Raw genomic sequence first — 113,182 nt, forward strand, 5'->3', positions numbered from 1 at the left:
TGCAGCGGGAGGCCCCGGACGACGCGGTCGTCGTCTACGACGTGCCGCTGCTGGCGGAGAACAACCTGGCCCCCCTGTACGACGTGGTGATCGTCGTGGACACGCCGGACGACGTCCGGCTGGAGCGGCTGCTGCGGTCGCGCGGCATGTCCGAGGCGGACGCGCGCGCCCGGATCGCGGCCCAGGCCTCCCGCGAGGACCGTCTGAGGATCGCCGACATCGTGATCGGCAACGAGGGCTCCCTGGACCAACTGGAGGCCCAGGTCGACAGGGTCTGGCAGGACCTGAGCACCCGCGCCTCCTCCCAGCGCTGACCCCCGGCGAAGCCGGTGCCTGAAAGAGGCGCGCCCGGCTGCGAATCTACAACGTAAAGGCAACCGCGCTATAACAGCCCCCCATGGGCCTGTCGCCTCGCCATGCCTTAACGAATTTGGCTAATGCCATTAGCTTTACGGCTATGAGAATGAGCCTGGAGGGCAACGTGACCGAGAACGGCGTGACGCGGTTCCTGAAGATCGGCGACGGAGAGATCGCGTACGACGTGATCGGGGAGGGCCCGCTGGTCGTGATGGCCCCGGGCATGGGGGACAGCAGGCGCGCCTACCGCTTCCTCGCGCCCGCGCTGGCCGCCGCCGGCTACCGCGTGGCGGTCATGGACCTGCGCGGGCACGGCGAGTCGAGCCTCGGCTGGGACTCCTACACGCGCACCGACACCGCGAACGACATCGTCGCCCTGATCGAGCACCTGGGCGGTCCCGCCGTGGTCGTGGGGCACTCGTTCGCCGGAGGGGCGGCCACCATCGCGGCGGCGCGGCGGCCCGAGCTGGTCGGCGCGCTCGTGGAGATCGCCCCGTTCACCCGGCCGCAGCAGCCCGACCTGGGCGGATTGCTGCGCAACGGGCACTACCGCAGGGGCATGACGCTGCTGATGGGTGTGGCGATCTTCCGCAGCGCCGGGCTGTGGAAGAGGTATCTCGGCCACGCCTACCCCGGCGTCAAGCCCGCCGACTGGGCGGGCTACCTGACCGCCCTGGGCGACGACCTGGGCAGGCCGGGCCGCATGGCCGTGGTCAGCGCGATGGGCGCGTCCGCCCCGAAGGACGCGGGCGCGCACCTCGGCCGCGTCCGCTGCGCCACCCTGGTCGTCATGGGGACCCGCGACCCCGACTGGGCCGACCCCCGCGCCGAGGCGGACGGCGTGGTCGCCGGCATGCCGGCCGGGCTCGGGAAGGTGGTGATGATCGACGGCGCCGGGCACTACCCGCACGCGCAGTACCCCGGCGAGGTCGCCGCCGCCGTGCTCGCGTTCCTCAAGGAGGAGGCTCGTGCCTAGAGCGTCTCTGTCTCCGGGCGCCGTCGTCGGTCTCGCGCTGCGGATCGTGGACGAGGAGGGTCCGGACGCGCTCACCCTGTCCGCGGTGGCCGGGCGGGCAGGGGTCGCCACCCCCTCGCTCTACAAGCACGTACGCGGCCTCGCCGAGTTGCGTGGCCTGGTCTCCGGGCGGGTGCTGGCGGAGCTGACCGAGATCGCGGCGGAGGCGGTGCTCGGCCGGTCGGGCGACGACGCGTTGCGCGCCCTGATGGACGGCTGGCGGTCGTACGCCGCCCGGCACCCGCACCGCTACTCGGTCCTGGTCCAGGCGCCGCTGCCGGAGACGGCCGAGGCGGGGGACCGGCTCGTCGGCGTCATGCTCGCGGCGCTGCGGGCGTACGGGCTGGAGGGCTCGGCGGCGATCCACGCGGTCCGCTGCCTGCGCGCCGTGACGCACGGTTTCGCCGTCCTGGAGGCGGAGGGCGCGTTCCGTCTCGCCGAGGACCTGGACGAGAGCTACGCCCTGCTGGCCCACATGGTCGTCTCCGGGCTCCGCACCGCCCGCGAGATGAGCGCCGCCGACAGCACGCCCGGGCGCTGACCCCCCCGAGCAGTAGACCTCCGGCGTGTCAGAAGGGCTCGTCCAGGGCCAGCCGCCGGACCTCCGGCAGGTATTCGTCCAGCTCGCCCGGCTCGAACCGGCACATGCCGATCACGAACCAGAACTGGCCGGTCACGTCGCCCTCCAGCTTGTACAGCCCGCCGGGGGAGAAGGCGGCCCACCCCTCCGGCAGGCCGAGCAGGGTCGTGCGGCGCGTACGCCGCGGGACGTCCCACAGGATCACCACGCCGTCGTCCCCGCCGCTGGCGAGCAGGTCGCCCGAGGGGTGGAACGCGACGGACCAGATCCGGCGGCCGTGGCCCGCGAGGGAGCCGACGCGGGCGCCGGTCGACGGGTCCCACAGGTGGACGGCGAGGTCGTCGCCGGCCGTGGCGAGCAGGTCGCCGGACGGGCTGAAGGCGGCCGTCCACAGCCGGCCGCCGCCGTCGAGCACGTGCGCGCACTCGCCGGAGGCGAGGTCCCACAGGCGGGCGGTGCCGTCGTTGCTCGCGCTGGCCAGCAGGCCGCCCGCGGGGGAGAAGGCCACCGCGTAGACCCGGTCGCCGTGGCCGTCCAGCGTCGCCGTGCACCGGCCCGTCCGCAGGTCCCACAGCCGCACCCGGCGGTCGTCGCAGCCGGTGGCGGCGAACCGCCCGCCGGGGTCGAAGGCGATCGACCTGACCCGTCCCCGGTGGCCGGAGAGGTTCGCGACCTGCCGCCCGGTGGGGCGGTACCACAGCCGCACGCTGTCGTCGTCGTTGGCGGTGGCCAGCAGCTCCCCGTCGGGGCTGAACGCCTCGGCCCACACGTGGTCGGTCTCCACGTTGAGCTCGCGCTCGTACACCCCCGCCACCGGGTTCCACAGGTAGACCCCGCCGTCGTTGCTCGCGGTCGCGAGCAGCGGCCCGGCCGGGCTGAAGACGGCCGACACCAGCCGGTCGGCCGTCCCGGTGAGCGATCGCAGGCGCCGTCCCGTCGCCGGGTCCCACAGGCGTACGTAGCCGTCGTTGCCGCAGGCGGCGAGCATGCCGCCGTCGGCGGAGAAGCGCACCGAGGTGATGCGGCGGCCGTGCCCGCGCAGCGTCTGGGCGCACTGCCCGGTGTTCGGGTCCCACAGTCGGGCGGTGCCGTCGTTGCTGCTGGTCGCGAGTTGCCGGCCGTCCGGGCGGAAGGCGAACGGCCACACCGATCCCCGGTGGCCGGTCAGCTCGGCGCGCGCCTGGGCGGTGACGGAGTCCCAGAGCCGCACGACGCCGTCGCTGTCTCCGGTGGCGAGCAGCTCCCCGGTGGGGTCGAACAGCACCTGGTAGACCGCGCCGCGGTGCCCCGGCAGGCTGCCGGCCGCCTCACCCGTGACCGGGTTCCACAGCCGTACGGCTCCCTCGGTGTCGCCGGAGGCGAGCAGCCGGCCCTCCGGGTGGAAGGCGAGGGAGTAGATCCGCCCGGGGTGCCCGGTCAGCTCGTGCAGCGCGGCGCCGGTGCGCGGGTCCCAGAGGCGCAGCACGCCCTGCCCGTCCCCGGCGGCCAGGCGGGTGCCGTCGGGGCTGAGCACGAGCCGGTAGACGGCTCCGCTGTGACCGGTCAGGTGATGGCGCACCTGCCCGGTGGCGAGGTCCCACACGCGGATCACCCCCGCGCGGTCGCCGGTCACCAGCAGTCCCGGCAGGAACACGGCGGTGTAGATCGGGGCGCTGTGACCCGGCAGCTCCCGCACGAGCTCCCCGGACGCCCAGACCCGGACGACCCCGTCGGCGCCGCCGGCCGCGATCAGGTCGCCGGAGGTCACCACCGGCCACACCCCCTCGGGATGGCCGTGCAGGACGTGGGACGGCGCTCCGGTGTGCGGGTCCCACACCCGCACGGTCCCGTCGCTCGCGCCGGTCACCAGACCGGCCTCGCCGTAGACGACCTTGTAGACGCGGCCGCGGTGGCCGTGCAGCGTGCGCAGCGCCGACCCGGTGACGGCGTCGCAGACCAGCACGCCGCCGTCCTCACCGCCGAGCGCGAGCACGCCGCCGTCGGGGTGGTAGGCGACCGGCTCCGGCAGGCGGCTGCTCTCGAAGTGGTAGCCGTACGGCACGCCCACGACGGCGGGGGCCGGCTCGGCGCCGACCGGGTCGCCCGCTCTCCCGCGGCCGCCGGGCCCGGCCGGTACGGCGGGTGCGACGGCCGCGCCGCGCAGTTCCGGCGCCGCGACGGGGACGCCGGTGGAGCCGACGATCGCGGCTCGGTCCCAGCGGCTGCCCTCGACGGCGACGTCCCGCAGGTCGGTGCGGGCGAGCCGGGCCCGGGTGAGGTCGGCGCCGCGCAGGTCGGCGCCCACCAGCACGGCCTCGTCCAGGCGGGCGCCGGCCAGCCGGGCGTCCCTGAGCACGGCGTGGGAGAGGTCGGCCCCGACGAGCCGGGTGTCGGTCAGGTCGGCGCCGGTGAGATCCACGCCCTGCAGTTCGCGGTACGACAGGTCCTCACCGCTGAGCCGCGCCCCGCGCAGGTCGGTGCGCGCCGAGGTGCGCAGCCGGGTCGTCACCTTGATGGCGTTGGCCCGCGCGACGTCGCCGGAGGCGGGGGAGGCGAGCGTCCTGGCCGCCCACGCCTGCAGCCGGGACGCGTCGGCGAGGTCGCACAGGAAGTCGACGGTCAGCGTGGACAGCGGCCGCAGGCCCAGCCAGCCGGAGGGTCCGCCGGTGGTCCCGATCGGAGACCCGCCGAGCGACTCGGCCAGATGCCGGGCGACCAGCCACTCGGCGACCGAGGCGTGGATGAAGCCGAACAACCCCTCGTCGGTGCGCACGAGCAGGCTGCCCGCTCCGACCGCGTGCACGGCCTGCTCCGGCGTCAGCCGCGCCGCCCCCGCCGCCCCGCCCGATCCGTACGGCGCGGGGGTCCTCGGGTCGGCGGCGAGGCCGGTGAGCGTGTCGGCGGCCTCGGCCAGCTCGGCCGGCCGCAGGTAGGTCTCGCCGGTCTCCCACAGCCGCAGCGCGAGGGTGGTCGTGGCCCGCCGCAGCTCCTCGCGGGTGAGCCCGCCGGGGGCCCCGGCCACGCCGCCGACCCGCTCCTCCTCGAAGGCCAGCCAGGTGTCGAGGATCTCCTGGTAGAGACCGGCCGCGCTGATCGTCTCCCCGGCCCGCGCGACGGCTCGCAGCCGCTCCTCCGGCAGGTCGGCGATGAAGCTCAGCATGCGGGGGTTGTGGGCCAGGCCGAGCAGGTCGGCGATGCCGGTGAGCAGGGCCATCCGGTCGTCGGCCGCCTCCCGCGAGCCGTACCGGTTGAACAGGTACGCCCGGATCTGCTCCTCGGTGAACTCCTCGATGCCGAGCACCCGGCGGTTGGGCAGCAGGCCGACCTTCTCGCCGAGCGCGGTCATCACCTGGCTGCGCGACTTGAAGTGCTGGGTCCGTCCGGCCACGACGATCTTGGCCTTGTCCTCCGCCGCGCGCAGCAGGGTGTCCAGGTGGTCGGCCGCCCGTTCGTACGTCACGCGGGTGACCAGCTCGTCGAAGCCGTCGAACAGCAGCACGATGCGGCCCTGGCGCAGCATGTAGTGGAACGCCTTGAGGTCGATCAGCTCCTCGCCGTGGTTGGCGAGGTGCGCCGCGACCAGCCCGGCGACCGAGTGCGCCTTGTCGAGGGCGCGCAGCTCGATCAGGATCGGGGTGAGGTGCGGCAGCTCGGCGGGAATGCGCCGGGCCACCTCGCGCAGCGAGAACGTCTTGCCCCGGCCGAAGTCGCCGAGCACGAGCACGAACCGCCCGTGGTCGGCCGCGAGCAGCCGCATCAGCTCGCCGCCGAGGTCGTCGCGCACCTCGCCGCCGTTGCGGTCGAGCTCGCGGAACCGCTGCGGCACGTACAGCTCGGGCGGGTAACGCCGGTCGCCGCGCAGCCGCGCCGTCTGCCCGGCGACGTACGCCGACAGGTCGAGCAGGCCCTGGAACTCGGTGAAGCTGCGCAGGCGCAGCCCGCGCCGCAGGGCGTCGTCGCGTAACGCCCGGGGTGGCGGCGGGCCCTGGTAGACCAGCTCCGCCGCGTGCTCCAGCCCGGCCGCGTGGACGTGGCCGAGGAACGCCTCGACGTGCTCCTCGCCCGGCTCCCCGGCGTGCGCGCCGACGAGGACCTGCCGGACGAAGCCGTCCTCGGGGTGGGTGACGAGCAGGCGCGGCGGGTCGCCGGCCACCCGTTTGATCTTGGCGCGTTCGAACCGGGTCTCGCAGACCTCGGCGATGAGGTCGAGCAGCAGGTCGGCCGGGCCGGCGGGCTCCTCGGGGGCCACTTCCGGCGGTTCCGCGACCGGCGGCGGAGGGCTCTGCGGGCGCCACCCGCGCCAGCGGTAGGCCAGGACCTCCGGCTCGCGCAGCTCCGGCCGGTCGCGGGTCCACCGGCGCAGCCCCTCGGGCGTGAACTGGAGGATCTGGTGGCGTCCCGGAGCGAGCGCCGGCACGCACGGCAGACCGTCCAGCTCCCCGGCCTCGGCCGGGCCGTCGCGCCGCGCGTCCCGCGCGTGGACGAGCAGGTCGAGCCGGGAACCGAGCAGGCGCTGCAGGGTGTCGGCGTCGCGCAGGCCGGGGCGCGGGGGATGGGCGACGACGCCGATGCGCAGCCATCCGTCGTACGGCCGCAGCCGCTCGGCGAACCACGCCGCCTGGGCCTCGCCGACGAAGCCGTGGGCGTCCTCCTCGCGGTGGCTCATCGCGATGGTCGAGTTGATCCCGGCGACGACCGTGCGAAGCTCGGGCAGCTCGAACAGCGTCCACGGCTGGGCGCTGTCGAAGGCGGGGCCGTCGAGGCCCTGGTAGAGCTCGCCGAAGAGCGTGGAGAAGTGCCGCCACTTCGGCCAGTAGGGCGGCTGGGGGCGCACGTCGTCGGCCTCGCAGGTGGCGAAGTAGGCCCGGCACGCCGCCTTGGTGACGTCGCGCGGCCCGGGGACGACGGCGAGGCGCCCGGGTTCGAGGCCGAGCAGCACGCGCAGCCCGGTGAGGAACGCCAGCGCCTGCTCGCACTCGCGGATGCTGCCCGACTCGGTGAGGTCGCCGGTCACCACGAGCAGGTCGGGCCGGGGCACCCCGGCGTCCGCGAGGCGGGTCAGGTCGGCCCACACGCTCGCCTGCAACTCGCCCGCGTCGAGCGGCTCGTCCGCCTCCGCGAGCCCGCGCCCGAAGCGCGGCCCGGCGACGTGCAGCACGGTGACCGACGACGCGCCGCCCGCGCGGCCGGCCGTCGGGAACGCCGGCTCGGCGGCCGGGGCCCGGCGTGCCCTGGGGATCCGTACGGCGGGCACCGGGTCGGCGGGCGGCCGGAGGGCACGCGGGCCGTGCGGACCCGGTGAGCCGTCGGCGGACGCGGCCGGGAACCGGGGCGGCTCGTCCGGTTTGGCCCGCCCGGCCAGGGCCTGCCTGATCCGGGTCAGCAGCAGCCGCCGCGCCTCGCCGGGGTCGGTCACGCCAAGGAGGTCGACCCAGGTGATCGTGGACAGCAGCCCGTCGAGCGGGCAGTCCTCCAGCCGGACCGTCACGAGCTTGTTGGACGGGTTGTCCGGAGCGGCGCGCAGCGCCGCCTGCCACTCCAGCCTGCCGTACCGCGAGCCCAGGTAGTTGCGGGTGAGCACGGCGACGACCAGGTCGGCCTCGCTGACGCCGCGGTCCATGAAGTCGATGAAGTTGGTGCCGGGCACGAAGTCCCACGCCTGGAGCATCGTGCGGTAGCCGGCGGCTTCGAGCTGCCAGGCGATCCACGTCGCCCACCGCTCGTCCGCGGGGGAGTAGCTGACGAAGATCTCCGTTCTGGCGTCCCCGCGCCCGCTCATGCCGCCCCCTCACCCGGCGGCCCGGGTAGGCGGACCGCCCGTTGCCTGGTGATTCGCCCGATCATGCCCTGTTCGCCGCAATCACCCACCGGCCGCCCCCATCGACGTGCGTCATGGGGCCCAGTATTCCCGCTGTCACCGACGGTTTGGAGGGGTTCGATCATCTCGGCGTGCGGGATAGGGTGTCCGCGTGGCGACCGGGCTGCGGAGGCTGAGCGTTCTCGACTGGATCAGGTTCGGGCTGCTCGCGGCGGGCCTGGTGTTCGTGGCCACCGGCCTGCTGCCGGCCGAGACCGCGAGGGAGAGCGTCGAGCGCATCGCGCCCCTGCTGCTGTTCCTCGGCGCGGTCATCGTGCTCGCCGAGCTGACCAAGGAGGCGCGGGTCTTCGACGTCATCGCGACCCGCATCGCGATCGTCGGCCGGGGCAGCTACGCGAGCCTCTTCCTGCTGTGCGCGGCGTTCGCCTCCCTGGTCACGATATTCCTGAACCTGGACACGACGGCCGTCCTGCTGACGCCGGTCATGCTGGCCCTGGCGCCCCGCGCGAAGATCGCCCCGCTGCCGATGGTGATGACCACGGTGTGGCTGGCCAACACCGCGAGCCTGCTGCTGCCGGTCTCCAACCTCACCAACCTGCTCGCCATGAACCGCGTCGCGCTGACCACCCAGGAGTTCGCCGCGCGGATGTGGGCGCCCCAGCTCGTCTCGATCGCGGTCACGATGGCCTTCCTCTGGGTGTTCTACTGGCGGCGCGGCGAGCGGGGGGAGGACCGGTACGAGCCGCCGCCGCCGGTCCCGGTGGCCGACCGGGTGCTGTTCGGCGTCTCCGGGGTGGCCTGCCTGCTGTTCATCGCCGCGATCCTGGCGGGCGTCGAGATCGGCGTCGCGGCCCTGGTCGCGGCGGTCGCGGTGGTCGCCGCCTTCGCCTGGCGCGACCGGGCGAAGCTCGTGTGGGGCCTGGTCCCCTGGCGGCTGCTGGTCTTCGTCACCGGCCTGTTCCTCGTGGTCCCGACGCTCAGCCGCCTCGGCCTGGCGGACGTGATGCGCGCGCTCATCGGCGTGGGGAGCGACGGAGACGGCGCCTACCGCGCGGCCGCCGCCGGGGCCGCGCTGTCCAACGTGGTCAACAACCTCCCGGCGTACGTCGCGGGCGAGCAGGTCATCCCGGCGGCCAACCACACGCAGTTGCTGTCGCTGCTCGCGGGCACCAACCTCGGCCCGGTGATCACGCCGTGGGGGTCGCTCGCGACCCTGCTGTGGTTCGAGTGGTGCCGCCGGGGGGACGTGCGGGTGCCGCTGGCCAAGTTCGTCGCCACCGGCGCGGGCCTCGCCGTGGCCGGCCTCGCCGCGACGGTGACCGTCCTGGTCCTCACCGGCTGAGCGCGCCGCCGACCCGGCCCGGCCAGGCGGCGTACGCGTGGAACGCCTCCTTCGGCTCCCGCGACCCGTCCGGCAGGCAGCGGACGACGCCGTACGCCGCGAGGTCGAGATCGTGGGCGGGGTCGGGACGATGGGGATAGCTGTAGGACGCGAACGTGAAGAGGAAGGCCGTGTCCACCCCCTCCTCGGCGAAGACGTCCAGCAGCCCGGTGATCTCGGCGGCCTGCTCGTGCTCGTCGCGGACCAGCGGCTCCCGCAGCCGGGCGGGCTCCGCCGCGCGGTCCACGACGTTCCAGGCCGTCGCGCCCCGCGCCGCCGCGCCCCGGTAGGTGCAGCAGCCGAACTCGGTGACCGCGAACGGCCTGCCGTGCGCCTGGTAGGCCCGGATCCGCTCGCGGTAGACGGCGGCGTTGCCCGCGTCCCTGTAGTGGTCCACGGCGACCACGTCGAAGGGCGACCAGTCCACCTCCTCCCACGGCCCCGCCGCGTACGTCACCCGGCCCCCGAACTCCGCCCGCACGACCGGCGCCGCGCGGGCCAGGAAGCCGTTCAGCCGCCGGTTGAACGAGCCCTTGAGCGCCAGGTTCGCGACGAGCCGGGGGACGGAGGTGAACGTGCGCATCCGGGCGAAGGCGTCCCGGCCGAGGACGAGCCCGCGCATGAAGAACGTCAGCTCCCGCCCGGTGACGAACACCACCCGGTCCGAGCCCGCGCGGAGCCGTTCGGCGGCCCTCGCGCACCGCGCCAGATAGGGCAGCCACTCGCCCGGACGGGCGTTGTGCGCGTCGGGCGAGAACCACACCTCCAGCCCCTCGGCGAGGGCGTGCTCGGCCGCGACGGTCAGCCGGCCGAGGTCCTCGCCGAAGATCCGTACGGCGGCGCAGCCGAGGTCGTGGCGGATGACGCGCATCTCCTCGCGCACCTGGCCCGCGTCGAAGCGGGGCCGCGAGGGCCGGTCGGCGGTCGTCCGGATGCCCACGTCGTAGTTGATCGCCTTCCGCATGACTCCGCCCTTCTCGATACAGCGTATCGACACGATACACTGTATCGAGTGAGTGTGATCTGGGAGCGGCCCGAGCCGGGCGAACGCCGGTCCGTACGGCTGAGCAGGCAGGCCGTCACCGCCGCGGCCGTCGCCCTCGCCGACGCCGAGGGGCTGGAGGCCGTGTCGCTGCGCCGGGTGGCCGCCGCGCTCGGGACCGGCCCCATGCGCCTGTACGGCTACCTCGATTCCAAGGACGACCTGCTCGACCTGATGATGGACGCGGTCTGCGGCGAGATCCCGCCGCCTCCGCCCGGCGACTGGCGCGAGGAACTGCGGGCCATCGCGCGGGACACCCAGCGCACGGCCCGGCGTCACCCCTGGTACGTCACGCTGCTCGGCACCCGCCAGCCGTACGGGCCGAACGGGCTCGCCTACTCCGAGCGGCTGTTCGCGGCCGTGGCCCGGCTGGGGCTGCCGGCGCGGCTCACCGTCCACGCGGTGGACGCGGTCCGGGCCTACATCGCGGGCTTCCTGCAACTGGAGCTGCTGCCGGGCCCGGAGGCGGAGCCGGGGGAGGAGAAGCTGGCCTATCTCGCCCGCTCGGTCGCCACCGGGAGGTATCCGACGCTGGCGTGGATCATCGCCGAGTTCGAGGCGGTCGGCCCGGACGAGGCGTTCGCCGAGGGGCTCGAACGCGTCCTCGACGGCATCGCCGCCGCCCGGCCCGGCGCGTCCTGATCTTCCTGCCGGACGTTGCCTATGGACACCGTTGAGAACGACACGGGAAAAAGTTGTCGAAATCCTCATGAGCCAGGAGGGTGGTCCTGGTATGGGATCGTCCCGTGACAGATGAACAGCGCCCATCGCGGCGGCGTCTCCCCGCCGGAGACATCGCCAGGGTCAGCGTCTTCGCCGCGCTGATCGCCGTGCTCGGCCTGCCGGGCACGCTGAACGTCTTCGGCGACGTGGTGCCGATCACGTTGCAGACGCTCGGCGTCATGCTCGCCGGGGCGATCCTGGGCACCTGGCGGTCCGCTCTCGCCGTCGCGGTCCTGCTCGTGCTGGTCGCCGCGGGGCTTCCGCTGCTCGCCGGCGGACGCGGCGGCCTCGGCGTCTTCGCCGGCCCCTCGGCCGGCTTCCTGATCGGCTGGCTCCCCGGGGCGGCCCTGACCGGCTGGATCGTCGAGCGCGGCGGCCGCGCCCCGGGCACGATGCGGATGCTGGCCGCCTGCCTCGCGGGCGGCGTCGGGGTGGTCTACCTGTGCGGCATCCCCGTGCAGGCGCTGGTCACCGGGCTCTCCCTGGGCAAGACCGCCCTGCTCAGCGCCACCTTCCTGCCCGGGGACCTGATCAAGGCGGTGCTGGCGACGGTCGTGGCGCGGGGCACCCAGCGGGCCTACCCGGACGCGATCCCGGCGGTGCACCGCGAGCGGCTGCGGGCCGGGGGACGGTGATCCCCCCGTGCCGGTAGCCGACCGGGTCCTGCTCCACGCCACCGCCCGTCCGCACCAGGTCGCGGTGTCCGGCCCCGGAGGCGACCTGACCTACGCCGAACTCGCCGGCCGCGCCGGACGGGCCGCCCGCCATCTGCGTGACCGGGGTGCCGGGCGCGGCGCGCTGGTCGCGGCCGGCCAGGCCGACCCGGTGGACCTGCTCGTCGCCGTGCTCGCCGCCGACCTCGCGGGCGCCACACCGCTGCTGTGCGACCATACGTGGAGCGCGGAGCGGCGCGAGCAGGTCATGGCCGCGGTGCCCGTCGCCGCCCGCTTCGACGCCCCGCTGCCCGGGGCGGACGGCCCGCCCGTACGGCACGATCCGGCCCCGGGCGACCTGACCTGGGCCTGCTTCAGCTCCGGCAGCACCGGAAGGCCGCGCGCGGTGGTGCGCACCCGCGCCTCCTGGACCGGGTCGTTCCCCCACCTGGACGAGCTGACCGGGATCGGCCCGGACGACGTCGTGCTGATCCCCGGCCCGCTGGTCTCCTCCCTGTACGGCTTCGCGGCGGCGCACACCCTGGCGGCGGGCGCCACCGCGGTGGTGCCCGGCCGGTGGTCTCCCGGGGCGCTGGCCGGGCAGCTCAGCCGGGCCACCGCGGTCCACGTGGTGCCCCACTGTCTGCCGGCGGTGCTGGACGTGCTGGAGGCGGCCGGCGGCCCGCTGCGTACGGCCGTGGTGGGCGGGGCCGCCCTGGACCCCGGCGCCCGGACCCGCGCGGCGGGGGCCGGAGTGCGTGTGGTGTCCTATTACGGCGCGACCGAGCTGTCGTTCGTCGCCGTGGACGCCGACGGCCGCGGGCTGCGGCCGTTCCCCGGCGTCGAGATCGACGTCAGGCCGGAGCCCGGGCACGCCCTGGGTGAGGTGTGGGTGCGTTCTCCCTGGCTGTGCGAGGGCTATCTGGCGGGAGCCGCCGGGCCCCTGCGCCGGGACGGCGACGGCTGGACGACGGTCGGCGACCTCGCCGAGCCGTACCGGCCGGGCGAGGTCCTGCGGCTGCGCGGCCGCGGCGACGGCGCGATCCAGACCGGCGGCGCCACGGTGGTGCCCGAGGACGTCGAGGAGGTGCTGAGGAAGGTGCCCGGAGTGAACGACGTGGTCGTGGTCGGCACGCCGCACCCCTACCTCGGCGCGGTCGTCACCGCGGTCGTGGAAACGGTCGTCGAGACTGCGGCCAGGGCGATCACCGACGGCACCGTCGCGAACAGCGCCTGTGGGCCCGCCGAAGACGACCCCGAGGGGGCTGCCGAGAGCGGTGCCAAGGGGAGCGGCGAGGGTGCCGTGCGAAGCGACGGCCTCTTGCGGGGGGCTCTGGAAGGGGTGGCGCGCGCCGAACTCGATCCGGCGCAGCGGCCCCGGCGCTGGTACGCCACGCGCTCCCTGCCCCGCACGGCCGCCGGGAAGCCGGCCCGCGGCCTGCTCGCCGCCCACCTCGCCGCCCGTTTCGCCGGCGAGAGCGTCGGCTCCGCGAGCCAGAGCTCCGGCAACGGCCATCCCGAGAGCAGCCACCCGGAGAGCAGCGGCGCGATGATCGGCGGCCCGGAGACCGGTGGCCCGGAGACCGGTGGCCCGGAGATCTGGCGGCTCGGCTGAGATGGACGATCAGCCGGTGATCGTGGCGGCCCGCCGTACCCCCATCGGCACCGCCGGTCACGCCTTCGCGACCGTGCCGGTCCACCGGCTCGCCGCGCCGGTCATCGAGGCGGTGGTCCGCGACGCCGGGCCTCTCGGCGTACCGGTGGACGACGTGGTGCTGGGCAACTGCACGGGTCCCGGAGGCAACCTGGCGCGGGTCTGCGCGCTGGCCGCCGGGCTGGGGCCGGAGGTGCCGGGCGTCACCGTCGACCGGCAGTGCGGCAGCGGGCTCGCCGCGATCCTGCTGGCCGCCCAGGCCGTACGCTGCGGGGAGGCCGCCCTCGTCGTCGCCGGCGGGGCCGAGAGCGCCTCGACCGCGCCGCTGCGGGTCAGCCGGCGGGAGGGTGAGCCGGGCGTGCCGTACGAACGGGCGCCGTTCGCGCCGGAGGGCCACCCGGACCCCGACATGGGCCCGGCGGCCGAAGCGCTCGCCGCCGCGTACGGCGTGACCAGGGAACGCCAGGACGACTACGCCCGCCGGAGCCACGAGCGGGCGCTGGCCGCCCGCCAGGCGGGCCGGTTCGAGCGGGAGATCGTCCCGATCGGCGGCCGGACCGACGACCAGCGGCCGCGCGTCCTGAGGCCCGCGTCGCTGGCCCGGCTGCCCGCCGCGTTCGTGCCGGGCGGCACGGTGACGGCCGGCAACTCCTCCCCGGTGAGCGACGGCGCGGCGGCCGTGGCGGTCGTGCCGGAGCGGCTGCGCGCCGCGGCCGGGCTGCCCGGCCTGCGCCTGCTGGCCGGGACCGTGACCGGCTGCGACCCCGCGCTGCCCGGATGGGGGCCGGTGCCCGCCGTACGGCGGGTGCTGGAGCGGACCGGGACGGACCTGGCGCGGGTGGCGGCGGTGGAGATCGTGGAGGCGTTCGCGGCGCAGGTGCTCGCCGTGACCGACGCGCTCGGTCTCGACCCGCTCGGCGCCGACACGGACCGGGTGAGCGCCGGCGGCGGCGCTCTCGCCCTCGGCCACCCCTGGGGCGCGAGCGGCGCCGTCGTGGTGACCCGGCTGTTCAGCCGGCTTCTCGGGGAGGGGGCGCCGCCGGGCACGCTGGGCCTGGCGGCGGTCGCGGTCGGCGGCGGTCTGGGGATCGCCGCCCTGTTCGAGGTGGTTTGAGTGATCCGGCTGACGGACGTCCATGTGCGGCTCGGGCAGCGGGAGGTGCTGCGCGGCGTCACGGCCACGCTGACCGAGCGCCGGGTGGGGGTGGTCGGGGCCAACGGCTCGGGCAAGAGCACGCTCGCCCGCCTGCTCAACGGCCTGGTGCTGCCGTCCTCGGGCGGCGTCACCGTGTTCGGGCTCGACACGCGCCGTCACGCGGCCCGGATCAGGCGCGGGGTCGGGTTCCTGTTCACCGACCCCGACGCGCAGATCGTGATGCCGACGGTCGCCGAGGACGTCGCCTTCTCGCTGCGGCGCAAGGGCCTGCCGCGCGAGGAGACCGAGCGGCGGGTGCGGGAGACGCTGGAGAGGTACGGCCTCGCGGAGCACGCCGACCACCCCGCGCACCACCTGTCCGGCGGCCAGAAGCAGTTGCTCGCCCTCTGCTCGGTCCTCGTGCTCGAACCGGAGATCCTCGTCATGGACGAACCCACCACCCTGCTCGACCTGCGGCACTCCCGGCAGGTCGCGGGCGTGCTGCGGAGCCTGCCGCAGCAGGTGGTGGTGGTCACCCACGACCTTCCGTTGCTGGAGGACTTCGACCGCGTGCTCGTGGTGGACCAGGGCCGGATCGTCGCCGACGCCGATCCCGCGACCGCGATCGGCCACTACCGGAAGATGATGGCGTGAAGGGCCTCACCGGCGCCTACGTGCCCGGCGGCTCGCCCCTGCACCGGCTGCCCGCGGGCGTCAAGCTCGCCGGGCTCGCCGTGTGCTGCACCGCGCTCCTGCTGCTGCGCCCGCCCGCCGCGCTGGCGGTCGCCGCCGTCGTCGTGGCGGCCCTGTACGCCGTGTCGGGCGTGGGGGTGACGGCGGCCTGGGCGCAGGTGCGGCCGGTCCGCTGGTTCGCTCTGGCCCTGTTCGGGGTGCAACTGGTGGTCGCGGACCTGTCCGGCGCGGTGTCGTCAACGCTCCGCGTCGTGCTCGCGATCGCCCTCGCCGGGCTGGTCACCCTCACGACGCGTACGGCCGATCTCATGGCCTTCCTGGAGCGGTGCCTCGCCCCCGCGAGGTTCGCCGGGCTCGATCCGTACCGCCTGTCGCTGCTGCTGTCTCTCACGCTGCGCAGCGTGCCGGTCGTCGCGGAACTGGCCACCCGGGTCAGGGAGGCCCAGCGCGCCAGAGGGGTCGAACGGAGCCCGCGCGCCTTCGCCGTCCCGCTCGTGGTGGGCGCCCTGCGGCACGCCGACGCCCTGGGCGAGGCGCTCGCCGCCCGCGGCCTGGACGACTGACCCCCCGGCTGCCGCGCTCAGGGCTTGCGGCCCGGTGGCGGGTGTCCCGGACCCTCCGGCTAGATCGGGGGGAGGGCCGGTGCGAGGCGGCGGGCCTCGGCGACCAGGTCGAGGAGGTCTCCGACCAGGGCGGGCGGCGCGGCGACGAAGCTGCGGTCCTCGGGCGGCCCCTCGGCCGACGCCTCGAAGGGCTGGCCGTCGAACCCGCGGATCTCCACCCCCGCCTCCTGCGCGATCAGCGCCCCGGCGGGCAGGTCGAGCCCCTCGGCGTGGTAGCCGATCATGCCGTCGATGTCGCCGCGGGCGAGCATCGCCCAGCACAGCAGCGGTGCCCACAGCTGGAGCACCCGCCGGGCGCGGACCTCCATCGTCATCCTCAGCGACCGCGCCGCCGGGTCGCGCCGGGAGACCCCGTGGCCCTGCGTCCATCCCAGCACCGGGCCGTGCGGGAGGTTCCGCCGCGGCGGCCCGGTCAGCGGCCCGGCGGGCCCGAGCGCCCCGGCGTCGCGTACGGCCGACCAGGTGTGGCCGGACACCGGTTCGTGCACGACGCCCACCACCGGGCGGGACCCCGCGCACAGCGCCAGGCCCACGACGTACGCAGGGAGGCCGATCGCCACGTTGTTCGTGCCGTCGAGGGGATCGACCAGCCAGGTCCACCCGTCGGCTTCCGGTCCGTCTCCGTGCGGGCCGGCAGCGGAACCGGCAGCGGAACCGGCTGCGGAACCGGCGTGGACGCCCGACTCCTCGGCCACGATCCGGTGGGCCGGGAACTCCGCCCGGAGCCGTTCGACGATCAGTTTCTCGGCGGCCAGGTCGAGGTCGGTCACGACGTCGCCTGACGTGCCCTTCGGCCGGGCGGCGGCCGCGCCCGGCACGCTCTCCCGCAGCGCCGACCCGGCGGCCAGGGCGGCCTCCACGGCTATCCGCCTTGCGTGTTCGAGGTCCACAGGCTTCTCCTGGCCAGCTCGGCGGCACGTGCGGTGTCGGCGGCGTCGAGGCGTTCCCGCCTGACGTGGTGGAGGGGCGTGGCGAGCGGCCCGAGCGACAGGTCTCCCCGTTCCGGCCGGACGCGGCCGAGGGCCACCGTGGCGGCCTCGCCCTCGCCGGGGATGACGCTGCTGTGGAAGGCGCCCGCGACGAGGGTGTAGGTGTCTCCCGCCCCGAAGACCTCGGCACGCCCCGGGGCGTACCGGACCGTCCTGCCGGTGGGCCGCAGGACGTCGCCCTCGGGGGCGCTGACCACCTCGAACACGCGGTGGGTGGGGGACTCGGCAGTGTCGGTGAGCGCGGCCTGCACGTTGCACACCCGGCCGTAAAGGACGTGGCTGATCAGGTCCCAGCTGTGGCAGTGGATCTGTGAGGTGGTGCTGCGCGCGGGCCGCGCGGCGGAGGTCCAGATGTGCACGCACACCCCGAGCCCGCCGTCGCGTTCCACGGGCAGGCAGAGGAACCCGAGCGGGTGCCGCACGCCCAGGATCGGGGTGCCGCCCGCCGCGATCTCGGTGAGCACGCCGAGCGCCCACTCGCGGGCGTTCCCGCCCGTCAGCACAGCGAGCACCTCCCGGTATCTCATGGCCGGCGTCTCGGTGGCCGCCGTGTCGAAGGCCGGCGTCTCATGGCGCGTACGGGTCCTTGGCGCGCAGTGCCTTGCGGGTGACCTCGACCACGTCCCGGTCGGTGAACGACTTGGGCAGCGGAAGCTCGACGCCGTCGAACAACCTGCGGACCTCCTCGACGGTCGGCTCGTCGCTCAGCTGCACCGACCGGTAGCGGTCGATCGGCAGGCGGCGGGCCTGCTCGAAGCTGGTGCGCAGCTCGGCGCCGCAACTGCCGTAGAAGAACGAGCCGCTGTAGGCGATGATCGCCCGGTTGGGGTCCTCGGAGGTCATGATGAGGGAGCGGTCCGACATGTCCCAGCGGAAGGTCGTCATGACCGGGGACAGGCCGACCGCGATGTCGAGCAGGCCGTACCGCTGGCGGTACCAGAACGCGGCCAGGACGCTCGCGTACGACTCCTTCCTGGCGCGTTCGGTCGTCCACATCTCGCCGGTGCCGTCCGGGCGGTCCGACAACGACCTGCGGTAGTGCGCGTAACTCTCGCACACCGCCTCGTCGGTCGGGTCGATGATCTCCATCCGGATCGTGAGGTGCCGCCGGTCGCGCCGCGCGGCGGCCACGCACTCGGGGAGCGTGACGGCGCGCATGTAGGTGCCGGTGCCGCCCTTGAACGTCCAGTGGTCGGTGCCCCGCCGCGCGTCCGCGTGGGCCTGGGCGATCTCGTGCCTGCTGCCCAGGATGCGGATGACCGCCATGTCCTCCAGCGCCCTGCGGGTGCCCGCGACCAGCTCCTCCAGCTGGTCGAGGCGGCCCAGCCGCTCGGGCAGCCGCGCCAGGACGCCGGAGGTGGCGTGCATGGCCTCCTCCACCGGCTCCTGCCGGGCGCGGTCGCGCAGCAGCGCGGTCGCCACCAGGGCGAGGACGACCAGCGTGGTGCCGCTGACGAGCTGCGACTTGACCTTGTCGGAGAGCACGTCGTCGGGCAGCACGCCCAGCACGCCCACCACCACGGCCAGCACCAGGGCGATGGCGCCGTCGACGTTCTTGCCCGCCCACGCGGCGGCCTGGCCGACGGCAGCTCGCAGTCCCGCCATAGGTCAGCCCCGCCATCCCGTGATTCCCGGCATCTCGTGATCCCCGGCCCCGGCTGGCATCGTAACGAGAGCGTCATGCCCCGGCAAAGGTGCGGCGGGGTGACGTGCGGCTGCCCCCGCGCCGGGCCGTGAGCGGGGCCCCGGCGTGCGGAGGGGACCGGAAATGTCGGTGGCCGCGCGTAGGTTATGGAGGTGTGAACGGCGGAGGGCGGGGCGTGTCCCCGGTTCCCGCCGGTGGGCGGGGCGAGCGAGGAGCTGAGCGGCGATGACATCCATGACGGACCTGAAGCGCAGGGTCGCGCCCTTCCAGGTCGTCACCGACATGACGCCGTCCGGCGACCAGCCCACGGCGATCGCGGAGCTGGAGCGCCGGGTCAACGCGGGGGAGAAGGACACGGTCCTGCTCGGCGCGACCGGCACCGGCAAGACGGCCACGGTCGCCTGGCTCATCGAGCGGGTCCAGCGGCCGACGCTGGTCATGCAGCCGAACAAGACGCTCGCCGCCCAGTTCGCCAACGAGCTGCGCGAGATGCTGCCCAACAACGCGGTCGAATACTTCGTGTCCTACTACGACTACTACCAGCCCGAGGCGTACGTCCCGCAGAGCGACACCTACATCGAGAAGGACTCCTCGATCAACGAGGAGGTCGAGCGGCTGCGGCACTCGGCCACCTGGTCGCTGGTGTCCCGGCGCGACGTCGTGGTGGTCGCCTCGGTCTCCTGCATCTACGGCCTGGGCACCCCGCAGGAGTACGTCGACCGGATGGTCAAGCTCAAGGTCGGCCAGCAGATGGACCGCGACCAGCTGCTGCGCAAGCTCGTCGACATGCAGTACGCCCGCAACGACCTCGCCTTCACCCGGGGGACGTTCCGGGTGCGCGGCGACACGGTCGAGGTCATACCGGTCTACCAGGAGCTGGCCGTCCGCATCGAGATGTTCGGCGACGAGATCGAGAAGCTGGCGACGCTCCACCCGCTGACCGGCGAGGTCGTCGCCGAGGACGACGAGCTGCACATCTTCCCCGCGTCGCACTACGTGGCCGGTCCCGAGCGGATGGAGCGGGCCATCGGCGGCATCGAGGCCGAGCTCGCCGAGCGGCTGGCCGACCTCGAACGGCAGGGCAAGCTGCTGGAGGCCCAGCGGCTGCGCATGCGCACCACCTACGACATCGAGATGATGCGCCAGGTCGGCACCTGCGCCGGCATCGAGAACTACTCCCGCCACATCGACGGGCGGGGGCCCGGGACGGCGCCGCACACGCTGCTCGACTTCTTCCCCGACGACTTCATGCTCGTGCTGGACGAGTCGCACCAGACCGTCCCGCAGATCGGGGCCATGTACGAGGGAGACGCCTCGCGCAAGCGGACCCTCGTCGACCACGGGTTCCGCCTGCCGTCGGCCATGGACAACCGCCCGCTGAAGTGGGAGGAGTTCCTGGAGCGCATCGGCCAGACCGTCTACCTGTCGGCCACTCCTGGGCCGTACGAGCTGGGCCGCAGCAAGGGCGACGTGGTCGAGCAGGTCATCCGCCCCACCGGCCTGGTGGACCCCGAAGTGGTCATCAAGCCGACCAAGGGCCAGATCGACGACCTCATGGAGGAGATCCGGGCCCGGGCCGAGCGGGATGAGCGCGTCCTGGTCACCACCCTCACCAAGAAGATGGCCGAGGACCTGACCGACTACCTGCTCGAGAACGGCATCCGGGTCCGCTACCTGCACAGCGAGGTCGACACGCTGCGCCGCATCGAGCTGCTGCGCGAGCTGCGGATGGGCGAGTTCGACGTGCTCGTCGGCATCAACCTGCTGCGTGAGGGCCTCGACCTGCCCGAGGTGTCGCTGGTGTCGATCCTCGACGCCGACAAGGAGGGCTTCCTGCGCTCGGAGACCTCGCTGATCCAGACCATCGGCCGCGCGGCGCGAAACGTCTCCGGCCAGGTCCACATGTACGCCGACAAGATCACCCCGAGCATGGAGCGGGCGATCGAGGAGACCAACCGGCGCCGGGCCAAGCAGGTCGCCTACAACGAGGCCAACGGCATCGACCCGCAGCCGCTGCGCAAGAAGATCGCCGACATCCTCGACAGCCTGGTCCGCGAGGACGCCGACACCGCCCAGCTTCTCGGCGGAGCCGGCCGTCAGCAGTCGCGGGGCAAGGCGCCGGTGCCGGGGGTCGCGTCCCGCGGCGCGGGCCAGCACGCGAAGGCGATCGCGGGCGAGATGCCCCGCGCCCAGCTGGAGTCCTTGATCGAGTCGCTCACCGAGCAGATGCACACCGCCGCCGCCGACCTGCAGTTCGAGGTGGCCGCCCGGCTGCGTGACGAGATCAAGGAACTCAAGCGGGAGGTCCGCGACATGCGCGAGGCCGGCGTCAAGTAACCCCGCCCGGCCCTCACGGCACGGACCGGCGTGACCTGACGCCGGTCCGAGCCGGGGTCAGCCGTTTGGGCGGCGCAGGGGCCGTGTGCGGCCCTGGGACGCGGCCCGGTGCGCGACGCCGCCGATGGTGGCCGATGTGGCCTGCCGGATGTCCCGGTCTCAGCTGTAGGCGGCCTGCCGCAACGTGTTGTCCAGCGAGACGCGGGCGGCGTCCGTCAGGTTGCGGTCGTAGGTCACCACCACCGATATGCCGTTGTCCCACATGGCGAAGAAGGCGCTGAAGGCGTTCGGCCGGGTCGCCCTGGACTGCCAGTTCCCGTGGTGGAACACGTTGCGCCCATGCGCCGTGGGCACCACGTACACGCCCAGGGACGCGGCCGGCTTGCCGCTGACGGCGGACGCGTCGATGAAGCGGTGCGCGGCGGGGCTGAGCAGCCGGGCGCGCGGGTCGAAGGCGCGGGCGAACATCGCGTAGTCGACCGCCGAGATCTCCCAGCCGCCGAACGCCTTCATGGCGCGGGTGCCCGGGCCGATCCTGCCCGCCGCGCCGCGCGGCGCCAGCGCCATCCGGCGGCAGTAACTCTCGTACGGCTCCCCCGTGACGCTTTGGATCACGAGGCCGAGGATCGCGTAGTTGATGTTGTTGTAGACCTCGTCGTGCTTGGCGCTGATCGGCCGCGCCAGGGCGCGGCGCACGAGGGGCACGTCGGAGGAGGAGGCGTTCCTGACGCCGACCAGCCCGTTCTGCGTGGGGTCGTAGGTGATCCCGCTGGTGTGCCGGAGAAGCTGCTCGATGGTGATGTTGCGAGCCCTCCGGCTCGCCCGATATCCCAGGCGCAGCCGGAAACCCGGCGGCATCGTCGCGAGCCGCGTGTCGAACCGGAGCCGCCCGTTGTCGATGAGCGACATGAGGCACACGGCGGTGATCGCCTTCGACAGCGAGGCCACGTTGACGGGTGACTCCGCCGATATCTCGTTGTAGCCGTAGGAGCCGACGAGGGCGTTGTCGCGCATCACGGCGAGCCCGGCGTTGCTGACGCCGTTGGCGGTCATCCACTGGTGCAGCGCGGCGTCGATGCGGTCCTGAACGCCCGCCCGGGCGGCGGTCCGAGTGCCGGCCTGGACATTGACGTGGGCGTCGGCGGGGAGCGGCGCGGAGGCCAGCACCGCCACCGCCGTCAGGATCGGCGCCACGGCGCGCCTCAGCGAAGTGATCACGGGAGAACCTCCGGGGGTGGTCGAGACGAGGACTCAGGAGTGGGGAGACGGGTCACGGCCGGGACGAGGAGGCCGGTGCCGGCAATCGGTGGAGGCCCGCTGGGGGAGGGAAGGACGTTGGTGCGGGCGTGTTGTCACGTTCCATCGATCGCGGTCATCCGGAAATCACCGAAATAGTGATGTTTTTCTGGCCATCCGTCGGCAAATCAGGCGTATGCGGGGCCGCCGAAGCCCGGACAGGAACGCACCGCCGGGGACATGGAGCCGGGGTCGTCCGTTGAGGGGGAGGCGGGAGTTTCCCGCCGCATCGAGGAGGTGGCTCATGTTCGCGGCGCTCACCGGGCTCGGGCTGTCGACCGCGGCCGGGCTCAACGCGTACATCCCGTTGCTGCTCGTCGGCGTGCTGGCGCGCGTGACCGACGCGGTACGGCTGCCGCACGAGTACGCCTGGCTGTCCGACACCTGGGTCCTCGCGATCATCGCGGTGCTGCTGGTCGCCGAGTTCGTCCTCGACAAGGTGCCGGTGGTCGACCACGTCAACGACCTGATCCAGACGGCGGTGCGGCCGGCGTCCGGAGGGGTGGTCTTCAGCGCCACGGCCGCCGCGGCCAAAGTCGACAACTCGGCCTGGATGGCCGATCACCCGGCGGTGGGCTGGATTCTGGGCATCGCGGTGGCCCTCGCCGTGCATCTGCTCAAGGCCGGGGCCCGGCCGGTGGTCAACGCCACGACGGCCGGTGTGGGCGCACCGGTGGTGAGCACCGTCGAGGACGTCGGCTCGATCGGGATGAGCCTGATCGCGATCTTCCTGCCGGTGCTCGTCGTGGTGGCGCTGGCCGTGCTGGCGTTCGTCGCCTGGCGGGTGCTGCGCCGCGTACGGCGCTTCAGGGAGGCACGCCGCGCCCGTGCCGCGTCCCCGCCCATCTGACCCCCACGCCGCCCATCCGACCTCCTGCCGCGCCCGGGCCCGCCCCGACGGCGGCCAGGTCCGAGCCGGCTCTGGGCCGGGCGTGAACCCGCCGGAGGGCGGCTCAGCCCATGAACTGGCTCAGGTCCAGGTCGATGTCCACGTCGAACCCCGCGTAGGTGACGAGGCGCTTGCGGTGGATGCCCGTCGGCACGTACGCCTTGACGCTCGGCTCCAGTTCGAACGTGTACGCGACGGCGTGCTGGTCCTCCTGCTCTATCCGCCAGAGGTATCTGATCCCGGCGTTCGAGTACTTGATCGGCTTTGTCACCCTGTCCCTCTCCGCCGACTCAGGAGAGACCACCTCGACCACGAGATGAACCTCCTCCGGGCGGTACCAGGTCCTCCGCAGGTCCGAGAGCGCTTCCCGCCTGAGGACGAGGACGTCGGGTTCCGGTCGCTGGCGCGGCCCCAGCGTCACCGACATCTCCCTGGCGACCGCGAGATGACCCGGCGGGTGGATGCCATGGTCGCGGTCGGTCAGCAACGTGACCATGAGCATGTGGAAGGCGCTTTGGGGAGCTCTGAAGACGAGGGCGCCGTCGATCAGTTCGACATGGCGGGGTGCGCCGGGGGGAAGGTGATCGAGCATGTCGGCGGTCCACCCGCCGGGCGGGCCGGGATGGAACCACTCGGGCAGAGCCACGGCCATCCCGTATTCCTCTCGTCCCCGGACGGTCACCTGTCATCACGATCCTGGCATGGTTCGTGACCGTGGGTGATCGTTTTCGGGGAGGGTCAGGACAGGGGGGCGGGTCGGCCTGCGGGGTGGGGTGGGGAGAGCGGGGTGCGGGCGATCGCGGAGGGGCTGTGCCAGCCGACGCCGGGGGAGTGGCGGCGGACGACCTTGGCGGGCACGCCGGCGATCACCGAGTGGTCCGGGAACTCGCCGCGTACGACCGCGCCGCCCGCGACCACCGACTGGCGGCCGATCCGGGTCCCGGGCAGGATGATCGCCCCGGTGCCGATCCAGGATCCCGAGCCGATCGAGACCGGCCTGTTGCGCGGCCACTGGCGGCCGATGGGAGTCTCGGGGTCGTCGTACACGTGGTTCTGGTCGGTGATGTAGACGTAGGGGCCGGTGAACACGTCGTCGCCGATGTCGATCGACTGGTGGCCGACGATGTGGCTGCCCCGGCCGATCGAGCAGCCCCCGCCGATGCGGACGATCGGGTCAGGGCCCAGGTCCACGCCGGGCCCCATGCCGGCCGAGATCGAGACGCGCTCCCCGACCAGCGTGTGCGGCCCGATCTCGATCCACTGCTCACCGAAGATCGCGCCCTGCGGGAACGAGATGCACACTCCCTCGCCGAGGCTGCGGAACCGGTATCCGCCGGTGGCGGCGGGGGTCACGGCCGCCGCCTCCCGCACGTAGGCCCACCAGCGGTGGACCATGCGGCCGACGGCGCGCTTCACGAACGACATAACGCGACAAGTTACCGCTTGGTCGGCTTGTCCCGCTATTGCGGATTAGTGCACGTGACAAGCCCAATGTTGCCCAGCGTTTGATATTCTGAGAGCCCGTGGGCAGGCGGCGTCCATCCGGAGCGCCGGTTCTACGAACGACCACGGGAGTCTTCTTGCGCAGCGCCGCACAAACCAAGCATCTGTTCGTCACCGGCGGCGTCGCCTCCAGTCTCGGCAAGGGGCTCACGGCCTCCAGCCTCGGGCGCCTCCTCAAGCTTCGCGGTCTCCGCGTCACGATGCAGAAGCTCGACCCCTACCTGAACGTCGATCCCGGCACGATGAACCCCTTCCAGCACGGCGAGGTGTTCGTGACCGACGACGGCGCCGAGACCGACCTCGACGTCGGCCACTACGAGCGGTTCCTCGACACCGAACTGCACGGCTCCGCCAACGTCACCACCGGCCAGGTCTACTCCAACGTCATCGCCAAGGAGCGGCGCGGGGAGTACCTGGGCGACACCGTCCAGGTGATCCCGCACATCACCAACGAGATCAAGGACCGCATCCGGGGTATGGCCGGGCCGGACGTGGACGTGGTCATCACCGAGGTGGGCGGCACGGTCGGCGACATCGAGTCGCTGCCGTTCCTGGAGGCCGTACGGCAGGTCCGCCACGAGGTGGGCCGTGACAACGTCTTCTTCCTGCACGTCTCGCTGCTGCCGTACATCGGCCCGAGCGGGGAGCTGAAGACCAAGCCGACCCAGCACTCGGTCGCCGCGCTGCGCAGCATCGGCATCCAGCCCGACGCGATCGTCTGCCGGTCCGACCGCCCGATCACCTCCTCGCTCAAGCGCAAGATCAGCCTGATGTGCGACGTGGACGAGGACGCGGTGGTCTCCGCCGTCGACGCCGCGTCGATCTACGACATCCCGAAGGTGCTGCACACCGAGGGGCTCGACGCGTACGTGGTGCGCCGGCTCGGCCTGCCGTTCCGCGACGTGAACTGGACCGAGTGGGACCAGCTCCTGCGCCGGGTCCACCGGCCCGCCAAGGAGGTCACGATCGCGCTGGTCGGCAAGTACATCGACCTGCCCGACGCGTACCTGTCGGTGACCGAGGCGCTGCGCGCGGGCGGCTTCGCCAACGACGCCCGGGTGAACATCCGCTGGGTCAAGAGCGACGACTGCGAGACCCCCGAGGGCGCGGCCCGCGAGCTGGACGGCGTGGACGGCGTGCTGGTCCCCGGCGGGTTCGGGGTGCGCGGCATCGAGGGCAAGGTCGGCGCCATCCGGCACGCCCGCGAGCGGCGCGTCCCGCTGCTCGGCATCTGCCTCGGCATGCAGTGCATGGTCATCGACGCGGCCCGCCACCTGGCCGGGATCGAGGACGCCGACAGCACCGAGTTCGACGCCGAGACCGCGAACCCGGTCATCTCGACCATGGCGGACCAGAAGGACGTGGTCGCCGGCGAGCGTGACATGGGCGGCACGATGCGGCTCGGCCTCTACCCGGCCAAGCTCACGGACGGCTCGCTCGCCCGGCGCCTGTACGGCAAGGCGAAGGTCGAGGAGCGGCACCGGCACCGCTACGAGGTCAACAACTCCTACCGCGACCAGCTGGAGAAGGCCGGCATGGTGTTCTCCGGGCTGTCGCCGGACGGCCGCCTCGTGGAGTACGCCGAGCTGTCGACCGACCTGCACCCGTTCTTCATCGGCACGCAGGCGCACCCGGAGTTCCGCTCCCGGCCCACCCGGTCGCATCCCCTGTTCACGGGTCTGGTCCAGGCCGCCCTCGAGTACGCGGGCGAGCGCGAGAACGCGGCGAAGGCGGGCCGGGCCAAGTGAGCGTGGAGGACACGGCGAACACGGCGAACACGGCGAACACGGCGAATACGGAGGACGCGGGGAACGTGGACGCGGTGAAGGTGGAGGACGTCGAGGAGTCCTGGAACGTCGTCGCCACCACCCGGCACTTCGCCGGGCGGGTCATCTCGGTGCGCACCGACACGGTGGAGATGCCCGGCGGCGTCGTCGCCGACCGCGACTACGTCGTCCATCCCGGCTCGGTCGCGGTGGTCGCGCTCGACGACGAGGACCGGGTGCTGCTGATCCGTCAGTACCGTCACCCGATGCGGCGCCTGATGTGGGAGCTCCCGGCCGGTATCCGCGACGTGGCGGGGGAGCCGCTGGTGGAGTGCGCGGCCCGCGAGCTCGCCGAGGAGGCCGCCTACCGGGCGCGCACCTGGCACACGCTGGTCGACCTCGCCACGTCGCCCGGCATGTCGGACGAGCGGATCCGGATCTTCCTCGCCCGCGACGTGGAGCCGATCCCCGACGAGGAGAACACCTACGTGCGCGAGCACGAGGAGACCGACATGCCGGCGGTCTGGATTCCCCTGGTCACGGCGGTCGAGAAGGCGCTGAGCGGAATGATCCACAATTCTCCCGCCGTCGCCGGTATCCTCGCGGCGTACGCTGCTTCCGCCGACGGATTCAAGGGTCTTCGTCCCGCCGGCGCGCCGGAGGCATGATTCCGTAGGAGACGTCCTGAGCGAGCCCGAGGCGGTGCTGTCCAGTTACCTCGCCCATCTGGCGGTGGAACGGGGGCTGTCTGCCAACACGCTCGCGTCCTACCGGCGTGACCTGCGCCGATACGTCGAGTATCTCCGGGCGCGCGGGCTGGAGACGTTCGGGCAGGTCGCCGAGGCGGACGTGGTCGCCTTCCTCGCCGCGCTGCGGGAGGGCGACGACGACCACCCGGCCCTCGTCGCCAGTTCGGCCGCCCGCGCCGTGTCGGCCGTACGCGGCCTGCACCGCTTCGCGCTGCGGGAGGGCGTGGCCGGGCACGACCCGGCGCACGAGGTGCGCCCGCCGCGCCAGCTCCGCAGGCTTCCCAAGGCGATCACCGTGGCGGAGGTGGAGCGGCTCATCGCCGCGTGCGGGCCGGACGACGCCCCGCTCGCCCTGCGCAACCGGGCGCTGCTGGAGGTCCTGTACGGCACCGGCGCCCGGATCTCCGAGGCGGTGGGGCTGGCGGTGGACGACGTGCCCGCGGGCCACGCCGGGGACCGCCACCGCGACGGGGACCACGACCAGGTGCGGCTGCGCGGCAAGGGCGGGCGGACCAGGATCGTGCCCCTCGGCCGCTTCGCCCGCCAGGCGCTCGACGCGTACCTGGTCAGGGCGCGGCCCGGGATCGCCGCGCACGGCCGGGGAACCTCCGCGCTGTTCCTCAACGCGCGGGGCGGCCGGCTGACCCGGCAGGGCGCCTGGGAGGTGCTGCAGGTGGCGGCGGAACGGGCCGGACTGTCCGGCGTGTCGCCGCACATGTTGCGACATTCGTTCGCAACCCACCTCCTCGACGGCGGAGCCGACGTTAGGGTTGTCCAGGAACTACTCGGCCACGCCTCGGTGACCACCACGCAGGTGTACACCCTGGTGACGGTCGACAAGCTCCGCGAGGTCTACGCGGCGGCGCATCCCCGCGCCCTGCATTGAGGCACGCATCCGCGGGCGCGTGGCGCGCCGCCTTGCCGCATACGTGCCGACCCTTTAGATTCGATCAGGTTCGAGGCCGTCAGGGGAGGACCAACAGGTGACTGCGACCACAGAGCCGACGTGGACCGCGAGGTCTCCCGGCGGTGCGATCGGGCCTACCGGCCGTCCCACCCCGGCGTTCCCCGATCCGACGCCGCCGGAGACCCACGGGCCCGCGCGCATCGTCGCGATGGTGAACCAGAAGGGCGGCGTCGGCAAGACGACGACCACCATCAACCTCGGCGCCGCGCTCGCCGAGGTGGGGCAGCGGGTGCTGCTGGTGGACTTCGACCCGCAGGGCGCGCTGTCGGTGGGGCTCGGCATCGACCCCCGGCCGCTCGAGGCGACGGTCTACGACCTCCTCATGGAGGAGCCCGACGTCACCGTCGAGGACGTCCTGCTCGACACCACCGTCGAGGGCATGCAGCTGCTGCCGAGCAACATCTTCCTGTCCGGCGCGGAGATCAGGCTCGTCAACGAGGTCGCGCGGGAGTACGCCCTGCAGCGGGTGCTGGAGCCCCTGCTGCCGTACTACGACATCTGTCTGATCGACTGCCAGCCGTCGCTCGGCCTGCTGACCGTCAACGCGCTGACCTGCGCGCACAGCGTGATGATCCCGCTGGAGTGCGAGTTCTTCGCGCTGCGCGGCGTGGCGCTGCTGATGGAGTCGATCGGCAAGGTCCAGGAGCGGCTCAACAAGAGCCTGGAGATCGACGGCCTGCTCGCGACCATGTACGACCCCCGGACGCTGCACGCCCGCGAGGTCCTTCAGACGATCATGCAGGGCTTCGGCGACAAGGTGTTCCACACCGTCATCAACCGTACGGTGCGGTTCCCGGACGCCACCCTCGCGGGAGAGCCCATCACCCAGTTCGACCCCGGCTCGATGGGTGCCACCGCCTACCGTGAGCTGGCCCGTGAGCTGCTGGCCCGGTGGCCCGCCCGCGTCTGACCCTGACGAGGTAAGTGCCGGCGACGATGTGGGTGCCGGCGCTCGCGCCGGGGGAGGACAATGGCAGGCGTGACGACCGGCCAGGAGACGGACCAGGGGAGCGAGGAGAGCGCGCCGGGCGGCTTCCAGGTCCATCTGGACGTCTTCGAAGGCCCGTTCGACCTGCTGCTCGGGCTGATCTCCAAGCACAAGCTGGACATCACCGAGGTCTCCCTGCACAAGGTCACCGACGAGTTCATCGCGTACATCCGGTCGCGGGGTCCCGAGTGGGACCTCGACCAGACGAGCCACTTCCTGCTGGTCGCGGCGACCCTGCTCGACCTCAAGGCGGCCCGGCTGCTGCCCACCGGCGAGGTGGAGGACGAGGAGGACCTCGCCCTGCTGGAAGCCCGCGACCTGCTGTTCGCCCGGCTGCTGCAGTACCGGGCGTACAAGGAGGTCGCGAAGATCTTCTCGGGACGGATGGCCGAGGAGGCGCTGCGCTTTCCGCGCGCGGTGCCGATGGAGAAGCGCTTCGCCGACCTGCTGCCCGAACTCGTGCTCGGCATCGGGCCCGGGCAGCTCGCCAAGATCGCCGCCAGGGCGTTCACGCCCAAGGCGCCGCCGTCGGTGTCGGTCGCGCACATCTATCAACCGCTCGCCAGCGTCCGGGAGCAAGCGGCTATCCTTGTGGAGCGGCTGAGGCGGGTGCAGACGGCGACCTTCCGGGCACTGACCGCCGACTGCTCGGGAACCTTCGAGGTCGTCGCCCGGTTCCTGGCCGTCCTTGAGCTGTTCAGGGAGGCCGCGGTCTCCTTCGAGCAGGTCGAACCGCTCGGCGATCTGTACGTCACCTGGACGGGAACCGCCGACGGCGACGTCACGGTCGGCGACGACTACGACGAGGGCCGGCGCGAGGAGCAACCGGCGGAGCCGTCCGGCGCACCGGAGGAATGACCCGCCCGCGCCGGGAGCGGGACGGCGGCAGGGCGGTGAGCCCGGCCACATGTTCCCGGAGCGACCCGGACGCGGCGACGAGGCCGAGGCAGAGCGGCGGAGGCGGGACCATGGACGACGAGCGAGGAGCGATGACAGCGAGCGGCACCCCCGGTCCCACCGACGGCGCGGATGGCACACCCGGCACCGATGGCACAGCCGGCACCGGCGCCACTGAGGTGACGCCCGGTCTCGCCGGTGACGCCGCGCCTTCCGCTGAGGCCGCGCGGTCCCTGCCGGGCGACGCCGCGCCTTCCGCCGAGGCCGCGCCGTCTCTGCCGGACGACGCCGCAACTCCCGCTGAGGCCGCGCCGTCCCTGCCGGATGGCGCCGCGCCGGGCGGCGAGGAGACGCCTTCGGAGGGGACTGCGGAGGAGTCTTCGGGGGGTCCTTCACTCGCGCAGGCGCTTGAGGCGATCCTCATGGTGGTGGACGAACCGGTCGCGGAGATCACCCTCGCCCAGGTGCTCGAACGCCCGACGGCGGAGGTCGCCGCGGCGCTCCGCACGCTCTCGGCGGAATACACGGCGTCCGGGCGGGGTTTCGACCTTCGGGAGGTGGCCGGAGGCTGGCGCTTCTACACCAGGGCGGAGTGTGCCGCGCTGGTGGAGAGGTTCGTCAGGGACGGCCAGCAGGCGCGGCTCACGCAGGCCGCGCTGGAGACCCTCGCCGTGGTCGCCTACCGGCAGCCGGTCAGCCGGGCCCGGGTGGCGGCGGTGCGCGGCGTGAGCAGCGACGGCGTCATGCGGACGCTGGTCGCACGAGGCCTCGTGGAGGAGGCCGGAACCGACCCGGAGAGCCAGGCGGTGCTCTACCGGACGACGAGTTACTTCCTGGAGAGACTGGGGCTGCGAAGCCTTGACGAGCTTCCCGAGCTCGCCCCGTTCCTCCCGGACGACGTGGAAATTCTTGAGGAGCAGAAGTAGTGAACAACAGGCGTGGCACCCCGTCCGGTGAGGGACGCGGTCGGAGCCGGAGCACCGGTCAGCAGGGCGCGAGCGCGCGCGGATCCCGTGGCGGGTCCGGCGGCGGCTTCCGGCCCCAGGGCGACCGGCGCGGCGGTTCCCGCGTCCCTGGTTCCCGGTCCGGGTACGGTTCCGACTCCAGGTCCGATTCCCGGCCCGATTTCAGGCCGGACAGCCGATCCGACTCCCGATACGACTCCAGGCCCGACTTCAGGCGGTCCCGCGACGAGGACGCCCCGCGCAGCGACCGGTACGGCGACCGCCCCGCCAGGGACGCCCGTGCCGGCGAGTCCCGTGGTGGGGACTCCCGTGGTGGGGACTCCCGTGGTGGGGACTCCCGTGGCGGCGACCGCCGCGACGCCCGCCCCGGCGGACGGCGTTTCGGCGACGACAACCGCACGTCGTTCCGCGCCGAGCGCGGCGGCTCGCGCGGCGCGTACGGCAGGCCCGAGGGCGGTCGCCCCGGCGACCGGGACGGCGGGCGCGGCTCCGGCCACGACCGTGACTTCGGCCGCGACCGTGGGCCCGGCCGCGAAGGTGGTTCCGACCGTGACCGTGGTGGTTTCGGGCGGGACCGCGACGGCGGGCGCGGCTTCGACCGCTCAGGCGGCTTCGACCGTGAACGCGGCTTCAACCGTGACCGCGACGGCGGCCGTGGTTTCGGCCGTGACTCCAGTCGTGAGTCCGGCCGGGACTTCGGTCGTGAGTCCGGCCGGGACTCTGGCCGTGACGCCGGCCGGGATCGCGGCGGCCGCGAGTTTCCGTCCGCGGGCCGCTCCACGTTCCGTACGGATGGAGCCGGGACGCGTGGCCGGTACGGCAAGCCGGAAGGCGGCCGGGACGGTCTGCGTGACCGTGGGACGGACCGCGGCTCCGACCGCCCCTACCGGAGCGGCGAGGAGCGCGGCGACGGTTATGCCGCCCGAAGCGCCGGCGGTGCCGCCAGGGGCTCCTGGCGCGACGATCGCGAAGCCCGCGGCGACCGTGACTTCGGCGCCGGCCGCGGCAGCACCGACCGGGGCAGCAGCGCTGACCGGGACCACCGTGCCGACCGGGACAACCGCACTGAGCGGGGCGACCGGAACGAGCGGGGCGGCTTCCGGGCGGCCCGTGGCGGGACCCGGCGTGACGAGGTGCAGACGATCGGCCGTACCGGTGGCGCGACGCGGGGCCGCTTCGGCGGCGCCGATGGGGGCGCACGACGCCCGGCGCGCGGGGCGGGCGCGGGCCGTTCCTTCGGCACCGGCTCCGCAGGGGGCCGGGGCACGGGTGGACCCGGCTCGGGCGGCCAGGGCGCCGGGGGCCGGGGAGCGGGGAGTAAGGCAGCGCAGAGCAACCCGTTCAAGACGTCCCGGCAGCCGCTGCGCGACCCCGACTTCTACGACGCGAACTACACCGACGAGCGCGACACCACCGAGGTGCCGGGCGGCGACCGGCTCCAGAAGGTGCTCGCCCAGGCCGGGGTGGCCAGCAGGCGGGCCTGCGAGGAGCTGATCGGCGACGGCCGGGTGACGGTGGACGGCCAGACCGTGCGCCGCTTCGGCGCCCGCGTCGATCCCAACAAGCAGGTCATCCACGTGGACGGCAAGCGGATCCCGACCTCCGCCGAGACCGTCTACTACGCGCTCAACAAGCCGATCGGCGTGGTGAGCACGATGGACGACCCCGAGGGCCGGCCGTGCCTGCACGACTACGTGCAGGACCTCGCGCCCCGGCTGTTCCACGTCGGGCGTCTCGACACCGAGACCGAGGGACTGCTGCTGTTCACCAACGACGGCGAGCTGGCCCACCGGCTGACCCACCCGAGCTTCGGCGTGCAGAAGAAATACTGGGCCAAGGTGCCCGGTCCCGTCCCGCGCGACCTGCACAAGGTGCTGCGCAAGGGCGTGGAGCTGGAGGACGGCCTGGCGAAGGTCGACGAGTTCCGGATCGTGCAGGAGCACGGCCAGCAGGCGCTGGTCGAGATCGTCCTGCACGAGGGACGCAAGCACATCGTCCGGCGGCTGCTGGAGACCGTCGGGCACCGGGTGATCGACCTGGCCCGCATCGAGTTCGGCCCGGTCAAGCTCGGCCGGCTGAAGCCGGGCACGATCCGCACGCTCACCGTTCAGGAGATCGGCGAGCTGTACGCGGCGGTCGGCCTGTAGCCTGACGGCCGAACTACGGGCATACACCCGCAAGACGGGCAGAATAAGCCGAACAGGCGGTAGATGGGCCGCGCTCGCCCTCGACGGCGGGCCGGCCCATCTCAGCGAGAGGGGAACGACATGGTGCGGGCGGTTCGCGGAGCCATCCAGGTCGAGGGCAACGATCGAGACGCGATCCTCACCGGGACGACGGAGCTGGTGAGCGAGGTGATGGGCCGCAACAACCTCACCACCGACGACGTCATCAGCGTGATCTTCACGTGCACGCCCGACCTCACGGCGGAGTTCCCCGCCCTCGCCGCGCGCAAGCTCGGGTTCCACGACGTTCCCCTGCTGTGCGCGACCGAGATCGACGTGCCGGGAGCGCTCCCGCGCGTGGTGCGGCTCATGGCCCACGTGCAGACCGACCGGCCGCGGCAGGAGATCCAGCACGTGTACCTGCGCGGCGCCGTGGCGCTTCGCGTGGACATCGCCCAGTAGGAAGACGGCCCGGGCCGGAGATCCGGTAGAACGGGCTTCCCACATCCACAGGCATCCGCCCGCGGGACGCGTCCCCGGGACGGTGACGGCAGGAAGAACACGATGACTCCCATCGAGGGCGCCGGGATCGGCAGCGTGGTCGTTGTCGGGACGGGCCTCATCGGCACGTCCATCGCACTGGCGCTGCGGCAGCGGGACCTGCGGGTCTTCCTCGCCGACCGGGACGCGGGAGCCGTACGGCTGGCGCGTGAGCTGGGCGCGGGGGAGGACTGGACGGGCGCGCCGCAGGTGGATCTCGCGGTTCTCGCGGTGCCGCCCCAGTTCGTCGCCCAGCAGCTGCTCGACCTGCAGAAGCAGGGCAGTGCCCGCTTCTACACGGACGTGGCCAGCGTGAAGGCCCTTCCGCTGGCCCAGGCGGCCCAGCTCGGCTGCGACCTGACGACGTACGTCGCGGGGCATCCGCTGGCGGGCCGTGAGCGGTCCGGTCCCGCGGCGGCCCGGGCCGACCTGTTCCTCGGCCGTCCGTGGGCGTACTGCCCGACGGAGGACGCCGCCCCCGAGGCGGTGGCCGCGGTGCGGGAGCTGATCGACCTGTGCGGCGGCAACGCCGTCCGGGTGGACGCAGGCGAGCACGACCGGGCCGTGGCGGTCGTCTCGCACGCTCCCCACGTGACCGCCGCCGCCGTGGCCGCCCGGCTGGCCGAGGCGCCGGAGACGGCGCTCGGGCTGTCCGGCCAGGGCGTGCGCGACGTCACGCGGATCGCCGCCAGCGATCCGGCGTTGTGGATGGGCATCCTCTCGGGCAACGCGCTGCCGGTGGCCGAGGTGCTGGAGGCGGTGGCGGCCGACCTCGGCGCCGCCGCCAGATCGCTGCGCGCGCTGGCGGGCGACGGCGCGGCCATGGACCAGATCGCCGACCTGCTGGCGCGCGGGGTGCGCGGCACCGGCAGGATCCCCGGCAAGCACGGCGGCCCGGCGCGCACGTACGCCGTGGTGCAGGTGCTCATCGGCGACCGTCCGGGCGAGCTGGCCCGCCTGGTGCAGGCGGCGGGCGAGACGGGCGTCAACATCGAGGACATCCGGCTGGAGCACGCCCCCGGCCTGCCGCTCGGCGCCGCGGAGCTGTACGTCCAGCCGGAGGCGGCGGCCCCGCTGTCCGAGGCTCTGCGAGAGCGCGGCTGGCAGGTCGCTAACTGACCCGGACCCCTGTCGGGGCCGGTGACCTCCGGGCCTCTGGCAACGACGACGACGGCGGGGCGGGGGCGACGTGGCGGCGCAGCACGGGGGCCGCCCAGGCGATCGCCCCGACGGCGGCCACGGTGAGCAGCCCGCCGGTGAGGATCACGACGCGCGGGCCGTACAGCGTTCCGGTCACACCGTGGAGCAGGTTCGCGACCTGCGGCCCTCCGACCAGCACGACGGTCAGCGCGCCCTGGACGCGCCCGCGTACGGCGTCGGCGGTGTGCGTCTGGATGATCGTGGTGCGGAACGTGCTCAGCACGAAGTTCACCGCGCCGCCGAGCGCGAGCGCCGCCAGCGCGATCCACAGCTCGCCGGCCAGGCCGACGACCATGACCGTGACCCCCCACGCGGCGGCGGCGCCCGCCACGAGAGCGCCGTGGCGGCGGGCGCGGGTGAACGCGCCCGACAGCAGCCCGACGGCGAAGACCCCGGCGGGATAGGCCGCGTAGAGCAGCCCCGTCTCCGGGCCGCCCCCGGCAGTGCCGCCGAAGACGTGGCGGGCCAGTTCGGGGAACAGCGCCGACGGCATGCCGAAGACCATGGCCGCGAGGTCCACGGCCAGCACGGAGGCCAGAAGCCGATTGCCCGCCAGGCAACGGAATCCGGCGAGTGCCCGGCCGGTGGCCGAGGAGGCACGGCCGCCGTGCTCGTCGCCCGTCCGGTCCGCGGCGGCAGGCAGTGGGGGCAGCAGGGCGACGGCCCACACCACGGCGAGCAGCGCGACGGCGTCGAAGAGATACAGCGTGCCGAGCCCGAGGACGGGGATCAGCACCCCCGCGAGCATCGGCCCCAGGATCGACCCGCCGTACCGGACCAGCGAGTTGAGGCTGTTGGCCGCGGGCAGCAGTTCGGGCGGGACGAGGCGGGGCACGGTGGCCCCGGCCGTCGTCAGGACCGTCCCGTACGCCAGCCCCTGGAAGGCCACCGCCACCAGCAGGGCGGGAAGGGAGCCGCCGCCCAGGACCGTCAGGACCCACAGCCCCGCGTACGTCAGCGCCAGGCCGAGGTCGGCGGCGAGCAGCATCGTCCGGCGGTCCAGCACGTCGGCGAGGGCGCCGCTCCACACCGCCGCCGTGACCAGCGCGGCGAGCGACACCCCCGCGGCGGCTCCCACGGCCGCCGACGAGCCGGTCGTCGTGAACAGGTGCGTCGGCACCGCGACCACGCTGAACGACCCGCCCACGGCGCAGATCACCGAGGCGGCCCACATCCGCCGGAACGCCGGGACGGCCAGCGGCCGCAGGTCGATCGTGAGGGCCCGCGCGGAGGTCGTCGCGGAAGGGCGGGACGGGCGCTCCGCCGCGGCGCTCATCGCGCGGTCCCGTCGCCGTCGCCGTTGGCCTCGGCCTCGGGCGCGGCGGCATCGATCACGGCTGGGGTCACGGCAGCGGTCACGGCTGGGGTCGCGGCATCGGTCACCGTGGCGGTCACGTCGGCGACCACGCAGGCGATGTTGTCGGGGGCGCCGGCCGCGTACGCCAGGTCGATCAGCTCGTCGACCACCTCGCGCGGGCCGCCGGGACCGGCGAGCGTCTCGCGCAGCACGCGGTCCGGCACGACGGCCGGCAGCCCGTCCGAACAGAGCAGATACCGGTCGCCGGGAACGGCCTCGTGCAGCGACAGGTCGGGGAGGGAGGCCCCCGTGCCGGTCAGCGCGCGGACCAGGAGCGGGCGCCGCGGGTCGGAGGCGGCCTCCTCGGGGGTGAGCCGCCCTTCGCCGACCAGCGACTGCACGTACGTGTGGTCCTCGGTGAGCCGGAACAGCCCCCCGTCGCGGAACAGGTACGCCCGGCTGTCGCCGATGTGCGCCAGGGCGAACCGTGACCCCGCCCACACGAGCGCGGTCAGCGTGGTGACGGTCTCTCCCGACGGCGTCGATGCGGCGATGTCCCGGATCGCCCGCTCGGCGTCGCGGACGGCGTCGGCGAGCGCACCGAGCAGGTCCTCGGGCAGGGGCTCGGGCACTATCTTGGGCGGATCGCCCAGCACGTCACCGGGCAGGTCCCCGGGCAGGTCCCCGGGCAGGTCCCCGGGCAGGTCCCCGGGCAGGTCCCCGGGCAGGTCCCCGGGCAGGTCATCGGGTGAGCCGTCCGGCACGTCACCGGGCAGTGCGTCGGGCGCGGCGTCGGGCAGATCCTCGGGCAGATCCTCGGGCGACGTCTGGGGCGCATTGCCCGGAGCATCGTCCGGCGTGTCACCGGGCGGGGCGCCGTCGCGGGTGGACCGGCTCCATAGGCGCCTGACCGCCTCGACGGCCGCCGCGGCGGCGCGGTCGCCGCCCGGGCCGCGCATCCCGTCGGCCACCGCCAGCAGGCGCTCTCCGGCGTACGCGACGTCCTCGTTGCTCGTCCGCACCGGTCCCGGTTCCGACCGGGCGGCGTAACGGATCTCCGGCATGGTCGTGCTCGCCTCCACGCCGCCGTCCCTTCCCGACAGGTGGCCGACGAGGAGGGCGGCGAGCCGGCCGCAGGCCGCGGTCTCGGCCGTGACCTGCCGCCAGTAGGCGGCCACCGCCTCGGCGGCGTCCGGCGCGGGCAGGTCGCACATCTGCCTGATGCGCGCCAGCGGCATGCCGAGCCGGCGCAGCGAGGCGATCAGGCGGGCCTGCTCCAGCTGTCGGGGGTGGTAGTAGCGGTATCCCGACTCGCCGTCCACCGCGGCCGGCCGCAGCAGCCCGAGCTCGTCGTACAGACGCAGCGCCTTGGGCGACAGCCGGGCGGCCCGCGCGAAGGCGCCGATGGTCAGCAGCTCTCGCACCACTCCTCCTCGTCCCGGCCGCCATGGCCGGTGCCGACGATGCTGGGGCCTCACCCAGGGGCAAGGTCAACACCCACCGGACCGGCGGAGCCCTCGCCCGGCCGCCGATGCAAGGTTTCCGGCGGTATCCCGGTAGCCTCGGGGACGACGATTCCGAAGGAGAAGGAGAGACCGGTGTCGGGTCTGGTCGTCGCGATGGACGGTCCCTCGGGGTCGGGCAAGTCGAGCGCGTCGCGGGGCGTCGCGCGGGCCCTCGGCCTGCGCTACCTCGACACGGGCGCCATGTACCGGGCCGTCACGTGGTGGATGCTCCAGCGGGGCGTCGACCTGGAGGACCCGGCGGCGATCGCCGCGAGGTCGGCCGAGCCCGCGCTGACGATGACGATCGACCCGGACGCGCCGGGTGTCGCCGTCGACGGCGTCGACGTGAACGGGCCGATCCGCGGCGCCGAGGTCACCGGCGCGGTGTCGGCCGTGAGCGCGGTGCCCGAGGTGCGCCGCCGGCTCGTGGACCTGCAGCGGGAGATCATCGCGGGTTCCCTGCCCGACGGCGGGATCGTGGTCGAGGGGCGTGACATCGGCACCGTGGTCGCGCCGGACGCGCCGGTCAAGATCTACCTCACCGCGAGCGCCGAGGCCCGCGCGCTGCGCCGTACGGCGGAGCTGGAGGGGACGAGCGTGGAGGCGCAGCGGGCCGCGATGGCCCGCCGCGACACCCTCGACTCGACGCGGAAGGCCGATCCGCTGGCGAAGGCCGCGGACGCGGTGGAGCTCGACACCACGCCGCTGGACCTGGACGAGGTCATCGCCGAGGTGCTCCGGATCGTCAAGGAGCGGGTCTGACGGATGAGGCAGGGTATGGACGTGACGGTGGAGTACGACGAGGACGAGGGCGGCTGGATCGAGGCCGAGCTCGCCGAGCTGTCCGCCGAGGAGGCGGAGCGGGAGCCCGACGCGGGCCCGTTGCCGGTCGTCGCCGTGGTGGGGCGCCCCAACGTCGGCAAGTCGACGCTGGTCAACCGCATAATCGGCCGTCGTGAGGCGGTTGTGGAGGACGTGCCCGGGGTGACCCGCGACCGGGTCACCTACGAGGCCACCTGGCGCGGACGCCGGTTCACGCTGGTGGACACCGGCGGCTGGGACCCGGACGCGACCGGCATGGCCCTGCGCATCGCGGAGCAGGCGCAGATCGCGGCCGAGCTGGCCGACGTGATCCTTTTCGTGGTGGACGCGAGCATCGGGGTCACCGACTCCGACGAGACCGTCGGGGCGGTCCTGCGCCGCTCGGGCAAGCCGGTCGTGCTGGCCGCCAACAAGGTCGACAACCAGCAGATGGAGCTGGAGGCGACCGGGCTGTGGTCGCTCGGCCTGGGCGAGCCGCACCCGGTCTCGGCCCTGCACGGCCGCGCCAGCGGCGACCTGCTCGACGTGGTGCTCGACGCGCTGCCGGAGACGCCGCCGCAGACGTTCGGCGACCGGCGCGGCCCGCGCCGGATCGCGCTGCTCGGCAAGCCCAACGTGGGCAAGTCGTCGCTGCTCAACAAGGTCGCCGGAGAGGAGCGGGTGCTGGTCGACCCGATGGCCGGCACCACCCGCGACCCGGTGGACGAGCTGGTCGAGCTGGGCGGCACGACGTACCGCTTCATCGACACCGCCGGCATCCGGCGGCGCGACCGCGAGCTCAAGGGCGCGGACTTCTACGCGGCGATGCGCACCCGGGCCGCGCTGGAGCGGGCGGAGGTCGCGGTCGTGCTGATCGACGCCTCCGACGTGCTGACCGAGCAGGACCTGCGGATCATCGGCCTGGTCATCGAGTCGGGCCGGGCGATGGTGGTCGCGTTCAACAAGTGGGACCTGGTCGACGAGGACCGGCGTTACTACCTGGAGAAGGAGATCGACCGGCAGCTCGTCCGCACGCCCTGGGCGCTGCGGGTGAACATCTCGGCGAAGACCGGCCGTCACGTCGAGAAGCTGGCCCCGGCCATCGAGCGGGCGCTGGAGTCGTGGGGCACGCGGGTGCCGACGGCCCGGCTCAACCAGTTCCTCACCGAGCTGGTGCAGGCCACGCCGCCGCCGGTGCGCGGGGGCAGGCAGCCGAAGATCCTGTTCGCCACCCAGGCCTCGACCGAGCCGCCGAAGTTCGTGCTGTTCACCTCGGCGTTCCTGGAGGAGACCTACCGCCGCTTCATCGAGCGCCGCATCCGCGAGGAGTTCGGCTTCGCCGGCTCCCCGATCGACGTCACGATGAAGATCCGGGAGAAGCGCAAGAAGAAGTAACCCCACCGGCCGCGCCCCTGCGTACCGTTGGCCGTGCCTCCGACCACCCGATCTCCGGATGGTCGCGGGGCACGTCCCAGGCGGCAGTGAGGAGCACGACCATGGCGACCTTCGTCCTGATCCCCGGCATGTGTCACGGCGGCTGGTGTTTCCAGGACCTCGTCGAGGACCTGCGCGGCCACGGCCACCGCGCCCTTGCGCTGACGCTCAGCGGCGTGAGCGAACGCGCCCACCTGTTGCACGGCGGGGTGAACCTGGACACCCACATCCAGGACGTGACCGGCGTGCTGGAGGCCGAGGGCGTCCGTGACGCGGTGCTGGCCGGGCACAGCTACGGCGGCATGGTGATCACCGGGGTGGCCGACCGCCTGCCGGAGCGGGTCGCCGCCCTGGCCTACCTGGACGCCTTCGTGCCGGAGGACGGCGACTCCTGCTGGACCCTCGCCTCCGAGCAGGAGCGGCAGTGGTACGCCGACGTGGAGGAGACCGGCTACGCCACGCGGACTCTGCCGTTCTTCGACCCCCGGGCGACCCCGCACCCCGTCGCCTCGCTGCTGCAGCCGCTCCGGCTCACCGGGGGTCTCGCGAGCGTCCGGCGGCGGGTCTACGTGTACGCCGGCCGGGACGTGCGGTCTCCCTTCACGCGTACGTACGAGCGGCTGCGCGAGGACCCCGCGTGGACCGTGCACGCGCTGGACAGCGGGCACAACCTCATGCGGGACGCGCCGCGGGACCTGCTCAGTGTCCTGCTCGACGCCGCCGCGCCCGTCCCGGCGGAAAGCCCGCCGGCCGCCGCGGCATGGTAGGGCAGACCCTACCCCCGGGACTGCCGCCCGCCGGATCGATCATCGGCGTCCGGGTCAATAGCGTTGGGGGCATGCGCCGACTTCTCTCCCGTCTGACCGGTGACACGGTCTACGTCCTCATAGGCTTTCCGCTCGCGTCGATCACGTTCGTCCTCACCGTGGGCGGTCTGTCCGCCGGTGCGGGCCTGCTGGTGGTCTGGCTGGGTGTGCCGGTCCTCGCGCTCACCCTCCTCATGGCCAGGGGGATGGGGGACGTCGAACGGCTGCGCATGCGGCCGGTCCTGGGCCGGGAACTGCCCCGGCCGCGTTATCCGCGCGCGCCGGAGGGCGCGGGCATCCTGCGCCGTACGGTCACGCCGCTCGCCGGGGGCCAGCCCTGGCTCGACGCGCTGCACGCCCTGCTGGCCTTCCCGCTCGCGGTCGCCGCGTTCTGCGTGACCGTCACCTGGTGGGCCACGGCGGTCTTCGGGCTGACCTATCCGCTGTACGGCTGGCTCTTCTCGAACATCCCGGACAACCACAGCCTTCCCGACCTGCTCGGGCTCGGCCGCGGCTACGTCGTGGACAGCGTCTTCTATCTGGGCATGGGCGCCCTGTTCGCGCTCACGCTCTACCCGGTCGTCCGGTCCTGCGCGCTGATCCAGGCGTCGCTCGGCAGGGCGCTGCTGACCGGGATCGCGGAGCTGCAGGAGCGCATCGACGACCTGACCGAGGGCCGCAACGCCGCCGCCCACGCGGAGGCGGACGCGCTGCGCCGCCTGGAGCGGGACATCCACGACGGCCCCCAGCAGCGCCTGGTCCACCTGGCCATGGAGCTGTCGCGGGCGCAGCGGGAGCTGAAGCGGGACGCCACCGCCGCGCACGAGACGATCGGCAAGGCCATCGGCGCCACCCGCGAGACGCTCGACGAGCTGCGGGCGCTGTCGCGCGGCATCGCCCCGCCGATCCTCGCCGACCGCGGTCTCGCCCCCGCGCTCGCCGCCCTCGCCGGCCGCTGCACGGTGCCGGTGGAGCTGGACGTCCAGACGACCGAGCGGTTTCCCGCGCTCATCGAGAACACGATCTACTTCGTCACCGCCGAGGCCCTGACCAACGTGGCCAAGCACAGCAGGGCGACGTCCTGCATGGTCGGGCTGACCCGGATCGGGGACGTGCTTCTGCTCACGATCGGGGATGATGGGGTCGGCGGCGCTCACGTCGCCAAGGGACACGGCCTGTCCGGCCTGGCCGACCGGCTGCGGGCGGTCGACGGCGAGCTGACGGTGCGCTCGCCCGCTGGGGGGCCGACCTCGATCACGGCGGAGGTTCCGTGCGCGTAGTGGTGGCCGACGACGCCGTCCTCATCAGGGAGGGGCTCGTCCGCCTGCTGGAGGAGTTCGGCTGTGAGGTCGTCGAGACGGCCGGAACGGGGGAGGGGCTGGTCGAGGCCGTCGTCGCCCACCGGCCCGACGTCTCGGTGGTGGACGTGCGGATGCCGCCGTCGTTCACCGACGAGGGCCTGCGGGCCGCGGTCGAGGCGCGGGAGAAGGTGCCGGGCGCGCCCGTGCTGATCCTGTCGCAGTACGTCGAGGTGTCGTACGCCGACGACCTGCTGGCCGACGCGCGGGGAGCGGTCGGCTACCTGCTGAAGGACCGGGTGGTCGACGTCGAGGAGTTCATGGACGGCCTGCGCCGGGTCGCCGCCGGGGGGACGGTCTTCGACCCGCAGGTCGTCGCCCAGCTGATGGTGCGGCGGCGCCGGGACGACCCGCTGGCCTCGCTGACGCCGCGCGAGCGGGAGGTCCTCGGGCTGATGGCCGAGGGCAGGTCGAACCCCGCGATCGCCCGCCGTCTCGTCGTCACCGAGGGCGCGGTGGAAAAGCACATTCGCGGCATCTTCGCCAAGCTCGGCCTGCACGCCGAGGACGGCGACCAGCACCGCCGCGTCCTGGCGGTGCTGGCCTACCTGCGGTCCTGACGGCACGCCGCCCGGGCGGGCCCGTTCAGGCCGGGTGGTTGCCGTTCGTCATGTCGTACGGCGTGCTGACCCCCTCGTACGCGAGGTGGAACTCCATGCCCTGCGCGGCGTGCGCGAGATCGTGACAGTGGGACATCCACACGCCGGGGTTGTCCGCCACGAGGGCGACCTCCCAGACCTCGCCGGGGGCGACGTCGAAGGTGTCCATCGGCAGCCCGGTCGCCGGCACGCCGTTCCGGGACAGGATCCGCACGTGGTGGCCGTGCGGATGCATCGGGTGGGTGTCCGTGCCCCGGTTCACCACCCGGATCCTGACCGTCTCCCCCTGCCGGACGACCGGCGTGGGGATGTTCGGCCACGCCTTGCCGTTCACCGTCTGGGCGAGCCTCGGCAGGCCGCCGGAGACGGCGAGCGTCTTGTCCAGCACCCAGGTCGTCTCCCGGTCGAACCGGGCGGGCAGGGCGGCGGGCGTGCCGTACCGGGTGATGTCCACGACCGGCCCGGCCGCCGGCGGAGGCGTCGCCGGTCCGTTGACCAGCAATGTGGGCCGGTCTCCCGCCGTCAGCAGCACCGGCCCGGAGGGCACGGTGAAGGTGAGGTCGTAGCGCCCGCCCGCCGCGAGGTGCAGGCGCGCGCCGTCGAGGTCCGTCGCCCCCGGCACGTCCCCGCCGTCCACCGCCGCGATCCGGTACGGCGCGCCGCTCAGGCCGAGGACCACGGGCTGGGTGTCGGTGTTCACCACCCGCAGCCGCGTACGGGCCCCGGGGGGCAGTGTGAGGCGGGTGAGCAGGTCGGACGGCGCGGCGCCGTCCACCGAGAGCGTCGGGCGCGAGCCGAAGGTGTGCAGCGCGAGCACGTGGTCCTCGCTCTCCGGCACGGGGGTCGCCGGGTCGACGACCAGCAGGCCGAACAGCCCGCGCGGCACGGCGACGCTGGAGTTCTGGTGGCTGTGGTACCAGTACGTGCCGGCGTCCTCGGCGCGGAACCGGTAGACGTGGGTCTGGCCGGGCCAGACGGCGTCCTGGGTCACGCCCGGCACGCCGTCCTCGGCGGCCGGCACGTCGTACCCGTGCCAGTGGATCGTGACACCCTGCCCGGTGTTCGGCTGCCCAGGGTTCGGCTGCCCGGTGGTTTCCTGGCCGCTGCCTCCTTGCACCGGCAGGCGGTTGCGCAGGACGACCTCGACCAGGTCGCCCTGCCGCACCCGCAGCACCGGCCCCGGCACCTGCCCGTTGAACGACCACGCCTCGGCGCCGGCGCCGGACGGCAGCCGTACGGTGGCGGGCTGGGCGGTGAGCGTGAAGCGGCGGATCCGCTCCCTGGCCCCGGCCGGGCCGCCCGCGGAGGCGGGGGCGGGGCCGCGCAGCAGGTCGACGGAGACGCCGCGTCCGCCCGTGTCGTGCCCCGTGTGGAGGTGGCCGCTCGGCCACCCGCCGCCGATCGTGAGGGCGAGCGCGAGGGCGAGCACGCAGGTTCCCGCAGCCTGCCAGGCGTGCCGGGGAGAGCGGGCCGGGCCGAGCAGCCGCCACGTCACGGCGGACGCCGCGGCGAAGAGCGCGAGCACCGTCGCCGCCCCTCCGGAGGTGACCGGATAGGAGATCACGACCCCGCAGGCGATCCCGGCCACCGCGCCGTACGCCGTGACCAGCAGAGGGAACGCGACGACGCGGGCCGAGCCGGCCGTGGAGCCGCCTGTGGAGCCGGTCGCCGTGCCGCGCAGCAGGCGGGGCAGGCTGACGGCGGCCGAGACGAGCGCGGGCACGACGACCAGGGGCAGCGCGAGGGTGACCTTCTCGGCCACGAACCACCAGCCCGCTCCGGCCAGGCCGGCGGTGACGGCGACCCGCAGTGCGGTCATGACGATCGCCGCGGCGCACGACGCCGCGGCGATCAGGAGGGTCCGCCGCCCGGCCGCGGCGGGCTGCCGCAGGCCGGTCAGGGCGATCCCGGCGGTCGCGGCCCAGGCGGCCGCGACCAGGACGAAGAGGATCTGATCGAGAGCGATCAGCCGAGCGGTGGTCACGCCGCGGCGTGCGCCGGGGCCGCGGCGGTGCTCTTCGTGAGGGCGTGGGCCCGCCGCACGAGGACGACGGCGGCGGCGAGGATCGCCACGCCGTCGAGGGCGTGGAAGCCCAGGACGAACAGGCCGGCGGTCGTCGTGCCGGTCTCCGACGCCCCGGCCATCTCGGCCAGCGGGAAGATGACGAACAGCTGCACCGCCACCAGCACGAACGGAAGGATCGCCAGGCCCGCCGTCCGGCCGCCCGCGCGGGCGGCGAGGGCCACGATCGCGGTCAGCAGCGAGACGAGCGGGATGACCATCGTGCCGTTCATGGCGTGGTAGCCGATGGCCGCGCCCGGGTCGCCCGGCGCCGGAGTCGGCCTCTCGAACGCGCCGAACGTGGCGAGGTAGAACTGGGCGAGCACGGCGACGAGTTGCACGACGGCGAAACCGAAGAACACCTTGCGCATTGTGGGGCCTCCTGTGAGGTACGGGCGGAGCCCCGGGGGTTCTGCGGGGCGGCGAGCGCCGGAAAGGTACGCGGCCATGGTGGACCCGAAGGTGTCCCGGGCGCCCGGGACACCCGTCCCGCCCCGCCGGGAAGTTACGCGAGTCGCGGCGAGACGGGGCGGGTGGTCAGCGCATCCAGGGCGGGACGATCCGGTCGGTGCCCTTGGGCGCGAGGTCGCAGGCGTCCTCGGCGGTGACCCCGCCGGGAATGTAGACCTCGGCGCCCGCCGGGGCGACGGCGATCGCGCTGAAGCCGGACTCCGCGTCGCTGTGCATCCTGCGGCTGAGGTCGGCCGGCAGGACGATCGTGTCCCCGGCCCCGACGCCGTAGGTCTCGCCGTCGAGGTCGACGGTCGCGCCGCCGGACAGGAAGGTCCAGACCTGCTCGCGGTCGCAGGAGTGCAGGGGCCCGCTGTTGCCCGCGGGCATGTCCACACGCCACACGGCGTGCGCCGCCCCGCCCTGCGTCGGGGAGGCGAGGGTGGTCATGACGCCGTTCGGCGTGGTGCTCACGCGGCTGTCGGCGGAGTGGATGACAGACATCGGTGGTGTCTCCTAGAGTAGACAACGTTGTTGTCCTTAATAGTGAACCAGGTTGTCTATCGTGTCAATCGACCCGCCCGGATTCGAGCTGCCGCTGCGGCTCTTCCTGGGATTTCGCGTGCTCATCGATGATCTGCACGCGGAGCTGGCCCGTCAGGGGCACCCGCACTCCCGGCCCATGCACGGATTCGTCCTGCAGGCGATCGGCGTCGAGGGCACGACCGCCGTGGACCTCGGCCGCACGCTGGGCGTCAGCAAGCAGGCGGCGGGCAAGACCATCGACACGCTGGAGCGCCTGGGCTACGTGGAGCGCGCCCGCGACGCCCGCGACACCCGCCGCAAGATCGTGCGGCTCACGCCGGCGGGCGTCGACCTGCTGACCCGCTCGGCCCGCATCTTCGACGACCTGCGGGCCCGCTGGGCCGAGGTCATCGGCCCGGAACGGCTCAGGGAGCTGGAAGCCGACCTGCGCAGGGTGACGCCCGCGGACGTCTTCCGCCTCGACGTGCCCGGCTGGTTCGGCGCCTCCTGACCCAGGCCGGGGCGCCGGGCTCAGACCGCGGAACGCCGGGGGAGGGCGAGGGCGGCCACCGCCCCCAGCAGGCACAGCCCGCAGGTGATCAGGAAGATCTCGGTGTACTCCGTGTGCAGCGCCGCCTGGACCTTCGCGGTGTAGCCGGCGAGCCTGCGGGCGTACTCGCCCGCGTCCACGCCGAACGGCAGCGGCGTGTCGAGATGCGCGGTGAGCGACTGGAACCGGTGGAAGCCCCACGCCGAGAGCGCGGCGACGCCCAGCAGCATGCCCATCATCCTGGCCACCACGACCGCCGCCGACACGACGCCGTGCCGCGCCGCCGGGACCACGCGCAGCGCCGCGGAGGAGACGGGGGCGATCACCACGCCGAGGCCGACGCCGGTCACCACGAGGTCGACGTCCATGCGCACCCCGGCCGAGGCCAGGTCGAGCGGCCAGCGGGAGATCATCCAGTATCCCGCCGCGGCCAGGGCCATGCCCGCCACGGCCACCGGCCGCTCGCCGAACCGCCGCACCAGGAATCCGCCGAGGAACGCCGCCACCGCCAGCGCGGCGAGGAACCGGGTGAGCACCAGCGCGCCTCCCACGGCGTCGCGGCCGAGCAGCGTCTGCGCGACGAGCTGCACGTCGACCAGCGTGACCAGCAGCGCCGCCCCGGCGAGCAGGCTCACCGCGAGCGTGGCGAACAGCGGCCCGCGGGGCACGCCCGTCAGGTCGAGCAGGCGGACCGGCGAGCGGATCTCCCACACCACGAACAGCACGGCCGCCACCGCTCCGGCGACCACGCACGGCAGCCCCCACGGCGGCAGCACCGTCGTGCCGGGGGAGGGGTTGTAGAGCCCGGCCACCAGCAGGCCGAGCGCCAGCGCCAGCAGCGCCCCGCCACCCAGATCCAACCGGGAAGCACCCGCCCGTGGCTGACCCGTGGCGTACGGCTCCCGCCCGCCGGGCACCGCCACCTGCACGGCGACGGCGGCCATCAGCGTGAGCGGGAGGTTGACCCAGAAGACGCCGCGCCATCCGGCGAGCGCGGCGAGGCCCGCGCCGTACAGGGGGCCGAGCACGCTGCCGAGTTCCTGCGCCGCGCCCACCGCGCCGAGCGCCACCGGGCGGGCGCGTTCGTCCCAGAGATCGCCGATGAGGGCCATCGTGATCGGCAGCAGCGCGCCGCCCGCGACCCCCTGGAGCGTACGGCCCGCGACCAGCACCGGGATGCTCGCCGCCAGGGCGGTGAGGAGGGAGCCCGCGGCGAACCCGGCCAGGCACCCGTGGATCAGCGTCCGCCTGCCGTACCGGTCGGACAGCCGGCCCAGCAGCGGCATCGCCGCGACGTATCCGAGCAGGAACCCGGTCACGACCGGGGTCGCCCTCTCCAGGTGGTTGAGCGGCACGCCGACGTCGGCGGCGACGTCCACCAGGATGGTCACGACGACGTACGCGTCGAGCGCGGCGAGCAGCACGGCGGCGCCGCCGACGGCCAGCGCCAGGCGCCGGCGCCGCACGGGTGGGCCGGTCACGGCGTGGGCGGGGTGACGGTCACGGGGGCGTCGTAGTCCGCGAGGGTGACGGCGGCCGAGCCGCCGCCGAGCGGCACGTCGATCTTGAGCAGGCGACTGGTGGCCTTGTCGATCCAGAGCGTGCCCGCGACCTTCTGCTGGACGCCGGGCACCAGCGCGGCCAGGGCGTCCTGCGGCAGGGTGGCGGTCAGGCGGTAGGCGGCGGCGTCGCCGACCTTCTCCTCCGCCTGCGTCCGCACGTCCTGGGCGGCCGACAGCAGGCCGGGCACGCCGGTCAGCACGGCGGAGGGGTCGTAGATCGCCGCGAGCTGCTGCCGGGTCATCGTCTGGTAGCCGCCGGTCGGGCCCTTGAAGTAGACCGTGTCGCCGACGAGCACGAAGTCGATCTCCTGCAGGCCCAGCATCTCGATCTGCACGGTGCCCTTGGCGTCACCCTCCTTGGTGAGGCTGCCCTCGGCGTGCCGTACGGGCACGGCGGGCTTGTCCTTGGTCTCGATCGTGAAGGCGACCGTCTTGACCGCCCGCATCGCCTCGGCCGACCGCTTCATCAGGGCGGGACCGTCCGGCAGGGACGTCTCGCTCTTCGCGTCGCAGGCGGTCACGAGCAGGAGGCCGGCCACGACCAGCCCGAGGATTGTTCGCACAGCCGGATCGTAGCGAGCGGGCGGGGGTGGCACGCGTTCCCGGGGGAATCGGTTTGACGCACCTTGTCAGGGGAACTCGGGATCGGTGCGGTTCCCCCGACACCCCGTCGTCATCGCTAGTCGTTCCGCCGTACGCCGCGGACCCCCTGCAGATGGTCGATGACGGGCGCGTAGATCCGCTCCAGCGTGGAGACCTGATCGGGCGTCATCAGGTCGATGAAGTGCCGGCGGACGCTGTCCACGTGGTCCGGCGCCACCCGTCTTATCGTCTCCCACCCCTGGTCGGTCAGGACGGCGAAGGTGCCCCGCCGATCGTCCTCGCACTCTTCACGGGTGACCAGCCCGGCCGCCTCCATCCGGGAGATCTGGTGGGACAGGCGGCTGCGCGACTGGATGGTCGCGTCGGCGAGCTCGCTCATCCGCATGCGGCGGCCGGGGCTCTCGGAGAGGTTGACCAGGATCTCGTAGTCGTTCAGGGAAAGGCCGCTCCCTTGGAGCTCTCGGTCGAGTTGAAGGAAGAGAAGTCGGTGCGCAGCCAGGTGGGCCCGCCAGGCGCGTTGCTCGTGCGGGGTCAGCCAGCGGTGGTCGTCCATATCGACCAGCATAAGATCAAGTGAACGGATGGAGCGGGTATGCCTGACGGCGAGAACGGCGAGAGCCTGGGCACCGTGGTGGTAGCGGGCTTGGCCAATCTCGCTATCGCACTGGCCAAGCTCGTGGCCGGCCTGATCAGCTCCTCCTCGGCGATGCTGTCGGAGGCCGCCCACTCGGCCGCCGACACCGCCACCGAGGTCGTGCTGTTCGCCGCGATCCGGCACGGCGAGCGGCCCGCCGACGCCCGTCATCCCCTCGGGCACGGCCGCGCCGCCTATCTCTGGGCGATCGTGGCGGCCTGCTTCACGCTGGTCGTGGGGGCCGGTTTCTCGCTCACGCACGGCTGGCAGACCATCACCAGGGGAGAGGACCTCGGCGACATCCGCGTGTCGTACATCGTTCTCGCGGTGTCGTTCGCGATCGAGTCGATCTCCCTCCTGCGGGCCCTGCGCCAGTTGCGGGCCGAGGCCCGGCGCTGGCGGGTGAGCCCCGGCCGGCTGCTGGAGCGCACCTCCGACACCATGCTCAAGGCGGTCGTGCTGGAGGACGCGGCCGCCCTGATCGGCATCGCGGTGGCGGCCGTCGGCCTGGTGCTGTCACAGCTCACCGGATCGGCCGTGTGGGACGGCGCCGCGTCGATCGTCATCGGGCTGCTGCTGCTCTGGGTGGCGCTGACCCTGATCAGGACCAACGCCTCGCTGCTGATCGGGCAGGCGCCCTCGGCCTCGCTGCAGGAGAAGATCAAGGCCGTGCTGTCCGAGCAGCCGGAGGTCGAGGGGGTCGTCGAGCTCGCCGCCGTCCTCATGGGCCCCGGCCAGATCCTGGTCGCGGCGAAGATCGACTTCGTGGACGAGACGACGGGGGAGCGGCTGGAGATCGCCGCCGACCAGGTGGAGCGACGGCTCACCGAGCGGTTCCCGGAGATCAAGCAGGTGTTCCTCGACCCCACTCCCGGCCGGTCAGCCGCCGAGGAGGTGTAGCTTGGCGGGCTCGTCGGTGACGGCCGAGGCGATCACGGTGCCGGCCGTCCATTCGAGGAAGTGACGGCCCTGCCACTCCAGCGGCACCGTCAGCCCGTCCACCAGCGGCAGGGCCGACAGGTCCGCCTCGCGCAACCGGTCGAGCGTCAGCTCGCCCCGCTTGACCAGGGCCTCCTTGCGCACCCACTGACGGATGAGGCCGCGGTTGTCGTCGCCCACCAGCTTCGCCTCCTCGGGGGTCAGCGCGAGCGCCACGAGGTTCTCGTCGGCGGGGCCGCCCGTGACGTGCTCGGCGTCCACGCCGACCCGGCCGTGCCCGGCGACCGCGCAGACGTATCCCGAGGTGTGCGCGAGGCTGATCGACACGTCGGGGGCCTCGGCCAGCCAGGGCCGCCCGTGCGCCTGCCCGCACTCCTCGCAGCGCTGCACCACGGTCAGCATGCAGGCCCGGGTGCCGAGCAGTTCGGCGGCGCAGTGCCGTACGAGCAGGTGGGCGGCGACGAAGTCGCGGCGGTCCCCGCTGCGGGTGAAGCGTTCGGCGCGTTCGCGCTCGGCCGGGGTCAGGGTGCCGCCGACGAGTTCGAGCACGTCGTCGGTGTGGCCGGCCACGGCCAGTGGAGGGCGCACACCGTCACTGTAGGACAGCGATGTGACGATCAAGTGAACTGGTGTGCTCCTCCCGGCGGCCGAAGCGCTCACCCGGCCGGAGTCACCCGTGCGCCGGGCCTCGCCCGCGCTCGCCCGGCCCGCCCGGGTGGCCGTCCGCGCCCCGGCCTCACCCGGTGAGCGCGGACACCCATTCCTCGATCTCGTCCGCGCGGCGCGGCAGCGCGGCCGACATCAGCCGGGCGCCGTCGGCCGTGATCACCAGGTCGTCCTCGATGCGGACGCCGATCCCGCGCAGCTCCGGCGGCAGCGTCAGGTCGTCGGGCTGGAGATAGAGCCCCGGCTCGACGGTCAGCACCTGGCCCTCCTCCAGCACGCCGTCGAGGTAGGTCTCCGCCCGCGCCCGCGCGCAGTCGTGCACGTCGAGGCCGAGCATGTGGCCGCTGCTGCACAGGGTGTAGCGCCGGTGCAGCCCCGCGCCGGCCTGCGCCCGCGTCAGCAGCCCCCATTCGACCAGGCCGTCGGAGATGACCCGCATCGCGGTCTCGTGGAAGTCGCGGAAGCGCGCCCCCGGGCGCAGCACGGCGATGGCCGCCGTCTGCGCCTCGTACACCAGGTCGTACACCTGCCGCTGCACCGGGCCGAACCGGCCCGACAGCGGCAGCGTGCGGGTGACGTCGGCCGTGTAGAGGTTGTCGCCCTCGACCCCGGCGTCGAGCAGCAGCATCTCGGCGGGGTCGAGCCGTCCGTCGTTGCGGATCCAGTGCAGCACGCAGGCGTGCGCCCCGGAGGCCACGATCGACTGGTAGCCCACCGCGTTGCCCTCCAGCCGCGAGCGCAGCCCGAAGACGCCCTCGACGTACCGCTCGCCGCGCGGATGCGCGACGGCCGCGGGCAGCGCGCGCACGACGTCCTCGAACCCGCGCACGGTCGCGTCCACCGCCTGCTGCAACTCCGCGATCTCCCACTCGTCCTTGACCAGCCGCAACTCCGCCAGGACCGCGGCCAGTCCGGCGTCGCCGTCCGCGGGGGAGACCAGCGCGTCGACCGAGGCGTCGACCCCGCGCAGCACCCGGGCCGGGCCGCGCAGCGCCGCCGGCAGGTCGTCGATGGGCGCGCACTCGATCTGGTACGCCGCCTCGGTCTCGGCGAGGCCCAGCCGGCGGCCCACCCAGAACTCGCCGTACCGCCGGTCGCGGTAGAACTCCTGCGACCCGGCGCGGGACGGGCGGGGACGCAGGAAGAGCCGCGCCTCGCCGGACGGCTCGACGACCAGGACCTGGTCGGGCTGCTGGGCTCCCGTCAGGTACGCGAACGCGCTGTGCGCCCGGAACCGGTGGTCGTCGTCGTTGCTGCGCGCGAGCAGGGTGCCCGAGGGGATGACCAGCCGCTCGCCGGGCAGCCGCTCGGCGAGCCGGGCCCGCCGCTTGGCCGCGTACGCGGCGACGGGCAGCGGCGTCGGCGCGCTCTCCACGGCGGCGGCCCAGCCGCCCCGCATGAACTCGTCCAGCGCCGCCGGGATCGGGAGATCGTGACTCCCCGTGTTGAGCTGCTTGCCGGTCATCGATCATCTCCAGGTGGCGGCGATATTTGGCCATCGTAGGGGTGTAGGCCCTTGACGAGGGAGGACGGCCGCTGTTGCCTGGGGAAACAGGATGTGCCGTGCCGGGCGGCCGGCGCGGGAGACAGGGGGCGGGGCCCCCGAGTGCCCCTGGAAGGCGGTGTCGATGCTCATCGGGACGATCTTGCAGAGTAAGGGAACAGGCGTGGCGACCGTTCCACCGCACGCCACGGTGTCAGAGCTTCTCGCCCGGCTGGCGGAGCTGAACATCGGTGCGGTGGTGGTGTCGGAGGATGGCCTGTCCATCGACGGCATCGTGTCGGAACGCGACGTCGTCCGGCGGCTGCACGAGCACGGGGCCGCGCTGCTCGGCCGGCCCGTCTCGTCGATCATGACTTCGGAGGTGCGCACCTGCGGCCCGGACGCCAACGTGGACGACCTGCGCCGCACGATGACCAACCACCGGATCCGGCACGTGCCCGTGGTCAGGGACGGCCGCCTGGCGGGCATCGTCAGCATCGGCGATGTCGTCAAGACCTCGATCCAGGAACTGGAGAGCGAGCGGGAGGCCCTGGTCGGCTACATCAACGGCTGACGGCGCCCTCCACGGGGCGGGACAGCCCTCGGCCGTCTCGCCCCGTGCCTTCGCGCGGGCGCCGATCTAGACTGGCTCGTGTGAAGCTGAAGCTGGATCTCCACGACATCTACAACAAGGGCAGCGAGATCGACCGGGCGCTGCACGGCATCATCCAGGAGGCCGTACGCAAGAAGGCGACCCAGGTGGAGATCATCCCCGGCAAGGGATCCGGCCAGCTCAAGAAGAAGGTGCTGCGCTTCCTGGAGAAGAAGGAGATCAAGGCGCTCTACCACCGGATCGACAAGGACGCCAAGAACCACGGCCGTCTGTTCGTCTACTTCCAGTGGAAGTAAGGGCGTCTCGCCTCCACCAGGGTGAACGTCATGTCGATCGGGTTATCCGGCAAAGTCGCGCTTCACCTGGGAGGGGCGAACATTTGTCGCAACACGCTCACATTCAGGCTGCGTTCGAATTCCGGCGGAAGGAACAGCCTGAACGTTTCGCTCGCCAGCTCGGCCTCCTCGACCTCCGCCTCGTACGCCTCACGGGCCAACTCCGGTTCTATCTGCAATTGGCGAGCCGTTTGCGCCTCATAGTAGGGATCCCACCCCGGCTGCCATTCCTGGGGCTCTAGCGCCGCTGGTAGGGAGGGCTCCGCGGTGAACCGGCGGAGTGCGGTGAGTCGAGGGAGCAGCGTGGGCGTGGAAACCCGCGCTCTTTCGTGGGGGACACGGGGCGCAGTCGCCATGGACGGCGCCATGGGTGCCGGTGCCGGGGCAACCGGGACCACGTCGGCGGATGCGGCAGACGATATCGCCACGGACAGAAAAGCCGTCGAAAGGGCGGCGCCGCCCAGACGTACGAAATTCTTCATGTCCAGCCTTCCTTCGATTCGTCGGTCAGCCGATCAATTCGTGGAGGGGGGTACCCGGCCGAGCCTGTCCCGCGCACCGACACGCCCGCCGCATACCGTTCTTCTACGGCACCATGACCACAGACATGGGAAATGGAGCCGGGTCAAGGAAGGGTCGGAGACCGCAGGCCGGAACGGCGCTCAATCACCTCCGGCGGAAGTGACCGCCCGGGCTATCGCGGGGGCAGGACGCAGAACTCGTGGCCGTCGGGATCGGCCATGACGACCCAGCCGACCTCGCCCTGACCGATGTCGAGGCGCGTCGCCCCCAGGGAGATGAGACGGTCGACCTCCGCCTGCTGGTCACCGCCGGGAGACGGAGCGAGGTCGAAGTGGAGGCGGTCCTTCCCGGTTTTCGGCATCAGCGGCGGACCACCCCAGGTGATCTTCGGTCCGCCGTGCGGGGAGCGGATCGCGGTCTCCTCGTCCTGGTCCCAGACCAGCGGCCAGCCCAGCGCCTCGCTCCAGAAGTATCCGACCTTCTGCGAACCGTCGCAGGCGAGCGCACCGATGAAGCCGCATTCGGCGAGGAACCGGTTGCCGGCCTCGCTCACGCAGAACTCGTTGCCCTCCGGGTCCGCGAGCACGACATGGCCCTCCTCCGGGCGTTGGCCGATGTCGATGTGCCGGGCGCCCAGCCCGAGCGCCCGCGCCACCGTCTCCCGCTGCTCCTCTGGGGACGTGCTCTTCAGATCGAAATGCACCGGGTTCTGGCCCGACTTCTGCTCCCTGGTCGGAAGGAACCGAAGCCGGAACCCGGTGTCGTCGTCCGGCAGGAGCGCGACCCCGTCCCGGGGGTCGCCGGTCGTCTCCCAGCCCAGGACTCCGGCCCAGAAGCGCGCGAGACGGACCGGGTCGTGGGCGTCGAAGCAGAGCGCGTGGAGGTCGCAGGTCATCCCGCTCCTCACCTCCGGTCTGGTGGTTCACGGCCGCGGACGGGGCACGTCCGACGCGCCCGCGAAGGACGATAACCCCGAGCGCCCGGGGCCCGCCACGGAATAAAAGCGCCAGCGCGGGCGGGGATGCGATGCCCGCACGCTCAAGATTGAGGTTGGACGTGTCGCGATCGGTCACCTGGAGTGGAAGTGAGGGCTGTCCGCCGTTCCGCTCCCGGCAGGGCCGGACGCTGCCGGTGGTGTCGCCGGGCGCGCGTTCCGTCCATTGAGCGGGTCGCCGGGGCGCTCGGGCGGCCCGCGAGACGGCAGGCGAGGCAGTGGTCGTGGCCCGTCATCGGATCCTTCACCCGCCAGTCCCACTGCTCCGGAGGCCGGGGGCCGCTGGGCTTGCCCCAGCCCGCGAGGTGCAGCGCCCAGGTGACCAGGCCGCCCAGGACGATCACCGCGAGTCCGAGCCGGACGCCGGGCGGCGAGGCCGCGCACATCGCCGCCCCCACCGTCGCGCAGCCGGCCAGCACGACGACGCAGCCGGTCCAGCCCGCGATCGTGTGCCCGAGATCGACGTCGTCGTGCAGGCCGCTCATGGCTCTCCTTAGTATGGGGAAGAGTTAACTCACCAACTAAACATCTTAGATGCTAAGGAGATTGGGGATGGACGGCAAGCCGCGTCCGGAGGCGACGCCCGCGCAGGCCCTGGCCGGCATGGACCAGCTGATCGCGCTCAGCCTGGTCGGGCAGCAGGACATCGCCCAGCGGCTCGGGCTGAACGTCACCGACCTGACCTGCCTCGGCTTCGTCCTGGCGGCGGGGGACGACCCGATCAGCGCGGGCGCGCTCGCCCGCCAGGCCGGTCTCACCACGGGCGCGGTGACCGGTGTGCTGAACCGCCTCGAACGGGCCGGGTACGCGCGCCGGGAGGCGGACCCGGCGGACCGGCGGCGGGTGCGGGTCGTCGCCGACCCGGCCGCCGTCGCCACGGTGACGGCCGTCTACGAGCCCTTCTACCGGCGGCTGAACGAGCTGTTCGCCGGCTACACGCCCGACGAGATCGCCGTACTGTCCGACTGGTTCACCCGCGCGGGCGGCCTCATGCGGACGTACCTGGAGGAGATCCGGCGTGACGAGCACGCCGGCGTGCCCCGCGCCCGGCGCACAAGGAGCCGATGAGGCCGGAGACCGGCGAGGCCCACGATCTCCCGGAGCGCGCAGGCGGTCAGCCGGCCGCTGAGGGCGGGCGGGGCCGGGGGCTCAGAGCTTGCGGACGTGCCAGGCCTCATCGGCGGCGGCCAGCACGCCGTCGAGAGACGCTCCGCCGCCCGCGGCCACGACCGCGGAGACGGCCCCCTCCACGAACGGCACATCCGCGATCACCACCCGGCCGGGGCTCTCCAGCAGCCGGGCGGTCAGCACCGAGCTCCCCAGGTCGGGGATCAGCACGACACCGTCCCCCTGGTCCACCTCCTCGACCGCCGCGCTCACCCGGTCGGGGCTGGTGCCGAGACCGCCGTCCTCGGTGCCTCCGGCCGCCGCCAGCGGCACCTTCGCCCCGCCGATCTGCCTGGCCAGCGCGACCACTTCCGCGGCCAGGCCGCCGCTGTGCGAGATCAGTACGATGCCGACCATTCCTCACTCCTGTGGTCCGTCGTGAACGTGAGCCTGCCGCGCCGGGCACCGCCACCGGTCGCGAGACCGCAGAGAGGCCGGCCACTACTTCCGGCCATCTGAACGTGAGCCGGGCGCGGGGCGCTCACCCTCGGGAGGCGGCGGCCCTGAGCGCGCCGAAGACGAGAGCGGTCGAGGCCGCGCCGGGGTCCTCGTGCCCGACGCTGCGGGGTCCCAGGTAGCTCGCCCTGCCCTTGCGTGCCTGCAGCGGCACCGTGGCCCTGGCCCCCTCCGCCGCCGCCGTGGCCGCCGCCTCCAGGGCCTCCTCCGGCTTCAACCCGTCCCGTACGGCCCGGGACAGCGCCGCGGCGGCGGGAGCGAGGGCGTCGACCATCGTCTTGTCGCCCTCCGCCGCCGAGCCGAGGCGCCGTACGCCGGCCAGGGCCGCGTCCACGCCCGCGCTCAGCTCGGCCGGCGAGATCTCGGGGGCCTCGCCGAACGCCTTGCCCATCTCCCGGAAGGCGGTGCCGTAGAGGGGGCCGGAGGCGCCGCCCACCTTGCGGATCAGCGTGGTTCCCACCAGCACGAGGAGCGCGCCGGGGGTCCGCGGCGGGGCGGCGGCCAGCGCCTCGCCGACGGCGGTGAACCCGCGGTCGAGGTTCGTCCCGTGGTCGGCGTCGCCGATCGCGGCGTCCAGTTCGGTGAGGTGGTCGCGCCCGGCCCGTACGGCGGCGGTGATCTCCTCGATCCAGGCGGCGAAGAACTCGGTGTTCACGAAGCGGCTCCCAGAGCGGATCTTCAGGGCGGATCTCGGGGCGGATCTCAGGACGGGTTCCGGGACGGATCCCGGGGTGATCTCCCAGCGGATCACGGCGTGTCTCCAGGACGCGTTCCGAAGCGGCTCCGGGGCGTACGTCCCCGGCCGGAGGGTGGTCAGCGGCCCCAGCGCAGCGCGGGCGTCTCCACCGGCGAGTCCCACAGCCGGGTGAGCTCGCCGGTCAGCGCGCAGGTCGTCACCATGAACCCCTGCATGTCGAGGCTGGTCACGTAGTTGCCGACCAGGCTGCGCACGACCGTCGCGCCCTTCTCCCGAAGGTACGCCTCCACCTCGGCGAAAACGACGTACAGCTCGATGAGCGGCGTTCCGCCCATGCCGTTGACCATCACCAGCGTCTCGCCGGACGGCGGCAGGTCGTCGCCGATCGCGTCCACCGCGACGCGGGCGATCTCGCGGGCCTCGCCCATCGCGGCGCGGCTGCGGCCGGGCTCGCCGTGGATGCCGATGCCGAGCTCGATCTCCGTCTCGCCGAGCTCGAAGGTGGGCTTACCCGCCGCGGGGACGGTGCAGGGCGTGAGCGCGACGCCGAAGGAGCGGCTCCGCTCGTTGACCTCCCGGGCCACCCGCGCCACCTCGGCGAGGGGCGCGCCGGTCTCCGCCAGCGCGCCGGCGATCTTCTCCACGAACAGCGTGGCCCCGGTGCCCCGGCGGCCCGCCGTGTAGAGGGAGTCGCGCACGGCCACGTCGTCGTTCACCAGCACGGTGGCGACCTCGACGCCCTCGTCGCCGCTGAGCTCGGCGGCCATCTCGAAGTTCAGCACGTCGCCGGTGTAGTTCTTCACGATGTGCAGCACGCCCGCGCCGCCGTCCACGCCCTTGGTGGCCTCGACGAGCTGGTCGGGCACCGGCGAGGTGAAGACCTCTCCGGGGCAGGCCGCGTCGAGCATGCCGTGCCCGACGAACCCGGCGTGCAGGGGCTCGTGCCCGGAGCCGCCGCCGGAGACCAGCCCGACCTTGCCGGGACGGGCACCCTCCGCGCGGAAGACGACGGCGTTCTCCAGGTCCACACGGAGCGAGGGGTGGGCGGCGGCCATGCCGCGCAGCGCGTCGGAGACGAGCGAACCGGCGCTGTTGATCAGCTTCTTCACAGACGTCTCCCTCGTGCTTGCTCGCGAAGTCGCGGGCCCGGCCGGCCCGTTCCCGACCTTCGTCCGGCCGGACCGGCCGCGTCAAGGGGCCCGCGTCCGTACGGCTCCACTTGTGTAAAGAGAGTCATATGGCGTCCGGGGGGGACGGTATAGGAGGATCAGCAGGGGGTGTCCTGACAGTTGGGAGGCGGAATGTCGGTGTTGCGGGATCTGCTGGACGGCATCCGGGGAGGGGGGATCGACGTCCTCGACCTCACCGCGCCGTTGAGCGAGCGGACACCGATCCTCGCCCTGCCGGAACCGTTCGGCCAGACGGTGCCGTTCACGCTTCAGGAGATCAGCCGGTACGACGACCGCGGCCCGGCCTGGTACTGGAACAACTTCACGACCGGCGAGCACACCGGCACGCACTTCGACGCGCCGGTCCACTGGGTGACCGGGCGCGACGGCGAGGATGTGTCGCAGATCGCCCCCGCCCGGCTGATCGCCCCCGCGGTCGTGCTGGACTTCAGCGCGCAGTCGGCGGACGACCCCGACTTCCTGCTGGAGATCGACCACGTCAAGGCGTGGGAGTCCGAGCACGGCCCGCTGCCCGACGGCGGCTGGCTGCTCTACCGCACCGGCTGGGACGTGCGCGCCCACGACCAGGGGGAGTTCCTCAACGCCGACGAGACGGGCCCGCACACGCCCGGCATGTCGGCCGGCTGCGCCCGGTTCCTCGCCGAGGAGACGCCGATCGCGGGCATCGGCGTGGAGACCGTGGGCACCGACGCGGGCGCCGCGCACTCCTTCGACCCCGCGTTCCCCTGTCACTCGTACCTGCTCGGCGCGGGCAAGTACGGCCTGACCCAGCTGCGCAACCTCGACCGGCTGCCGCCGACGGGCGCGGTGGTGATCGCGGGCCCGCTGCCGATCGTCGGCGGCTCGGGCAGCCCGGTCCGCGTGCTGGCGCTGGTGGAGCGATGAACGTCGCGGAGGCCGTCGGCGCGGTCCTCGCCTCCCTCGGCGTGCGGGCGGCTTTCGGCGTCGTCGGCAGCGGCAACTTCCACGTCACCAACGCGCTCGCCGAGCACGGCGTGCGCTACGTCGCGGCGCGGCACGAGTGCGGCGCCGCCACGATGGCCGACGCCTACGCGCGGATGAGCGGCACGGTCACGGTCGTGTCGGTCCACCAGGGGCCCGGCCTGACCAACGCGCTGACCGGCGTCACCGAGGCCGCCAAGAGCCGGACGCCGCTGCTGGTGCTCGCCCCGGAGGTGACCTCGCCCACCTCCAACTTCCGGATCGACCAGGCCGCGCTCGCCGAGGCCGTGGGCGCGCACTGCGCCCGCATCGGGTCGGCCGAGACGGTCCTCGACGACACCGTGATGGCCTTCCTCGCCGCCCTGCTCGGACGGCGCACCGTGGTGCTCAACCTGCCGCTGGACGTGCAGGCCGAGGAGCTCCCCGAGGAGGCCGCCGAGTCTGTACGCGAACTGGTGGCGGGCCGGGGCGGCGCGCACCGCGGCGTGGCGAGCCGCGTCCCCGCGCCCTGGGGGCTCACGTTCCCGCTGGAGCCGCCCCTGGAGACACCGGCGGAGACGCCGGCTGAGGAGGGGGAGCCGGAGGGGCTCGCGGCGGAGCCGTCCGACGCGCTCACCCGGTTCGCGCGGCTGCTGGCCGGGGCGAAGCGCCCGGTCTTCGTGGCCGGGCGGGGCGCGAGGGGCGCCCGGCGCGAACTGGAGGCGCTCGGCGAGCAGGTCGGCGCGCTGTTCGCCACCTCGGCGGTCGCCAAGGGCCACTTCCACGGCAGCCCCTGGAACCTCGACGTCAGCGGCGGGTTCGCCACCCCGCTCGCGAACGAACTGATCCGCGACGCCGATCTGGTCGTCGGGTGGGGGTGCTCGTTCACCATGTGGACCACCCGGCACGGCACGCTCATCGGGCCGGAGGCCGCGGTCGTCCAGGTGGACCTCGATCCCGACGCCCTCGGCGTCCACCGCGAGGTGGACCTCGGGGTGGTCGGCGACGTCCGCGAGACCGCGCGGGCGGTCGCCGCCCTGCTCGCCGGGCCCGGGGGGCGGAGCGAGCCCGCGCCCGGCTACCGCACCCCCGAGATCGCCGCGCGGATCGCCCGCGAGGGGCGCTGGCGCGACGTCCCGTACGAGGACACCAGCGCCGGGGGGCGCATCGACCCCCGCACGCTGACGATCGGACTCGACGACCTGCTCCCGGAGGAGCGCCTGGTGGCCGTCGACTCGGGCAACTTCATGGGGTATCCCTCGATGTTCCTCACCGTGCCCGACGGCAGCGCGTTCTGCTTCACCCAGGCGTTCCAGTCGATCGGGCTGGGCCTCGCCACCGCGATCGGGGCGGCCCTCGCCCGGCCCGACCGCGTGACGGTCGCCGCGCTGGGCGACGGCGGCGCCCTGATGGGCATCGCCGAACTGGAGACGGTCGTCCGGCTCGGCCTGCCGATGATGGTCGTCGTCTACGACGACGAGGAGTACGGCGCGGAGGTGCACCACTTCGCCCCGCACGGGCTCCCGCTCGGCGCCGTCACCTTCCCGCCCGTGGACATCGCCGCCATCGGCCGTGGCTTCGGGTGCGAGGCGGTGACCGTGCGGACGGAGGAGGACCTGGCCGGAGTCGCCGCCTGGTTGAAGGGCCCGCGCGACAAGCCGCTCGTCGTCCACGCGAAGGTCACCGCCGACACGCCCGCGTGGTGGCTGGAGGAGGCGTTCCGCGGCCACTGAGGGGACGACCTCGCCGTACGGGCGGGCGCCGCGCTCCCGGGTGACACGCTCGGGAGAACGGGCGGCCGCGGAAGTTACGCGCGGGTAGGTTACGGTTTCAGGCATGGCTGAGATCGTGTACCCGCCGGTTCTGCGGACCGCCCTGACCGCCTTCAGGCTGCTCGACATCAGGTTCCACATGGAGGGTACGGAGAGGGTCCCGCGCAGCGGTGGCGCGGTCCTGGTGAGCAACCACGTCAGCTACCTCGACTTCGTCTTCGCCGGCTTCGCGGCCCACCCCGCCGGGCGGCTGGTCCGGTTCATGGCGAAGAAGGAGGTCTTCGAGCACCCCGTGTCGGGCCCCCTCATGCGCGGCATGCACCACATCCCGGTGGACCGGTCGGCCGGCGCGGGCGCCTACGACGCCGCCGTACGCGCCCTGAAGGACGGTGAGATCGTCGGGAACTTCGCCGAGGCGACGATCAGCCGGTCGTTCACGCTCAAGGAGATCAAGAGCGGCCCGGTCCGGATGGCGGCCGAGGCCGGTGTGCCGGTGATCCCGGTCGCCCTGTGGGGCGGCCAGCGGCTGTGGACCAAGGGCCGGCCCCGCCGGTTGCTGCAGCGGCACGTCCCGATCACGATCCTGGTCGGCGAGCCCATGCACCCGGGCGCCGGCGCCGACATCGCCGGGCTCACCGCGGACCTGCGGCGGCAGTTGGCGGACCTGCTCGACGAGGCCCAGCGGACCTATCCCGACCGGCCGGAGGGCGTGTGGTGGCAGCCGGTCCATCTCGGCGGCACCGCCCCCACCCCCGAGGAGGCCGCCGCGCTCGACGCCGCCGACCGCTCCCGGCGGAAGTAGCCCCCACAGGGGAGGCTCGCCGTCGCCGAGGGCCGGTGTGACACCGGGGCGCGAGATATGACCGCTTCCGCAACAAGGCTGTTACGTACAAGTCTTGACCGTTGGTCAGGGGGCGAGGATAACTGGCTCGGGGGCCTCGCAACCGTCACCTTGGAGCCGTGCATGAGCATCGTGCCCTCGTCCCCGCTGGTCGGGCGCGCACCCGAGCTGGCGACCCTGATCGACGCGATGACCCGCCCGCCCGCGGTCGTCCTGGTGGAGGGCGAGGCGGGCATCGGCAAGACCCGGCTCGTCCGCGCCGCGCTGGACCGGCTCCCGCGTGGCGACCGCGCCGTCCTGCTCGGCTACTGCCACCAGATCCGCGAGCCCTTCCCGTACGGGCCGGTCTTCGAGGCGCTGCGGGACATCAGGGGACGGCTCCCGGCGCCGCACCGGCTCAACCCGGTCACCGGGGCGCTGCGCGGGCATCTGCCCGAACTGGCCGGCGCGCTGCCGCCGTCGCCGCAGCCGCTGAACGATCCCCGGGCCGAACGGCACCGGGTGTTCCGGGGGATACGCGCCCTGCTGACGGCCGTCGGACCGGCCGTGCTGGTCATCGAGGACCTGCACTGGGCCGACGACGGCACCCGCGACCTGCTGCGGTTCCTCGGCGGCCAGCCGCCCGAGGGCCTCGCGGTCGTGGTCACCCGCAGGCGCGAGGAGGGCAGCCCGCCCGGGCCGCCGCTCGGCCTCGCCTACCGGCACCAGCCGGACACCACGCACCGGGTGGTCCGCCTGGCCCCGCTGGACGCGTCCGGCGTGGGCAGCCTGGCCGGCGCGCTGCTGGAGCGCTCCGACCTGCCGGCCGGGTTCGTCGCGCGGCTGCACGAGCGCACGGCCGGCATCCCGTTCGTGGTGGAGGAGATGGTCCGTTCGCTGCCCGGCGTCGAGGAGCCCGACGCCCTGGAACGTGCCGGTGTGCCCCTGCTGCTGCGCGAGGCCATGGCCGAGCAGATGGCCTGCCTGTCCCCGGCGGCGGTGGGCGCGGTGCAGGCGGCGGCGGTGCTGGGGCTCCCCGCGGACGAGCACCTGATCGCGGCGGTGAGCGGCGACTCCGCCGGGCTCGGCGAGGCGCTGCGCGCCGGGGTGCTGCACGAGCACCCCGGGGGCCGGTACGGCTTCCGCCACGCGCTGGCCCAGCAGGCCGTCTACGACGCCGTTCCCGGACCGGACCGCAGGTCGGCGCACGACCGGGCGATGACCGCGCTCGGGGCGATGGAGTCGCCGCCGCTGGTGCAGCTCGCGTTCCACGCCCGGCACGCCGGGGACACCGCGGCCTGGATCGGCCACGGCACGGCCGCCGCCCGGCAGGCCGCCGCGCTCGGCGACACCGCCCTGGCCGTGGAGGTCATCGAGGGGATGCTCGACGATCCCGGGCTGCCCGCCCCGGCCCGCGGCCCGCTCGCCCTCATGCTGAGCCGGCTCGCCGCGACCGGCCTGTCGCACCAGCGGGTGGTACGGCTGCTGCGTCACCTGCTGCGCGGCGAGTTCCTGTCCGGGGACGTGCGCGGCGAGGTGCGCCTGAACCTCGGCCTGGTGCTGTCCAACCAGGCCGGCGACGTCGCCGCCGGACGGCCGGAGATGATGGCCGCCCTCGCCGAGCTGAGCGACCGCCCGACGCTGGCCGCGCGCGGCTGGGCCAGCATGGCGATGCCGGAGTGGGGCGACGAGCCGGTGTCGGAGCACGCGGGATGGATGGCCCGCGCCGAGGCGCTCGTCGCCGCCGCCGACAACCCCGAGCTCGCGGCGGCGGTGCTGGCCAACCGGGCCTCCTTCGAGATGACGATCGGCTCCGCCGACGCCTTCGCCGTCGCCGCCCGGCTTCCGGTCGCCGACCCCGTCACGGAGGTGCGGCGGGAGGCCGCCCGGGCGTTCTGCAACCTGCACGACTCGGCGACCACCCTGGGGCTCTACGGGGCGGCCGAGAGGTTCGCCCGGGAGGGCAGGCGGCTCGCGCTGGAGACCGGCGCGCAGTATCCCGCCTATCTCGTCGAGGCCTCGACGATCCGCAGGGAGTGGCTCACCGGACGCTGGGACGGGCTCCGCGACCGGGCGGCGTCGCTGGGGGAGCTGGCCACCGAGACCCCTCTGATCGCGGTGGACCTCTGGCTGGTGCTCGGCCTGCTCGCCCTGGCGACCGGCGAGTGGGAGGAGGCCCTCCGGCACCTCCACAACGCGGGGCTGGACGCGCCGGAGTCGCGGCACGCCCCGGTCGTGGCTGCCGCCGCAGGGGGCCTCGTCGACCTGCACCTCGCACGCGGCAGGGCGGACGCCGCGGCCGCGGAGGCCGAGCGGGCGGTCGCCCGGCTGCGCCGCAAGGGCGTCTGGGTGTGGGGCGCGACCCTCGTCCCGTCCGCCGTGACCGCGTTCGCCGCGGCCGGGCGGATGCGGGCGGCGCACGACCTGGCGACCGACTACGCCGGCGGCGTCGCGGGCCGGGTCGCCCCCGCCGCGCACGCCGCGCTCGACGCCGCGCTGGCCGCGCTCGCGTCGGCGGAGGGCCGGCACGCCGACGCCGCCGGGCTGTTCGCCCGCGCCCGCCGGGCGTACGCGGTCCTGCCCCAGCCGTACGCCGCGGCGCGGGCGGCGGAGGGCGAGGCGCGGGCCCGGCTCGCCCTGGGGGACGGCGCCGCGACGCCCGCCCTCAGGGAGACGGCCGAGCGGTACGCCCGCCTCGGCGCGACGCACGACGCCGCCCGCTGCCGCCGGCTGCTGCGCGAGATCGGCGTGGAGGTCCGGCTGCCGGGCGGGCGGGGGAGGAAGGCCGGCGGGCTGTCGCAGCGGGAGAAGGAGGTGGCCCGGCTCGTCGCGCTCGGCCGGACCAACCGGGAGATCGCCGATGTGCTCTTCCTGTCGACGCGCACAGTGGAGACCCACGTCGCCACCGTGCTGCGCAAGCTCGGCGTACGCTCGCGGACCCAGATCGCGCCGCCCGCCTGACCACGTCTTTCGCGGCGGAACGCGAGAACCCCCGGGAACGGCGGGGCCGGTCCCGGGGGTCCTCAAGGCCGTCGCTCAGACGGTGATGCTCCACGAGTCGAGATACCCAGTGTCGAGGGTGTACTGGTCCCTGACCTCCAGGGTCCAGGTGCCCGCGGCGGGCTGGGTGACCGCGACCGAGTAGGTGCGGGTGCCGAACGACGTGCAGCTGACGCCGCCGCTGGACTTGACGGTGTACCAGGTGCCGTTCGGGCCCTGGAGCCTGATCCGCAGGTCCTCGGCGCAGGTGTGCGAGATGGTCACGCTGAGCTGGACCGGGGACACCGCGTTACCGCTCGCGGTCGACGTGATCGGGCTGGTGATCGTCGTGAGGTCGTTGATCGTGTAGTCCGTGCCGTTGGTGAACGTGCGTCCGCCGGAGGTGCCCGACACGGTGAGGGTGTAGGTCGCGGTGTGGCCGCCCGACGAGCCGGTGCCCGTGATGGTCACCGTGTAGGTGCCGGAGGGCGTCGACGCGCTGGTGGCGATGGTCAGGGTGGAGGAGCTACCCGAGGTCACCGACGACGGGCTGAAGGACGCGGTAGCCCCCGACGGAAGCCCGGAGGCGGTGAGGGCGACGGTCTGCGCGCTTCCCGAGGTGGTCGACGTCGAGACGGTCGTGGTGGCCGACGAGCCGGGAGCCACGGTGCCCGCGGTCGGGCTGAGCGACAGGGAGAAGTCGTTGCCCGAGGCGCTGCAGCTCGGCTCGCCCGACTGCACCGGGACGCCGACCGCGTTCCAGGCCGCCTTGGTGGCCGCGCACTCGGCGCTGCTCGCGCCGTACAGCTCGACCGCCGCCGCCAGTGACGCCGACCTGATGCCCGCGTACTTCCAGGTCGAGGTCTTGCGCTGGAGCGCGCCCATGTAGATCTTGCCGGCCTTCTGGATGGAGATGCCGGTCACCGACGAGGGGCCGCCGGAGCAGATCGGGCTGTTCGGCTTGCCGCCGCCCGGCGAGGAGCCCTCGGCCAGCAGGTAGAACCAGTGGTTCAGCGGGCCGGCCGCGGAGTGCACCTCGGTGCTGGGGATCGAGGAGGAGTAGCAGTTGGGGTCGCCGGCGAGCGACGGGTTGTACATGTACCGGATCGGCCCGTCGCCGACGAGGTTGACCAGCTCGCCCACCTGGTAGTCCGGCGCGTCGTTCGGGTTGTTGGCGTACGCCTCGGTGAGGGCGCCGAAGATGTCGCCGGTGGCCTCGTTGATGCCGCCGTTCTCGTTGCCGGAACCGGCGCCGCCGGGGGTGGTCTGGAAGATGGCGTGGCCGAACTCGTGCGCCACCACGTCGATCGAGGTGGCCTGGCGGGCGTTGTCCTGCGAGTGGCCGAAGTTGGTGTAGCTGCCGTTCCAGTACGCGTTGACGTCAGACAGGCCCACACGGGTGGGGAAGCCGCCGCCGCTGCCGTTGATGCCGTTGCGGCCGAGCCAGCTGGAGAGCATGTCCCACTCGCGCTGGACGGCGTAGAGCGCGTCCACGCAGGCGGTCTCGAGGTTCGTCCCGCTGCCGGTGCCCCACGCGTCGTCGGTGCCGGTGTAGGCCGACCCGTTCTGCCCGCCGCACTTGAGGCCGCTGCGGGTGGAGTCGGTCATCGAGTACGACGAGCCGGAGCCGCTGGTGTTGATGGTCACCGTGCCGTAGTAGTAGCCGGTGCCGGTGCCCTCCCTGACCTGGTCGTAGGAGTCGGCGATCTCACCGGTGGCCGCGTCGACGAACACGTGCTGGATGCTCGGATGGCCGGAGGCGAGGCCGGAGACCACGGCCTCCCAGGCCAGGCGCGGCTTGTGGCCCCAGGCCAGGACCACCAGGCGCGGGGCCGCGCTGTCGTCGACCCGGGTCAGCACGGTCTTCGCCGTCTCGGTGGCGCTCTCGGCGCTCACCGACGGCGTGGTCGGCACGCCCAGGGTGGTGGCGCCCGAGGCGGCCGAGGTGTCGCGGACGCGTCCGCTGCCGTCGGCGACCACGACCGCGTCGCCGCCCACCATCGGCAGGCCCTTGTACGTGCGCTCGTAGCTGACGTAGTACATGCCGCCGGCGCCCGCCGTCACGGCGCTGCGCCGGTAGCTCTCGTTGGGGGTCACGCGCAGGTCGTCCAGGCCGCTCGCGACGGCCTGGTCGGCCGCGGCCGCAGCGCGCTGCGCCGGGTCGGCCGCGGCGGACCGCACCAGCTCCTGGCTGCCCGGCGGGGGTTTGGCGGCCGCTTCGGTGGTGGGGGCGGCCAGGCCGGCCAGGGCCAGCGCGGCGGCCGTTGCGAGCAGTGCTCCACGCCTCATGGGCGTCGTCCTTTCTCTGCCTCCCACGCCGCGTCCGCTTGGGTGTGCGGGCGACGGCGGTCGCGCCGCCGGGGGAGAGGCCGGGCGGCGGACACGGTGGGATCGGGGGTGAGGGAGAGAAACGCGTGGTTCCGGGGAAGCGGGGGCGAGGATGGCCCGCCCGCGTCACCCGGAACCTAGGAAGAGGTCACGTCACGGTGCTCCTTGCTCTGTCGTCGCGGCCGGAGTAGGGGTCCGTAGTGGTGGGCCGGGTCCGGCTGGGGGGTGGCGGCCTCTGCCGTGACGCTAAAGCCGTGATCAGTGCCTGAATATCCGTAGAAGTATCCGTACATATACGGAAAAGCCGGGAAAAGCTGAGCATGGTGCGGGAGATGGGCATGGAGGGACACAGCACGCAGCGGTGGGACAGGCGCGGTGCGGAGAGAAGGCACGGTGCGGTGAGAGCGCGCTGAGACCCGCGCGTCCCGGCGGACGTTACTTTCGGACCATGGACCAGATGACCGAGGCGGAGTGGCGCGAGTTCGCGATGGCGGAGACGCGCACGGGCACGCTGGCGATCACCAGGACGGACGGGCGTCCGCACGCGACCCCCGTCTGGTTCGCCCTGGACGGCGGCGACGTGGTCTTCACCACCCACGAGAGCAGCGTCAAGGCCAGGGAACTGCGCCGCGACCCCCGGGCCACCCTCTGCGTGGACGACCAGCGTCCGCCGTACTCGTTCGTGATGATCGAGGGCGAGGCGGCGCTGTCGGACGATCTCGACGAGGTGCGGCGGTGGGCGGCCGAGATCGGCGGCCGTTACCTGGGCGAGGAGCACGCGGAGGAGTGCGGCGAGCGGGGCGGCGTCCCCGGCGCCCTCCTCGTGCGCCTGAGCGTGCGCAAGGTCGTCGCCTACAAGGAGATGGCCGCCTGACCCGCGTCCCTCTGACGCGGTGAGGCCGCGGCGCGGGACGTCCGGTCCCGCGCCGCGGCCTCACGCCGCCCCTAGTTCTCTACTTGTCCCCGGACGGGTCGCCCGTGCCCGGTTCGGCCATACGGCGGTGCATGGCGGCCTTGGCCCGGTCGGGGGTGATCCTGCTCGCCACGCCCTGGACCTTGTTCGTGAACGAACCGGCGATCACCTTGTCGTCGCCCTTCATCAGCGCGTCGAAGCCCTGCCTGGCGACCTCGGCCGGGTCGTCCTTCGGGCCCGCGCCGACCTTCGTGTCCCGCATGCCGGCCCGCTCGAAGAACTCGGTGTCCGTCGGCCCCGGCATGAGCGAGGTGACGGTGACACCCGAGTCCTTCAGCTCGCTCCGGAGCGCCTCCGCGAACGAGTGGAGGAACGCCTTGCTCGCGGCGTACACGGCCTCGAACGGCCCCGGCATGAGCGCGGCGATCGAGGAGGTGAACAGGATCCGTCCGGCGCCCCGCGCGGTCATGGCCGCGACGGCGCGCTTGGCGAGATGGACCGACGAGGTGACGTTCAGCTCGATGAGCCCGAGCTCGGCCTCCAGCGACGTGCCGCGGGTGAACTCGCCGCCCACTCCGACGCCCGCGTTGACCGCCACGGCGTCGAGAGGACGCCCGACCGCGACGGTCTCCGTCCACAGCCGCTCGACCTCGTCGTACCGCGTGAGGTCGGCGCGCACCGCGATCACCTGCCCGCCGTACTCCCGCAGCGACTCGGCGGCGCCCGCCAGCTCGTCGTCCTCCGCGGTGACCACCACGTCGAACCCGTGCTGGGCGAACTGCCTGGCGAGCTCGTAACCGATGCCACTGGAGGCGCCCGTCACGAGGGCGAGCTGCCTGTCCGGGGTCGTCATCTGTCCTCCTTCGTTGGTGTCCCGCCCGCCCGGCGCATCACGCCGACCGCGAGCGCGAGCGTGGCGCCGTACACGACATGGGCCGCAGCCATGACGGCCGGACGGCCGCGCGCGGGGTCGCGCGAGGCCGGCGGCAGGATGTTCAGCGCGGGCACCCAGCCCTGGTAGGCGCCCAGCCAGACCAGCAGGGCGTAGCCCACCCCGAACCGCACCGTGGGCCTCCGGTTCCCGGTCAGCACGCCGAAGGCCGCGCCGGTCGCGGCGCCGAAGCCCAGGTGCGCGAGGGCGCCGAGGGACCTCTCTCCGCGCTTGGGCCGGTGCCGGTGGCCCGGCAGGGCCGCTCTGACGATGTGCCGGGGCGGCTGGCCCGGCATCAGCCCGGCCCGCTGCCCGGCGAGCATGACCGCGCTCATCGTGAGCGTGGCCAGCGCGCCGGCCGCGGCGCCCCGGGCGAGTCGGCGTATCACGGAGTCTCCTTTCCGGGGTGTGTCACGGGGTGTGCCACAAGGGTGTGGCGAAGGGGTGGCCCGGGCGCGCGTCACAGGCGCTGGGAGAGCCGGTCCGCCAGCGCTCCGGGGTCGTCGACCGTCACCGTCAGCCCCGGGTGGCGCAGCAGCCCGGACGGCTCACCGCCCCGGACCGGCTCATGGAACCGTACGCACAGGCCCCTGCGGGTGTTCGTGCCGAAGGTGAGTCCCCGGTCGGCGAGCGACACGTGGACCCCGATCGCCCGGAACGGCGAGTAGGGGCCGGTCGTCTCCACGCCGGCGACGTTGGCCAGCGGAGTCTCGACGACCCAGGGCCCGAAGCGCACGCGCAGGGTGCCCGGGCCCACGAGCACCCCGGCGGTCTCCGGGCGGACGCCCAGGACCGACAGCAGGGGAGCGAACCGGGGATCGAAGCCGAACGTGAAACGCCGCGGCGTGCCCGCGCCGGTGTCCTCGGTCATCGCGTCCCCTCCCGCGTCGTGCCAGAGCCGGCGGGCCGGACGCCTGCCCAGGTCCTCACCGCAGAGCCGACATACCCCCACGGTCAGCCTCAAACAGGACTCAGCTCGCCCGGCGATAGGGGTCTCAGCCCTCCTTCCGCCTGGGCCGGAGTGGGATTTGACACGTTCCAATGAACTATTTCACTGAGGCTCGTAACTTTCCATGCAATCAGCGAAAGTTAGTGTGCATTGTTGACAAAGCTGTGAGACGCGGCTCACACTTCCGAGAGTCGTCGCGTTAACCGTAGATCACCACCTCACCGGGTCGGCGCTCGTGGGGTCGGCGTCCGAAGCGCCATGCACTTCTGTCCCGACATAGGAGTGACATGTCCTCACGCACACGATCCGGACTGCGGTCGCGATCGGCCCTCGCCTCCGCTGTGCTCGCGGTGCCGGCCCTGGTGCTCGGTTCCACGGGCCCGGCCTCGGCGGCGGAGTCCGGAGCGGCGCCCGTCCTCGACAATGCCACGTTGTCACCGGTCGCCGAGCCGAACTACAACGGCGCGACGAACACCGCCTACACCCCGTCGACGACGACCGGCACCGGTGGCTGGTTCACCAACGACGAGGTGACGCTGAACCTGTCGGCGACCGACGACGACGTCGTCGCGTCGTTCGTCGTGACGGTGGGCACGGACGCCGCCGTCACGGTGCCGGCCGTGCGGAACGGCAACCGCGGCACGGCGACCTACGTCGTCAGGGGCGACCGCAACAGCACCGTCCGCTACGTCGCGGTCGACGCCGCCGGCAACGCCTCGGCCGCCAAGACGATCAGCGTGCGGATCGACACCAAGCCGCCGGTCGCGGCGTGGCCGGGCGTCGCCGGCGGCAAGGTGGCGCACAGCGCGGCGGCCTCCTCCATCACCCCGACGCGCACCGACCCCACCCCCGGGTCGGGCGGCGCCGCGGTGCGGGACATGTGGATCGACGGCAAGTGGACCTACCCGCTGCCGCTCGACCCGGCCACCCTGTCCGTCGGCGCGCACACCTGGGCGGTCGCTCTCGGAGACGCCGCGAGCAACGGCGCGAAGTACACCCTGACCTTCCAGATCACCACCTCGGTCGGCGACCTCCGGGCCCTGGTCCAGCGGTATGTCACCGCCCGGAAGGTCTCGGCGTCGAACGGCGACCGCCTGCTCGCGCTGCTCGCCCAGGCCGACGCCGGCGGCGACGCCGCGGTGTCCGCCCTGACGAGCTTCGGCGCGCTGGCCGCCCAGGTCGTGCCCGAGGGCTACATGCGCGACTCCCTCGTGAAGGACGCCGCCTACCTGGTGGAGGAGCTGCGCGGCGTCCCGCACCCCGACGTCGCCACCGGCGTCACCGTGAGCGCGGCGCCGGGCATGGACCGCGCCCCCTTCCGGCTCCCGAGCGCGTCCGTGATCAACAAGAAGCCGAAGTTCCGGGTCCTCCTCTTCGGCAACCAGCCGGGCGCCTTCCGGCACGAGCACATCCCGCTCACCATGGCCGTGATCCAGGACCTGGGCCGGACCAACAACTTCGACGTCGACGTGTACGACTACCTCGCCCCCGACGTGTCGGTGCCGAACCCGTTCGAGAGCATCGAGCGCCTGTCGAAGTACGACGTGGTCATCGGTGTCTCCAGCGTCGGCAACGGCGTGTTCTCCACCGCCCGGCCCACCCAGGCCGACCCGAACGTCAAGGTCGACGAGCAGGCCGTGCTCAAGCAGTTCGTCAACCAGGGCGGCGGCTTCGTCGCCCTGCACGGCGCCACCGACTCCATGCACGGGTGGGACTGGTACAAGGGCCTGACCGGCGGCGAGTTCGACAACCACGGCTCCAACGGCAGCGGCCTGCAGAACACCTGCGGCGCCTGCAACATCGGCGAACTGGTCACCGAGGATGACACCAACCCCGCCACCGGCCAGTTCCCCCAGCGGATGAAGCTCGTCGACGAGCTCTACAACTGGGTCGGCCTGCCGCGCCAGAAGACGCACGTCCTGCAGACCCTCAACGAGTCGACCTACGTCGGCAGCATCGGCGCCGGCGCGGGCCGGGTCGAGGGCGCCGACCACCCGATCTCCTGGTGCCAGAACTACGACGGCGGACGCTCCTTCACCCAGGCGCTCCTCCACAACTGGCAGAACACCCTCGACCCGCTGTTCCAGAAGAACATGCTCGAGGGCATCAAGTGGGCCGCCGGCCGCACCGAGGCGAACTGCGTCAGCCACGACGAGGTGCGCAAGCTCGTCGCCGCCGGCACCGCCGACGGTTCCATCGACGCCGGCACGGCCGCCGACCTGAACCAGGCGCTCACCGCGTCGTACAACGCCTACCTGGTGAAGGACTACGCGGACGCGCTCACGCAGGCGACCACCCTCCGGCGTCTGATCGACTCCAGCCAGGGCGGGCGCGCGCACAGCGTGCTCCGGGACCGGGCCCACGAGCTCGTCACCTGGATGAGGAACCTCGACGGCAAGAGCGTCCACCTGGGCTTCGTGTCCCAGCCCAAGACGACGGCCGTGGGCGCCGGCGAGGTCGCGGTCTTCTCCGCGCCGGCCGAGGGCCAGAACGTCGCCTACCAGTGGCAGGTGAAGACGCCGGGCTCGGCCGACTGGGCCGACATGACCGGCGAGACGTCCTTCGCCATCGCCGTCACGGCGGCGCCGGAGGTCGCCGACTCCGAGTACCGGGTCCGCATCACCGACCCGACCGGCGAGGTCGTCTCCCGCTCGGCCTCCCTCAAGGTCAGCGGGCGCTGACCCACCCCTCCCGGTGGCCCGGGCGCGCGCCGCGCCCGGGCCACCGGCGCCTTTCCCGACCAGACCAGGAGTGATCCATGCGCCAGGCCCTCGCCCGGGTCGCACTCGCCGTGACGTCGCTCGCGTTCTGCGCCGGGTGCGGCGGCGCCCCCTCCGCGGCCTCCTCCGCCGCCGTGCCCGCGGCCGGTACGGCGGAGTCTCCGGTCACGTGCGACCTGCGGCCGCGGACGGCCCCCGGCGAGACGACCTCCTGGACGCATCCGGCCAAGTCCTTCTACGACCCCTCCGACAAGGACATCCCCACCAGGACGAGCCTCGATCACCTGCTCGTCAAGGACGACGCCCTGGTGATCGAGTATTCGGCCCGGCTCCCCGAGGCGTCGCTGAAGGCGCTGCGTGAGTGGACCTACCTGCAGACCGCGACCGTTGCCCTGCCGGGACCGGACACCCCGGCGGTGCGGGCCGTGATCGCCTCGACCGAACTGGTCTGCGACGGCGTGGACACGGTGCGGCTGTCGGACCTGGCCCGCGACCGGGCCTTCGGCCAGGTCGCCGATCACGGCGAGGCGGGATGACCGGCGCGGCCGGAATGGGTCCCGTGTCCCGCATTGGCACGCGAATTCGCGTTCCCGCCGAGTGACAAGCCACACGCGCCTGGTGAGAAACTTATCGGGTGGATACATCGGTCCCAGGCCGCCCCGAAACGAAACTGCAGGCCAGAATACTCACGCGATTACGTGATGCCGGTCCTCGATCCCGCATTGAGCTGGTGGACCACTTCGAAGTGTCACGTACGACGATGGGGGCGGAACTCGGCCGGTTGACGGCCCTGGGCCTTATTGCCGAAATCGGCCCGGCCGCATCCCGCGGAGGGCGGCGTTCGACCGTCATCGATATCGCGGGCGACATCAGATTCGTCGCGATCGCCGTCGACACGGGTGCGGTGTCCGTCGCAATCACGGACGGCAGGCTGCGGATCGTCGCGTTCGAACGCACAGAATGCGACGTGCGCCAGGGTCCCGAACCGGTGCTCGAACTCGCGGCCGAACGCGCTCGCGGGCTGCTCGCGAAGGCGGGAGTGGAGCAACCCCTCGGAGTCGGGGTCGGCGTTCCCTGCCCGGTCGACTTCCGCCGCGGAATCACCGTGGCGACGCCGGTCATGCCGGGATGGGACGGATACCCCGTTCGCGATCTTCTCGCCCGGTGGTTCGAATGCCCGGTCGTGCTGGACAACGACGTCAACGTCATGGCCCTCGGCGAACAACACGCGGGTGCGGCGCGCACGGTCGAGAACTTCCTGTTCGTCAAAATCGGCGCCGGTGTCGGCTGCGGAATCGTGGCGAAAGGCGAGCTCTATCGCGGCATGGACGGCTGCGCGGGAGACATCGGACATATCCAGGTCGCCGACTCCGACGCGGTCTGCGCCTGCGGCAACAGCGGATGCCTGGAGGCGACCTTCGGCGGCGAGGCGCTGGCCCGCGACGCACTCGAAGCGGTCAGGTCGGGGCGTTCGCCCATGCTCGGGGAGCTTCTCGAACGCGACGGGACGCTGAGCGCCGCCGCGGTGGCCGAGGCCGTCGCCGCCGGAGACGCCACGTCCCTCCAGCTGGTACGCACCGGCGGCCGGCGCGTGGGCGAGGTGCTGTCGGGCCTGGTGTCGTTCTTCAACCCGAGCCTCATCGTGCTGGGCGGCGGGCTCGCGGTGCTGGGTCACGTCCTGCTCGCCGAGATCCGCAGCGTCATCTACCGGCGCTCGTTGCCCCTGGCGACCAAGAACCTGCCCATCGTGCTGAGCGATGTGGGCGAGCACGCCGCGGTCATCGGCGCGGCCAGGCTCGTGAGCGACGAGGCGTACGGCGTGCCCCGCTGAGCCGTGCGTGCCGGACGTGCGCCGGATGTGTGCCGGACACACGGAGCCCCGGCTCACCGGCCGGGGCTCGCGATCAACTGCCGCACGGCGGCCCGCGTAGTAAGTCCTCGAAGGTCTTGAACGCCAAGACGTCCTCCTGATGCGGTCAGTCGGTGCTGATCGCGTCGACGAGGTCGCCGACGGGTACGTCGGGCAGGGCGCGGGCCACGTCGGCCAGCGCGATGATGCCCACCAGCTTGTTGCCGTCGATGACGGGCAGGCGGCGGACCTTGTGCGAGGCCATCGTGTCGAGGATCTCGGCCGCGTCGTCGTCGGCGCCGATCGTGACGGCCTCGCCCTGGGCGAGCTCACCGGCCTGGCACGACCTGGGGTCCTTGCCCCGGGCGAGCACCTTCACGACGATGTCGCGGTCGGTCAGCACGCCCTTGAGCCGTTCGTCGGCGCCGCAGATCGGCAGCGAGCCCACGTCGAGGCGGGCCATCTTCTCCGCGGCGTCGTAGACGGTCTCGTCGGCGCGCACGAACTCCGCCCAGGGGGTCATGATGTCGCGAGCGGTCGTCATGCCTTCTCCTCTCCTCGATGTGCCTGCCGCGGCCGGGGCTCCCGCTGGCCGGGGGATCCACGCCGTCTACCCCCGACCGCTCCATGTACACGGCCGCTTTCGAAATCACATGTGACGGAGATTGGTTTCGACGACGAGGGCTACGCCGGCGGCTTCAGCAAGGCCGACATCGAGGAACTGCTGGAGTCGCTCGACAGCGACTACCTCGGCTGGTCCGGCGCCATGGCACCCGTGATCATGGGCAACCCGGACCGCCCCGAGCTGTGGGGCCGAGCTGACCAACAGCTTCTGCCGGACCGACCCGGAGATCGCCATACGGTTCGCGACGGTGACGTTCATGTCCGACAACCGTGCCGACCTGGCCCCTCGGCGACGCGGTCCTCTTCTACACCGACGGCGTCGTCGAGGGACGCAGGGACAAGGAGATGTACGGCGAGGAGCGGCTGCGGCGCCTGCTCGGCGCCTCCCGCGCCATGGGGGCGGCGGGGATCGCCGAGGCGATCGTGAACGAGGCGGTCGCCTTCCCGTCCGGGCTGCCCCGCGACGACATCGCCGTCGTCGTGCTCAAGATCCCCGGCGGTGCCCCCTCGCCCTCGACCCCACGCGGCCGCCCGGATGCCCTGAGCGGACGCGCGGGTCCCTGTGCTTCACTGTGGATCATGCGAGGGACACCGGTCCGGCACGCGCGGGCGGCGGCGGCCCGCTGGGTCGCCGCCGAGGCCGCCCCCGCCGCGAACTTCGCCGGGGCCTTCCTGACGGGCTCGGCGGCCTGGGCCGATCCCGGTGCGGTGCTGCCGCCCACCTCGGACGTCGACGTGGCGGTGGTCGTCACCGACCCTGTCGCGCCCCCCAAGCTCGGGAAGATCCCGTTCGAGGGCGTGCTCGTGGAGGTCGCGTACCTGTCCTGGAACCAGATCGCCTCGGCGCGGGACGTACTGGCCTCCTGCCACCTGGCGGGCGCCTTCCGCTCCGACGACCCCGCGACCCTGATCGCCGACCCGACCGGGCGGCTGGCCCGCCTGCGGGCCGCCGTTTCGGCGGGCTTCGCCGAACGGCGGTGGGTCCGCCTGCGGTGCGAGGACGCCGAGCGCAGGATCACCGGCGGCCTCGCGTCGCTCGACCCGGGCGCGCCGTTCCACGACCAGGTCACGGCCTGGCTGTTCCCCGCCGGGATCACGACGCACGTGCTCCTCGCCGCCGGTCTGCGCAACCCCACCGTACGGCTGCGCTACCCGGCCGTCCGCGACCTGCTCCAGGCGTACGGCCGGACGGACGTCTACGAGGAACTGCTGGGCCTGCTCGGCTGCGCGCACCTGACCCGCGAGCGGATCGGCGCCCACCTCGTCTCGATGACGAGCGCGTTCGACGCGGCGGCGGCCGTGGCCCGCACGCCGTTCCCCTTCTCCTCCGACATCACCGAGGCGGCCCGGCCGGTGGCCGTGGACGGCAGCCGCGACCTCCTCGTGCGCGGCCTGCACCGCGAGGCCGTCTTCTGGATCGCCGCGACGTACGCCCGGTGCCTGAAGATCCTCGCGGCGGACGCGCCGGGGGAGACCGGCCACGTGGCGGGGTTCGCGGACCTGGCGGCCGATCTGGGCGCCGGTTCGCCGGACGCGCTGCGGCGCCGGGCCCGCGAGCTGACGGCGTACCTTCCCCGCCTGCGCGCCGTCGCGGCGGAGATCATCGCGGCGAACCCGGCGATCCGCTGACCGGTCAGCCCGGCGTGGGCGGTGCGCCCGTGGGCAGCGGGGTCGGCGAGCGGGTGGGCGAGGGTGCGGGCGACGGCTCCGGCACTCCGGGCCAGGGGGAGTAGGTCGCCCTCCACTCGCCCGGCGGGAGGATCGGCACGTTCACCCGCGTCTCGCCCGCGTTCTGGAAGCGGAACGTCATGGGGATCGCGGTGCCGGCGGTCAGCGGGCGGGTGAGGCCGGCGAGCAGCACCTGGGGGAACGCCGTGCCGCCGACGTACTTCCCGCCGGGCACCTCCAGGCCGCCGGCCGGCAGGCGGGCCTCCCGGAAGACGCCGCCGGTGTCCACCGACACGAGCCGGTCGGAGCGCCCGCTCTCGTTCAGCAGCGTCAGGTACATCGGCATGTCGGCGCCGGGCGCGGCCGGTGTCTGCGGGCCGATGACGAACGCGTTGCGGAGCAGCACACCGGGCAGGTTCGCGTTCGCCCCCTCGTTCTGCGGGATCGTCTGGGTGTACCAGTCCTGCTTGATGTCGGAGCAGGCGGCGGTCAGGGCCGCGGCCCCGACGAGAAGAGCTGCCAGGAACTTACGCATGTCGACCTCGGCTCGCTCGCGGAGCGTCTTTCGCCCTCGGTACCCGAAATCGCGCCCCCTACCTCCCGAAACACCCCACTCTCCGGCAGGGCGCTCAGAAGCGGTAGGCGTCCCGGCGGTGCCTGATCGCCTGGACGGTCACCGTGCGCTGGTCCTCGTCGATGCGGTAGACCACGCGGTACGTCCCGCGCCGGGCGACGTGCAGGCCCTCGTATGGCTCCTGCAAGGGCTTGCCCACTCGCCACGGCTCTCGGGCTATGGCACCGGTGATGAGTTCCCACGCCGCGGCGGCCACTTCCTCCGGAAGACCCGCGGCGAGAGCCCGACGGGCCGGTGGAGTGAGCAGGACGTTGTATCGGTCGCTCACGCGCTCGCCCGGCCGAGGCGGGCCGCGAGGACGGCGGCCATCTCTTCCTCGGTCGTCACATCGCCTCGCGCCTCAGCGGCCTTCGCCTCGACCAGGTCAGCGCGAATCTGGGGGTCGGCGAGGATCTCCAGGGTCTCCTGCAAAGACTCCCATTCGGCCACGGACACGATCATCGCGTGCGGTCTGCCGTTCCTGGTGAGGGTGAAGTGGTCGTGTTCCCGGGCCGCCCGATCGGCCAGTTCGGTCAGCCGGTCCTTCGCTTCACTGATCGGGATTATCTCCATAGGGCGATGCTAGCGCTTGGCCGAAATCCTGGCCAGAATAAGGGCCAAACCTCCAATGCGGAGACCGGTGACCCGGTGTCCCCCGCCGGGGGTGGAGCGGCGGCGGGGGAGGGCGGTCAGTAGCCGAGGGTGCCCAGGTCGGGCTGCTGCCAGCCGCCCTGCGGCACGTCGCCGCGGTACGGCCCGCCGACCACCGGCGGCACGAAGGTCTCCTTGACCGTGCGGACGTTGACCCACCGGATCAGGTTGAAGATCGAGCCCGCCTTGTCGTTGGTGCCCGAGGCCCTGGCCCCGCCGAAGGGCTGCTGCCCGACGACCGCCCCGGTGGGCTTGTCGTTGACGTAGAAGTTGCCCGCCGCGAAGCGCAGCCGCTCCGTGGCGGCCTCGACGGCGTAGCGGTCCTCGGCCATGATCGACCCCGTCAGCGCGTACGGGCTCACGCTCTCCATCTGGTCGAGCACGGCGTCGTACGCGGCGTCGTCGTAGACGTGGACCGCGAGGATCGGGCCGAAGTACTCCTTCACGAAGACCTCGTCGGCCGGGTCGGCGCACTCCAGCACCGCCGGCCGCACGAAGTAGCCGGTCGAGTCGTCGTACGAGCCGGTCAGGACCTCGATCGAGTCCGTCGAGCGGGCCCGGTCGATCGCCTCCCGATGCTTGGCGAACGCCCGCGCGTCGATCACCGCGCCCATGAACGTGGACAGGTCGCCCGACACGTCGCCGACGGTGAGCGACTCGGCGGCCGAGACGAAGTCGTCGCGCATGCGCGCCCACAGCGAGCGCGGCACGTACGCCCGGGAAGCCGCCGAGCACTTCTGGCCCTGGTACTCGAACGCCCCCCGCAGCAGCGCGGTCGCCAGCGCGCCGGGCTCCGCGGAGGGGTGGGCGAGGACGAAGTCCTTGCCGCCCGTCTCGCCGACGAGCCGGGGGTAGCCGCGGTAGCCCCCGATGTTCTCCCCGACCGTGCGCCACAGGTGCTGGAAGGTGGCCGTCGAGCCGGTGAAGTGGATCCCGGCCAGCTCCGGATGCGGCAGCGCGACCTCGGACACGGCCGCGCCGTTGCCCGTGACCATGTTGATCACGCCGGGCGGCAGCCCGGCCACCTCCAGCAGCCGCATCGTGAAGTGCGCCGAGAACTGCTGCGTCGGCGACGGCTTCCACATCACCACGTTGCCCATCAGCGCCGCCGCGGCCGGCAGGTTGGCCGCGATGGAGGTGAAGTTGAACGGCGTGATCGCCAGGACGAAGCCCTCCAGCGGGCGGTACTCCATCCGGTTCCACACGCCCGGCGACGACTGCGGCTGCTCGGCGAGCAGCCGGCGGGCGTAGGAGACGTTGAACCGGAAGAAGTCGATCAGCTCGCAGGCGGCGTCGATCTCGGCCTGCTGCGCCGACTTCGACTGGCCGAGGATGGTCGCCGCGTTCAGCGTGGCCCGCCAGGGGCCGCTCAGCAGTTCGGCGGCCCGCAGGAAGACCGCGGCCCGCTCCTCGAACGGCAGGGCACGCCAGCGCGGCGCGGCCTCCAGCGCCGCGTCCACCGCCGCCCGGACGTCGGCCGCGGTCGCGTCGGCCGTACGGCCCAGCACGGCGGCGTGGTTGTGCGGCTGCACGACGTCGATAGGGGCGCCGCCGGCCATGCGCCGCTCGCCGCCGATCGTCATCGTGAGGTCGAGGGACGACCCGGCCAGCTCCTTTATCCGGGTCTCCAGGGCGGCGCGCTCGGCGCTGCCGGGCCCGTATCCGTGCACCGGCTCGTTCGCCGGCACCGGGACGTCGGTGATCGAATCCATCATCCACCCCTCAGAGCGCGAAGGAAGAAGGCGACGTTGGCCGGGCGCTCGGCGAGGCGGCGCATGAAGTAGCCGTACCAGTCGTCGCCGTAGGGGACGTAGACGCGCACCCGCGACCCGGCCGCGGCGAGCGCCGCCTGCCGGTCGGCCCGGATGCCGTAGAGCATCTGGAACTCGTAGTCGTCCGGGCCGCGCCCGGCGCTCACCGCGAGCGACTCGGCGATCGCCATCAGCCGGTCGTCGTGCGTGGCCACCATGGGATAACCGCTGCCCGCCATGAGCACCCGCAGGCACCGCACGTACGCGCGGTCCACGTCGGCCCTGCGCTGGTGGGCCACGGAGGCGGGCTCGGCGTAGGCGCCCTTCACCAGGCGCACCCGCGACCCGGCGAGGTCGCGGCAGTCGGCCTCGCTGCGGAACAGGTAGGCCTGGATCGCGACGCCCGTCTCCGGGAAGTCCTCCCGCAGCGCGCGCAGCGCGCCGAGCGTCGCGTCGACGGTGGTGTGGTCCTCCATGTCCAGGGTGACGGTGGAGCCGCACTCCCGCGCCGTGGCGCAGATCTGCCGCGCGTTCTCCAGGGCCAGGCCCGGATCGAGGGCCTGCCCGACGGCCGACAGCTTGACCGACGCCTCGGCCCGGTCGCCGAGGCCGAGCGGCCGCAGCGCCTCCAGCAACGAGACGTACGCCTTGGCGGCGGCGACGGCGGCCCCGGAGTCGCGGACCTCCTCGCCCAGATGGTCGATGGTGACGGAGAGCCCCGAGCCGGTCAGGCGGCGTGCCGCCTCGACGGCGTCCGCGGCTGACTCTCCCGCCACGAAGCGGTCGACGACCTTGCGCGTGAGCGGGAAGCCCGACACGGCCCGGCGGGCGAGCGGGCTGCGCGAGCCCGCGAGAAGCAGGGAACCGAGCATGGTCACAGGCTAAATCCGCACGTCACCAAAGTTCCACGGACATCCGCCACAGCATTTTTGGACAAATGCACAACAATGTCAGTATGCAAGACATCGTCGATGAGATCTCGCGGCTGCTCGGCGCGTCGGTGACGCTCGAGGACCGATCGTTCAACCTCCTGGCGTACGGCGCGCAGAGCGGGGACATCGACAGCGTCCGGCAGGAGTCGATCCTGCGCAGGCGCGCGTCCGACGAGGTGCGGGCCCACTTCGAGGCGTACGGCATCGCCACCGCGACCGGGCCGGTGCGGATCCCCGGGCTGCCCGGTGTGCTCGGCCGGGTGTGCGTGCCGCTGCGGCACGACGGGGTGACGTACGGATACCTGTGGGCGCTGGAGTCGGGAGATCTCACCGACGAGCGACTGGCCGCCGCCGGGCCCCTGGTCGGCCGGGTGGCCGCGCTGCTGGCCACGCAGGCCCGGGGCCGGTACGCCCCGCTGCGCCAGTTCTTCTCCGCCGACCCGGCGGCCCGCGCCGCCGCCGGGGTGGTGGCCGACGGACCGGTGACGGCCGTCGCGGTCCGGACTCCGGCGCAGGAGGGGGCCCTGCCGCCCACCCTGCCGCGGACGCTGCCCCGCGGCGTGCTCGCCGACCCCGACGTCACCGAGCCCGGACCAGGTGCGCCCGGATCAGGCTGGCTGGGATCGGGTGTGCCGGAGATGGGCGGGGTGGGAACGGGCGAACCCGGGCCGGCCGCGCCAGGCTCAGGCGTGTCAGGGTCGTCTGGGCCGGAGACGGGTGATGCGGGGCCGGCTGCGCCAGGGCTGGGCGTGCAGGGGGTGGGCGGCGGGATCCTCGCGATCCTCGCGCCGGCCGCGCAGGCGGCCCGGGTCGCGGGGCTGCTGCACGGCCTGTACGGTCTCGCCGCCGGGATCGGAGGCCCCCGAGACGACCCCCGCGACGCGTGGGAGAGCTGGCGCGAGGCGCTGCTGGCCCTCCGGGTGGCCGAACACGCCGAGCGGCACGCCCCGGTCGCCGACTGGGCCACGCTCGGCGTCTACCGGCTGCTGGTCCGGCTGTCCCCGCGCGACCTCGCCGGTCTCGCCGCAGAGTCGGCCGCGCTCACGCCCCGGATCGCGGCGAGCGTCGAGGCGTACCTCGACCACGCGGGCCACGCCGGCGAGACGGCGGCGGCGCTCGGCGTGCACCGGCAGACGCTGTACTACCGGCTCGACAAGGCGGGCCACCTCACCGGGCTCGACCTGGCCGACGGGGAGGACCGTCTGCTGCTCCACCTGTCGCTGAAGGCGGCGGCCCTCCTCGGCGGCGCCTGACCCGCCCGCACCACGCGGGCGGGGCGGTGGTCAGCGCCGGGTGGTCAGCGCTGTGCGGTCCGGTAGACGCGCAGCCAGTCGACGAACAGGGTCCCGTCACAGGTCGTCGAGCCCTCGCAGACGTTGCGCAGCGACAGACCCATGCGCTGGGCGGGGACGCGTCCGGTGTAGTCCCAGACGCGGGCGCCGTCCAGCCAGACGCTCACCCGGTCGGGCAGCCAGTCGACGGCGACCGTGTGCCAGCGCGTGAAGTCGGCCCGCAGCGCGCCGTGGGTGCGGTCTCCGCTTTCCGTACTGACGAAGGCGTTCGCCGTCTGCCGGTCCGGGTCGCCGATCGCGGCCAGGCCGATCTCCGCGCCGCCGCCGCTTCCCGGCCGCAACGACACCACGGGGGTGCCCGAGCCCTTGGAGGCACCCAGGCGGACCTCCCAGCGGCCGTACTGCTGGGTGAGTTTGCCGGTCAGACCGGTCCCGCCGGTGAGGCGCAGCGTCCCGCCGCCGATGCCGCCCGCTCCGCGCGAGCCGGTCGCCGTCCAACTGGACGGGTCGAGCTGGTCGCCGAAGTCCTCGGTGAGGACCGGGCCGCTCCAGCCGGCCGCCGTGCCGTTCCCGGCGCTCCGGCTCCCGTTGCTCCCCGCCGGCCGATCGGTGATCACGGGGTTGCCGGGGACGTCCTGCGGCTGGACGATGTCCACCTGCCGGGGGCCGGTTCTGGCCGGCGCGGAGAGGCGCATCGGCGGATCGGTCTCCTCCCCGGTCTCGCCCGAGGTCTCGTCCGTGCTCTTGTTCGCGGACTTGCCGGTGCTCTTTCCGGTGCCGGTGCCGGTGCCGCTGTTCCGGGCGCCCGGCGCGGCCGAGGGCGGGGGCGTCGCCCGCTGGACGAGCGACGGGCGCGGCGCCGGCCCGGACGAGGGGGCGGGACCGGGCTCGGGGGCGCCGATGCCGACCGGCTCGTCCGTGATCTTCTCGGCGGCCGTCTCCGCGGTCTCGTCGCCGATTTCGTGTACGGAGCGTCCGTCGGCCTCCGCCGACACGGCGGAGGTTCTGGAGGTTCCCTTGGAGGTCCTGTCGCCCGTGGACGCCTGGCCATCGGATTCGGCGTCGCCGGGGACGGAGGTCCGGGTCGCGCCCGCTCCGGCAGCGTTGGGCGCGGAGCCGGGAAGGTCGGGGGAGGAGGCGGGGGGCCGCACCGCGGACTCACCGCCCGCGTTGAACACCTTCGTGGAGTCCCCGCTCGAACATGCGGTGGCGGCGACGATGAGCATCGCCGCCGCCACGGCTGAACCAGGTCCATGAAGTGACATGAGCCGAGTTAACCACAGGAATTGACATTTATAACGAGGTGGAACTGGTAATGCCGCTTGTCGCTCAGGCGCACGTCTTCTCGTATACGCGGAGCAGTTCCATGCTGATGCGCTCGACCGAATAGCGGGAACGGGCGCGGTCGGCCGCCGCGTACCCGATGGCCGTGCGCAGCGTGGCGTCGCCGAGCAGGCGGCGGATGCGGTGGGCGATCTCCAGCGGGCGGTCGGGCCGGGTCAGGAACCCGGTCACGCCGTCCACCACCGAGTCGAGGTGGGCTCCGGACGCCGAGGCGATGACGGGGATGCCGCACGCCATGGCCTCCAGGGCCGCCGTGCCCGTGGGGACGGTCGGCGGCAGCGACAGCACCAGGTCGGCGCTCCGCATGAGCTTGGGCATCGCCGTGTGCGGGACCATGCCGAGCATCTGCACGCGGTCGGCCACGCCGTGCTCGCCCGCGACGGCCCGCAGCCGCTCGATGCTCGGGTCGTCGCCGCCGGCGATCACCAGTTCGGCCTCGGGGACGGCCCGCAGCGCGTGCACCGCGTACTCCGCTCCCACGTGACCCACATGCAGCAGGCGGGGCCGCTCGCCCCGGGGGAAGGCCGGGCCCTGGCGGCGGAAGCGCTCGACGTCGATGCCGTGGGGGACCACCGAGATGTTGCGTCGGGGCACGCCCATCCGGATCAGCTCGGACTCCTCGTCGGCGCACGCGGCGATGACGGCCCTGGCCCGGCGGCCGATCGCGCACTCCAGCCGGCGCACCGGCGCGGGGGTCCGGCTCTCGTCGTAGTGGCTGTGGAAGGTCTGGGTGACCGGCACGTCCAGGCCCTCAGAGCCCGCGATCGCGGCCAGGCCGCTCGACCACGAGTACGCGTGGATGATGTCCGGCCGGTGTTCCCTCCACCGCTGGGCCAGCCCGGCGCTGAAGTCGGGGATGTAGGGGAGGAGGTCGCTCTCCGACAACTCCACGTCGGGTCCGGCGGGCACGTGCTCGACGCCGTCGCCCTTCGTCTTCGACCGCGTGTAGACGGTCACCCGGTGGCCCCTGGCCAGCTCACGCGCGATGGCGGGCGTGTCGGGCGTAAGTTCGTGGGCGGAGACGATCGCGATATCCATGGCACACCTCAAGACAGGAAGGCGCTTGAAAAGGTGTGCCTGCGTCCTAGGCACGATCGATGTAGATGATGTTTACCTTACTCCGATTCGCGCTAAACACCTAATCGGGAAAAATCATGCGATCCACCGCGGCGCGGGGGCGTCCCCGACTCAGCGGGATCGGCGCAGCGTGAGCACGGTGATCTCGTCGACGGCGTGCGTGCCGCAGAAGCCCCGGTGGTCCTCCTCGATGGCCTTGACGACCGTGCTCGGCGGCTGGCCTGTGCAGCGGGCGAGGACCTCGGTGAGCCGATCCTCGCCGTAGTTGTCCCCGGCGGGGCTCTGCGAGCCCACCAGGCCGTCGCTGTAGAGCACCAGTGTCTCGCCGGCCGACAGCGTGAGGTCCTCGGTCGCGGGCACCGAGCCCTCCTCGAAGCCCAGCGGCACCCCGCCGCCCTCGGAGAAGCGGACGCCGCCGCCCTGCTGGACCAGCGCGGCCGGGTGGTGGCCCGCGGAGGCCAGCCGTACCTTCCGGCCCCGCACGAAGCCCGCCGCGGCCATCACGAACATGCCCGTGTTCTGCGCGACGAGCGCGTCGCTGACCTTCCGCAGCGCCTCTCCGGGGTCGTCCTCCCACACGCTCAGCACGCGCAGCCCGTTGCGGACCATCGCGGTCACGGCCGCCGCCTCCTCACCGCGCCCGGCCGAGCTCCCGACGACGAAGCCCCAGCCGCTCTTGACCGGGAACACGTCGTAGAACTCGCCGCCGATAGCCCGCATGCCGGAGCCGGGGTGGTAGACCGCCGCGATCTCGAAGCCGGGGATGTCGGGCAGCGTCCGGGGGAGCACCCCGGTCTGCAACGTGTCGGCGGCCTGCGAGCGGCGCTGGAAGCCCCGCTGCGCCCGCATCGCCAGGCCGAGGTGCAGACCGGCCTCCTCCATCAGGCCGAGGTCGGCGAGACCGAACGGAGGCCGCTCGCGCAGGCGCACCAGCGTGAGCACCCCGCGCACCTCCTCCTCGGTCCTGATCGGCACGCTGAGCAGGGAGCCCGCCCGCATCGCCTGCAGAACGCCGGCGCCGAGCAGCGAGTCGTCGCTCAGCATCTCGTGGACGACGCCGCTCTGCGTGGTCAGCACCTGCCCGACGACCGGCGCCGCGGCGGGCGGAGCCTCCTCGACCGTCCGCTGCAGCCGGCCGACCGGCTGGTCGCTCGGCCCGATGACGACCGACCTGACCGGCTCGCCGTCCCTGGAGACGTCCGCGATCACCCAGTCGGCCGTCTCCGCGGCCAGCAGCCGCGCCGCGCGCAGCAGGGCGACCGGCTCGCGCAGGCTCTCCTCGTCGAGCAGCAGCCGGGTGAGCCGCGACAGCAGTTCGTGCCGCCGCGCCGCCGCGAGAAGGTCCGTGTCGTCGGGGACGTCCGCCTCCGCCGCCGGCTCCGGAAGCTGGACCTCCACCGGCAGCACGACCCCGGCGAGCATCTCCTGCGGCTCGCCCGGCATCCGCAGGCGGCTCAGCACCAGCCGTACGTTGTGGGCGCGGCCCTGGTGCGCCAGACGGGTCGGGAACGAGACGCTGTCCTCGCCGTGCAGCACGGCGGCGAGGCGCTGGCGGAACGCCGCGCGGGCGGCCACGTCGACGAGGAGCGGGAAGGCGCGGCCGATGAGGTAGCCGGCCGGGCTGCCGAGCAGGCGGGTGGTCTCGTTGTTGATGCGGCGCACGGTGCCGCCCGTGTCCATAATGATCACGGGGATCGGCAGCGCGCGGAACACCTGGCGCAGCAGCTTCTGCTCGCGCTGACTGCCGCCGTCCCTGCGCCTGCGGCTGCGCGTCACCTCGGCCACGGCCTTGCGCAGCAGTTCCTCGGCGGTGTCCAGCTCGCGTAGCATCGCGACCGGGTCGGGATCGTCCCGCAGCGTGGCGATGCGGTCGGCGAGCCCGCTCAGCGCGCGCTCGAGCTCGGCGGTGTCGGGCAAGCTGCCCCCCTCTCTCGACGTAGACGCTACGCCAAACAACGGGTCTAATCGATCCGGCCTGGATTAACCCCGAACCTATGGGAATGGTCTTTCTACCATGGAGACAACGTCCATCCTCGCGCGTGACCTCGCGGCGCTCGGCCGTGTGACGGAAGGCACGTCCGCCGAGGGCGTCCTGCGCGGGATCACCGAAGCGGTGGCCCGGGGCGTCCCCGGCTGCGCGGGCGGCACCGCCGAGCTCTGGATGGAGGAGCGGGTGCTGCTCGCGGCCTCCCACAGCGAGCTCACCGCGCTCATCGACCGCGAGCGCGACCTGCGGGAGGGTCCGTCCAGGGAGGCGCTGACGAGCGGGCGCCCGGTGTCGATCCCGGACGTGATGCGCGAGTCGCGCTGGTCCCGCTACGCCGCCACCGCCGTACGGCACGGCGTGCGCTCGGTCCTGGTCGTGCCCATCGCGGTCGACAGCGCCGTCGCCATCATCGGCCTGTACGGCGTGCGTCCCGGCGTCTTCACCGCCGGGGGCTCGCTGATGGCCCTGCTGCGCGAGCAGGTGACGGTGGCGCTGGCCAACATCTGGGAGTTCGACGACGTGCTGACCGGCGCGGCGCAGATGCAGGAGGCGCTGGCCGGCCGCTCGGTGATCGACCAGGCCAAGGGGATCATCATGTCGAAGAGCGGCTGCTCGGCCGAGGAGGCGTTCGAGGAGCTCCGGCGGGTGTCCCAGCATCACCAGGTGAAGGTGGCCGACCTGGCCCGGCTCCTGGTCACCGAGCACCAGCAGAAGCACGGGGGAGCGGCGCCGGAGTGATCACCTATCCCGACGGTCGCGCGCACGGCCCCGGCGGCTCAGGCGGCGAACGCGGCCAGGGCCTCGTCGAGGGTGTCGAACAGCGGCAGCCGCTGGGACAGGCCCGTCACCCACATCACCTTGGAGTTCGGGTACTGCACGGAGACCAGCGCGAAGTTGCCGCCCGCGGTGGTGGAGCGCTGCCAGTGATGGACGATGAGGCCGAGCGCCCGGGAGTCCATGAACGTGACTTTGCCCAGGTCGAGGATCAAGTCGGGGCCGTGGTCGTCCGCCGCCGCGTCCAGGAAGTCCGAGAACTGATCACGTGTGGTGGCGTCGAGGACACCGTTCACGTGGATCACCACGATGTCTCCCGCCATGCTCGACGACAGGGACAGCAATCCGTTGTTCGACACCTCGCGCCTCCTCTGCCGCAACATTACTGGGGCCGGAGGGGTGGTGAAACTCCCGACTTTGCGGCAATATACTGAAGCAGAGGTCCAGCAGAGGGCCTCGTCTCGATACTGTAGCGAGGCGTGCCTTCTGCCTGGTCACCCCAGCCGCGTAGGCGCCCTCGCGAGAAAAATACGAGGGGACTGCGCAGATGGCTGCCGAGGTCCGTGCAGAGACCGCCAGCAATCCGACCGCCGAAGAGCTCCTGGACGAGCTCACCCGGGACGACGTGTCCGAGGTCCGGCGGGAACGCCTCCGTGAAATGATCGTCGAAATGCACCGTCCGATGGCGAGGGACATCGCCCGGCGGTACCTCAACCGGGGCGAGCCGATGGAGGACCTCCTTCAGGCCGCGTACGTCGGCCTGATGAAGGCCATCAACGGCTTCGACCCCACCCTGGGTCACAGCTTCCGCGGGTACGCCATGGTCACCATGACGGGTGAGGTCAAGCGGCACTTCCGCGACCGCACCTGGGCCGTCCGGGTGCCCCGCCTCTACCAGGAGCGCCGCGCCGAGCTGAACCGGCACGTCGCCGACATGACCCAGGAACTCGGCCGGTTCCCCACCGTCGCCGAGCTCGCCAAGAAGATGGGCCTGTCCGAGGAGGACATGCTCCTCACCATGGACGCCTCCGCGGCGTACAGCACCCTCTCGCTGGACGCGCCGATCGGCGCGGACGACGACGCCGCCGCGCTCGGCGACGTGATCCCCGAAGAGGACGACGCGCTCGACACCCTGGTGGACAAGGAAGCGCTGAAGCCTCTCATCGACCTTCTCCCCGAGCGGGAGAAGAACATCCTCCTGCTGCGGTTCTACGGCAACATGACGCAGGCCGAGATCGCGGCGGAGTTCGGCATATCGCAGATGCACGTGTCGCGGATCCTCCGCAAGACCCTCGACCAGCTTCGGGCGGAGCTTGTCGCGGGATGAGGAGATCGCGACGATACCCGGGGCACCGCCTGTGTTCAGGCGGTGCTCCGAGGTATCTTCGTCCTGCCCACAGCCCACAGGTCCTGAGATAGCCCGATTGGCGGCGGGAGGCGTGTACCGCGTGAAAGATGACGGCGTTCCCGCGCACGTCACCGGAGCGGCGAGGGAGCGTACCTTCTCCTTAGCCGATCTTCCTGATCTGCGGGAGTTCGCCGCCGCCGAGGCGCAGCGCCGCGGTATGCCCGAAGACGCGCTGGGCGATTTCCTCGTGGCGCTCAACGAGGTCGCCACGAACGCGGTCACACACGGGTCGACGAAGGCCCGGCTGGGATTGTGGCGTGAGGGGCCGGCCCTGGTGGTGGCGGTCCACGACGACGGCCGCGAGTGGCGTCCGCCGGCCGTGCCCGGCCACGACCCGCCGCCCGAGAACGCCACCAGCGGCATGGGCCTCTGGGTGGCCCGCCTGCTGAGCGACGATCTCCGTGTCACCGCCGGACCCGGCGGGAGCACCGTGGTGATGCGTTTCCTCCTGGAGTGAGGGTAAGGGACGGCCATGGCTGTCCCACGGATTCTGATCGTCGGCGGCGGATACGTCGGCATGTACACCGCACTGCGCCTGCAGCGCAAGCTCCGCCGTGGCGAGGCGCTCGTCACCGTCGCGGACCTCGACTCCTACATGACCTACCAGCCCTTCCTGCCGGAGGCCGCGGCCGGCAACATCGAGGCCCGGCACGTCGTCGTCCCGCTCCGGCGGGTGCTGAACCGGTGCCAGATCCTCAGCGGACGGATCACCCAGGTGCGGCTGGCCGACCGCAAGGCGGAGTTCGAGCCGCACGAGGGGCCCGCCCTCACCATCGCGTACGACTACCTGGTCATGGCGCCCGGATCGATCTCGCGGCTCCTGCCGGTGCCCGGCCTGGCCGACAACGGCATCGGGTTCAAGACCATCGAAGAGGCCATCGCGCTGCGCAACCACGTGCTCGGCAGGCTCGACGTGGCCGCCTCCACACCCGACCCCGAGGTCCGGCGCAGGGCGCTGACCTTCGTCTTCGTCGGCGGGGGATACGCCGGGGTGGAGGCACTGGCGGAGCTGGAGGACATGGCCGCCGACGCCTGCAAGTACTTCGACGGGCTCAGCCGCGCCGACATGCGCTGGGTGCTCGTGGAGGCGACCGACCGCATCCTGCCCGAGGTGGGGCCGGACATGGGCCGGTGGACGGCCCAGCAGCTGCGTGAGCGGGGCATCGAGGTCCGCATGGGGACGATGCTGAAGTCGGCCGAGGGCCGCCACATCGTGCTCAGCGACGGCGACGAGTTCGACACCGACACCCTCGTCTGGACCGCCGGCGTCAAGCCGCACCCGCTCGTCCGCGCCGGGGACCTGCCGGTCGACGAGAAGGGCCGGGTCAGGGTCGACGCCGGGATGCGCATGCACGGGACCGACTTCGCCTTCGCCGCCGGAGACTGCGCCGCCGTTCCCGACCTCACCCGGCCGGGTGAGTTCTGCCCGCCCAACGCCCAGCACGCCGTACGGCAGGCCAGGACGCTGGCCGACAACGTGCTGGCGACGCTGCGCGGGCAGCCCCGGAGGCCGTACCGGCACAAGTACGCGGGGTCGGTGGCGAGCCTGGGACTCTACAAGGGCGTCGCGCAGATCTACGGCCGGGAGCTCAGGGGGTTCCCCGCGTGGTTCATGCACCGCACCTATCACCTGACGCGGATGCCGACCTTCAACAAGAAGACCCGGATCCTCATGGACTGGACGCTCGGGTTGTTCTTCCCCAGGGAGATCGTGTCGCTGGGGGCCATCGAGGAGCCGCGTAAGGAGTTCACCCTGTCGGCCCGATCCTGAGCTGCCCGCATCCGGCGCATCCTGCGTTCATGCCGGTGCTGTGGCGGGGCGATGGCGTCGGCATACCAGCGCCGAACTGGCCTTCCCTACCTTGGGGTCATCCCTGGTGAGCGGCTTCGGCCCCCTGGAAGGCGAGGAGTAGCCATGCCCGAGGCGAACGACAACCCGAGCACCGAGCCGGAGATCACGGGAGAGGAGGCCCCCGAGGTCGTCGCGCACTCCGGTGAGGAGTCCGAGGACGCCCCCGGATGCCTGGTCCACATCGTCGTCAACTAGGCCGTACGGCAGGGCCGGCCGACGCGGCCGGAACCCTGCGGACGCTCCCCCCGGGCGCCCCACCACATCGCCCGGGCGGGTCCCGCCGGCCCCGACCCTCCGGGAGGGGCCGGACATCCTCGTCGTCCCCGCTTGGAGGATCCGGTGATCGAAGGGAGCGACCGCGAGGACGAGGCGTCCCCGCGGCTGATCCGGGGAGAGCGCGGCTGGTGGTTCCTGGGACCGGGCGGCATCGCCCGGCTCGGGGACGGGCATCTGACCCCGGCGCGCACGCTGCGCCCGGACGTCGAGCGCGGGCTCCGCGAGCAGGGGCTGTTCACCGTACGCCCCAGTCGCAGCTACTCCCTGACCGTGCTGACGGCCACCGCGTGCAACCTGGGCTGCGCCTACTGCTTCCAGAACGTGGAGCAGGACGACGGCGGCACCAGGCCGCCGCGCATCGCCTCGGTCCGGCTGACCTCCGGCGTCATCGCCGAGATCCTCGACTTCGTCGGGCGGCGCCAGGCGGAGTCGGGGCTGGACGGCCTCGTTCTCACCATCTTCGGCGGAGAGCCGCTGCTGAACCCGCGAGGCTGCCGTGAGCTGCTCGAACGCGCCGCCGGCTACGGGCTGCGCGACGCGGTCATGGTCTCCAACGGAACGCTGCTGACCGCGCGGGTGGCCCGGCAGCTCGCGGGCCTGGGGCTGCGGTCCGTACAGGTGACCTTCGACGGCGACCGGCCCGACCACGACCGGATCCGGGTGCGCAGGACGGGCGGCGGCACGTTCGACGCCATCGTGGGCGCCATGGCCGCCATGACGGAGGCCACCTCTGTCAGATGCGACCTGCGGGTCAACGTCTCCGCCCGGAACGTGGCGGGAATCGACGCGCTGGTCGAGCGGCTGGCCGCCGGGCTGGACCCGGCCCGGTGCTCCATCCACTTCGCCCGCGTCGGCGACGCCGGCGTCGGTTACGAGGAGACGCTGGCGTACTCCGACGATCTGGCGGACCGGTTCATCCGCTGGCAGCGCCGCGCGCTCGACCTCGGCTTCGCCGTACCCCGTCCCCACGTCCGGCGGCCCTGCAACGCGTGCTCCTACCGGGACGGCAAGTACGGGGCGGTCGTCAACCCCGATGGCGGGCTGTACAGCAGCTGGACCACCGCGGGCAGACCCGGGTGGCGGGTGGGCACGGCCCGCGACGGCTACCTGCCCCGCGAGCGGACCGAGGACCTGTGGGCCACCTGCGAGGACACGTACGGCCGGCCGGACGACACGCGGGCGGCGGCGAGCTTCCGCGACCGGGTGGACGCGGCGCACCTCGACCACCTCAGCGCGACCGGCCGGCTGCGGGCATGATCGAGGGTCGCACCCGGGAGTATCCCGCCGCTCCCCGGGAGGACCGGTCCGAGGTGTTCCACGGCCACGCGGTGGTTGACCCGTACCGCTGGCTGGAGGACTCCGGCGACGAGCGGACCCGCGCGTGGACCGCGGCCCAGGACGCGCTGTTCGACGCGGAGCGGGCCGCGTGGCCGCACCTGGAGAAGTGGCGGATCGCGCTGGCCCGCCTGTACGCGTTCCCGCAGTCGTCGGCGCCCCGGCCCCGCGGGGACCGCGTCTTCTTCACGCACCGGGAGCCCGGCGGGGAACACCCGGTGCTGCTGGTCGCCGGACACGGCGCCGTACGGCCCCTGGTGGACCCGCTCTCCCTCGACCCGAGCGGGCGGACGGTGCTGGAGGCGTGGCATCCCTCCGTCGAAGGTGACCTGCTCGCCTTCCAGATGTCCGCGGACGGCCTGGAGGACTGCGTGCTCCGGGTGGTCGACGTCGCGACCGGCGTCCTCGTGGACGGTCCCGTCGACCGTGTGCGGCGGACCCCGGTCGCCTGGCTGCCGGGCGGCCGGGCCTACTACTACGTGCGCCGCCTGGATCCCCGGCTCAATCCGGGGGAGGAGCGCTACCACCGGCGCGTCTACCTGCACCGGGTGGGCGCGGACCCGGACGACGACGTCCTCGTCTTCGGTGAGGGCCGGGAGAAGACGAGCTTCTACACCGTCGCCGTCACACCGGACGGCCGCTGGCTGAGCGTCTCGTCCACCCTCGGCACCCGTCCCGCGACCGATCTGTGGCTCGCCGACCTGGCCGGCCCGGCAGACGTGACCGGCTTGGACGGTCTGGCCGGTGCTCCCGGCCGGCCCCGGTTGCGCGCCGTGCGGACGGGCACGCCCGCCCGCAGCAGGCTTCACATCGCCCCCGGCACGGCGCCCGGCGACCCGATCTGGCTGCGTACGGATCTGGACGCCCCCCGGGGACGGATCGTGGTGACCACCGCCGCGGACACCGATACCGCCGGCGCCGTCGAGGAACGGTGGCGCACACTCGTCCCTGAGCGGCCGGACGCGGTGCTGGAGGACTTCGCGCCGCTGCGCGACCCGGCGCTGCCGCGTCCGCTCGCGCTGGTCTCCTGGACCCGCCACGCCGTGTCCGAGATCACCCTGCACGACCTCGCCGACGGCCGGGAACTGGCCGAGGTGCCGCTGCCGGGCAGGGGCACCATCGGCCGGTTCGCCACGCGGCCGGAGGGCGGACACGAGGTCTGGTTCGGCTACCACGACCACGTCACGCCGCCGAGGGTGCTGCGCTACGACGCGCGTACGGGGACGCTGGAGACCTGGCCGTGCCCGGCGGCCCCCGCCACGGCACCTCCGACGCGGACGCCCGGCCCGTCTCGGCCGCCGGGTGTCTCCCCGGCGTCGGTCCCGTCTTCTTCCGCCACCCTTTCCCCGGCGCCGGAGCCGGGCTCGGTGACGACCACGCAGGTCGCCTTCCCGTCCCGGGACGGCACCGCGGTGCGGATGTTCGTCCTCTCGCCGTACGGCGTGCCGGACCGCCGGCGCCCGGCGATCCTCACCGGCTACGGCGGCTTCGGCACCTCCATGACCCCCGTCTACACGCCGCAGGCGCTGGCCTGGGTCCGGGCCGGCGGGGTCTACGCGATCGCGTGCCTGCGCGGCGGGGGAGAGGAAGGCGAGGAGTGGCACCGCGCCGGGATGGGCCCGCGCAAGCAGACCGTCTTCGACGACTTCGACGCCGCCACCGATCTGCTGATCGGCCGGGGCTGGACCGCCCCCGACCGCCTCGGTGTCCTGGGGGAGTCCAACGGGGGGCTGCTCGCCGCCGCGGCGCTCACCCAGCATCCGGACAAGTACGCCGCGGTCGTCTGCGTCGCGCCGCTGCTGGACATGCTCGCCTCCGAGCGGCTGGGCATGGGCCCGAGCTGGCGGGCGGAGTACGGCAGCGTGCGCGACCCCGGGGAGTTCCGCGCGCTGCTGGCCTACTCGCCCTACCACCGGGTGCGCGAGGGCCTGCCGTACCCGCCGGTGCTGTTCGCCGTCGCCGACGGCGACACCCGGGTGGACCCGGGCCACTCGCGCAAGATGTGCGCCCTGCTGCAGCACGCGTCGGCCGGCCCGGGCCCCGTGCTGCACCGGCTGGACCGGGGCGTCGGCCACGGCGCCGGTGCCGCGTCCACGCAGCTCGCGCTGCTCGCCGACGTCGTCGCCTTCCTCGCGCGGCACTGCGGCCTCGACCCGGTGGGCCTGCCGTGAACGTCCTCCTCTGCCCGTTCAGCGACGCCGGCTACCTCTACCCCGCCCTCGCGGTCGGCCGGCAGCTCCGCCGGCGCGGGCACGCCGTCTTCCCCCTCGTCCGGCCCGGCGCGGCCGGCGTCGCGGGTGAGGCGGGATTCGCCGCGCTGGACGCGCAGGAGTACGGCGGAGTCCGCGCCTTCTCGGTCGCCTGGTGGGGCGAGACCGGCGCCGTCCAGTACCGGGCCGTGACCCGCGCGGCCCGCGAGGTCCGGGCCGACGCGCTGGTCACCTCGATCCTCTGTCATGGCGCGATCCTCGCCGCCGAGGCGCTCGACCTGCCGGTGGTGGTGCTGGGCTTCGCGGCGCACCTGTGGACGTACGGCCGCGGCGGCGAAGGGGAGCGGCACGGGGGCGCCGTCACGCGGGAGCTGCGGCTGCTGGAGCTGCTGCGCCTCTACGGCCTCACGCGGGAGCGGGCCGGGTTGCCGCCCCGCCGGGACCTGCGGCGGGACCTTCCGCTGATCGGGTCGGGCCTGCTGCTCCGCGGCGACCCGGCGCTGGAGCATCCGGGGGCGGAGCTGCCCGAGGGGGTGCGCCACGTGGGGCCGTGCGCGTGGGAGCCCGCCGCCGACCCGGCCGCGCTGCACCGGCTGACCGGGCAGGTGCGCCGGGTCGGGAAACCCGTCGTGTACGTGCATCTGGGCCGGGTGTTCGGCGGAGAGAGCATGTGGCCCCGGCTGAACGCGACGTTCACCGGCGGCCCGTTCCAGGCCGTGGTCGAGCGGGGCCGCTCCGGCGAGCCGCGGCCCGCCCCGGGAGCGGACGTCGTCGTGGTGCGCGAACCCTGGATGGGACCCCTGATCGAGCTGTCCGACGTGGTGCTGACGAACGGCACCTCGTCGCCCGTCCTGGCCGCGCTCATGCGGGAAAGGCCCCTGGCCGTCGCGCCGATCGGCTCGGAGCAGCCACTGCTGTCCGAGGCGTGCGTACGGGCCGGGGTGGCGGTCGGGTTTCCCCCGGGCCCGGGCCCGGCGGGCGACGGCGTCGCGGCGCTCGGCACCGCGTACGCGGGCGGGCTGGGCGAGCGCGTGCGGGAGCTCGGCGCGCGCCTGAACGCCTCCGGCGGCGCCGCCGCTGCCGCCGACGCGGTGGTCGCCGCCGCCTGTTCGGCGAGGGCGTCCGCGCACGACGGCCGACCGGCCGAGGCCGTCACGGCCACGGTGCCGGACGGGCCGCTGCGAACTGACATCGGTGCCGCGCCTTCCGGTGCGGCCCTCGCCGGTGCCGCGTCACCCGCACACGTAACGGTCGAGGGCGGCGGGTGGGCTCACGCCTCCGCCGCTTCCGACGGCATCGGCCCAGACAGAGGTGACCCATGAGCGAACCCGCGCCCCTGCGGCGCAACACGCGCTTCCAGTTCCTGTGGCTGGGCTCGGTGACGTCGGAGCTGGGCTCCTCGCTGACCGGGCTCGCCCTGCCGCTGCTGATCCTGGCCGTCACCGGCTCCGCCGCGCTGGCCGGGCTCGCCGCCGCCTGCCGCATCGCCACCGGGATCCTCGTCTCGCTTCCCGCTGGGGTGTGGGTGGACCGGTGGGACAGGCGCCGGATCCTGCTGTGCGCCGAGGGGGTGCGGGCGGTGGCCATGGCCACCCTCGTGGCGGCGGTCCTCGCCGACCGGGTGACGATGGGGCACGTGATCGCCGTGGCCGTGACCAACGGGGCCGCGGACGCGTTCTTCCGGCCCGCCCGCGACGCGGCCATCCGCGCGGTCGTCCCCGCGAGCCAGCTCATGTCGGCGTACGCGCAGGACGAGGCGCGCGGCCACGCGACGGTCCTCGCGGGACCGCCGCTCGGCGGGTTCCTGTTCGGCCTGGGCCGGGTCGTCCCGTTCGCCGTGGACGCGGTCACCTACGTCGTCTCGCTGGTGTGCGTGCTGCTGGCCAGGGTCCCGCGACGGCCCGCGAATGTCGAGGGCTCCGGCAGGACCCGGATGCGGGCGGACATCGCGGAGGCGGCCCGCTGGCTGTGGCATCGGCCCCCGCTGCGGGCGGCGCTGGGTTTCTCCCTGGTCGCCAACCTCGCCGCCAACGCGCTGCTGCTGCCGGTGGTCGTGCTGGTCGGCTCCCGCGGCGGCGATGGCGCGGTGACCGGGATGGTTCTCGCGGGCCTGGGGCTGGGCGGTCTGCTCGGAGCCGCCCTGTCGGCGAAGATCGGCGCCCTGCTGCCGCCCGGCAAGCTGATGCTGGTGGTGGTCGGCGTGTTCGCGCTCGCGATATGCGCGACCACCCTCCCGTTCGGCGCCTACTGGCCCGCGGCCCCGCTCATCCTGGCGATGATCGCGGCTCCGGCGCTCAACGTGGTTCTGCGCGTGCTCGTGGCGACGCTCGTGCCGGACGCGATGATGGGCCGGCTGGTCTCGCTGCTCCAGGTGGCGACCATGGGTCTGGCCCCGCTCGGGCCGTTGCTGGGCGGTGTCCTGGCCGACCGTGCCGGCGGCGTCGGCGCGCTGCTCGCGATCGGCGGCTCGCTCGCCGTGTGCTGCGTCCTGGCCGCGACGAGTGCCACGCTGCGCGGGCTCGAAGGCGCCCCGGAGGCGGCCGTGCCGGTCGAGGCGATGCCCGCTGAGGCGACATAGGCAGGCTGGGGCGGGACCGGGAACTCGTCGGGCCTCGCGGGAGTGTCTCCCGCGAGGCCCGACGAGTTCTCCAGAGGGGAATGACCGGGTCAGCGACGGACGCGTCCCCCGCGCCAGCTGCCGCGGTTGACGCCCGCGGTGCCGACGCCGGCCTGGTGCAGGGCGAGCAGGCACAGGCCGAGGGCGATCAGCGCGGTCATGCCGATGCCGATACTCGCGTTGAGGAGGTCGAGGAGGAAGGCGATCCCGAAGACGATCGCCGCGGCGATGGCGAGCATTGTTACCTCACTTCCGGGTCAACTGGGCAAGTAACGTGCGGTACTCGTGCAGGGCCAGGCGCAGCGCCTCGGTGTCGCCCCGCTCGTTGTCCTTCCACTGGCCGAGCAGTGCCTCACGGCGGGAGGTGAAGGCCGACAGGGCCTCCTCCACCAGCGCGTCCGCCTGCTCGACCGACTGACGAGGATCGTCGACGAACCCCGACTTGATCTCACGCCACCGGCCTTCCAGCGCGTCGTCCAGAACGGCCCCCGTGCCCGGGGCGTTCGTGGTCGCGGCCGGGTAGGCCACCGGCCCGTCGAGGGTTCCGGCGGTGTCCGGGGTGGTGGCGTACGCGGTGTCCTGGGTGGCGGGATAGGCCACCGGCCCGTCGGCGGCGGTGTCCGCGGACGTCAGGGCGTCCTGGTCCGCGCCGGGGGTGGTCACGTCGTCGCCGACGCCGTGGTGCACATCGTGGCTCCGCCGGTCTTCGTAGCTGCCGGCCGCGTCGCCGTCGGCGGTGGAGTAGCCGGCGGGCTCGTACCCGGCCGAGGCGCCAGTCTCGGCGTCGCCGGTCCGGTCGCCCGCGACGAGGACGTCGCCCTCGACACCGTCCCGGCGGGAGTCGCGGCGCGAGTCATGAACCGAGCCATGCGGCGACTCTTCGGACGACGTGAGGACGTCGTCGCCCGCCTGGCCGTGCGCGTTCCGGAACCGGTCGTCGGCGCGGTCCGCTTCGTCCCTGTCCGCATAGTCCGCGTGGTCAGGGTCGTCGCCGGTGCCCCGCACGGCGCCGTCGCCGTACGCGGTGTCGTCGGTGGTGGTGCCCGTGGCGGTGTCCGGGGTGGTGTCCGTGTCCTGGACCGCGCCGTCCCGGTAGCCGGCGACGTACGCGTCGCTGGGTGCGTAGACCGGGCCGGGACCCTCGTGCTCGTCCCGCCTGGCGTCGTCGAGCGCCCGCTCGCGGCGAGCCTCCTCCTCCAGGGGTTCGGGGGTCTCGGGAGTCGGCTGCTCGGCGACCTCGTCGCGCTGGTCGTATCGGTTCGTCCGCATGGTCATCGCCCCGCATTCCGCACGTCGGCCCGGCGGCCGTTCACCGGGACGCCGTCGTAGTCGTCGTAGTCGTCGGTCGTGTAGGCGGTGCCGTTCCGCGCGGCGCCGTCGGCGTCCACATGGCCGTTGGCGTGGCTGTTCACGTGTCCGTTCGTGTGGCTGTTCACGTGGCCGTTCACGGGAGCGTCGGCGCCGTCGCCGAGAAGCTCCTGGAACAGCGCCCGGTAGTGGACCATCGCCTGACGGAGCTCTTCGGTGGTGGCGTCCTGGCGGGCGGCCCGGCTGCTGATCTCGTGGGCGTTGCGGTAGTGGTCCAGAGTGGTCGCGTGGGCCACCGACAGGTCGCTCAGCCGCTGCTCGAAGTCGTCCGTCGGGTAGCCGCGCGCCGCCATGACCGCGGTGACCAGGGCGTCCGCCTCGGTGACGGCGAACCCGGGAGCGTCGACGAAGTGCTCCTGCACGTCGGTCCACTTCCGCGAGTACTCGTCCCGGGTGTGCGGGTCGAGCGGGCGGATGTCCAGCTCGGCGTGGCGCTCCTCGCGGGCGCGCAGCTCCTGCTCGGCCTCCTTGCGGCTGTCGCTCTCCCGTACGGCCCGGTCGTACTCGGGGCCGAACCGGTCCTGCAGGTGGCGCCGGCGGTTGCGCGCGGACACCAGGTAGCCGACTGCCAGGATCACCAGCACGGCGACGATCGCGACGGCCACCCATGCTACGGCGGTCATATCTGCCTCCAGGGGTGAGTGCGTTGTTCATCCGCACTGCCCGGGAATACGCGCTTCACGCATTGCGTAATCGCGGATTCTGCGGGTAAAGGGCCGTTGACCAGCAGAGGAGGTTGCCATGGGCTTCGGGGCCAGTCTCGCCTTCATCGCGGTCGGCGCGGTTCTCGCGTTCGCCGTCAAATGGGACGTTCCTGGAATCGACCTGCAGATGATCGGGTGGATTCTCATGCTCGTGGGCATCGCCGGCATGGTGCTCACCAGTCGCTACACCCGCCGGCCGCGGGTGGCGGAGGAGACGGTGGAGACCATCGAGCCGGACACGATGTACACCGTGGATCCGGCGGCCGAGCCGCACACCCACGTGCGCGAGACCGAGACGCACAGCACCGTCCACCCGGGGGAGCGCCGCGTGCACGTGCGCGAGGAGACCACGCCCCTTCCGCGTGACGGCGTCTGAGCCTGGGCGAGCCGGGACGCGTCCATGGACAGGTGAATGTCACCGGTCCCTTGTCCGCGGCCTGGCCTGCGCCTCCCGGGCCAGGCGGGTCGCTCAGCGGGCCTGGCCCGTCGCTTCCTGGGCCTGCTCGGTGGCTCGGCGGGCTTCGCCGAGGACCCGGGCGATGTGGGAGTCGGCTCCGGCGGGCACCTCGTGAAAACCCCGCTCGGGGTCGTAGGCGATGTCGAGTCCGTTGTCGACCAGCCGGGTGGCCCACCGTACGGCGGTGTTGAGCTTGTCCGCAGGAATGCGGCGGCCCTGGGCCACGGCGGAAAGATTCCGCAGGTTGGTGGCCGGGCCGCTCTGGCTGTGCGCACGCCTGAGCGTCCACGGCAGGGCGCGTCTGTGGTCTGTCATGCGCTTCGACAGCCCCGCTGCCCGCTTCGCCTGCAGGATGCCGGACTCCGTCACGCCGAAGTGGTCGGCGAGGCGTGCGTTCGTCCATCCCTCAGCGGCCAGCCGTGCGAGCTCCTCCTGGTCGATGCGCGTCTTCCTCCCCATGATCACAAGCCTAGGCCGCCCCGGCCGGTCATGTACGCACACAGCCGGAAACTGCGCTAAGGTTTGCATGTGCTCGGGGAGACCAGGGCAACGGGACGTAGCGCAGCTTGGTAGCGCACTTGACTGGGGGTCAAGGGGTCGTGGGTTCGAATCCCGCCGTCCCGACATAGTTTTAGCAGGTCAGGGCCTAGATCTCTTCAGTGAGACGGGCCCTTTTCTGTTGCTGAGTGACTAACTGAGTGACTGTCATCGATGACACGGAACTGGGTGTCTACCGGCCCTGAATCCCCACCGAATCAGAGGCTCCAGGCGCAGCCGCCGCCTCCCCGGCAGCCCGGGTGTCCACGGCCAGGGAGACGATGCTCTCGTATAAATGGGCGGCAGGTCGAAAAGCTTGATCATAGAGACAGCGATCTCTCGGCCCTCAGGTCATGCAGCAGCGTATGTCTCATCAGCCCTGTGACTGAGGTTGTCACATCCGACGTCCGCCTTGGATGCCTGTACGGCGGGGCGCCGTCCCCGTGTCTGCAAGGACGGTCATGCCTTTCGCGGCGTCCACCACACTCGTTCTCCTTGGTCGGGAGGGCTGAGCGGTGGAGGAGCCGAGCACTCACGCTGTTCGCCGCATCCAACGTACGACGATCGTTGGTGTCGCGCTACTGGCGCTGATCGCGGCCGTCGTGTCGTTCAGGCACATGCACGACTCTGTCTGCGCCATGGTGAGGACCACCTGGCCGCGGTGCTCATCCCGATCGCCGTCGACGGCCTGATCGTCGTCGCCTCGATGTCCATTCTTCTGGCCAACCGGTACGGCTCCCGCGGAGGTGTCTTGGTTTGGAGCCTCCTCGTGGTCGGCAGCCTCGCCAGCCTGGGCGCCAATGTCGCCATCGCCGAGCCCAGCCTGATTGGCCGCATCATCGCCGCTTGGCCTTCACTGGCCTTGATCGGCAGCTACGAACTCCTGATGTCCCAGATCCGCCGCTGCGCGGGAGAACAGCTAGAAGCTGGGGATCTTCCTGCTCTCGATGCTGATCCTGTCACCGCTGTGGACGCTGACCTCGAAGAGCAGCAAGACGATGGGGAGAAAGACACCGATCTTTCCGCTGAGCAAAACAGGAACGCCCGGACGCTGCAGCGAGAGGCCTGGCGATGGGCGCAGCAGACCCGTGCGGAAGACGGAGATCTGCCCACAGGCGTCGCCATCGCCAGGGCCTTTGCCCGCAGCCCCCGCTGAGGCCGCCTGGTCAAGAAGGCCGGGCTGGCCGGCGAACTCGGCTAACGCTGGGTTGATAATTCGGTGCTTCGACCGCCCGGGTCGGCGATCGTCGATGCGCGCGGGCGGCTGGCTGCTGCGGCAGCTCCGATTGCGACGGCCCCGGCTCAGGATCGGGCCGGATCCTCAGCGTGTCGCCGAAGTCGTCGGTGACCATGACGGGCAGGGTCCAATGACCGGCACCAGTGCGTCGGCAACCTGCCAGGCCTCGTGCAGGCGATGGGGGGCGATATCAACGACGAGTACAGTGCCCGACGGGCCATGCCCGATTGGCAGGCTGGCCAGTAGCGTGCCCACGAACAATCGGACCGCTTCATAAGATTCTGTCCATGTCACGAGTGCGCCCGGCTCGGCAGTTCGCATCACAGCCCGACGTGCCGGTCCTACGGAGTCTTGGACCCACGTACGAAAAGAACCTGCATGGGCGGCACGCAGCGGTCCTCCTCAAGGTTCTCACCGACAGGTCCGCGAACGCCGCGACGAACATCGCGCTCGCGGGGCACTACGGCAGCGGCAAGAGCAGTGTCATCCGCGGCGTCCAGGAGGGTCTGGAGAAGCGGAAGATCGGCTGGGTCAATCTGTCGCTGTCGAGCCTGGGCATCGACGACATGAAGCGGGCGCGCATCCAGGATGACGGGACGCTCGCGCCGCTGACGAACCTTATTCAAAAGGAGATCGTCAAGCAGCTGCTCTACCGGAAGGCCCCTGCGGACATGCCGGGGTCGAGGTACTTCCGTATCGACTCGTTCAGGCCTTGGCCGGCTGCGATCTGGGGCGCAGTGGTCGCGGTGGGGTTCTTCGTGATCGCGGTCCTGCTGGGGCTGGTGAATCGCGTGGAGAAGATGGGGCCCCAGGCCGTGGTCGCCAGTCATGACTGGGTGTCGTGGGCCATCGTCGTTGGGCTCGGCGTGTTCCTGGGCGTGATCTGGTTCCTGGGTTCGCGGGCCCTGCAGAGCCGGGTGCGGGTGGAGAGCGTCTCCGCGGGCGGAGCGGCCGTCAAGCTAAGCGCGAAGGAGAACTCGTACTTTGATGAGTACCTCGACGAGATCGTCTACTTCTTCCAGAAGACGAAGACCCAGGTCGCGATCTTTGAGGACCTGGACCGGTTCAGGGACCCTCACATCTTTGAGACGCTACGCGAACTGAACACCGTCTTAAACAACTCCGAGCAAATCAAGTCACGGCCGGTTCGGTTCGTGTATGCGGTTCGCGACAGCATCTTCGAGCAACTCACAGTCGGTGCCGCCCCGGACGGCGATGCGGATGCCGATGCGGCAGCGCTTCGTGCGTCCGCTCTGGAGTCCGCCCCGTCGGCGAACAGGACAAAGTTCTTCGACCTGGTTGTCCCGATGGTTCCGTTCATCACGCACCGGTCGGCGCGGGATCTGTTGGTGGCGGAGTTCGCCGAATCGGATGAGCGGCCTTCGACTGCGCTGGTGAATCTGGTTGGCGGGCGCCTGACCGACATGCGCCTGATCCGCAACATCCGGAATGAGTTCGAGATCTACCGCGCCTCGGTCCTGGGAGAGAGGGGCCTCAAGGGCCTCACCGCGGACCGACTGTTCGCGATGATGGTTTACAAGAACCTGCATCTGGAGGACTTCGAGGCCATCCGGCTGGGCACGAGCAAGATCGACGAGGCCCACCGGGCTTTCCGCGACATGGTCACGTATCAGGCGGGGCACCAGGCAGCGGTCAGCAAGGAGGCACTAGACCGGATCGCGTCGAACGCCCTGTGGGACAAGCACGCGAAGGCCGCCGGCGAACGGCTCCAGAAGGTGCTGCCGATTGTTCACCGGGCCTCACGGCGCGGTGACCATCCGGTCCTTCAGTACCAGTCGGAGAACTACGCGCTCGGGGCCCTTACATCCGGCGACTTTTGGAGGTCGCTGCACAAGACCCGCAAAGAGGTGCACCTTATCCAACCCGGATATGGTGGCGTCACCCTGTCGTTCGATGACGTGATCGCGCTGGTCGGGGATGCAGCCGCTGCGCTGGATGATGCCGTCGAAGCCGATGTCGCACGTCTCCAGCGTGTCTCCCGGGCCGCGCGGGAGACCAAGGACTTCGTTGCGAAAGCCACGATGGCGCAGCTCATGGCCAGGACGGACCTGGTCATGCCCACCAACGGCGGCCTGGAGCGCAACCTGGATGCCATCGTTGCCGATCTCGTGTCGCCTGTGGCCCACGACCTCCTTGCCGAGGGCTACATCGACGAAAACTTCACTCTGTACTGCTCGGATTACCACGGCATCGCTATCAGCGTCAGCGCAATGAATTTCATCCTCCATTGCGTCCAGGCCGACCGCGCAGACCACCGCTTCCGGTTCGACGAGGCTGCCTCTATCGACGCGGTTGAGAACGAAATGGGCGCTCGCTTCCTCGACGGCGAGAGCGTCTTCAACCTCGAGGTCTTCGACCACTACCTGCCCACGCGCCCCGAGCGGCTTGACAAGGCTCTCGACAAGCTTGTCATACGCGCCGGGACCGACTCCTCTTTCATCGATACGTACCTCATGGACGGCGAGTCCAGGGCACTCTTCGTAAGCCGACTGGCTCCTCGCTGGAAGGGCATGTTCGTCCATCTGATCGAGAAAGCCCCGCTCGACCTCCCGGCGGCCGTCACGCTCGTCGATGCCGCTGTCCGAAGCACTGATCGAGACGTCGACTACGACTCCTCGGACCGGGTGGCAGAGTTCCTCTCGGAGCATTACGCCCAGATGCAGGCATTTGTCGGCACCGTGGAGACATCAAAGGCGGCTGACCTGGCGGTCCTGGTTCGTCGTCTCGGCACCCAGGTCGGCGACCTCGCGGTGCTGGGGGACGCACAGCGCACGGCGGTGGTCACGGCTAGCCTTTACCCGGTCACGAGGGCGAACCTGTCCGCGGCACTCGGTGAAGGCACCCCGCTGGCCCTCGACGTGGTGAAGGCGACCAACGCGACCGTCTATGAGCACATCCTCAACAACCTGGACAGCTACCTCCATGCCCGCCAGGAGGGCGAAGTGACCGTCGGTGCCTCGGAGGAGTTCGTCGCGGTGCTGAATGACGTCGCCGGTGCCGCCGAATCGGCGGTGCTGCCGGTTGCGAAGGGCGCGTCGCAGACGTGCGAGGTAGCCGACCTGGATGAACTCGACGAAACGGCATGGACCGCAGTGGTGTCGGCCAGCCGGTTCGCGCCGACCGCCTGGAACGTGAGCCAGTTCGTAGCAAAGTTCGGCGTCCGCGAGGAGCTGGTGAAGAATCTGAACAGCCTCGACCTCACCGAGGTCGAGAAGGTGAATGAGGAGTCCAGGTACCACCTCGGGTATGCGCTGGCACATGCCGAGAATCTGGACTCGGCAGCGAGGGTCCGCTTGGTGAAGCAGCTCCAGCTCTCCGGCGGTTTGGATCCCGAACGCCTGACCGGCGCCGGGCTCAAGCTGCTCCCGGCGCTGCTGGCCGCCGAACTGGTGCCCGATGGCGCCGCGACATATGCGCGTGTGGGCGGTAGTCCGTTCGCGGTCCGCGAGGAGTACTTCGCGGCGTCCAAAGGGCTGGCGTCCTACGTGTGTGAACTACCGCTATCGAGCGACGACCTGCCCACGCTCATGCGGAGTCGGCGTGTGGCACCGGCCGTCAAGCGGGCAATCGCCGATGACGCGGAGTATGTACACGGCCGGTTGTCCCGGCAGGGTGCCATCGCGATCTGCGAGTGGGCGGCCAAGGGCAACACGGTCTCGGTGGATCTGCTGGTCAAGCTCAGCGAAGCCGGAGCGCCCGCCGAGCACATCCTGAGTCTGCTGGAACCCCACCTCCCTGACATCGAGCTACCGGTATTGGACCAGATTCTTTTGGCGCTCGGCGATGAGTACGAACCGCTCACCAAGGTCGGCGGCCACCGTCCGAAGCTGAAGGAACGGGACGGGACCGAAGAGCTGCTCAATGAACTAAAGCGCCGCGGCCGGGTCAGCTCGTTCGGCCCAGCGGTGCTCAATGGCATCCGGGTCAACATGCGTCGTTGACACCCCGCCAATGGCTCGCAACGCGCTCAAGCCAAGTGATCATTAGAAACCATCGGTCATGCAGGATGAACCATCCGCAATCGTGCTACCGATCCGGATCAACGTCCCCGACGGGTACACCTGATCGATCTGCAAGTCGGCCAGGTGGGGGAAGAGAACCGTGAGAAGCTCCGAGATCGTCACCCAGCATGATCAGCAACACATCAAAGGCATGATCAGCAACACACCAAAGTTGAGCATTGGAAGATCACAGAATTAGTCCCAGAGCCCGTTTTCGCGTGTCGTCGACAGGAGCATCCCCGCGGGCGCGGGGCCGACCTGGGATGGCTCGTCCTCCCGCGCGTGCATTCGGGAGCGTCCCCGCGGGCGCGGGGCCGACACATCACCCATGCCGTCATGCCTTCGTGGTCGAGGAGCATCCCCGCGCGGGGATGGTCCGCGAACGGTGCTCGGTCTCCGTCAGTATCAGTGGTCGCCTCCGCGCCGCTGGTGACCCAGGGTCAGGCGTGGCTATAGTGAGCTGCTGGCGATCACGGAGCTACTGCTGGCCAGCGCGGCTACGAGCTCGCTCATGATTGCTTCCGGCAGCTGTCCACGTCCCAGCCCGCTCATATCGAGTATGTGTGTGAGAGCGACGGCGTCATTCTCCCTCAGCGACGTCGCGAATCTGGGGGGCCCAAGCAGTTCCCGGGCGGCGTAGCCGTCCCGGGACGGCACCACCTGTGCGATCAGTGCGTCGGCGACCGTGCGTCCCTCCGGGCATCCCATGCCTCCGATGGCGTCAATTACTGATAGACCCAGTCGGGTACGGAACACGACCAGGCCGGGCGCAGCGTGGTCGAGCCTCTGGTAGCGATCCAGCATTACGGAGAGGACCTCGCCACTCGAACGTCCGGGTCGGCAAAGTGCGGCCAGGCACGCGGTTACCGCGTCCTCCCATGGCTCGCTCGGCTGGGTGGCCTCCAGCAGTTCCCTGGCCGTGACCAGGTCGCCAGCCACCGTGTGTGCGATGACGGCGACCTGGCGGCCGTCGAGCATGCGCTGGCCGATGCCGTTGTGGTGGCGCAGGTGGTCGAGGGCGTCCTGCCATCGGCCTGCGGCCTTCAGGGCGCGTGTGCCGTCGGCGAGATGGACGGTTCACAGCCACCGTCGGAGCTCCCGGTGATCGTCTGCGGTGGCGATGAGCTCGGATATGGGCACGTGCAGCCCATCGATGACGGTGTCGGTGCTCGTCGTGACAGCTTGGTACAGGCTGTTGAGCATCTCGAACGCGCCGGTACCGTCGCCGGCGCGGATGCGTAGACGGACGAGGTTCACGAGTGGTTCGAGGGCATGGCGGGCGGCGGCGCCGTCGAGCGGACGCATACGCAGGTAGATGTTGGCGTGCTGATGGCACCAGTCCCTGGCCAGGTCGGGCAGGCCGAGGTCGCTGGCTAGGAGGGCGGCCTGGTTGAAGACGGCCGAGGCCGTCGATCGATCGTTGCTGCATTCGGCTGAGCGGGCCAGATCGCACAGGTCACGTACGCGTCCTTCGAGTGGGGCGCAGGCCGGGCGGGGCCGGGCAACGAGCGGAAACCGCGCGAAGGTCTCAGTGAGATTCATCCGCGCCCATCCCCATCGTGGGAAAACCCGTTGAACACCGTGTGGATCGCGAGCGCGGCGATGGTCGATTGGTCGCTACTCGGTAGGCCCGCACGGTTGGCATGGAAGATCACATGGTGAGCGAGAACGGCTCGGAGGCCGCGCAGCAGCCGGCCCTGAGCGGCGAGGTCGGCCAGGGCTTGGCCGGCATCCTCGAAGGCGGACACCCATGGGCGGTAAGCGGCCAGCGGAGCGCCCTCGGCGTCACACATCGCTTGCACGTCCGCGGTCAGTAGACAGTGCATCGCCTGGGACAGTTCGGCCTTGCGCTCCGGTAGCCAGGCAGCCTCGCCGGGCCGGTGCTCGGCGACCTTGCCCCAGACGTCGCCCTGCTCGTACCAGTCGAGGCCGGCGGCGCGCATCAGCACGGCGGACAGCAGAATCGTCGTCTCCCTGCGTCCGAGCGCGGGGGAGGGCCCGACAGTGCGGGCCAGTATGTGGCGGCTGTCGCGGTGGAAAAGCTCATGGGCAACCTGCATGGCTTCTGAGCCGCCGTAGGCGCGCGTTTCCGGTTCGTAGACGAGGTGCCTGACCTCGTCGATGTGCCGCTTGCTCTTGAGGTCCTCAAGGCGACGACGCAGGTGGGCATCGGCCTGAGCAGCGTCACGGCCGGGCAGGTAGCGCAGGCGCCAGCAGGGTGCCTTGCGGATGAAGAACCAGGCGATGATGAGTCCTTCGGTCTCCGCCTCGGTCATCAGGGGAGCGAGGTGGGCAGCGGCGGTCTGCTCAGCCGTGGCCCAGTAAGGGAAAGCCACGTTGACCTGACGCCAGGGGCAGGGGTCCATCGGGTTGACTCCAGTGCTCAGGCCAGCGAGAGGAAGGCGTCCCAGCCCGACGCCACAGCGTTGGTGCCGACGGTGTGCAAGGCGAGTACGGCCCCAGCGGCGCCGTCCAGGAGTTCGGGGTCGGGCATGGAGCGGGCCAGCTGTGAGGCGAGCTGGTTAGCCAGGTGGGGGAGTTCGGCAGCGATGCGTGGGGTGCGGGCGTCGGGGGCCATCCGCCAGGCGGCTTGAAGTAGCCCGGCCTTCCCGTGGCAGAGTCCGATCTCGGGTAGCAGATCGAGTTGTGCAGGATCACGTAGCGCGGCGAGTATCGCGTCCTCCGCGGCCTGCTGTCGCGCGGTGTCTCCGAGTGCCATGCCGGCCAGTTGCTGAGCGCGGGCCGTCCCAGCGACGCCGTAGCACCATGAGGGCCGGGGCCGCAGCGACGGACTGACGTGCTGCTCGCGGACCTGGTCGAAGGTGATGAAACCGGGCCACCACGGTCCCGTATCGTCCTGCTGTCGCCAGAGATCCGTCCACTCGCAGATCCGCTCGATCGCACCGGTCATGCCCGCCACGGGCACGTGGCGTAGCACGGCCAGCGACAGCAGGGCCAGGACCGAGCCGATGCCGTGGGACAGGCCGAAGTTCCCGTGTCCCTGCGGATAGTCCGGGTTCGGCTCGCCATTGGGCGCGACGTTCGTCCACCACGGCGGAAGCCCGGTCCCCGAGGGCAGCGGTTCGGTCAGGCGCACCAGGTAAGACAGTACGTCGTGGGTGATCGGGTGGTCCGGGTGGCGTCGCAGATGGTAGGCGCCGAGGCCGGTCAGTCCGCGGATCAGGTCGAACTCCTTCATCACGGGCTGGTCGCCTCGGTCGATGCGTGCGTACGCCGCAGCCAGGCGCGTACGGGTCATCACCATCACCGCCTCGGCCAGGGTGGTCAGCGCGCGGCGGTATCTGCCCGACGTGCCGGCGGCTGTGTGCATAACGAAGGCGAGGGCCGGGACGCCGAAGAACAGGCCCGCGTTGGCCGCCGCGGTCAGCTCGCCGGAGGCGGCCACCGACAGCCAGGCGTGGGCGGTGCTCCAATCGGCAAGGCCGGAACGAGCGCGCTCGATGTGCAGCAGGGCGATGCCCGCCGCGCCGCCGGCCAGCGACTGCGGCCACGCCCGCCCCCCAGGCGGCGAGGCAGTGGTCCACGCGTTTCGCGGGTCCGACAGTGCGTCGGCGACGGCCTCGGCTACGCCCAACACTTCACGGTCGGTACCGATCACGATCCTCTCCTTGCTCGCGCCGTCCAGCTCAGTGCGGCGGCACGGGTCAGATGCAGGCAGACGCGCTCGTTCTCCAACGAGGTCCCGGCCATGCGAACGTGGTGCAGATGAAGCAGCTCAGGCAGCAGAACGCCCAAATGGCTGCCGGTCTCCTTCAGTACGCCCCGGTAGGCAATCAGCGCTTCCCGCCTCCTGGACCAGCAAGAGACGACCTGTACGCCTCCGGGCTGGGCGGCCAGGCCCTGGCGATCGTGCGGATTGGCCAGCAGGAGGGCCTGGTCGTAGAGCACGCGGGGCGGGGCAGAGGGCTCGGACACAGCGTGTTCGATCACCCAACGGAGCGACTCCGCGGTATCCCCGATCACGGCGGTGACGATGTCGAGCATGCTCGCCGCGGTTAGAGCGCGTACGTCGGGGCCGCCTCTCTGGCCGCTGGCGGCAAGTTGCGCGAGGGCCGCGGCCGAGTCCGCGGCGAAGTACGTCTCCGCTGCGGCCAGTGCCGTCTGACCGCCGAAGCGGGCCGCCTCCGGGAAGTCGGTGTCCCACTGCACGCGCCCGATCACACCGGCGCGGCGAAGCGTACGGGTCCAGTCGCCTACAAGCGCGAAGCTGTCGGCGGGCACCGTCAGCCGCAGACGCAGATGCTCCTCAGGGTCCTGGTAGCGCAGGAACCACCATCGGGCCTGGTCACCCAGCTCTTCGAGCAGGCGCGGCAGATGGTGGATGAGCACTCTGCTTTGCCGGTCCGGGTGCCCGTACAGCTTGAGGTAGAAGCGCCCCTCGCAGCCGGGCAGGTGCCCGTGGTCGCGATTGACCACCTCTGCTCTGCGCAGCCAGTCCGGCGCCCTCGCGGGCTTCCGAGTGGAGACCAGCGGCACGACGATCTCGTGGACGTGCCCGCCGATCCATCCCGCCCCGTCAGCGTCGGAGGTGGCGCGTAGCACTGCGGTGCCGGTTCTATCCAGCTGGGCACGCAGCAGTGCCTGGTGGGCGGGTTCGGACAGGTCCAGACCGAGGCGTTGGTCGCCATCGCCGAGGTAGACCCTCTGCGGCAAGCCGACCTCGTCCCGCCAGGCGGCCAGAGCCACCTTCCACTCTGGCCCTTCGCGCAGGTCGGCGGCTGTGAGCAGCCACCGGGCGGGAGACAGGATCGTACGTTCGTAGCGCAGCGCTGGGAGGAACGGCAGGTTGGCGGCGGCTCCCCAGTCGAACGAGGCGCACGGAACGCTGAGGGCGTTCGGGACCTCGGCCAGGAACCGGACCAGCGGATGAGTGCGCTTGACGGGTTCCACCGCGTTGAGCACGACGGGTTCGACCGGTCGGCGCTGGGAGCGAGAGACAAGATAGAGACGATGGACGTCCGCGGTGAGGGCGAGGTCTTCCAGCGCTATGAGCCCTCCGCCGTCGTCCTGGTGCTCACCCAGAGAAAGCAGGTGTGTCGCGACCCGCGGGGCACGGGCGACGTTCTCTGTCTCTATGTGCAGAGCCGGACAAGAGATCTGCGCTCTGAGCGCGCCGCGGACTGCGGTGGGCAGCTCCGAATAGAGCGCGGACATCCGCGCGCGTTCCTCGTCGCCGAACAGGTGCAGGAACCGCCCGGTCGTGGTGCCGGCCGTACGCGACACCCCGACGATCGCGAGGGTGAACTCCCCCTCGCTCAGAGAACGAACGCTGGACGCGTGGACACGAATGGTCAGTTCGGTGGTGGGCTGGATCGGCGCCTCAGAACCCGCGACCTCCAGATCTGCCACCGTCGCCTCATCCAGCAGGATCTCGCGCTGGCCACGCAGCGCGGCCCTCTGCGCCAGCGCGAGCAGCTTCACGTCCCGCTCGGACAGCGGGCTCGAAGGCGGCGACGGTGCGCCGAGGTAGCCGGCCGGATATCCGAGCCCTATGTCGGGATCGACGGCGTCCAGGACCGGCACCAGGGCACGCGGCCCGTAGCGCTCCAGGAAGCGGTTATGCCAGGCAACCCAGCCGGAGCCGAGGTCTGAGCGACCGGCGAGCCGTATGAGCACGCCCGCGGCTTTCGCCGCCTCGACGGCTACCGAGTCCGGAATCGCAAGGTCCAGATCCATCCGAAGATCGACGCCGAGCGCGGACCCCTTCACCGGGGCGACGGCGGCCATGTCGGCGGCAAGGCGCGCACGACGGCTACGCGCTATCGCCGAGGTGGGAGCGTTGGCGTGCTGGGTCGATTGCTGAGCGATCCGGCGTAGACGCTCGACAGTCTCGGCCATCTCAGCGAACTCCCCGGCTGCCATCTCCTCGATCTCAGACAGGAGATGGCCGAGGGGATCGATTGCGGTCATCGGAGGGCGCAAGCTGGTGATGAGAAGGCGTTGCGCCACCAGGTCCGCCAGCAGCCGGTCTATGACAACGGCAGGGACGCCCGGGAAGTCGGCCGTGAGCTTCTCCGCCAGCTCCCCCAGCCGGACCGGGCTGCGGGACATGCTCACAGCCGTCCGGATCGGCGCGGTGGCCCGTACGCTCACCTGGCTCGGCTGGCCGTGAGTCGCCCCGGCGGGACGGTGCTCCAACACCAGCTGGCCATCACGCTCGAACACGAGGTTGTTGGTTATCACCTTCAAACGCGGTCGCAGCGCCGAGTCGGCTTCTAGACGCCCGATCACCTCCGCGAGCCACCCGGCGTCGACCTTGGTCACGGCGCGATGGACGCTACCGACGCGGGCCGTGGGCAGGGCGGCGATGCGAGCCGGGGCGACACCGGCGAACAGGCCGAACGGCGTCGCCCGTCCTGAGGCGCGAAGCAGGTAGCGCATGACCGAGAGCACCGCCCGGCGCATCGCCGGCTCAGAGACGTCCCGCCCCTCACAGATTTCGCAGACTCGGTCGGTCAGGACCGGGCTGGCCTGCTCCAACGCGGCCAGCAAGCCAGGCATCCGCATGGTCTCCCGCAGCCACTGCCGCCAGGAATCATGTCCAGCCGCTTCCTCGGTCAGGTCCGGCCACGAACTGGGCGCCCGGTGCACCGGCCAGACGGCCGTTCGCACCACGACAGCATCGAGATACTCGTACATGTGCCGCTCCCGGAGACGGAAAGCGCCCGGCCGGCGCGGCGGCCGGGCGCGTTCAAAGGGCCGAGGCGTCAGCGCCTACGGGCAGGTGGCGGGGCAGGCGGACTGACACGACGTCCCGCAGCCGTCGTCGGTCATCCGGATGAGTTTGTCCGCCGCAGGACCGGACTCGACGATCGAGACGTCCAGGTCCCACTCCCCGAAGTCCTCCCCGGCCTGCGTAGCCGGTGCGTTCTCGATCTGAATGGACATGAGAACCTCCTTGGTGGTGCAGGGTCCCCGGTTCTCCCTGGTGGGAGCCGGGCGCTTCAGAGCCAGGAGACGACGACGGCTCCGTGCCGTTTCCTGATGAGCCCTCGGGAAGGGAGGGCCGTTCGGGCGGTCTTCGGGACGTACTGAATCCGCGCGGCGCCCCGGCGCCGGTGGTCGCTCGCCCACCGCTGTAGCAGTTCCACGTACTCCGCCGCGACGGCCTCGGCTTCGGGGCCGTGAGCGAAGACCCCGCTCTCGAAACCGCCGATCTCCTCGTCCGGCCGCTTCGTCCGGTAGGCGAAGCTGCCGCCGCGGGTCAGGGCAGGAACGCCCCTCGTCACCGACGGAGCGAAACGCCCCTGTGCGACCAGTTCCTCGCTCGCGTGCAGCATGGCGACCTGCGGCATGTTGGTGAGGAGGAACAGTTCAAGCTCGTCGGGCAGGTCGAAGGCCGCCCCTGACCAGCGTTCCAGCCTGGGGGAGTCCAATGCCTGCCGCAGCGCCTCGATGTCGAACCGCTGAGGCTCTTCATCAACCCGCAGCGCGACCCCTTCGGCGAGCGGCACGACGTGCTCGCTGAACGAACCGGACCCCTGCATCGGCACGAAACCCGACAGGCAGTAGCTGCGGCTCACCAGGACATCGCCGCTGCGCTCGAAGGCGATCGTGCGGGTCAGCCCTTCCATTCGCAGCGGGACGACGATCCTGCCGGCTTCGGAGAGCTGGTCCACCCACGCTGGGGGAATGTCCCAGGCTCCGGCCGTGACGATGATCCGGTCGTACGGCGCTTCCTCCGGCACGCCGTTCTCGGCGTCGGCCAGCACCACCTCGACACGGTCGTAGCCGGCTGCCTTGAGGCAGTCGCGAGCGCGCTCGACGATGTCGGGGTCGATGTCGACCGACACGACCTTTCCCTCCGCGCCGACGAGCTCCTGAATCAGAGCGGCGTTGTAACCACCCGAGCCGACCTCCAGGACCCGCATGCCGGGTTCGATCTCGGCCTGCTCCAGCATCACCGCCTGGATGTGGGCGGCCGACAGAGAGCTCAGCGCCAGGCCGCTCCCGTCCCGCTTGATCACCAGGGCGCTGTTCGCGGCGTACGCAGCCTCCAGCGGCTCCCCCAGAGCGAAGAGGTGCCTGGGTACGGTGACGAGGGCCGCGGCCACGGGCTCGGATGTGACCGCGTCCATCTCGCGCAGCTCGCGCACCATCGCGGCCCGCAGCGAGGCTGCGATATCGGCCGCGTCCATGTGCGGTGTAGTCATCAGCGCTTCCTTCGGAGGTTGACGGGGCGGCGGGGTCGCCGCCCCGGTGATCGTGGTCCCTCGGCAGAGGCCGTGTGGCCTCCTCGTCGAACTTTGCGGTCGTATACGGCCGGTCTTGCGGAGCGCCAGTACGAGCTGACGACGTGTTCGTCAGCGGCCCGGCCCAGGTGTTGCATGCGGTACGTCCTGAGCCGGGCCGGATGCTCGACGGTGCGGGAGTCGGGGGCTGCCCCTGTGGGCGAGGGGCACTCGACCACGCCGCCGAGGGCTATGAGGTGGCGGTCCGGCCCGTC

103 protein-coding genes and 1 tRNA gene (2 of these 104 running past the window's edge) are annotated in these 113,182 nt (G+C 72.4%); 54 read left to right on the top strand and 50 right to left on the bottom strand.

All coding sequences use genetic code 11. The features are described 5' to 3' along the window. The 3 genes from coaE to Mam01_RS37195 form a co-directional block, all read left to right on the top strand. Positions 1-314, top strand: partial view of a dephospho-CoA kinase gene (gene coaE, locus Mam01_RS02470; RefSeq protein WP_204283777.1) — the 3' portion only. The gene continues 292 nt to the left of window position 1, outside the view; only the last 314 of its 606 coding nucleotides appear in the window; its start codon lies off the left edge, out of view; its stop codon occupies positions 312-314. A gap of 143 nt (positions 315-457) precedes the next feature. After that, entirely contained in the window at positions 458-1,333 is an 876-nt protein-coding gene (locus Mam01_RS02475; protein ID WP_239100971.1) for an alpha/beta fold hydrolase, read from the top strand. After that, complete coding sequence (locus tag Mam01_RS37195) at positions 1,326-1,913, top strand: TetR/AcrR family transcriptional regulator (protein WP_204283780.1); 588 nt, start codon at positions 1,326-1,328, stop codon at positions 1,911-1,913. Before Mam01_RS02475 ends, Mam01_RS37195 begins: the two co-directional genes overlap by 8 nt. 28 nt (positions 1,914-1,941) lie before the next feature. Here the strand turns inward: Mam01_RS37195 and Mam01_RS02485 are convergent, their stop codons facing one another. Then, positions 1,942-7,710, bottom strand: coding sequence for a WD40 domain-containing protein (locus Mam01_RS02485; RefSeq protein WP_204283782.1), 5,769 nt, complete (start codon positions 7,708-7,710; stop codon positions 1,942-1,944). Between the two features lie 190 nt (positions 7,711-7,900). Here Mam01_RS02485 and Mam01_RS02490 point away from each other — a divergent pair, with 190 nt between their 5' ends. Beyond that, positions 7,901-9,091 carry an ArsB/NhaD family transporter gene (locus tag Mam01_RS02490; RefSeq protein WP_150933168.1) on the top strand — a complete coding sequence of 397 codons (1,191 nt, stop codon included), beginning with the start codon at positions 7,901-7,903 and terminating at the stop codon, positions 9,089-9,091. Here the strand turns inward: Mam01_RS02490 and Mam01_RS02495 are convergent. Further along, positions 9,081-10,094: a glycoside hydrolase family 113 protein gene (locus Mam01_RS02495; protein WP_204283784.1), complete on the bottom strand. Its 1,014-nt coding sequence runs from the start codon at positions 10,092-10,094 to the stop codon at positions 9,081-9,083. The two genes, Mam01_RS02490 and Mam01_RS02495, sit on opposite strands and share 11 nt — an antisense overlap. A gap of 48 nt (positions 10,095-10,142) precedes the next feature. Here Mam01_RS02495 and Mam01_RS02500 point away from each other — a divergent pair, with 48 nt between their 5' ends. The 6 genes from Mam01_RS02500 to Mam01_RS02525 all read left to right on the top strand — a co-directional run bounded on the left by Mam01_RS02500 (position 10,143) and on the right by Mam01_RS02525 (position 15,593). Continuing rightward, entirely contained in the window at positions 10,143-10,814 is a 672-nt protein-coding gene (locus Mam01_RS02500; RefSeq protein ID WP_204283786.1) for a TetR/AcrR family transcriptional regulator C-terminal domain-containing protein, read from the top strand. 104 nt (positions 10,815-10,918) lie between these two features. After that, entirely contained in the window at positions 10,919-11,530 is a 612-nt protein-coding gene (locus Mam01_RS02505) for a biotin transporter BioY (protein WP_239100972.1), read from the top strand. Positions 11,531-11,537: 7 nt separating this feature from the next. Then, the gene (locus Mam01_RS02510) at positions 11,538-13,163 is read left to right on the top strand and encodes a class I adenylate-forming enzyme family protein (RefSeq protein WP_204283788.1); all 1,626 of its coding nucleotides are present in this window, start codon (positions 11,538-11,540) and stop codon (positions 13,161-13,163) included. Position 13,164: 1 nt separating this feature from the next. Next, a complete protein-coding gene (locus Mam01_RS02515) occupies positions 13,165-14,316 on the top strand; it encodes a thiolase family protein (RefSeq protein ID WP_204283790.1) in 1,152 nt (383 codons plus the stop codon). Further along, a complete protein-coding gene (locus Mam01_RS02520; protein WP_204283792.1) occupies positions 14,317-14,991 on the top strand; it encodes an energy-coupling factor ABC transporter ATP-binding protein in 675 nt (224 codons plus the stop codon). It begins immediately after the preceding gene. Continuing rightward, a complete protein-coding gene (locus tag Mam01_RS02525; protein WP_204283794.1) occupies positions 14,988-15,593 on the top strand; it encodes an energy-coupling factor transporter transmembrane component T family protein in 606 nt (201 codons plus the stop codon). The genes Mam01_RS02520 and Mam01_RS02525 overlap by 4 nt, the downstream gene beginning before the upstream one ends. A 59-nt stretch (positions 15,594-15,652) precedes the next feature. Here Mam01_RS02525 and Mam01_RS02530 read toward each other — a convergent pair whose 3' ends face one another. Genes Mam01_RS02530 through Mam01_RS02540 form a run of 3 tightly spaced genes read right to left on the bottom strand, consistent with a single transcriptional unit; the run spans position 15,653 to position 18,247 of the window. Continuing rightward, a complete protein-coding gene (locus tag Mam01_RS02530; protein ID WP_204283796.1) occupies positions 15,653-16,543 on the bottom strand; it encodes an inositol monophosphatase family protein in 891 nt (296 codons plus the stop codon). Then, positions 16,516-17,169, bottom strand: a complete 654-nt coding sequence (locus tag Mam01_RS02535; protein ID WP_204283798.1) for a hypothetical protein — start codon at positions 17,167-17,169, stop codon at positions 16,516-16,518. Before Mam01_RS02535 ends, Mam01_RS02530 begins: the two co-directional genes overlap by 28 nt. 40 nt (positions 17,170-17,209) lie before the next feature. Then, a complete protein-coding gene (locus Mam01_RS02540; protein WP_150933178.1) occupies positions 17,210-18,247 on the bottom strand; it encodes a hypothetical protein in 1,038 nt (345 codons plus the stop codon). A 265-nt stretch (positions 18,248-18,512) separates the two neighbouring features. Between Mam01_RS02540 and uvrB the strand changes: the two genes are divergently transcribed. Then, complete coding sequence (gene uvrB, locus Mam01_RS02545; RefSeq protein ID WP_150933179.1) at positions 18,513-20,624, top strand: excinuclease ABC subunit UvrB; 2,112 nt, start codon at positions 18,513-18,515, stop codon at positions 20,622-20,624. Positions 20,625-20,783: 159 nt separating this feature from the next. Here uvrB and Mam01_RS02550 read toward each other — a convergent pair whose 3' ends face one another. Then, complete coding sequence (locus tag Mam01_RS02550; protein WP_204283800.1) at positions 20,784-21,842, bottom strand: serine hydrolase domain-containing protein; 1,059 nt, start codon at positions 21,840-21,842, stop codon at positions 20,784-20,786. Between the two features lie 322 nt (positions 21,843-22,164). On the opposite strand from Mam01_RS02550, the gene Mam01_RS02555 reads away from it, so the two are divergent. Continuing rightward, positions 22,165-22,770: a DUF4126 domain-containing protein gene (locus tag Mam01_RS02555; RefSeq protein ID WP_204283802.1), complete on the top strand. Its 606-nt coding sequence runs from the start codon at positions 22,165-22,167 to the stop codon at positions 22,768-22,770. 103 nt (positions 22,771-22,873) lie between these two features. Here the strand turns inward: Mam01_RS02555 and Mam01_RS02560 are convergent, their stop codons facing one another. Beyond that, on the bottom strand, positions 22,874-23,461 hold the full coding sequence (locus Mam01_RS02560) for a Uma2 family endonuclease (protein WP_204283804.1): 588 nt from the start codon (positions 23,459-23,461) through the stop codon (positions 22,874-22,876). A gap of 86 nt (positions 23,462-23,547) precedes the next feature. Continuing rightward, positions 23,548-24,234 (bottom strand): acyltransferase, encoded by a 687-nt coding sequence (locus Mam01_RS02565; RefSeq protein WP_204283806.1) that lies wholly within the window; start codon positions 24,232-24,234, stop codon positions 23,548-23,550. A gap of 155 nt (positions 24,235-24,389) precedes the next feature. Here Mam01_RS02565 and pyrG point away from each other — a divergent pair, with 155 nt between their 5' ends. The 9 genes from pyrG to Mam01_RS02610 all read left to right on the top strand — a co-directional run bounded on the left by pyrG (position 24,390) and on the right by Mam01_RS02610 (position 34,468). Next, positions 24,390-26,060: a CTP synthase gene (pyrG, locus tag Mam01_RS02570; protein WP_204283808.1), complete on the top strand. Its 1,671-nt coding sequence runs from the start codon at positions 24,390-24,392 to the stop codon at positions 26,058-26,060. A gap of 65 nt (positions 26,061-26,125) precedes the next feature. Next, positions 26,126-26,746 carry an NUDIX domain-containing protein gene (locus Mam01_RS02575; protein WP_373868676.1) on the top strand — a complete coding sequence of 207 codons (621 nt, stop codon included), beginning with the start codon at positions 26,126-26,128 and terminating at the stop codon, positions 26,744-26,746. Between the two features lie 34 nt (positions 26,747-26,780). Beyond that, entirely contained in the window at positions 26,781-27,713 is a 933-nt protein-coding gene (locus Mam01_RS02580) for a site-specific tyrosine recombinase XerD (protein WP_239100973.1), read from the top strand. 97 nt (positions 27,714-27,810) lie between these two features. Beyond that, positions 27,811-28,704 carry a ParA family protein gene (locus tag Mam01_RS02585; RefSeq protein ID WP_191910047.1) on the top strand — a complete coding sequence of 298 codons (894 nt, stop codon included), beginning with the start codon at positions 27,811-27,813 and terminating at the stop codon, positions 28,702-28,704. Positions 28,705-28,764: 60 nt separating this feature from the next. Further along, a complete protein-coding gene (locus Mam01_RS02590) occupies positions 28,765-29,640 on the top strand; it encodes a segregation and condensation protein A (protein WP_204283810.1) in 876 nt (291 codons plus the stop codon). 356 nt (positions 29,641-29,996) lie between these two features. Next, positions 29,997-30,605, top strand: a complete 609-nt coding sequence (scpB, locus tag Mam01_RS02595) for an SMC-Scp complex subunit ScpB (protein ID WP_275408890.1) — start codon at positions 29,997-29,999, stop codon at positions 30,603-30,605. Next, positions 30,605-32,791 carry a pseudouridine synthase gene (locus Mam01_RS36270; RefSeq protein ID WP_239100974.1) on the top strand — a complete coding sequence of 729 codons (2,187 nt, stop codon included), beginning with the start codon at positions 30,605-30,607 and terminating at the stop codon, positions 32,789-32,791. Before scpB ends, Mam01_RS36270 begins: the two co-directional genes overlap by 1 nt. Before the next feature lie 120 nt (positions 32,792-32,911). Next, complete coding sequence (gene aroH / locus Mam01_RS02605; protein WP_204283812.1) at positions 32,912-33,271, top strand: chorismate mutase; 360 nt, start codon at positions 32,912-32,914, stop codon at positions 33,269-33,271. 102 nt (positions 33,272-33,373) lie between these two features. Continuing rightward, positions 33,374-34,468: a prephenate dehydrogenase gene (locus tag Mam01_RS02610; protein WP_204283813.1), complete on the top strand. Its 1,095-nt coding sequence runs from the start codon at positions 33,374-33,376 to the stop codon at positions 34,466-34,468. Here the strand turns inward: Mam01_RS02610 and Mam01_RS02615 are convergent. Both Mam01_RS02615 and Mam01_RS37200 read right to left on the bottom strand, forming a co-directional pair. Further along, the gene (locus tag Mam01_RS02615) at positions 34,461-35,825 is read right to left on the bottom strand and encodes an MFS transporter (RefSeq protein ID WP_204283815.1); all 1,365 of its coding nucleotides are present in this window, start codon (positions 35,823-35,825) and stop codon (positions 34,461-34,463) included. The two genes, Mam01_RS02610 and Mam01_RS02615, sit on opposite strands and share 8 nt — an antisense overlap. Beyond that, positions 35,822-37,270, bottom strand: a complete 1,449-nt coding sequence (locus Mam01_RS37200) for a MerR family transcriptional regulator (RefSeq protein ID WP_204283817.1) — start codon at positions 37,268-37,270, stop codon at positions 35,822-35,824. Before Mam01_RS37200 ends, Mam01_RS02615 begins: the two co-directional genes overlap by 4 nt. Positions 37,271-37,444: 174 nt before the next feature. On the opposite strand from Mam01_RS37200, the gene cmk reads away from it, so the two are divergent. The 5 genes from cmk (at position 37,445) to Mam01_RS02645 (ending at position 42,310) form a co-directional block, all read left to right on the top strand. Continuing rightward, positions 37,445-38,113: a (d)CMP kinase gene (cmk, locus tag Mam01_RS02625; RefSeq protein WP_373868675.1), complete on the top strand. Its 669-nt coding sequence runs from the start codon at positions 37,445-37,447 to the stop codon at positions 38,111-38,113. A gap of 15 nt (positions 38,114-38,128) precedes the next feature. Further along, positions 38,129-39,547 carry a ribosome biogenesis GTPase Der gene (gene der / locus Mam01_RS02630; RefSeq protein WP_204283819.1) on the top strand — a complete coding sequence of 473 codons (1,419 nt, stop codon included), beginning with the start codon at positions 38,129-38,131 and terminating at the stop codon, positions 39,545-39,547. 101 nt (positions 39,548-39,648) lie between these two features. Then, positions 39,649-40,353 (top strand): alpha/beta fold hydrolase, encoded by a 705-nt coding sequence (locus Mam01_RS02635; RefSeq protein ID WP_204283821.1) that lies wholly within the window; start codon positions 39,649-39,651, stop codon positions 40,351-40,353. Between the two features lie 71 nt (positions 40,354-40,424). After that, on the top strand, positions 40,425-41,672 hold the full coding sequence (locus tag Mam01_RS02640) for a sensor histidine kinase (RefSeq protein ID WP_204283823.1): 1,248 nt from the start codon (positions 40,425-40,427) through the stop codon (positions 41,670-41,672). Then, positions 41,663-42,310, top strand: coding sequence for a response regulator (locus Mam01_RS02645; protein ID WP_150933197.1), 648 nt, complete (start codon positions 41,663-41,665; stop codon positions 42,308-42,310). The genes Mam01_RS02640 and Mam01_RS02645 overlap by 10 nt, the downstream gene beginning before the upstream one ends. Positions 42,311-42,335: 25 nt before the next feature. Here the strand turns inward: Mam01_RS02645 and Mam01_RS02650 are convergent, their stop codons facing one another. From Mam01_RS02650 to Mam01_RS02660, 3 genes are all read right to left on the bottom strand, one after another. Then, positions 42,336-44,333 (bottom strand): multicopper oxidase family protein, encoded by a 1,998-nt coding sequence (locus tag Mam01_RS02650; protein ID WP_204283825.1) that lies wholly within the window; start codon positions 44,331-44,333, stop codon positions 42,336-42,338. Beyond that, complete coding sequence (locus tag Mam01_RS02655; RefSeq protein WP_204283827.1) at positions 44,330-44,782, bottom strand: DUF6220 domain-containing protein; 453 nt, start codon at positions 44,780-44,782, stop codon at positions 44,330-44,332. Before Mam01_RS02655 ends, Mam01_RS02650 begins: the two co-directional genes overlap by 4 nt. A 166-nt stretch (positions 44,783-44,948) precedes the next feature. Continuing rightward, a complete protein-coding gene (locus tag Mam01_RS02660) occupies positions 44,949-45,365 on the bottom strand; it encodes a cupin domain-containing protein (RefSeq protein ID WP_150933200.1) in 417 nt (138 codons plus the stop codon). A gap of 61 nt (positions 45,366-45,426) precedes the next feature. On the opposite strand from Mam01_RS02660, the gene Mam01_RS02665 reads away from it, so the two are divergent. Continuing rightward, positions 45,427-45,897 carry a MarR family winged helix-turn-helix transcriptional regulator gene (locus Mam01_RS02665; protein ID WP_191910048.1) on the top strand — a complete coding sequence of 157 codons (471 nt, stop codon included), beginning with the start codon at positions 45,427-45,429 and terminating at the stop codon, positions 45,895-45,897. A 20-nt stretch (positions 45,898-45,917) separates the two neighbouring features. Here the strand turns inward: Mam01_RS02665 and Mam01_RS02670 are convergent, their stop codons facing one another. The 3 genes from Mam01_RS02670 to Mam01_RS02680 form a co-directional block, all read right to left on the bottom strand. After that, complete coding sequence (locus Mam01_RS02670; protein WP_204283829.1) at positions 45,918-47,402, bottom strand: MFS transporter; 1,485 nt, start codon at positions 47,400-47,402, stop codon at positions 45,918-45,920. Between the two features lie 11 nt (positions 47,403-47,413). Then, positions 47,414-48,061, bottom strand: coding sequence for an LppX_LprAFG lipoprotein (locus Mam01_RS02675; RefSeq protein WP_239100975.1), 648 nt, complete (start codon positions 48,059-48,061; stop codon positions 47,414-47,416). 116 nt (positions 48,062-48,177) lie between these two features. Continuing rightward, positions 48,178-48,654 carry a MarR family winged helix-turn-helix transcriptional regulator gene (locus Mam01_RS02680; RefSeq protein WP_204283832.1) on the bottom strand — a complete coding sequence of 159 codons (477 nt, stop codon included), beginning with the start codon at positions 48,652-48,654 and terminating at the stop codon, positions 48,178-48,180. A gap of 39 nt (positions 48,655-48,693) precedes the next feature. Here Mam01_RS02680 and Mam01_RS02685 point away from each other — a divergent pair, with 39 nt between their 5' ends. Beyond that, positions 48,694-49,635: a cation diffusion facilitator family transporter gene (locus tag Mam01_RS02685; RefSeq protein ID WP_204283834.1), complete on the top strand. Its 942-nt coding sequence runs from the start codon at positions 48,694-48,696 to the stop codon at positions 49,633-49,635. Here the strand turns inward: Mam01_RS02685 and Mam01_RS02690 are convergent. Together Mam01_RS02690 and Mam01_RS02695 are read right to left on the bottom strand one after the other, a co-directional pair. Next, positions 49,615-50,262 (bottom strand): 4'-phosphopantetheinyl transferase family protein, encoded by a 648-nt coding sequence (locus Mam01_RS02690; RefSeq protein ID WP_204283836.1) that lies wholly within the window; start codon positions 50,260-50,262, stop codon positions 49,615-49,617. The two genes, Mam01_RS02685 and Mam01_RS02690, sit on opposite strands and share 21 nt — an antisense overlap. Positions 50,263-50,410: 148 nt before the next feature. Then, positions 50,411-51,805, bottom strand: coding sequence for an aminopeptidase P family protein (locus Mam01_RS02695; RefSeq protein ID WP_204283838.1), 1,395 nt, complete (start codon positions 51,803-51,805; stop codon positions 50,411-50,413). A 163-nt stretch (positions 51,806-51,968) separates the two neighbouring features. On the opposite strand from Mam01_RS02695, the gene Mam01_RS02700 reads away from it, so the two are divergent. Both Mam01_RS02700 and Mam01_RS02705 read left to right on the top strand, forming a co-directional pair. Then, entirely contained in the window at positions 51,969-52,397 is a 429-nt protein-coding gene (locus Mam01_RS02700) for a CBS domain-containing protein (RefSeq protein WP_117409046.1), read from the top strand. A gap of 80 nt (positions 52,398-52,477) precedes the next feature. After that, complete coding sequence (locus Mam01_RS02705) at positions 52,478-52,732, top strand: Smr/MutS family protein (RefSeq protein WP_150933209.1); 255 nt, start codon at positions 52,478-52,480, stop codon at positions 52,730-52,732. 733 nt (positions 52,733-53,465) lie between these two features. On the opposite strand, the gene Mam01_RS02710 is transcribed toward Mam01_RS02705, so the two are convergent. Beyond that, positions 53,466-54,188, bottom strand: a complete 723-nt coding sequence (locus tag Mam01_RS02710) for a VOC family protein (RefSeq protein ID WP_204283841.1) — start codon at positions 54,186-54,188, stop codon at positions 53,466-53,468. A 143-nt stretch (positions 54,189-54,331) separates the two neighbouring features. Further along, positions 54,332-54,772: an HGxxPAAW family protein gene (locus Mam01_RS02715; RefSeq protein ID WP_204283843.1), complete on the bottom strand. Its 441-nt coding sequence runs from the start codon at positions 54,770-54,772 to the stop codon at positions 54,332-54,334. Between the two features lie 67 nt (positions 54,773-54,839). Between Mam01_RS02715 and Mam01_RS02720 the strand changes: the two genes are divergently transcribed. Continuing rightward, positions 54,840-55,355 carry a MarR family winged helix-turn-helix transcriptional regulator gene (locus tag Mam01_RS02720; RefSeq protein ID WP_204283845.1) on the top strand — a complete coding sequence of 172 codons (516 nt, stop codon included), beginning with the start codon at positions 54,840-54,842 and terminating at the stop codon, positions 55,353-55,355. 81 nt (positions 55,356-55,436) lie between these two features. Here Mam01_RS02720 and dhaM read toward each other — a convergent pair whose 3' ends face one another. From dhaM to dhaK, 3 genes are all read right to left on the bottom strand, one after another. Next, the gene (gene dhaM, locus Mam01_RS02725; protein WP_204283847.1) at positions 55,437-55,811 is read right to left on the bottom strand and encodes a dihydroxyacetone kinase phosphoryl donor subunit DhaM; all 375 of its coding nucleotides are present in this window, start codon (positions 55,809-55,811) and stop codon (positions 55,437-55,439) included. Positions 55,812-55,935: 124 nt separating this feature from the next. Further along, positions 55,936-56,565 (bottom strand): dihydroxyacetone kinase subunit DhaL, encoded by a 630-nt coding sequence (gene dhaL / locus Mam01_RS02730; RefSeq protein ID WP_204283849.1) that lies wholly within the window; start codon positions 56,563-56,565, stop codon positions 55,936-55,938. 158 nt (positions 56,566-56,723) lie between these two features. Continuing rightward, entirely contained in the window at positions 56,724-57,716 is a 993-nt protein-coding gene (gene dhaK / locus Mam01_RS02735) for a dihydroxyacetone kinase subunit DhaK (protein WP_204283851.1), read from the bottom strand. A 192-nt stretch (positions 57,717-57,908) separates the two neighbouring features. Between dhaK and Mam01_RS02740 the strand changes: the two genes are divergently transcribed. From Mam01_RS02740 to Mam01_RS02755, 4 genes are all read left to right on the top strand, one after another. Beyond that, positions 57,909-58,682 carry a cyclase family protein gene (locus Mam01_RS02740; RefSeq protein WP_204283853.1) on the top strand — a complete coding sequence of 258 codons (774 nt, stop codon included), beginning with the start codon at positions 57,909-57,911 and terminating at the stop codon, positions 58,680-58,682. Then, the gene (locus Mam01_RS02745; protein ID WP_204283855.1) at positions 58,679-60,451 is read left to right on the top strand and encodes a thiamine pyrophosphate-binding protein; all 1,773 of its coding nucleotides are present in this window, start codon (positions 58,679-58,681) and stop codon (positions 60,449-60,451) included. The genes Mam01_RS02740 and Mam01_RS02745 overlap by 4 nt, the downstream gene beginning before the upstream one ends. A gap of 103 nt (positions 60,452-60,554) precedes the next feature. Next, entirely contained in the window at positions 60,555-61,292 is a 738-nt protein-coding gene (locus Mam01_RS02750) for a lysophospholipid acyltransferase family protein (protein WP_204283857.1), read from the top strand. Between the two features lie 162 nt (positions 61,293-61,454). Beyond that, positions 61,455-64,271 (top strand): ATP-binding protein, encoded by a 2,817-nt coding sequence (locus tag Mam01_RS02755; RefSeq protein ID WP_204283860.1) that lies wholly within the window; start codon positions 61,455-61,457, stop codon positions 64,269-64,271. Positions 64,272-64,346: 75 nt separating this feature from the next. On the opposite strand, the gene Mam01_RS02760 is transcribed toward Mam01_RS02755, so the two are convergent. Beyond that, positions 64,347-66,578, bottom strand: coding sequence for a M4 family metallopeptidase (locus tag Mam01_RS02760; protein ID WP_204283862.1), 2,232 nt, complete (start codon positions 66,576-66,578; stop codon positions 64,347-64,349). Positions 66,579-67,065: 487 nt separating this feature from the next. Here Mam01_RS02760 and Mam01_RS02765 point away from each other — a divergent pair, with 487 nt between their 5' ends. Continuing rightward, complete coding sequence (locus tag Mam01_RS02765; RefSeq protein WP_204283864.1) at positions 67,066-67,491, top strand: PPOX class F420-dependent oxidoreductase; 426 nt, start codon at positions 67,066-67,068, stop codon at positions 67,489-67,491. Positions 67,492-67,570: 79 nt separating this feature from the next. On the opposite strand, the gene Mam01_RS02770 is transcribed toward Mam01_RS02765, so the two are convergent. The 3 genes from Mam01_RS02770 to Mam01_RS02780 all read right to left on the bottom strand — a co-directional run bounded on the left by Mam01_RS02770 (position 67,571) and on the right by Mam01_RS02780 (position 69,332). Then, positions 67,571-68,383 (bottom strand): SDR family NAD(P)-dependent oxidoreductase, encoded by an 813-nt coding sequence (locus Mam01_RS02770; protein WP_204283866.1) that lies wholly within the window; start codon positions 68,381-68,383, stop codon positions 67,571-67,573. After that, the gene (locus Mam01_RS02775) at positions 68,380-68,850 is read right to left on the bottom strand and encodes a DUF6789 family protein (RefSeq protein ID WP_204283868.1); all 471 of its coding nucleotides are present in this window, start codon (positions 68,848-68,850) and stop codon (positions 68,380-68,382) included. Before Mam01_RS02775 ends, Mam01_RS02770 begins: the two co-directional genes overlap by 4 nt. Before the next feature lie 71 nt (positions 68,851-68,921). Continuing rightward, positions 68,922-69,332, bottom strand: coding sequence for a hypothetical protein (locus tag Mam01_RS02780; protein WP_204283870.1), 411 nt, complete (start codon positions 69,330-69,332; stop codon positions 68,922-68,924). A gap of 365 nt (positions 69,333-69,697) precedes the next feature. Here Mam01_RS02780 and Mam01_RS02785 point away from each other — a divergent pair, with 365 nt between their 5' ends. The 3 genes from Mam01_RS02785 (at position 69,698) to Mam01_RS02795 (ending at position 73,961) form a co-directional block, all read left to right on the top strand. After that, positions 69,698-72,091 (top strand): ThuA domain-containing protein, encoded by a 2,394-nt coding sequence (locus tag Mam01_RS02785; protein WP_204283873.1) that lies wholly within the window; start codon positions 69,698-69,700, stop codon positions 72,089-72,091. A gap of 77 nt (positions 72,092-72,168) precedes the next feature. Further along, positions 72,169-72,666 (top strand): hypothetical protein, encoded by a 498-nt coding sequence (locus Mam01_RS02790; protein ID WP_204283875.1) that lies wholly within the window; start codon positions 72,169-72,171, stop codon positions 72,664-72,666. 368 nt (positions 72,667-73,034) lie between these two features. Then, positions 73,035-73,961 carry an ROK family protein gene (locus Mam01_RS02795; protein ID WP_239100976.1) on the top strand — a complete coding sequence of 309 codons (927 nt, stop codon included), beginning with the start codon at positions 73,035-73,037 and terminating at the stop codon, positions 73,959-73,961. Positions 73,962-74,106: 145 nt separating this feature from the next. Here Mam01_RS02795 and Mam01_RS02800 read toward each other — a convergent pair whose 3' ends face one another. Further along, positions 74,107-74,523 (bottom strand): CBS domain-containing protein, encoded by a 417-nt coding sequence (locus Mam01_RS02800; protein WP_150933242.1) that lies wholly within the window; start codon positions 74,521-74,523, stop codon positions 74,107-74,109. Positions 74,524-74,628: 105 nt separating this feature from the next. Beyond that, positions 74,629-74,862, bottom strand: coding sequence for a hypothetical protein (locus Mam01_RS02805; protein ID WP_204283878.1), 234 nt, complete (start codon positions 74,860-74,862; stop codon positions 74,629-74,631). Between the two features lie 11 nt (positions 74,863-74,873). Here Mam01_RS02805 and Mam01_RS02810 point away from each other — a divergent pair, with 11 nt between their 5' ends. After that, complete coding sequence (locus Mam01_RS02810) at positions 74,874-76,232, top strand: SpoIIE family protein phosphatase (protein WP_204283880.1); 1,359 nt, start codon at positions 74,874-74,876, stop codon at positions 76,230-76,232. 4 nt (positions 76,233-76,236) lie between these two features. On the opposite strand, the gene Mam01_RS02815 is transcribed toward Mam01_RS02810, so the two are convergent. From Mam01_RS02815 to Mam01_RS02835, 5 genes are all read right to left on the bottom strand, one after another. Beyond that, a complete protein-coding gene (locus Mam01_RS02815; RefSeq protein ID WP_204283882.1) occupies positions 76,237-76,806 on the bottom strand; it encodes a copper chaperone PCu(A)C domain-containing protein in 570 nt (189 codons plus the stop codon). A 94-nt stretch (positions 76,807-76,900) separates the two neighbouring features. Next, positions 76,901-77,044 carry a type II toxin-antitoxin system RelE family toxin gene (locus Mam01_RS36290; RefSeq protein WP_239100977.1) on the bottom strand — a complete coding sequence of 48 codons (144 nt, stop codon included), beginning with the start codon at positions 77,042-77,044 and terminating at the stop codon, positions 76,901-76,903. 125 nt (positions 77,045-77,169) lie between these two features. Next, positions 77,170-77,457: a type II toxin-antitoxin system Phd/YefM family antitoxin gene (locus tag Mam01_RS02825; protein ID WP_204283886.1), complete on the bottom strand. Its 288-nt coding sequence runs from the start codon at positions 77,455-77,457 to the stop codon at positions 77,170-77,172. Between the two features lie 116 nt (positions 77,458-77,573). Further along, complete coding sequence (pruA, locus tag Mam01_RS02830) at positions 77,574-79,247, bottom strand: L-glutamate gamma-semialdehyde dehydrogenase (RefSeq protein WP_204283887.1); 1,674 nt, start codon at positions 79,245-79,247, stop codon at positions 77,574-77,576. Beyond that, positions 79,247-80,158, bottom strand: coding sequence for a proline dehydrogenase family protein (locus Mam01_RS02835; protein ID WP_204283889.1), 912 nt, complete (start codon positions 80,156-80,158; stop codon positions 79,247-79,249). Before Mam01_RS02835 ends, pruA begins: the two co-directional genes overlap by 1 nt. Positions 80,159-80,241: 83 nt before the next feature. Between Mam01_RS02835 and Mam01_RS36295 the strand changes: the two genes are divergently transcribed. Beyond that, complete coding sequence (locus Mam01_RS36295; protein WP_239100978.1) at positions 80,242-81,471, top strand: PucR family transcriptional regulator; 1,230 nt, start codon at positions 80,242-80,244, stop codon at positions 81,469-81,471. Positions 81,472-81,515: 44 nt separating this feature from the next. On the opposite strand, the gene Mam01_RS02845 is transcribed toward Mam01_RS36295, so the two are convergent. From Mam01_RS02845 to Mam01_RS02855, 3 genes are all read right to left on the bottom strand, one after another. Further along, entirely contained in the window at positions 81,516-82,775 is a 1,260-nt protein-coding gene (locus tag Mam01_RS02845; RefSeq protein ID WP_204283892.1) for a family 16 glycosylhydrolase, read from the bottom strand. 64 nt (positions 82,776-82,839) lie between these two features. After that, positions 82,840-83,892, bottom strand: a complete 1,053-nt coding sequence (locus tag Mam01_RS02850; protein WP_204283893.1) for a glycosyltransferase — start codon at positions 83,890-83,892, stop codon at positions 82,840-82,842. A 150-nt stretch (positions 83,893-84,042) separates the two neighbouring features. Then, on the bottom strand, positions 84,043-85,848 hold the full coding sequence (locus tag Mam01_RS02855; protein ID WP_239100979.1) for a SpoIIE family protein phosphatase: 1,806 nt from the start codon (positions 85,846-85,848) through the stop codon (positions 84,043-84,045). A 97-nt stretch (positions 85,849-85,945) separates the two neighbouring features. Between Mam01_RS02855 and Mam01_RS02860 the strand changes: the two genes are divergently transcribed. Continuing rightward, complete coding sequence (locus tag Mam01_RS02860) at positions 85,946-86,656, top strand: GAF and ANTAR domain-containing protein (RefSeq protein WP_150933259.1); 711 nt, start codon at positions 85,946-85,948, stop codon at positions 86,654-86,656. A 38-nt stretch (positions 86,657-86,694) separates the two neighbouring features. On the opposite strand, the gene Mam01_RS02865 is transcribed toward Mam01_RS02860, so the two are convergent. Further along, on the bottom strand, positions 86,695-87,051 hold the full coding sequence (locus Mam01_RS02865) for an STAS domain-containing protein (protein WP_239100980.1): 357 nt from the start codon (positions 87,049-87,051) through the stop codon (positions 86,695-86,697). 188 nt (positions 87,052-87,239) lie between these two features. Here Mam01_RS02865 and Mam01_RS02870 point away from each other — a divergent pair, with 188 nt between their 5' ends. The 8 genes from Mam01_RS02870 to Mam01_RS02900 all read left to right on the top strand — a co-directional run bounded on the left by Mam01_RS02870 (position 87,240) and on the right by Mam01_RS02900 (position 96,351). Next, the gene (locus Mam01_RS02870) at positions 87,240-88,019 is read left to right on the top strand and encodes a SigB/SigF/SigG family RNA polymerase sigma factor (RefSeq protein ID WP_150933264.1); all 780 of its coding nucleotides are present in this window, start codon (positions 87,240-87,242) and stop codon (positions 88,017-88,019) included. Positions 88,020-88,140: 121 nt separating this feature from the next. Then, on the top strand, positions 88,141-88,557 hold the full coding sequence (locus Mam01_RS02875; RefSeq protein WP_225311330.1) for an ATP-binding protein: 417 nt from the start codon (positions 88,141-88,143) through the stop codon (positions 88,555-88,557). Between the two features lie 15 nt (positions 88,558-88,572). Continuing rightward, positions 88,573-89,871, top strand: a complete 1,299-nt coding sequence (locus Mam01_RS02880) for an NAD(P)/FAD-dependent oxidoreductase (protein WP_204283895.1) — start codon at positions 88,573-88,575, stop codon at positions 89,869-89,871. Positions 89,872-90,015: 144 nt separating this feature from the next. Beyond that, on the top strand, positions 90,016-90,147 hold the full coding sequence (locus Mam01_RS37205) for a hypothetical protein (protein WP_275408888.1): 132 nt from the start codon (positions 90,016-90,018) through the stop codon (positions 90,145-90,147). Between the two features lie 144 nt (positions 90,148-90,291). Continuing rightward, positions 90,292-91,485: a radical SAM protein gene (locus Mam01_RS02885; RefSeq protein ID WP_204283896.1), complete on the top strand. Its 1,194-nt coding sequence runs from the start codon at positions 90,292-90,294 to the stop codon at positions 91,483-91,485. Further along, positions 91,482-93,734: a prolyl oligopeptidase family serine peptidase gene (locus Mam01_RS02890; protein WP_204283897.1), complete on the top strand. Its 2,253-nt coding sequence runs from the start codon at positions 91,482-91,484 to the stop codon at positions 93,732-93,734. The genes Mam01_RS02885 and Mam01_RS02890 overlap by 4 nt, the downstream gene beginning before the upstream one ends. Beyond that, a complete protein-coding gene (locus Mam01_RS02895; RefSeq protein ID WP_204283898.1) occupies positions 93,731-95,095 on the top strand; it encodes a glycosyltransferase in 1,365 nt (454 codons plus the stop codon). Before Mam01_RS02890 ends, Mam01_RS02895 begins: the two co-directional genes overlap by 4 nt. Beyond that, the gene (locus Mam01_RS02900; RefSeq protein ID WP_204283899.1) at positions 95,092-96,351 is read left to right on the top strand and encodes an MFS transporter; all 1,260 of its coding nucleotides are present in this window, start codon (positions 95,092-95,094) and stop codon (positions 96,349-96,351) included. Before Mam01_RS02895 ends, Mam01_RS02900 begins: the two co-directional genes overlap by 4 nt. Before the next feature lie 89 nt (positions 96,352-96,440). Here Mam01_RS02900 and Mam01_RS02905 read toward each other — a convergent pair whose 3' ends face one another. The 3 genes from Mam01_RS02905 to Mam01_RS02915 are packed head-to-tail and all read right to left on the bottom strand — an operon-like array spanning position 96,441 to position 98,381. After that, a complete protein-coding gene (locus Mam01_RS02905; RefSeq protein WP_150933272.1) occupies positions 96,441-96,629 on the bottom strand; it encodes a hypothetical protein in 189 nt (62 codons plus the stop codon). A gap of 7 nt (positions 96,630-96,636) precedes the next feature. Then, entirely contained in the window at positions 96,637-97,659 is a 1,023-nt protein-coding gene (locus tag Mam01_RS02910; protein ID WP_204283900.1) for a hypothetical protein, read from the bottom strand. Between the two features lie 2 nt (positions 97,660-97,661). After that, on the bottom strand, positions 97,662-98,381 hold the full coding sequence (locus Mam01_RS02915) for a hypothetical protein (RefSeq protein WP_204283901.1): 720 nt from the start codon (positions 98,379-98,381) through the stop codon (positions 97,662-97,664). Positions 98,382-98,499: 118 nt separating this feature from the next. Here Mam01_RS02915 and Mam01_RS02920 point away from each other — a divergent pair, with 118 nt between their 5' ends. After that, positions 98,500-98,838 (top strand): DUF6458 family protein, encoded by a 339-nt coding sequence (locus Mam01_RS02920; protein ID WP_150933273.1) that lies wholly within the window; start codon positions 98,500-98,502, stop codon positions 98,836-98,838. 93 nt (positions 98,839-98,931) lie between these two features. Here Mam01_RS02920 and Mam01_RS02925 read toward each other — a convergent pair whose 3' ends face one another. Next, positions 98,932-99,378: a hypothetical protein gene (locus Mam01_RS02925; RefSeq protein WP_204283902.1), complete on the bottom strand. Its 447-nt coding sequence runs from the start codon at positions 99,376-99,378 to the stop codon at positions 98,932-98,934. A 91-nt stretch (positions 99,379-99,469) separates the two neighbouring features. On the opposite strand from Mam01_RS02925, the gene Mam01_RS02930 reads away from it, so the two are divergent. The 3 genes from Mam01_RS02930 (at position 99,470) to Mam01_RS02940 (ending at position 104,655) form a co-directional block, all read left to right on the top strand. Then, a tRNA-Pro gene (locus Mam01_RS02930) sits at positions 99,470-99,543 on the top strand. 574 nt (positions 99,544-100,117) lie between these two features. Beyond that, a complete protein-coding gene (locus tag Mam01_RS02935) occupies positions 100,118-100,612 on the top strand; it encodes a DUF2637 domain-containing protein (RefSeq protein WP_239100981.1) in 495 nt (164 codons plus the stop codon). A gap of 368 nt (positions 100,613-100,980) precedes the next feature. Further along, positions 100,981-104,655, top strand: coding sequence for a YobI family P-loop NTPase (locus tag Mam01_RS02940; RefSeq protein ID WP_204283903.1), 3,675 nt, complete (start codon positions 100,981-100,983; stop codon positions 104,653-104,655). 510 nt (positions 104,656-105,165) lie between these two features. On the opposite strand, the gene Mam01_RS02945 is transcribed toward Mam01_RS02940, so the two are convergent. From Mam01_RS02945 to Mam01_RS02980, 8 genes are all read right to left on the bottom strand, one after another. Further along, the gene (locus tag Mam01_RS02945) at positions 105,166-105,693 is read right to left on the bottom strand and encodes a hypothetical protein (RefSeq protein ID WP_204283904.1); all 528 of its coding nucleotides are present in this window, start codon (positions 105,691-105,693) and stop codon (positions 105,166-105,168) included. A 99-nt stretch (positions 105,694-105,792) separates the two neighbouring features. Continuing rightward, positions 105,793-106,257: a hypothetical protein gene (locus Mam01_RS02950; RefSeq protein ID WP_204283905.1), complete on the bottom strand. Its 465-nt coding sequence runs from the start codon at positions 106,255-106,257 to the stop codon at positions 105,793-105,795. Next, the gene (locus Mam01_RS02955; RefSeq protein ID WP_204283906.1) at positions 106,254-107,081 is read right to left on the bottom strand and encodes a thiopeptide-type bacteriocin biosynthesis protein; all 828 of its coding nucleotides are present in this window, start codon (positions 107,079-107,081) and stop codon (positions 106,254-106,256) included. The genes Mam01_RS02950 and Mam01_RS02955 overlap by 4 nt, the downstream gene beginning before the upstream one ends. Before the next feature lie 17 nt (positions 107,082-107,098). After that, complete coding sequence (locus Mam01_RS02960) at positions 107,099-108,334, bottom strand: lanthionine synthetase C family protein (protein ID WP_204283907.1); 1,236 nt, start codon at positions 108,332-108,334, stop codon at positions 107,099-107,101. Beyond that, a complete protein-coding gene (locus Mam01_RS02965; RefSeq protein WP_204283908.1) occupies positions 108,331-111,375 on the bottom strand; it encodes a lantibiotic dehydratase in 3,045 nt (1,014 codons plus the stop codon). Before Mam01_RS02965 ends, Mam01_RS02960 begins: the two co-directional genes overlap by 4 nt. Before the next feature lie 75 nt (positions 111,376-111,450). Next, positions 111,451-111,624 (bottom strand): FxLD family lanthipeptide, encoded by a 174-nt coding sequence (locus tag Mam01_RS02970; RefSeq protein WP_204283909.1) that lies wholly within the window; start codon positions 111,622-111,624, stop codon positions 111,451-111,453. Positions 111,625-111,680: 56 nt separating this feature from the next. Beyond that, complete coding sequence (gene fxlM / locus Mam01_RS02975; RefSeq protein ID WP_204283910.1) at positions 111,681-112,889, bottom strand: methyltransferase, FxLD system; 1,209 nt, start codon at positions 112,887-112,889, stop codon at positions 111,681-111,683. A 268-nt stretch (positions 112,890-113,157) separates the two neighbouring features. Next, positions 113,158-113,182, bottom strand: the end of a protein-coding gene (locus Mam01_RS02980; RefSeq protein ID WP_204283911.1) for a hypothetical protein. 311 nt of this gene lie beyond the right edge of the window; the window shows 25 of its 336 coding nt (coding positions 312-336); the start codon falls outside the window, past its right edge — the gene reads right to left on this strand; the stop codon is at positions 113,158-113,160.

Origin of the sequence: Microbispora amethystogenes (assembly GCF_016863015.1) — a bacterium.
GTDB classification, from domain to species: domain Bacteria; phylum Actinomycetota; class Actinomycetes; order Streptosporangiales; family Streptosporangiaceae; genus Microbispora; species Microbispora amethystogenes.

What these genes read in the sequence shown, in the direction of transcription:
- Mam01_RS02475 (WP_239100971.1), top strand. Translation starts at nt 458, where the DNA reads ATGAGAATGAGCCTGGAGGGCAACGTGACCGAGAACGGCGTGACGCGG.
- Mam01_RS02485 (WP_204283782.1), bottom strand. Translation starts at nt 7,710, where the DNA reads ATGAGCGGGCGCGGGGACGCCAGAACGGAGATCTTCGTCAGCTACTCC.
- Mam01_RS02495 (WP_204283784.1), bottom strand. Translation starts at nt 10,094, where the DNA reads ATGCGGAAGGCGATCAACTACGACGTGGGCATCCGGACGACCGCCGAC.
- Mam01_RS02515 (WP_204283790.1), top strand. Translation starts at nt 13,165, where the DNA reads ATGGACGATCAGCCGGTGATCGTGGCGGCCCGCCGTACCCCCATCGGC.
- Mam01_RS02535 (WP_204283798.1), bottom strand. Translation starts at nt 17,169, where the DNA reads ATGAGATACCGGGAGGTGCTCGCTGTGCTGACGGGCGGGAACGCCCGC.
- Mam01_RS02540 (WP_150933178.1), bottom strand. Translation starts at nt 18,247, where the DNA reads ATGGCGGGACTGCGAGCTGCCGTCGGCCAGGCCGCCGCGTGGGCGGGC.
- uvrB (WP_150933179.1), top strand. Translation starts at nt 18,513, where the DNA reads ATGACATCCATGACGGACCTGAAGCGCAGGGTCGCGCCCTTCCAGGTC.
- Mam01_RS02555 (WP_204283802.1), top strand. Translation starts at nt 22,165, where the DNA reads ATGTTCGCGGCGCTCACCGGGCTCGGGCTGTCGACCGCGGCCGGGCTC.
- Mam01_RS02560 (WP_204283804.1), bottom strand. Translation starts at nt 23,461, where the DNA reads ATGGCCGTGGCTCTGCCCGAGTGGTTCCATCCCGGCCCGCCCGGCGGG.
- Mam01_RS02565 (WP_204283806.1), bottom strand. Translation starts at nt 24,234, where the DNA reads ATGTCGTTCGTGAAGCGCGCCGTCGGCCGCATGGTCCACCGCTGGTGG.
- Mam01_RS02590 (WP_204283810.1), top strand. Translation starts at nt 28,765, where the DNA reads ATGGCAGGCGTGACGACCGGCCAGGAGACGGACCAGGGGAGCGAGGAG.
- aroH (WP_204283812.1), top strand. Translation starts at nt 32,912, where the DNA reads ATGGTGCGGGCGGTTCGCGGAGCCATCCAGGTCGAGGGCAACGATCGA.
- Mam01_RS02610 (WP_204283813.1), top strand. Translation starts at nt 33,374, where the DNA reads ATGACTCCCATCGAGGGCGCCGGGATCGGCAGCGTGGTCGTTGTCGGG.
- Mam01_RS02615 (WP_204283815.1), bottom strand. Translation starts at nt 35,825, where the DNA reads ATGAGCGCCGCGGCGGAGCGCCCGTCCCGCCCTTCCGCGACGACCTCC.
- der (WP_204283819.1), top strand. Translation starts at nt 38,129, where the DNA reads ATGGACGTGACGGTGGAGTACGACGAGGACGAGGGCGGCTGGATCGAG.
- Mam01_RS02635 (WP_204283821.1), top strand. Translation starts at nt 39,649, where the DNA reads ATGGCGACCTTCGTCCTGATCCCCGGCATGTGTCACGGCGGCTGGTGT.
- Mam01_RS02640 (WP_204283823.1), top strand. Translation starts at nt 40,425, where the DNA reads ATGCGCCGACTTCTCTCCCGTCTGACCGGTGACACGGTCTACGTCCTC.
- Mam01_RS02655 (WP_204283827.1), bottom strand. Translation starts at nt 44,782, where the DNA reads ATGCGCAAGGTGTTCTTCGGTTTCGCCGTCGTGCAACTCGTCGCCGTG.
- Mam01_RS02660 (WP_150933200.1), bottom strand. Translation starts at nt 45,365, where the DNA reads ATGTCTGTCATCCACTCCGCCGACAGCCGCGTGAGCACCACGCCGAAC.
- Mam01_RS02680 (WP_204283832.1), bottom strand. Translation starts at nt 48,654, where the DNA reads ATGGACGACCACCGCTGGCTGACCCCGCACGAGCAACGCGCCTGGCGG.
- Mam01_RS02685 (WP_204283834.1), top strand. Translation starts at nt 48,694, where the DNA reads ATGCCTGACGGCGAGAACGGCGAGAGCCTGGGCACCGTGGTGGTAGCG.
- Mam01_RS02695 (WP_204283838.1), bottom strand. Translation starts at nt 51,805, where the DNA reads ATGACCGGCAAGCAGCTCAACACGGGGAGTCACGATCTCCCGATCCCG.
- Mam01_RS02700 (WP_117409046.1), top strand. Translation starts at nt 51,969, where the DNA reads ATGCTCATCGGGACGATCTTGCAGAGTAAGGGAACAGGCGTGGCGACC.
- Mam01_RS02710 (WP_204283841.1), bottom strand. Translation starts at nt 54,188, where the DNA reads ATGACCTGCGACCTCCACGCGCTCTGCTTCGACGCCCACGACCCGGTC.
- Mam01_RS02715 (WP_204283843.1), bottom strand. Translation starts at nt 54,772, where the DNA reads ATGAGCGGCCTGCACGACGACGTCGATCTCGGGCACACGATCGCGGGC.
- Mam01_RS02720 (WP_204283845.1), top strand. Translation starts at nt 54,840, where the DNA reads ATGGACGGCAAGCCGCGTCCGGAGGCGACGCCCGCGCAGGCCCTGGCC.
- dhaM (WP_204283847.1), bottom strand. Translation starts at nt 55,811, where the DNA reads ATGGTCGGCATCGTACTGATCTCGCACAGCGGCGGCCTGGCCGCGGAA.
- Mam01_RS02740 (WP_204283853.1), top strand. Translation starts at nt 57,909, where the DNA reads ATGTCGGTGTTGCGGGATCTGCTGGACGGCATCCGGGGAGGGGGGATC.
- Mam01_RS02745 (WP_204283855.1), top strand. Translation starts at nt 58,679, where the DNA reads ATGAACGTCGCGGAGGCCGTCGGCGCGGTCCTCGCCTCCCTCGGCGTG.
- Mam01_RS02750 (WP_204283857.1), top strand. Translation starts at nt 60,555, where the DNA reads ATGGCTGAGATCGTGTACCCGCCGGTTCTGCGGACCGCCCTGACCGCC.
- Mam01_RS02755 (WP_204283860.1), top strand. Translation starts at nt 61,455, where the DNA reads ATGAGCATCGTGCCCTCGTCCCCGCTGGTCGGGCGCGCACCCGAGCTG.
- Mam01_RS02760 (WP_204283862.1), bottom strand. Translation starts at nt 66,578, where the DNA reads ATGAGGCGTGGAGCACTGCTCGCAACGGCCGCCGCGCTGGCCCTGGCC.
- Mam01_RS02765 (WP_204283864.1), top strand. Translation starts at nt 67,066, where the DNA reads ATGGACCAGATGACCGAGGCGGAGTGGCGCGAGTTCGCGATGGCGGAG.
- Mam01_RS02770 (WP_204283866.1), bottom strand. Translation starts at nt 68,383, where the DNA reads ATGACGACCCCGGACAGGCAGCTCGCCCTCGTGACGGGCGCCTCCAGT.
- Mam01_RS02780 (WP_204283870.1), bottom strand. Translation starts at nt 69,332, where the DNA reads ATGACCGAGGACACCGGCGCGGGCACGCCGCGGCGTTTCACGTTCGGC.
- Mam01_RS02785 (WP_204283873.1), top strand. Translation starts at nt 69,698, where the DNA reads ATGTCCTCACGCACACGATCCGGACTGCGGTCGCGATCGGCCCTCGCC.
- Mam01_RS02790 (WP_204283875.1), top strand. Translation starts at nt 72,169, where the DNA reads ATGCGCCAGGCCCTCGCCCGGGTCGCACTCGCCGTGACGTCGCTCGCG.
- Mam01_RS02800 (WP_150933242.1), bottom strand. Translation starts at nt 74,523, where the DNA reads ATGACGACCGCTCGCGACATCATGACCCCCTGGGCGGAGTTCGTGCGC.
- Mam01_RS02805 (WP_204283878.1), bottom strand. Translation starts at nt 74,862, where the DNA reads ATGAACGTCACCGTCGCGAACCGTATGGCGATCTCCGGGTCGGTCCGG.
- Mam01_RS02815 (WP_204283882.1), bottom strand. Translation starts at nt 76,806, where the DNA reads ATGCGTAAGTTCCTGGCAGCTCTTCTCGTCGGGGCCGCGGCCCTGACC.
- Mam01_RS02825 (WP_204283886.1), bottom strand. Translation starts at nt 77,457, where the DNA reads ATGGAGATAATCCCGATCAGTGAAGCGAAGGACCGGCTGACCGAACTG.
- pruA (WP_204283887.1), bottom strand. Translation starts at nt 79,247, where the DNA reads ATGGATTCGATCACCGACGTCCCGGTGCCGGCGAACGAGCCGGTGCAC.
- Mam01_RS02835 (WP_204283889.1), bottom strand. Translation starts at nt 80,158, where the DNA reads ATGCTCGGTTCCCTGCTTCTCGCGGGCTCGCGCAGCCCGCTCGCCCGC.
- Mam01_RS36295 (WP_239100978.1), top strand. Translation starts at nt 80,242, where the DNA reads ATGCAAGACATCGTCGATGAGATCTCGCGGCTGCTCGGCGCGTCGGTG.
- Mam01_RS02845 (WP_204283892.1), bottom strand. Translation starts at nt 82,775, where the DNA reads ATGTCACTTCATGGACCTGGTTCAGCCGTGGCGGCGGCGATGCTCATC.
- Mam01_RS02850 (WP_204283893.1), bottom strand. Translation starts at nt 83,892, where the DNA reads ATGGATATCGCGATCGTCTCCGCCCACGAACTTACGCCCGACACGCCC.
- Mam01_RS02860 (WP_150933259.1), top strand. Translation starts at nt 85,946, where the DNA reads ATGGAGACAACGTCCATCCTCGCGCGTGACCTCGCGGCGCTCGGCCGT.
- Mam01_RS02870 (WP_150933264.1), top strand. Translation starts at nt 87,240, where the DNA reads ATGGCTGCCGAGGTCCGTGCAGAGACCGCCAGCAATCCGACCGCCGAA.
- Mam01_RS02880 (WP_204283895.1), top strand. Translation starts at nt 88,573, where the DNA reads ATGGCTGTCCCACGGATTCTGATCGTCGGCGGCGGATACGTCGGCATG.
- Mam01_RS37205 (WP_275408888.1), top strand. Translation starts at nt 90,016, where the DNA reads ATGCCCGAGGCGAACGACAACCCGAGCACCGAGCCGGAGATCACGGGA.
- Mam01_RS02890 (WP_204283897.1), top strand. Translation starts at nt 91,482, where the DNA reads ATGATCGAGGGTCGCACCCGGGAGTATCCCGCCGCTCCCCGGGAGGAC.
- Mam01_RS02900 (WP_204283899.1), top strand. Translation starts at nt 95,092, where the DNA reads ATGAGCGAACCCGCGCCCCTGCGGCGCAACACGCGCTTCCAGTTCCTG.
- Mam01_RS02905 (WP_150933272.1), bottom strand. Translation starts at nt 96,629, where the DNA reads ATGCTCGCCATCGCCGCGGCGATCGTCTTCGGGATCGCCTTCCTCCTC.
- Mam01_RS02910 (WP_204283900.1), bottom strand. Translation starts at nt 97,659, where the DNA reads ATGCGGACGAACCGATACGACCAGCGCGACGAGGTCGCCGAGCAGCCG.
- Mam01_RS02915 (WP_204283901.1), bottom strand. Translation starts at nt 98,381, where the DNA reads ATGACCGCCGTAGCATGGGTGGCCGTCGCGATCGTCGCCGTGCTGGTG.
- Mam01_RS02920 (WP_150933273.1), top strand. Translation starts at nt 98,500, where the DNA reads ATGGGCTTCGGGGCCAGTCTCGCCTTCATCGCGGTCGGCGCGGTTCTC.
- Mam01_RS02925 (WP_204283902.1), bottom strand. Translation starts at nt 99,378, where the DNA reads ATGGGGAGGAAGACGCGCATCGACCAGGAGGAGCTCGCACGGCTGGCC.
- Mam01_RS02940 (WP_204283903.1), top strand. Translation starts at nt 100,981, where the DNA reads ATGTCACGAGTGCGCCCGGCTCGGCAGTTCGCATCACAGCCCGACGTG.
- Mam01_RS02945 (WP_204283904.1), bottom strand. Translation starts at nt 105,693, where the DNA reads ATGCTCGACGGCCGCCAGGTCGCCGTCATCGCACACACGGTGGCTGGC.
- Mam01_RS02950 (WP_204283905.1), bottom strand. Translation starts at nt 106,257, where the DNA reads ATGAATCTCACTGAGACCTTCGCGCGGTTTCCGCTCGTTGCCCGGCCC.
- Mam01_RS02955 (WP_204283906.1), bottom strand. Translation starts at nt 107,081, where the DNA reads ATGGACCCCTGCCCCTGGCGTCAGGTCAACGTGGCTTTCCCTTACTGG.
- Mam01_RS02965 (WP_204283908.1), bottom strand. Translation starts at nt 111,375, where the DNA reads ATGTACGAGTATCTCGATGCTGTCGTGGTGCGAACGGCCGTCTGGCCG.
- Mam01_RS02970 (WP_204283909.1), bottom strand. Translation starts at nt 111,624, where the DNA reads ATGTCCATTCAGATCGAGAACGCACCGGCTACGCAGGCCGGGGAGGAC.
- fxlM (WP_204283910.1), bottom strand. Translation starts at nt 112,889, where the DNA reads ATGACTACACCGCACATGGACGCGGCCGATATCGCAGCCTCGCTGCGG.